The following is a 110,904-nucleotide window of genomic DNA, read 5'->3' on the forward strand; positions in this document are numbered from 1 at the left end:
GGACCAACGACATCAGCCACGGTGACCTGGTCCGCAACAACCCCGACCAGACCATGACCATCGACCCCTGCAACCTGCAGCTCCTCTACCAGGGCCTGTCCCCCAGCACACCGCCGGGCACCCCTTACAACCTGCTGCCGTGGCGGCCGGGTGTCCTCACCCTGCAGCGCTGACCATCTTGAGGAACCCCAGCCGCGCGTCGGCCGGGGTTCCTCTCGCTCAGCCTGGCAATAGTGTCGGCCGCCGCCGAGGCCCCCTACGCACCGATCTCCTCGCCGCGGCGACCCTTTCCGTGCCGATAACGGTCGAGGCGCTGGAGCGGATCGCAGCCGAGGGGGCGCCGCAGCTCACTGGAAACGCGCTGCACACACGTGTCCTGCCTCACTATCGCAGGCCGCTGTGCAACCTTTCCGGCGCTGAATGCTTCTCCTTGGGGTGAAGATCCTGAAGAGAAGACCTCGCCTGCTCATACTCCTGACCCTGGCCGTGGTGGCGGCCGTGACGGTGACCGTGGCCATGGTCATCCAGGCGAACAAGATGGAGACGGTCTCCCCGCGCGAGGAACGTGACCGGGCCGCGTCCGGAGCGGTCGTACCGTCGGGGCAGGTGGACTGCCGGAAGGTCAAGTGCATCGCGCTCACCTTCGACGGCAACCCGGGCGAGCCCACGGACCGGCTGATGGACCTCCTGAAGGAGTACAAGGCGCCGTCGACGTTCTTCCTTGAGGGCCGGCGGATCCACAAGTTCCCGGATGTGGTGCGGCGGATCGCCAAGGAAGGGCACGAGATCGGGGACCACACCTGGACGCACGCCGTGCTGACCGATGTCTCCGATGCGCAGATCCGCGACGAGCTGCGCCGCACGGCGAAGGCCATCTCCGGCATCACCGGCAGCGAGCCGACGCTGATGCGCCCGCCCCAGGGCCGCACCGACGACCGCGTCTCCAAGGTCTCGAAGGAACTGGGGATGGCGCAGGTGCTGTGGACGGTGACCGCGAAGGACTACGAGACGGACGACACCGCGCTGATCACCAAGCGCGTGCTCGCGGGCGCCGACCGCGACGGGATCATCCTGCTCCACCCGCTGCACAAGGGCACCGTGCCGGCCATGCCTTCCATCCTGAAGGCGCTCAGCAAGCAGGGCTACACCTTCGTGACCGTCTCCCAGCTGCTCGCTCCCTCCAAGGCCGAGCCCGGCAAGATCTACAGGTGACCGACTGACGCGCGAGGCGTCCGCCTCCTTCGGCCCGTCGCCACCTTGGGCCCGTCGCCACCTCGGGAGGTCCGGCTCCAGGGCCGACATCCCCCTGGTGGGCCCAGCAACACCCCCACATGCACCGCCTGGCCGCACTGTCCGATCGCCCCGTGTCCGCCAGAGTCGTGAGGGTCGGCGGAGACGGCCGACGGGTTCACCAGTGGGAGGGGAAAGGGCATGTCCGAAGGGGCAGTTGGGGCGCGGCGGGGGATGGGCCGACGGGGCTTTGTGGCCGGGGCCGCCGCGGTGACGGGTGCGGCACTCGCGGGTACCGGGGTCGCCGGTACGGCACGCGCGGCCGGGACGAGGGACGGAAGCGGAGCCGACAGCGGCCCGCTGGCGTTCACCCACGTCACCGTGATCGACGGATCGGGAGCACCTCCGGCCCCCGACATGACGGTCGTCGTCGAGGGCGGCCGTATCACCGCACTCGCCCCGAGCGCACGGACCCGGCTCCGCCCGGGCACCCGCACGGTCGACCTGACCGGCAAGTACCTGATCCCGGGACTGATCGAGGCGCACACCCACAGCGACGGCCCGGAGACGGTGATCCCGGCGCTGTACGCCCTGACCGGCGTCACCACGGTCCGGGAGATGTGGGGCAAGCCGGTCCACCACGAGTGGCGGGAGAAGATCCGCAGCGGAGCACTGCTCGGCCCCCGCTGGGTCATAGGCAGCCCCATCGTCGACGGCGCGCCCTCGCTCTGGGCGGCCGACGTGGGCCCGGCCGTAGAGGTGCGCGACGCGGCCGCGGCCCGGCGCGCCGTACGGCGGGTCAAGCGCGAGGGTGCGGACTTCGTCAAGGTGTACTCCCGCCTGTCCCGCGAGGCCTACTTCGCCCTCGCGGACGAGGCCCGGCGCCAGGGCATCCCGCAGCTCGGGCACTGCCCCGACACCGTACGGATCGCGGAGGCGAGCGCCGCCGGCCACCGCACCGTCGAGCACCTGCATGCCCTGCTCCTGGCGACCTCACGGCACGAGAAGGAGATACGGCGCCTACTGGCCGCCGTACGGATCGACCCGCGCGACCCCAGCAGCCTGTCCCGCTACCACAGCTGGTTCCAGCAGGTACACCCCCTCGAATGGCGGGCGGTGCAGGGCTACGACCGGGACCGCGCGGACGCCCTCTTCCGGAGCCTGGCGGCGCACGGGACCGCGGTCGTCCCCACGCTCAGCGTGCACCGCACACTGGAGCTGCCCGACGACGTGCCGTCCCGGGCCGAGGAGTGGAAGTACCTGCCCGCCTGGCAGGTGGAGAGCTGGCCGGACCAGCTGGCGGCCCTGACCGGCGGGCGCACCCCCGAGCAGGCCCGGCAGATCCGGCGGATCTTCGCGCACCGGCTCCGGCTGGTGAGCGAGCTGCACGGCGCGGGCGTACGGCTGGCGGCGGGCACCGACACCGGCACGGGTTACCTCGTCCCGGGCTTCGCCCTCCACGACGAGCTGGCGCTGCTCGTGACGGCCGGCCTCACCCCGGCCGAGGCGCTGCGCTCGGCCACCCGGGACGCGGCCCGCACCCTCGGCCTGCCCGACGTCGGCAGCGTGGCCCGCGGACAGGCCGCCGATCTGCTCGTCCTCGACGCCGACCCGCTGCTCGACATCCGCAACACCCGCCGTATCCATGGGGTGGTCGTCGACGGCAGGTGGATCTCGCCGGAGGAACGCGGCCGACTGCTCGCGGCGGTGGAGGAGGCCGCCGCGCAGACCCCGCCGCCCCAGCAGGGGGCGACCATGACGGGCTGCGGCTGCGGCGGACACCCTTGACCCGTCGGCCTACACCTCAACCTCCTTGACCTCCTTGACCTCCTTGCTGCGGCGAGCCTTTCCGTACCGGTAGCGGTGGATGAGAAGCAAGGCGGAGCAGACAACGGAACACGCCGCCCCCGCACACAGCAGGGGCCCGACCCAGAACCACACCGCTTCGGTGCTGTAGCCGCTGGTCCAGTGGCAGGTGATGGACGGCGGGAAGCTGTCCACGTTCACCGATGTCAGGCGGTGGTCCCGGCCGGCGTCCATGTACACGCCGTCGCCGGTCGGGGACGCGCATACGTCGAGCGGGTTCGTGAAGGCGAGGCCGTAGACGGTTCCGGCGCCGTATGCGGCGATCGCTGCCACGAGCCCGAGCACGGCCCAGCGGGTCGGCCGCGAGGGGTTCCTCCTGGTGACCCACAACGCGTACGGCACTACGCCAACGGCAAAGAGGAGGACGGTGATTGCGGGTGGGCCGAAGGTGGCGAACAGGGACACCATGCGCCCTGACGTTACTGCGACGCTTCGGGCGGCCCGGGCGTTCCGGAGCAACTGCCGCCTCAGCTGCGAGAATCGCTGTTCGCCTGCCGTACGTAGTCATAGACAGCCGCAGTGCTGCGCTGCGCCCCCGCGAACGGTCTTCACATCTGCACCCAGCCGATCGCGAGCTGTCGCACACTGTCCGCCTCGCTCGTCCAGTCAGAGGCCGAAGCCGCGTTCTTCTGCCTCTTCCGCCCTTCGGTCAGAATCCGGCCCGCCTGCCTCGTCCTTTCGGCCGATCCGCGGGGCGCGTTCGGCTGCCTGTGCTGCGCTGCGTAATCTTGAGGACGTCCTCAGCGAAACCCCCCACCGGGTGGACCAGTTCACCCGAGCGAATCCGAAGGACCAGCGAACGTGTCGTTGAAGAACAGTCGCCTCAGGCTTGCTTCCGTGGCCCTCGTCGTGGCGGTCTCCGGCCTGGCCATGGCGAGCCCTGCCATGGCGGCCACGCAGCACACCGTCGCGGGAGCGGCCGCGGTTTCGCAGGAGCGGGCGCCCGCCATACCCACCGGCTTCGTGGACCTGCCCACGAGCGCCCTCCCGGCCGACAGCGCGCAGCACGAGTTCACGGTCACCTACCGCAACGACTCGTCGACGGACCGGACCGTCGCTCCCCAGCTGCTGGTGGAGTCCCCCGATGCGGGGCCGTTCCTGGCTCCGTCGGACATCGAACTGGAGCGCCGCAAGGCGGACGGCTGCTGGGAGGCCGTCCAGATCGGCACCCAGACCGGCACGCTGTTCACCGGCCTCTCGACCGGCCGGCGCACCCTGCACGCGGGCGAGACCCTCACCCAGGTCTACCGCCTCACCGTCATCAACCCGCAGGCCAAGGGCACGGTGGCCCCGAGGGTGGCGCTCTACAACTGAGCCCGGCGCCGGGCCCGTTGGGAGGGGAGCCCGCGCGTCACCGAGCACACGACCGAGCCCGGCGGTGGTCCACCGCCGGGCTCATCGTCGTCTCAGGCGTGCCTCCCCCAGTGCCCGCGGTGGATGACGTCGTCCGCGCTCCGTCGGCGTTCCTTGACACGATTGCTCTGCGGAGGGAGGTCGTCGGCGCGGTAGCCGACCGTGATTCCTCCGATGGGGGCGTACTCCTCAGGCACCCCGAACTCCTCGCGGAACGGCTGCAGATGCTCCGGCATGATGCCGAAGAAGCAGGCGCCGAGGCCTTCGTCGACCGCGGTCAGCAGCATGAGGAGGGCCGCCATGCCGGTGTCGATGTGCCAGTACGGGGCGGGCCAGCGGGCCTCGGCGCGGTCCTCCCAGCCCTTGTCGGGTTCGGCGTAGCGCTCCAGGTACGCGGCCTTGTGGGCCAGGGGCACGACGACCAGCGGAGCGTCCTGCATGGTCGGCGTGTCCTCGACGCGGCTCGGTACGAACGGCCAGAAGCGGGCGCGGTCGGCGGGGGCGGTCAGGGCGAGGAAGGCCCAGCCCTGGGAGAAACCGGCCGAGGGCGCTCGGAGTGCGGAGGCGAGGATGCGCTCGATCACCTCCGGCGCCAGGGGTTTGTCGGAGTAGTGCCGGATCATACGGCGACGACGGACCACCTCGGAGAATTCCATGGGGGCGGATCCTGCCATGAACTCCCGTGCCCCCAGGGGTGGTTGGGCTGATCTTGGCGCCTCCTTCACCTCCGACGCAGCCCGTGTGCCACCGGTTGTGCGGCCCCGCCCGGTGGGCGCGACCAGTCACGACGGCGCCGCATCCCGAAGACGCCCCATCCCGGTCCGAACGGCGGAGCTATCCGCGCCGGTCGGCAACCGCCCACGACGCCAGCGCCACCGCGCCGGCCACCCCGAACACAGCAGGCCAGGCCCCCACCTTCTTGGCCAACGGATGAGACGCCCCGAAGGCGCCGACATACGCAGCGGTCAGCGCCCCCGCGGCCTTTCCTCCGGCCTGCTGCCGCCACTGCGTCGCGGCCGCGGCCCCTGCGACGGCCAGCACGGCCCCGCCCAGCTGCCGCTTCCTGGTCCAGCGAGCTACGCCGTACCCACCGACGAGTCCGCTCGCGGCGACCACCGAACTGGGAATCCTGGCCATGCCTGCCTCCTACCGCTTTGACTGATGTGCCCGAGGCTAACTTCCGATCGGCCGTCGATCGGCTGCGGGGCCGTTGCGGCTGCATGGGACGGCCTGGTCCCTCGACCTCAAGCCGTCGTCTGCCGGAGGTGGTCGTCGATGAGGGCGAGGGTGGCCTCCGGCTGCTCGATCTGCGGCAGATGCCCGGCCTTGGGGACGACCTCGAGCCGCCCGTTCCCGAAGGCGGCGGCGTAGGCGGCCCCGTAGGCGGGTGTCACGATGCGGTCGCTCTCGCCCCACACCAGAAGTGCAGGCGTCCGCACACGCCCCAGCCGGTGCAGCAGCTTCGGGTCGTGCATGTACGGGTCGCCGGCGAGCATGCGCATGGTGGCCATGTTGGCCTGACGGACGGCGAGTTGGTCGGCGGGCAGCATGGCCGGGTCGGCGTAGTAGCGGTCCGGGTCGTGCCAGGAGAGCTCCGCCGCCGTACGGGGATCGAGGGCGAAGTAGTCCGCGATCGGCTCGGACTCGACCTGCACACCGACGGCGTCGATCAGCACCAGCCCGCTGATGCGCTGCCCGCTGTCCCACACGGCCATCTCGGCCGCGATCCACCCCCCGAGGGAGGACCCGACGACCAGGACGTCGTGCAGGTCGCGGTCCTGGAGGAGGTGGAGGTAGGAGAGGGCGAGGTCGTCGACGCCGGTGCACCAGTCGGGACGGGGAGTGCCGTCCCAGCCGGGGTGTACAGGCGCGAGCACGCGAGCGGCACCGGACAGGTGCTGGGCGATCCCGGCGACGGTGGCGGGACCTCCGCCGCCGTGGAGGACAAGGACGGGACGACCGGAGCTGTGATCTGAAGTCATGCCCGCCAGCCTAACTAAAGATGCTTATATAAGCTAGCTTAGTTTTCGGCTAGACTCCCTCCATGCATGCTGACCTGCAACTCCTCGGCCGGGCGGTCAAGCAGGCCCAGTACCGCCAGCACCGGGCCCTGGACAGCGCCTTGACGACCGTCGGCACGACCCTCGCCCAGTGGGACGCACTCCGTGCGATCAGCCGTACGCCCGGCGCATCGGCGCGCGAACTGGCCGCGGCCACCTTCCAGACCGAGCAGGCCTTCGGCACCCTCGTGGGCCGCCTGACCGCACAGGACCTGGTCGAGCGCCGTCCGGGCCGCGGCCGCCGGATGGAGCACCACCTCACACCGGCGGGCGAACGGATCCTGAAAGCCGGACACAAGGTGGCCGACGAGGTGCTGGCCGAGGCCTTCGCACCGCTGCCCGAGCCGGACCGGGCTTCGCTGCTGGAACTGCTGCAGCGGCTGAACGGAACGGTTGGAAGCCCCTGACCGAGCGGCCGGGCCGTCCGTTCGATCGCATGCGTTATCGTGCCTGTTCGATCTCCCTCATTCGCGAACGGAAAGCGCAGGAGGAGTTCGGACGGGGATCAGAAGGAGACACGGTGTCGGATCTTGGGCGGCTCGTCGCCGGCCGGTATCTGCTGGTCGAGCGGGTGGGCAGCGGCGGCATGGGCACCGTGTGGCGTGCCGAGGACAGACTGCTCGGCCGCCATGTCGCCGTGAAGAAGCTGCACATCCCGCCGCACCTGCACGACGACGAGGTCCGCACCCTCCACGAGCGCACCCGGCGCGAGGCCCGCAGCGCCGCCCGGATCACCCACCCCAACGTGATCGTGGTGCATGACGTCGTCGACGACGAGGGCCTGCCGTGCATCGTCATGGAGTACATCCCCTCGGCCACCCTGAGCGACGTCCTGAAGCGCCGGGGCACTCTTCCGCCCCACGAGGCCGCCCGGATCGGCCGCGCCATGGCCGCTGCACTGCGCGCCGCCCACAACGCCGGGGTTCTGCACCGGGACGTCAAACCCGCCAACGTCCTGCTCGCCGAGGACGGCCGGATCGTCCTCACCGACTTCGGGATCGCCATGGAGTCGGGTACGTCCTCGCTGACCAAGTCCGGCGAGCTGATCGGCTCCATCCGCTACCTGGCACCCGAGCGCCTCAGGGCATCGGGCCCTGGTCCCGGCCCGGCCAGCGACCTGTGGGCCCTGGGCGCGACGCTCTACCAGGCGGTCGAGGGCCGCCACCCGTTCCAGCGTGCCACCCCCATCGAAACCGCGTACGCCATTGCAACCGATCCCTACGAGCCCCTGCGCAACGCCGGCGACCTGACCCCGGTGATCGAGGGCCTGCTCCTCAAGGAGCCGGAACAGCGCATGGACGTACACGAGGTCGAACGCCGCCTCGGCGACGCGACAGCCACCCGAACCGCTCCCCTCGATCCCCCTACGCGCCCGGAACCCGTCGGCACCGTCGAGACTCCCGCTCGAAGGGGAGCCGGCAACCGTCGTCGTACGGCGCTCCTGACGATCTCAGCGGTGACGCTCGCCGCCTGTGCGGCAGGCGGCGCACTGTGGTGGTTCAAGGGCGGCGCGGATGCGCAGGGCGGCCACATCCCCCGGACGACCGCCTCGACGCCGTCTGCCTCTCCGAGCGCCGACCCCACAGTGCCCTCCGTGCCCGCCGGCTACCACCTGGTGAAGGCGGACACCGGCATCTCCGTACCCGTACGGGACGGCTGGACCCGTAAGACCCTGCCCGGCGGCGAGGTCGGCTACATAGACCAGTCCGGCCTGGTGGGCCTGAGGGTCAACGTCGTCCGGTTCGCGGGCACCGACCCCGTGCAGCACTGGCGCGAGACGGAAGAGGACCAGACCCGCCGGGACAACCCCGGCTACGAACGCGTGCGGATGGCCCGGACGACCTTCCGCGGACAGCCCGCCGGCTACTGGGAGTTCACCTTCGACGGCAGGGCCCGCAAGTTCCGCGCCGCAGAACTGGCCTTCGCCGGCGCCGACGGCACGCAGTACGTGATCTACCTCTCCGCTCCGGATGCCCAATGGGGCGAGTACCGGTCTGCGTTCGACATCGCGGCCAACGGGGCACGGCTGACTTCTCCCTCGTAGGCCCCCGGCGCGGATTGCCGACACCGTTCAGCGGATCCTTCTGGCGCTCCCCGACTTGGTCGACGGAGCGCTGCTCCTCGTGGGGTCACCGCCTCGCCGGTGGGCTGCTGTTCGCCCCGGGTCATGGCCCTGCGCAGTGGTCCTATGCCGTAGCCGGTCGCGACCTTCCCCGCCCCTCCTTCGCCGACCGGGCCTTCCCGGTCACCGTCGATGCCGCCGCCGTGAGGGGCCTCGCGATGTCTTCCAGGGAGCGGCGTTCCGCTCGTACCGCCAGGAACGCCGCGACCAGGCCCGCCGCGCACATCAGGGCCGCGCCGATCTGGAAGGCGAGGACCGTGTCGCCGACCTTGCCCGTGCCGGTGAGGTCGGCGAACAGCAGCGGGCCGCTGATGCCGCCGGCCGCGGTGCCGAGGGCGTAGAAGAAGGCGATGGACATCGCGCGGGTCTCCATCGGGAAGACCTCGGAGACCGTCAGGTAGGCGCTGGACGCGCCGGCCGACGCGAAGAACAGGACCGCGCACCAGCAGGCCGTCAGCGTGCCCGCGCTCAGCGAGCCCTGGTCGAACAGCCATGCCGTGCCGAACAGCAGCAGACCGGAGATCAGATACGTCGACGAGATCATCACCCGGCGGCCGACCGTGTCGAAGAGCTTGCCGAGCAGCAGCGGACCGCAGAAGTTGCCGATCGCGATCACCGCGAAGTAGTAGCCGGTGTCGCCGGTCGGCACGTCGAAGAACTTCGTCAGGATCGCGCCGAAGCCGAAGGTGATCGCGTTGTAGAGGAAGGCCTGGCCGATAAAGAGGGAGAAGCCGAGGATCGAGCGTCGGCGGTAGTCGGAGAACAGCGTGCGGGCGATCTCCACGAAGGTCACGCTGCGGCGCTGGCGAATCGTGATCTCGCCCTCGGGGCGCTCCAGCGGCTGTCCCTTCTCCGCCTCCACCCGTTCCTCGATCGATGTCACGATCTCTTCCGCCTCACGGTCCCTGCCGTGGATCAGCAGCCACCGCGGACTCTCCGGGACGTGCCGTCGTACGAGGAGGATCACGAACGCCAGGAGCGCGCCGAGGGCGAACGTCAGTCGCCAGCCCACGTCCTTCGGCAGGACGGCGGTGTTCAGCGCGACGATCGACAGCAGTGAGCCGCCCACCGCGCCGAGCCAGAAGCTGCCGTTGATGATCAGGTCGACGCGGCCGCGGTGGAAGGCCGGGATGAGCTCGTCGATCGCCGAGTTGATCGCCGCGTACTCACCGCCGATGCCGAAGCCGGTCAGGAAGCGGAAGGCGAAGAACCACCAGCTCGAGAAGGAGACGGCGGTCAGGGCGGTGGCCGCGAGATACACGGCCAGGGTGATCATGAAGAGCTTCTTCCGGCCCCACAGGTCGGTCAGCCGGCCCCAGAACAGGGCACCGGCACACGCTCCCGCCACATACAGGGCGGCCGCGATGCCGGTGACCTGGCCCGAGGAGACCGGCAGGCCGCTGCCGGACTCGGACAGACGGCTGGCGATGTTACCGACGACCGTGACCTCCAAGCCGTCGAGGATCCAGACGGTGCCGAGGCCGATGACGATCGTCCAGTGCCAGCGCGACCATGGGAGACGGTCGAGGCGGGCGGGGATGTTGGTGGTGACGGTACGGCCGGTCGCTGCCTGCGCGGTGGTCATGGGCTCCCTCCTCATCGAGCGGAACCCCGGCCGGGTGCCCGTCAGCGGCCCTCCTACGCCCCCAACGCCCGCGACACCGTATAGATCAACAACCCGGCCAGCGAGCCCACCACCGTGCCGTTGATCCGGATGAACTGCAGGTCGCGGCCGATGTGGGCCTCGATCTTGCGGGTGGTGTGCTCGGCGTCCCAGCCGGCCACCGTGTCGGTGATCAGGGAGGTGATCTCCTTGCGGTAGGTGGTGACCACGTAGACCGCCGCGCCCTCCACCCAGCCGTCGACCTTCGCCTGCAGCTTGGGTTCCACGGCCATCCGCGCCCCCAACGACAGCAGCGAGGCCCGCACGCGCAGCCGCAGCTCGCTGCGCTCGTCCTCCGCCGCCGACACGATCATCGACCGTACGGCGGTCCAGGCGGACGCGATCAGGTCCTGCACCTCGCCGCGGCCCAGCACCTCGCCCTTGAGTCGCTCCACGCGCGCGCGGGTGTCCGTGTCGGACTGCAGGTCGGAGGCGAAGTCGGTGAGGAAGCGGTCGAGGGCGCCGCGGGCCGGGTGGGTGGGCATGTCACGCATCTCGGTGACGAAGCGGAGGAGTTCCTTGTAGACGCGTTCGCCGACCTTCTTGTCGACGAAACGGGGCGTCCAGCCGGGGGCGCCGCCCTGGACGGCGTCCATGATCTCGGTGTCGTGCCAGACCAGCCAGTCGTGCGCGCGCGTGACGATCAGGTCGACGACCCGCTTGTGGCCGCCGTCCATGACGACCTTCTCCAGCATCTTCCCGATGCCGGGCGCGATCTCCTGGGCGTCCGCGCGCCGTGTGATCGCCTCACCGACGACCGCCTGGACGTCCGAGTCGCGCAGCACGGTCAGCGCGCCCCGCAGCGCCGCCGAGAGCTCGGCCGTCACCCGGTCCGCGTGTTCGGGCACGCCGAGCCACGCACCCAGTCGGCTGCCGATGCCGACGGCGCGCAGCCGCTGTCGTACGACGTCCTCGGAGAGGAAGTTCTCGCCCACGAACTCGCCCAGGGACACCCCGAGCTGATCCTTCTTGGTCGGGATGATCGCCGTGTGCGGGATCGGCAGGCCCAGCGGGCGGCGGAAGAGGGCGGTGACCGCGAACCAGTCGGCGAGTGCGCCGACCATGCCCGCCTCGGAGGCCGCTGCGACATAGCCCGCCCAGGGGCCGGCCCCGGAGTTCTCCGCCCACTTGGCGAGGGCGTACACCAGCGCCACGAAGAGGAGCAGCCCGGCCGCGGTGAGCTTCATGCGGCGCACCCCGCGCTGCTTCTCCTCGTCGGCGGCGCTGAACGTCGTCATCGCGCGGACAGTGACACCCTTCTCAACCGGATTCGTGCGCTCCATACACTCCACCCGTTCGTGATCCCCTGCACACATTGTCCCTTCCTGACCGACTACTGGAACGGAACGAGAGTTCCCGGCGTCTGTCAGGAGGGGAAGGCTCTTCTTGAACTCCGGTGGCCCAAAGGGGGGTCCTGTTCGGCCACCCCTCACCCGATGCCGCATCATGGGGTTGATCACTTCGGAGCCTCGGGCTCCCACTCGTCCGAGGAGACCCGCACCGCATGACCAGGCGTCACGGTTATGCCTTGCTGTCTGCGATCGTCGCCGTGATCGTGGGCCTTTCCGCCGCCATATACGTCGGTGTCGCAGCCGGCGACGGCAGCACCGGCACAAGCGCCCTCGGCAAGGGGGGCGCCGCGCGCAACCCCGCCGCCCCCGCCTCCACCGGCATCTGGGTCAGCTCCTGGTCGGCCTCCCCCGCCGGCGCCGAGCCCGGCACCGAGACCTTCGGCATGGCCGGCCGCTCGGTCCGCAACGTCGTGCACACAAGCGTGGGCGGTACGAGTGCCCGTATCACCCTCTCCAACCTCTACGGCCAGACGGCGCTGACCGTCACGCACGCCTCGATCGCGGTGGCCGTCGCCTCCGACACCGCGGCGGCCTCCGCGGACACCATGCGACGGGTGACCTTCGGCGGCAGCACCGCGGTCGTCATCCCGGCCGGACAGCAGGTCCTCAGCGACGCCGTCCGCATCGTGATCCCGGAGGGCAGCGACGTCCTGGTCACCACGTACTCGCCCACCCCCTCCGGCCCGGTCACCTACCACCCTCGCGCCCGCCAGATCTCCTACATCGCCGACGGTGACCTCACCGAGGACGTGACCGGCACCGGCTACACCGAGCAGACGCCGTTCTGGCGCTACCTCACCGCGCTGGACGTGCTGAGCAACGAGTCGGACGGTACCCTCGTCGCCTTCGGCGACTCCCTCACCGACGGCATAACAGCCACCCAGAACGCCAACCACCGCTGGACGGACGTCCTTTCGGAGCGACTGCGCTCGGCGATCAGGTCCGGCCAGGACCTGCCCCGCTACAGCGTCGTCAACGAGGGCATCAGCGGCAACCAGGTCCTGGTGAGCGGCCTGGGCCGCCCCGCCGACAACCAGAGCGGCCTGAGCCGCTTCTCCCGTGACGTCCTCTCCCGTACGAACGTCAAGGTCATCGTCATCGACCTGGGCGTCAACGACATCCTGCGCAACCCCCGCCTCGCCGACCCGGACAAGATCCTCAACGGTCTGCGCACCCTGGTCCACCAGGCCCACTCCCACGGCATCAAGGTCATCGGCGCCACCCTGATGCCCTTCCAGGGCCACCGCGGCTACACCGCGGCCCGCGAGGCGGTCCGGGAACAGATCAACGCGGAGATCCGCTCGGGCCGCGTCTACGACGCGGTGGTCGACTTCGACAAGGCGCTACGGGACCCGTACAACCCGCGCCGCCTCCGCTCCGACTACGACTCGGGCGACCACCTCCACCCGACGGACAGGGGGTTCGCGAGGATGGCCGAGGCCTTCGACCTGAACGAGTTCAAGGGTTCGGCACCAGCAGAGCTGTAACAGACCGCCGTAGCCCGCGGGCAGCAGCACCGCCCCAGCCTGCCCAGCCTGCCCAGCCTGCGGGCAATCGTGCCGCCTAAGGGCGGCTCCCGACCCAAAGAGAGGCGGCACCCGGCAAGCGCCGGCAAGCGAACCGCCGTCACCTCAGCGCAACCGCCGGTTCAGTACTCCCCGCCCCGCCGCCGATCCCGCCGCTCCCTCTGCCGCTCCCGCCGCTCCTCATGCCGCTCACGGCGCTCCTCATGCAGGTCGCGCCGCCACTCCCGATGCTCCTCCAACATCCGGCGGTGATCCCCGAACCCCTCACCCAGCGGCTGCGCCCCCTTGCGCTCCAGCTTCTCCTGCCGCCGCTCCTCCTTGAGCCGCCGCCGCTCCTCCCGCGTCAGCTTCCGCTCGATCCCGACCCCACCCCAGAAGGCGAACCCGTTCACGATCACCCGCGGCGCCCCGGGCTCCCCCGGCACACCCTCCTCGCTGTGGTCGAACCCACCCATGATCCCGATGCCACGCACCACGACCTCGACCCCAGGCGGCACGATGATGTTCACCCCGCCCATGATCGCAACGCAGTTGATCTCGACCTCGCGGTCCGCGAAGTTCGCCTCGCGCAGATCGATCTCCCCGCCGCCCCAGAAGGCGAAGCAGTTGAACACCTTCGGCACGGTCCAGCGCCCCTTGCGCTGAAACCCCGACATCACGGCGACCGCCCACGAGGACGACCCCTCGCCGCCGACGATCCGCCCGGCCCAACTCCCGCTCGGCACGGGCTCCTTGACCAGCGACACGGGAGGCGGCGGGGTGACCCCGGCGGCCGGCAGATCACGGGTGATCGGCGTGAGTTCGCCGTACGTCCGCGCCTTGTAGGTGGCCTCCAGCCGCTCCTCGAACTCCTCCATGTCGAGACGCCCCTCCGCGAGGGCGTCCCGCAGGACCTCGGCGACTCGTTCACGATCGGCGTCGGATGCGCGAAGCTCCGGGACTGTGGCGTCGTCGGTCATACAAGTCAGCCTACGAGTTCCCCCGCCCCGCGGCTACGAGACCGCTTTCTCAGCCTGTCCCGGAGGCGAACCGGCATACATTTTGGCGATCACGTCCTCGATGTCCGGCTCCCGTACCGACAGATCCGCCAGCGGATACTCCGCCGCGATCCGCGCCACCAGCGCCGCCGCCGACTCCCCCGCCGGGAACGCCAGCCACTGCCGCGGCCCCTCCACCTTCACCACCCGCGCGGGCGCCGCTTCGATCGGCGCCGTCTCCCGCTCCAGGTCCACCACCAGGGTGCGTTCGCTCTCCCCCACCTCGTGCAGCCCGGCGAGCGCACCGTCGTACATGAGCCGCCCGTGGTCGATGACCATCACCCGCGAGCAGAGCTGCTCGATGTCCTGCAGGTCGTGCGTCGTCAGCAGCACGGTGGTGCCCCGCTCGGCGTTCAACTCCCGCAGGAATCCCCGCACCTTGGCCTTGGAGATGACGTCAAGCCCGATCGTCGGCTCGTCCAGGTACAGCACCTCCGGGTCGTGCAGCAGCGCCGCCGCGATGTCCCCGCGCATCCGCTGACCCAGCGACAGCTGCCGTACCGGGACGTCCAACAGGTCGGCCAGTTCGAGGAGTTCGACACAGCGGTCGAGGTTCTCGCGGTAACGGGCGTCCGGGATGCGGTACATGCGGTGCATCAGCTTGTACGAGTCGATCAGCGGCAGGTCCCACCACAGCGTCGTACGCTGCCCGAACACCACCCCGATGCGGTGCGCGAGCCGCGTGCGCTCGCGGGACGGGTCGATGCCGGCGACCCGCAGCCGCCCGCCGGACGGGGTGAGGATCCCCGTCAGCATCTTGATCGTCGTCGACTTCCCGGCGCCGTTCGGCCCGATGTAGCCGACCATCTCACCGCGCGCCACGGTGAAGGAGATCCCGTCGACGGCCCGCACCTGCCGCCGCTCACGCCTGAGGAACCCGGTCTTCTTGCGTACGTCGAAGACCTTCTCCGCGCCGTCCAGTTCAATGAAGGCGTCCATCGTCACCCCGCTAACTCCCCGTACTCCGATAGGACCTGAGCCCGGCCCGCCACGCCAGACCGGACAGCGCCAGGCACGCCGCCGCCACCAGGGGCGGCGCGAAGGCCACCCATTGCGGCAGCCCGAGCGGCATCGGCCGTCCCAGCACATAGGCCGCGGGCAGCCAGGTGACGAAGGCCAGCGGCAGCAGGAACGTCACCCCGCGCACCAGCTCCCTGCCGAACACCGTCGGCGGATACTGCAGCAGCGTCGCGCCGCCGTACGTGAACGCGTTCTGCACCTCGGACGCGTCCTGCGCCACGAACTGGAAGGCCGCCCCCGCCACGAACACCGCGCAGAAGATCCCGGCGCCGCTCAGCACCATCACCGGCATCAACAGCACCTTCAGCGGCGTCCAGTCGATGTCCACGGCGGTCAGCGCATACCCGAGCACCAGCGCACCCTGCATGATCCGCCCCAGCCGGCGCAGCGCGAACCGGTCGGCCGCGACCTGCGCCAACACCGGCGCCGGACGCACCAGCAGCGTGTCCAGCGTCCCGTCGCGCACCCGGTGCCCCAGCCGCTCCATCGAGCCGATCGCCAGGTCCGCGAACCCGAAGGCGACACTCGACAGGCCGTACAGGAAGGCGACTTCGGGCAGCGGCCAGCCGCCCAGCACCTTCACCCGCGAGAACATCAGCAGGATCCCCACGAAGTCCAGCGCGGTCACCGCGAAGTTCGCGAACGTCGTCATCGCGAAGGACGCCCGGTACGCCATCGTGGAGCGGACCCACATCCCGCCGATCAGACGGTAGGCCCGCAGCCCCTCCACCACCCGGCTCACCTCAGCCACCCTGAACGACCACCCTCCGCGTCGCCACCGACTGCAGCAGCCGCCCGGCCCCCAGCAGCACCACCGCCCACGCGCCCTGGAAGGCGAACGTCCCCCACGGATCCGCCTCCCCGAGCAGCACGTCCGCCGGCTTCTGCAGCAGCGCCGACCACGGCAACTCCCGTACGACATCGCCGAGTGCGCCCGGGAACACATTGAGCGGCAGCATCATCCCCGAGCAGAAGAACCCCGCGAGCATGGTCATGTGCGTCACGCCGGTGCCGTCCATCAACCAGAACGTCAACAGCGCGACCAGGTAACGGATACCGAAACCGACCACCATGGCCAGCACCAGGGTCACCAGGAACGCACCCCAGGTCGCGACATCCCGCGGCAGCGCCACCGGAAAGAGCAGCGCACCGAACGCGAACGGCATCACGCCCCGTCCGAGCAGTTGGAACAGCGCACGCCCCACGTCGGCCGCCAGCCACCACAGTTGAAGATCGGCGGGCCGGTACAGGTCGATCGCGACGTCACCCGTCCGGATCCGTTCCATCAACTCGCCCTCGACGCCGCCTCCCCCGATCGCGAGCGCCGCGAAGATCGCCTGCCCCACCCACACATAGGTGACGGCCTGCGCCTGGTCGTACCCTCCGAGGTGCGGTTTCTCGTCCCACAGCGCCAGATACGTGTAGACGAGGATCACTCCGAAGACGGTGTTGGTGAACACCCCTGCCGCAGTGGCCGCCCGATACGTCGCGTAACGTCTGAAACCGCCCGCTACGACGGCCGCGTACAACCGTCCCGAGCCCACGTCAGTCAACCTCCCGGACCGCCCGACACCGAAGCGCAGGAGCCTAGTCCGCCGGTAGTGACGTACGCCACGCATTTTCCCGAGGGGACGCGTGCCGTGATCCGGGAACGGAACGCATGGTGCGAGAGTCTTCAAGAGGGGGCGCAGATGGCGTACGAGGGCGTACGGGAACGTACGACGCGAAACAGGAGTCCGTGCACGAGATGAGCGACCAGCCGCAGCCGCAGCAGCCGAACCGGGGCTGGGCACCGAGAGAGCCACAAGGCGCTGCCGAGCCGGGCGCTCCCCTGCCGGGTGGCGGGAAGCCGAAGCGGCCCAAGCGCACCGGCTGGCGCCGGCTCATCCCGACCTGGCGGATGGTCCTCGGCACCTTCGTCATCGGCACACTGCTGCTGATCGGCCTGTTCTTCCTCGGCTACTCACTGGTCAAGATCCCGCCGGCCAACGCCCTCGCCACCAAGCAGGCCAACGTCTACCTCTACGCGGACGGCTCCCAGATCGCCCGCGACGGCGACATCAACCGGGAGAACGTGTCCCTCGCCCAGGTCTCCAAGGACGCCCAGCACGCCGTCCTGGCCGCCGAGGACCGCGACTTCTACTCCGAGTCGGCCATCGACCCCAAGGCGATGCTGCGCGCCGCCTGGAACACCGCCACCGGCAAGGGCAAGCAGTCCGGCTCGACGATCACCCAGCAGTACGTGAAGAACTACTACCTCGCGCAGGAGCAGACCCTCACCCGCAAGGCCAGGGAGTTCTTCATCTCGATCAAGCTGGACCGGGAGCAGCCCAAGGACAAGATCCTCGAGGGCTACCTCAACACCAGCTACTTCGGCCGCAACGCCTACGGCATCCAGGCCGCCGCCCAGGCCTACTACGGCCAGAACGCCACCAGCCTCGACCCGGCCCACGCCGCCTACCTCGCCGCGCTCGTCAACGCCCCCAGCGAGTACGACGTGATCGCGCACCCCGAGAACAAGGCGGCGGCCGTCGCCCGCTGGAACTACGTCCTGGACGGCATGGTCAAGAAGGGCTGGCTGAGCGAGGCCGAGCGGTCCGGCCTGAAGTTCCCGATGCCGAAGCAACAGACCGCCTCCACCGGCATGTCCGGGCAGCGCGGCTACATCGTCACAGCGATCAGGGACTACCTCACCAAGAACAAGATCGTCTCCACGGAAGACCTGGAGGCCGGCGGCTACCGCATCACCACCACCCTGCAGAAGAGCAAGCAGAACGCCTTCGTGAAGGCGGTCAACGACAAGGTGATGTCCAAGCTCGACAAGAAGAACAACAAGGTCGACAACTACGTCCGCGCGGGCGGCGCCTCCGTCGACCCGAAGACCGGCAAGGTCGTCGCGATGTACGGCGGCATCGACTACGTCAAGCAGTACACGAACGGCGCGACCCGCGGCGACTTCCAGGTCGGCTCCACCTTCAAGCCCTTCGTCTTCACCTCGGCCGTCCAGAACCACTCCACCACGCAGGACGACGAGACCATCACCCCGAACACCTACTACGACGGCACCAACAAGCGTCCCGTGCAGGGCTGGTCCGGCGGCAGCTACTCCCCCGCCAACGAGGACGACCGCTCGTACGGCGACATCACCGTGCGCACCGCCACCGACAAGTCCGTCAACTCGGTGTACGCGCAGATGGCCGTGGACGTGGGCCCCGACAAGGTGAAGGACACGGCGGTCGCACTCGGCATCCCGTCCGACACCCCCGACCTGACCGCGACCCCCTCCATCGCGCTCGGTGTGAACACCGCCAGCGTCCTCGACATGGCGGAGGCCTACGCGACACTCGCCAACCACGGCGAGCACGACGCGTTCACGATGATCGACTCGATCACCAAGGACGGCAAGGACGTCATCGAGCTGCCGAAGGACACCACCTCGAAGGCCGTCAGCCGCGAGGCCGCCGACACCACGACGTCCATCCTGCAGAGCGTCGTCGAGAACGGCACGGCGACCGCCGCGCAGGACGCGGACCGCCCCGCCGCCGGCAAGACCGGCACCGCGGAGGAGGACACGGCCGCCTGGTTCGCCGGCTACACGCCCGACCTCGCGACCGTCGTCTCCGTCATGGGCCAGGACCCGGTCACGGCCGCCCACAAGTCGCTGTACGGCGCCATGGGCCTGCCGCGCGTCAACGGCGGCGGCCCGCCCGCCGAGATCTGGGCGCAGTACACCAAGGCCGCCCTGAAGGGGAAGCCGGCCACGGACTTCGACCTCCAGCTCCAGGAGGGCGCCGAGGAGACCGAGCCGCCCGCCACCACCGAGCCCCCGCAGCAGCCGGGCACGGGCGGCACCACCGGCGCCACGCCCACCACGAACGGCCAGAACAACCAGGGCCAGACCCAGGGCCAGAACAACGGCGGCGCGACCAACGGCGGCACGAACACCACGGGCAACACCACGAACGGCGGCACCACGGGCGGCAACACCACCGGCGGCACCACGGACGGCGGAAACACCACGACGGGCGGGACGACCGGCGACACGACCGACGGCGGGACGACGGCCGGCACGGACACCGGAGGCACGACCGACGGCGGCACCACGGCCGGCACGGACGTGGGGACGACGGCCGGCACGGGCGGCCCGCCGACCTGAACCGACGAAGAGGGCTGGTGACGACGGTCACCAGCCCTCTTGAGCCGCTGTACGGCTTCTACAGACTTCTACAGATACAGGCCCGTCGTGTCCTCGGACCCCTCGAACCGGTCCGCGGCCACGGCATGCAGGTCACGCTCACGCATGAGCACATAGGCGACGCCCCGGACCTCCACCTCGGCACGGTCCTCCGGGTCGTACAGGACCCGGTCGCCCGGCTCCACGGTCCGTACGTTCTGGCCCACCGCTACGACCTCGGCCCAGGCCAGCCGACGCCCGACGGCCGCCGTGGCGGGGATCAGGATGCCCCCGCCCGACCGCCGCTCACCCTCGCCGCTCTCCTGCTTGACCAGAACCCGGTCATGCAGCATCCGGATGGGCAGCTTGTCGTGCTGGGTGCTGTGCTCGTTTCTCTTGGCGCTCACGCCTTGAACCTACCTGCCTTTGCCCAGTCCGTACGCCGCCGGGTCGGCGCTTGCTCAGCCCCTGCGCCGCCGGGTCCCGAGCGCGAGCAGCCCGACCAGTCCGACGGCGACGACCGCGACCGGCACGATCCGCTCCAGCCGGGGCGCGCCCTCCTCATCCACGAACTGGGCCTTCACATCGCTCACGACCTTGTTGACCCCGACGTAGGCCCGTCCCAGGGTCTGATCGATGTTCGACACGACCTTGGCCTTGGCGTCCCCGACGATCGTCTTCGGATGCACCCGCACCCCGATCTCGTCGAGCGTCTCGGCCAGCACGTCGCGGCGGCGCCTGATGTCCGCCTCGATCTGCGCCGGGGTTCTGGTGTCCGACGTGTCCGCCACCGTGGGGCCTCCGAAGTCGCCTGATGCCTGCCTGCTGCTACTTGTTCTGGACAGTCTGTCAGTTCCGCCCGCCCCCGCACTGTCAGGACCCCCGGTTACGCTGGTTCGATGAGCGAGCGACTCCAGCCGGGGGACGTGGCCCCCGACTTCACCCTCCCCGACGCCGACGGCAACGACGTGTCCCTCTCGGCCCACAAGGGCCGCAAGGTCATCGTCTACTTCTACCCGGCGGCCCTGACGCCCGGCTGCACCAAGCAGGCCTGCGACTTCACCGACAACCTGGAACTCCTGGCCGGCGCCGGCTACGACGTCATCGGCATCTCCCCGGACAAGCCGGAGAAGCTGGCGAAGTTCCGCGAGAAGGAGTCCCTGAAGATCACGCTGGCGGCCGACCCGGAGAAGACGGTCACCGAGGCCTACGGCGCGTACGGCGAGAAGAAGAACTACGGCAAGACGTACATGGGCGTCATCCGCTCCACGGTGATCGTGGACGAGGAGGGCAAGGTCGAGCGGGCGCTGTACAACGTCCGGGCGACGGGGCATGTGGCCAAGATCATCAAGGATCTGGGGATCTGAGGGTCCGTCTCTGCTGCGTCAGCGGCCCGCACCGGGATGCCCTGGTGCGGGCCGCTTTACATTTCGGGCGTGACTGTCGGATGAGCTGTTCGTTACTCCGTACGGGCTGCGAACGCGTGGCCGGAACGGAGGGGGCTCATGGGGGCCAGTGCGTACACCAAGGAGCGGCTGGAGGAGGCGGCTCGGGGGGCGCGGACGTTGTCGGAGGCGTTGGGGAGGTTGGGGGTGGATCCGGGGAGTTCGACGCGGCGGTACGTCTTGGGGCGGATGAAGAAGCTGGGGGTGGACACGTCGCACTTCGAGCGGGAGGGGGTGAAGTGGACGCGAGAGATCCTCCAGGTGGCGGTCTCGGCGTCGACGAACATGTGCGAGGTGCTACGGCACCTGGGGCTTGAGGTCGTCGGCGGGCACCACACTCACATCAGCCGACGGATCAAGGCGTACGACATCGACACCTCGCACTTTCAGGTGCCGACCCGGCGCGGCAAGGCGTGGCGCCCCCGGACGCCCGAGGGACTACTCGTCGAGCAGCCCGTCGGCCAGGCCCGGCGCATCCCTAGCGATCGGCTCAAGTGGGCGATGACGGCCCTGGGCATGCGAGAGCGGTGCGCCAGATGCGGAACGGAAGCGGTCTGGCGAGGGCATCCGCTCCCGCTGGAGGTCGATCACATCGACGGCAACTGGCGCGACAACCGCATCGAGAACCTGCGGTTCCTGTGCCCCAACTGCCACTCGACAACGGACAGTTACCGGGGGCGCGGCAAAGGCAGGACTTCATGAGCGGCGGCGTGCAGTACACCCGGGAACGGCTGACAGAAGCCGCCGCGCAGTGTTCGGACATCGACGAGGTCATCGCGTTCTTCGGCACCCGGCCATACGGCCAACTGCGCCGTCATCTCTTCCGGCGCTTCGACCACTTCGGAATCGACGTCTCGCACATGCCCCGCCAGAGGCGAGCGCGCGGAGTGCTCGCCCGACCAGCCGCCGACGAGTTGCGCCGAGCGGTCGCAGGAGCAACCTCCATCGCCGATACGCTGCGCGCTCTCGGGATGGAGCCCTACAACAGCAGGTTGCGCGTTCAGCTCCGACGCTGGGTGACCGAGGACGGTCTCGACACCTCCCATTTCCTTGGGCAGGCCCATCAACGCGGCGGGCCAGGCACCACACCGCTCAGGCGCGCCGAGGACATCCTGATCCAGCATGACGGCAAGCGCCGGACCAGGACCCATCTGCTCCGCCGGGCGCTTTTGGAGGTGGGCGTATCGGAGGAGTGTGCCGAGTGCGGAACAGGCCCCGAGTGGCTCGGGAAGCCCATGACGCTGGAGGTCGATCACATCAACGGGGACTGGAGCGACGACCGGCGCGAGAACCTGCGGTTGCTGTGCCCCAATTGCCATGCGATCACCAACACGTGGTGCCGAGGTGGCCGTAGAGCCGCCTAGGCCCTCGACTACGAAGCCGCCTCGCCGGGTAGCATGAGCGCGCAAGCGGCCGTGGCGGAATTGGCCTACGCGCAACACTTAGGATGTTGTGGGAGAAATCCCTTGAGGGTTCGAGTCCCTCCGGCCGCACACCTTTGATTCGAAGGTCCACCTGAACGCAGGTGGACCTCCACCGTTGTCAGCCCAACAGCTCCCGCACCACCGGCACCAACGCCCTGAACGCCTTCCCCCGATGACTGATCGCGTTCTTCTCCTCGGCGCTCAGCTCCGCGCACGTCCGCGACTCCCCCTCCGGCTGGAGGATCGGGTCGTAGCCGAAGCCGTTCGTGCCCACCGGAGCGTGCCGCAGCACCCCCCGCAGCTGCCCCTCGACCACGCGCTCCCGGCCGTCCGGCAGTGCCAGTGCCGCCGCGCAGGCGAAGTGCGCGCCCCGGTGTTCGTCCGCGATGTCCGACAGCTGGGCCAGCAGCAGCTCCAGGTTGGCCCGGTCGTCGCCGTGCTTGCCCGCCCAGCGGGCGGAGAAGATGCCCGGCGCGCCGTTCAGGACGTCGACGCAGAGGCCCGAGTCGTCGGCGACCGCGGGTAGGCCCGTCGCCTGCGCCAGGGCGTGGGCCTTCAGGAGGGCGTTCTCGGCGAACGTCACGCCTGTTTCCTTGACGTCGGGGACATCCGGATACTCCTCCGCCCCGACCAGTTCATGGGCGAGTCCCGCTTCGGCGAGGATCGCCCTGAGCTCGGTGATCTTTCCGGCGTTGCGGGTGGCGAGGATCAGGCGCGTCGTCATGGGGCAACAGTACGGCGCGGCCCGTAGGGGGGTCCTTACGAGGTGCAGACCTTAGTGAGTTCGCCCGCCGCGTCCGTGACGGGGCTGACGTCCGGGGTCTTGTCGCCGTTCTTGATCGCCGTACGGACGTTGCTCACGGCCTTGTTCAGGTCGTCGACGGCCTTGTTGACGTCGGCGTTGTCGGTCTTGTCGCCGATCTTGTCGAGGTTCTTGTCGATGGAGGCGAGTGACTCGTCGAGCTGGGTCGGGTCGTTCGAGGCGTTTTCCACGGCCTGCTGGAGGTTGGTGACGCTGTCGGCGATGGTGTCGGCGGTCTGGACGCAGTCCAGGGCCTTGTTGACGGCGTCGCAGCCGGTGGTGAGGCCCGCGGTCAGCCCTATGGCTGCCAGTGCTGCGATGGTGACGGTGATGCGGCGGCCTCGGCTCGCGGCCATGACTGTGGTCCCTCCGTGTCCAGGCCCGTGGGCCCCCCGTACTGGTCGGGCGCACGGTGGTGTGCCGTGCGCCCGCATTCGTAGGGACGCTGGGAGGGGCGTCCGGGTTGCCTCGGGCCGCCGTTCCGCTTGGTGCGTCCTTTACTTTTCGAGGACGGTATCAAGCGCCTTGCGCTGGAGGACAGCGAGTTCCGAGCAGCCGGAAACCGCCAGGTCCAGAAGGGAGTTGAGCTCCTCGCGGGCGAAGGGCTCGGCCTCCGCGGTGCCCTGGACCTCGACGAAGCGGCCGTCGCCGGTGCAGACGACGTTCATGTCGGTGTCGGCCCGTACGTCCTCCTCGTAGCAGAGGTCGAGGAGGGGGACGCCGCCGACGATGCCGACGGAGACCGCCGAGACGGTGCCGGTGAGCGGCTGGCGGCCGGCCTTGATCAGCTTCTTGCCCTGGGCCCACGCGACGGCGTCGGCCAGTGCCACGTAGGCGCCGGTGATCGCGGCCGTGCGGGTGCCGCCGTCGGCCTGGAGGACGTCGCAGTCGAGGACGATGGTGTTCTCGCCGAGCGCCTTGTAGTCGATGACCGCGCGCAGGGAGCGGCCGATGAGGCGGCTGATCTCGTGGGTGCGGCCGCCGATCTTGCCGCGTACGGACTCGCGGTCGCCGCGGGTGTTGGTGGCGCGGGGGAGCATGGAGTACTCGGCGGTGACCCAGCCCTCGCCGCTGCCCTTGCGCCAGCGGGGGACGCCTTCGGTGACGGAGGCGGTGCAGAAGACCTTGGTGTCGCCGAAGGCGATGAGGACGGAGCCCTCGGCGTGCTTGCTCCAGCCGCGTTCGATGGTGATCGGGCGGAGTTGTTCGGGGGTGCGGCCGTCGATTCGAGACATGGCGATGAGCCTAGCCGTACGAGCGGAAAGGGCCCCTCCCGCGGTGGGAAGGGGCCCCATCGAGTGAGTGCGGGCCGGGGTGGCCGTGGCTCATCTCACGTCGGTTCACATCATGTCTTCGATCTCCGCGGCGATGGGGTCGGCGTCGGTGCCGATGACGACCTGGATCGCGGTGCCCATCTTGACGACGCCGTGGGCGCCGGCGGCCTTGAGGGCGGTCTCGTCGACCAGCGAGGCGTCGCTGACCTCGGTGCGCAGCCGAGTGATGCAGCCCTCGATCTCCTCGATGTTGTCGATGCCGCCGAGCCCGGCAACGATCTTCTCAGCCTTGCTGGCCATGTCTGTCTCCTCATGCACGGTTGGCTCAACTTCGCGAGCGATTGCGTCGTGCGTACCGAAGGATGACGTCACAGCAGCCATATCGCCCGTGACTGGTCTACACCACCTGACAGGCGGTCGCCAACCCATGAGTGCCACCACGGAGATCTCCATTGCCCGGCGGCGATGGAACACATTGTTCCAGGGTCTGCAGAAGATGGGCCGCAGTCTCCAGCTCCCGATCGCGGTGCTGCCGGCCGCGGGCATCCTCAACCGGCTCGGTCAGCCGGATGTCTTCGGGGACGACGGGCTGGGGTGGACGAACGTCTCGAAGGTGATGGGCGGTGCGGGCGGCGCCCTGCTCGACGGTTCCCTCGGGCTTCCCCTTCTCTTCTGCATCGGCGTCGCGATCGGCATGGCGAAGAAGGCGGACGGTTCGACGGCGCTCGCGGCGGTCGCGGGCTTCCTCGTCTACTACAACGTGCTGCGCCAGTTCCCGAAGGACTGCCCGGGCGGGTCGAAGGCGGTCGCCGGGGTCGGCTGCCAGGTGTCCGACGGCACGGTGACGGCGTTCACGTACCAGAATCCGGGTGTCTTCGGCGGCATCGTGATGGGTCTGCTGGCCGCTTTCTTCTGGGCGCGCTATCACCGTACGAAGCTGGTGGACTGGCTCGGTTTCTTCAACGGGCGGCGGCTGGTGCCGATCATCATGGCGTTCGTCGCGATCGTGTTCGCCGCGCTGTGTCTGTGGGTCTGGCCGCCCATCGGTGACGGTCTGGAGAACTTCAGCGACTGGCTCGACGGACTCGACGCCTGGGGTGCGGGCATCTTCGGCGTCGCGAACCGGGCGCTGCTGGTGGTGGGGCTGCACCAGTTCCTGAACGTGCCCATCTGGTTCCAGTTCGGCAGCTACACCAAGCCCGACGGCACGGTCGTGCACGGTGACATCAACATGTTCCTGGCGGGGGATCCGAATGCGGGGCAGTTCACCTCCGGGTTCTTCCCGATCATGATGTTCGCGCTGCCGGCGGCGGCCCTCGCGATCACGCACTGCGCGAAGCCGGCCCGCCGGAAGGAGATCGGCGGGCTGATGCTGTCCGTCGCGCTGACGTCGTTCGTCACGGGCATCACAGAGCCCATCGAGTACTCGTTCCTGTTCGTCGCGCCGTTGCTGTACGCGATCCACGCGCTGCTGACGGGGGTGTCGATGGCGGTGACGTGGGGGCTCGGGGTGCACGACGGCTTCAGCTTCTCGGCCGGGTTGATCGACTACGTCATCAACTGGAATCTGGCCACGAGACCGTGGGCGATCGTCCCGATCGGGCTGTGCTTCGCCGCGGTCTACTACGTGATCTTCCGTTTCGCGATCACGAGGTTCGACCTGAAGACTCCGGGGCGGGAGCCGGAGGAGGAGCACGAGGACGTCACACAGCCCTGACAAGGGCCTTGTGTCACAAGTGAGTTGGGCCCTCGGACCACCGGTTCGGGGGCCTTTCCCATGCGCGTGGAAGGCCTGCGGAGGGGCTGGGGAAGATCACTCGCGGTGAACGGTGCGTAGCGTTCCGGTTGCAGATTTCGCGGGTTCCTTTATGCGGACTTCATCTGCTACAACAGGTCTACACCACTGAGTGGTGTAGACCACCACCCGATGGAGGAAGTCTATGACCACCGCCACCGCGCCAACGGCGGCCCCCACGAAGAAGTGGGGATCCGGCCTGCTCCAGGGCCTGCAGAAGATCGGCCGCAGTCTCCAGCTCCCGATCGCCGTGCTTCCGGCGGCGGGCCTGCTGATGCGACTCGGCCAGCCCGACGTCCAGGCGAAGCTGCATCTGCCCACCGATGTCGCCAAGGTGTTCGCCGGGGCCGGCGGTGTGCTGTTCGACGGCTCGTTCGGACTGCCGCTGCTGTTCTGTATAGGCGTGGCCATCGGCTTCGCGAAGAAGGCCGACGGTTCCACGGCTCTCGCCGCAGTGGTCAGCTTCCTGACCTACTACGCGGTGATCCACCAGTTCCCGATCAAGGACGGGCACGAGGGCGCCACCTACACGTCCGTCGCCCCCTTCGGCGGCTTCTGGCAGAAGGGCGACGGGGTCGCGGAGGCCGCGACCTTCCAGAACCCGGGTGTGCTCGGCGGCATCATCATCGGCCTGCTGACCGCCGTGCTGTGGCAGCGCTACCACCGCAAGAAGCTCGTGGACTGGCTCGGCTTCTTCAACGGCCGCCGACTGGTGCCGATCGTCACGGCCGTCGTCGGCGCCGCCCTCGGTGTACTGGTCGTCCTGGGCTGGCAGCCCATCGGTGACGTCATCACGAACTTCGGCGAGTGGATGACCGGGCTCGGTTCCTTCGGTGCGGCGCTCTTCGGTCTGATCAACCGCGCGCTGATCCCGATCGGCATGCACCAGTTCGTGAACTCGGTGGCCTGGTTCCAGATCGGCGACTACACCAACTCCGCCGGCACCGTCTTCCACGGCGACCTGCCCCGCTTCTTCGCGGGCGACCCGCACGCGGGTATGTTCATGACGGGATTCTTCCCGATCATGATGTTCGGCCTGCCCGCCGCCGCCCTGGCCATCGCGCACTCGGCCCGCCCCGAGCGCCGCAAGGCCGTGATGGGCATGATGCTGTCGCTCGCCCTGACCTCGTTCGTCACGGGCGTCACCGAGCCGATCGAGTTCTCGTTCATGTTCATCGCTCCGCTGCTGTACGCGATCCACGCGGTGCTCACCGCCGTGTCGATGGCCGTGACGTGGGCGCTGGGCATGCACATGGGCTTCAGCTTCTCGGCCGGTCTGACCGATGTCTTCATCAACTGGGGCATCTCCACCAAGCCCTGGCTGTTGATCCCGGTCGGCCTGGTGTTCGGCGCCATCTACTACGTCGTCTTCCGCTTCGCCATCGTCAGGTTCAACCTCCCCACCCCGGGCCGCGAGCCCGAGGAGGAGCTCGAGGACCTCACCAAGGCGTGAGCCCCGCCCTCACGGCATGAGGAAGGCCCCGGCACCGAAACAGGTGCCGGGGCCTTCCCATACGTGCGGATGTCAGATCTCGTACGACTGCCTCGGCGCCGCCAACTCCACCGGGCCGTCGAACACCGCGCGGGCGTCCGCCAGGTTGACCTGCGGGTCGGTCCACGGCGGGATGTGGGTCAGGACCAGGCGCCGTGCACCCGCCCGGGCCGCCGTCTCACCCGCCTCGCGGCCGTTGAGGTGCAGGTCGGGGATGTTCTCCTTGCCGTGCGTGAACGCGGCCTCGCACAGGAACAGGTCGGTGTCGCGGGCGAGTTCGTCCAGGACGGAGGTCGTGCCCGTGTCGCCGGAGTAGGTCAGGGACTTCCCGCCGTGCTCGATGCGGATGCCGTACGCCTCCACGGGATGGGCCACGCGTTCCGTGTGCACCGTGAACGGGCCGATCTCGAACGTGGACGGCTTGACCGTGTGGAAGTCGAAGACCTCGCTCATGGAGGAGGCGGTGGGGGTGTCGGCGTAGGCGGTGGTCAGCCGGTGTTCCGTTCCCTCGGGTCCGTAGACGGGAATCGGATCGCAGCGGCCGCCGTCGTGCCGGTAGTAGCGCGCCACGAAGTAGGCGCACATGTCGATGCAGTGGTCGGCGTGCAGATGGCTGAGGAAGATCGCGTCGAGGTCGTAGAGACCGCAGTGGCGCTGCAGCTCGCCAAGGGCGCCGTTGCCCATGTCGAGGAGCAGCCGGAAGCCGTCGGCCTCTACGAGGTAGCTCGAGCAGGCCGATTCCGCGGACGGGAACGACCCCGAGCAACCGACGACGGTGAGCTTCATGAAGCAGAAACCTCCGCTGGCGGGAACTTTTCTGGGAAGGGGAACGGGGGTCGTGCGGTCCGTCGAGCGTAAGGCGCAAAACGTCCGGTCGCTCCTCAGGCAGGGGCTGTTGTGGGCGAACTCACCTGTGGTGTCACCGGTTCGGCTGGAAGCGGGGCGGGTGAGGCGTGAGAGGGCGAGCCCGGGTTGCGCAGAGGGCGCGCGGCGCTGATCGTGCGCCGGTAACGTCTTCGTATGGACACGTCATGGTGGCTCGCGCTCGCGGCGGTGATACTGCTCGCGCTGGTCGCCACGCTCGTCGACGGCTGGGGGCGGGGGCGGCGGCCCGAGGGGCGCCGCACACGGCCGCCGGGCCGGCCGGGCGTGCGGGGTGGCGGGCGGCCCAAGCCCGCGGAGATCTGGTGGGCGAACGTTCCGTACGAGGACCGGCCGGGCAACAAGGACCGGCCCTGTCTGGTGCTGGTGGTGCACGGGGAGCGGGCGGTCGTCGCGAAGATCACCAGCAAGTACCACGACGAGCGGGCCGGGGTGATCCCGTTGCCTCCGGGGGCCGTCGGCGATGCGCAGGGGCGCGCGAGCTTCCTGGAGACGGACGAGTTGCGCGAGGTGCCGGTGTGGGAGTTCCGGCGGAGGGTGGGTGTGGTGGACCCGGTCCTGTGGGACCAGGTCCGTCACCTCGCTACATGAGCGCTGCGCCGTGAGCCCTTCGAGCGGGCTCACGTAGGACTACGCCCAGAGCTGTCCCTGCAGCGTCTCGATGGCCTCCTCCGTCGTGGCCGCCGTGTAGACGCCCGTCGACAGGTACTTCCAGCCGCCGTCGGCCACGACGAACACGATGTCCGCGCTCTCGCCGGCCTTGACGGCCTTGTTGCCGACGCCGATCGCCGCGTGCAGGGCCGCGCCGGTGGAGACGCCCGCGAAGATGCCCTCCTGCTGGAGGAGTTCGCGGGTGCGGGTGACGGCGTCCGCCGAGCCGACGGAGAAGCGGGTCGTCAGGACGGAGGCGTCGTACAGCTCCGGTACGAAGCCCTCGTCGAGGTTCCTGAGCCCGTACACCAGGTCGTCGTAGCGCGGTTCCGCGGCGACGATCTTCACGTCGGGCTTGTTCTCGCGCAGGAAGCGGCCGACGCCCATCAGCGTCCCCGTCGTCCCGAGGCCCGCCACGAAGTGGGTGACGGAGGGGAGGTCGGCGAGGATCTCGGGGCCGGTCGTCGCGTAGTGCGCGCCCGCGTTGTCCGGGTTGCCGTACTGGTAGAGCATCACCCAGTCCGGGTGCTCGGCCGAGAGTTCCTTGGCCACCCGGACCGCGGTGTTGGAGCCGCCCGCCGCCGGGGAGGAGATGATCTCCGCGCCCCACATGCCGAGCAGGTCGCGGCGCTCCTGCGAGGTGTTCTCGGGCATCACGCAGACCATGCGGTAGCCCTTGAGTTTCGCGGCCATGGCGAGGGAGATGCCGGTGTTGCCGCTGGTCGGCTCCAGGATGGTGCAGCCGGGGGTCAGACGGCCGTCCTTCTCCGCCTGTTCGATCATGTGCAGGGCCGGGCGGTCCTTGACCGAGCCGGTGGGGTTGCGGTCCTCCAGCTTGGCCCAGATGCGGACGTCCTCGGACGGCGACAACCGCGGCAGGCGCACCAGAGGGGTGTTGCCCACCGCGGCCAGCGGGGAGTCGTAGCGCATGCGGATCAGGCCATGCCGCCGGCCACGGCCGGCAGGATCGTGACGTTGTCGCCGTCGGCGAGCTTGGTGTTGATGCCCTCGAGGAAGCGGACGTCCTCGTCGTTCAGGTAGACGTTGACGAAGCGGCGCAGCTCGCCGTTGTCCACGATGCGGGCCTGGATGCCCGCATGCCGGGTCTCGAGGTCGGCGAAGAGCTCGGCGAGGGTGTCCCCGTTGCCCTCCACCGCCTTCTCGCCGGCGGTGTAGGTGCGAAGGATGGTGGGGATGCGGACCTCGATGGCCATGGCTCAGGGCTCCTGTCGGGAGTAGTCAGTCGGTGGGCGCGCGGCAGCGCAGTGGAGCTTGTGGTGCACAAGGCGCCGCGGCTCACGGCCGTACGGCGGCAGGGGTCAGCGCGTACAGATGGCGCTCTGCAGCCTGCACAGGTCGACGTGCAGCCGCGCCACGAGCAGCATGCCCGGCGTCTTGTCGCTCACGTCGTGGAAAACCATGGGGTCATCGTATCGATTCCCGGTACCGGGCCCGGAGTGTGATCTCGCATACTGGACGGATTCTGACCGAACCGCGAGATCAGTAGGCCTCTACGACCGTGACCTCCTCCTCCGTGACCTCGCCCTCCACGATCCGGTACGAGCGGAACTGGAAGTCGCCGAGGCCGTCGGTGTCCGCGGTGGAGACCAGGACGTAGTGGGCGCCGGGCTCGTTGGCGTAGGAGATGTCGGTGCGGGAGGGGTAGGCCTCGGTCGCGGTGTGGGAGTGGTAGATGATCACCGGCTCCTCGTCGCGGTCGTCCATCTCGCGGTAGAGCCTGAGCAGGTCGCCGGAGTCGAACTCGTAGAACGTGGGCGACATGGCCGCGTTCAGCATCGGGATGAACCGCTCGGGGCGGTCCGTACCGGCCGGGCCCGCGACGACGCCGCACGCCTCGTCGGGGTGGTCCTTGCGCGCGTGCGCGACGATCTGGTCGACGAGGGCCTGGGTGATGGTCAGCATGCTCGCCAGGATAAGCAGAGGGCCGCCCCGTACCGATGGGTGGTATGGGGCGGCCCGGATGCTGAACAGAGTGGAGCAGGGTCAGCCGACCTTCTCCAGCTCCGGCTCGCGCCGCCGGGTGACCTCCGGGTTGCTCGCCTTGAGGATCGCCCAGCCGATGCCGAGGACGACCGCCCAGCCGGCCATCACATAGAGGCAGACGCGGGAGTCGGCGTCGTAGGCGATCAGGCCGGTGACGAAGAGCAGGAACACGATGGCGATGTACGAGCACACCGCGCCGCCCGGCGCCGGGAAGGACGAGGCGGGCAGCCGGCCCGCGACGACCGCGCGGCGGTAGAGGACGTGGCTGATCAGGATCATCAGCCAGGTCCAGATGCCGGCCGCGGTGGCCACCGAGGTGACGTAGCCGAAGGCCTTCTCCGGGACGATGTAGTTGAGGACCACACCGATGCCCATGAAGGCGACCGAGACCGTGATGCCGAGGGCGGGCGTCTTGGAGGCCGACAGCTTGGCGAAGGCGCGCGGGGCCTCGCCGTTGTCGGCCAGTGTGCGCAGCATGCGGCCCGTGGAGTACATGCCCGAGTTGCAGGAGGACAGGGCCGCGGTCAGGACGACGAAGTTGACGATGCCCGCGCCGGCCGGGATGCCGATCAGCGCGAACGCCTTCACGAAGGGGCTGACGCCGTCCGCGAACTCGGTCCACTTGACGACGCAGAGGATGACGGTGAGCGCGCCGACGTAGAAGAGCGCGATGCGCCAGGGCAGGGTGTTGATCGCCTTGGGGAGGGTCTTCTCCGGGTCCTCGGACTCGCCGGCGGTGACACCGACCAGCTCGACGGCGAGGTAGGCGAACATGACGCCCTGCAGGGTCATCAGGGACGAGCCGACACCCTTGGGGAAGAAGCCGTCGAACTGCCAGAGGTTGGCGACGGAGGCGGTGTCACCGGCGGCGCTGAAGCCGAAGGTGAGGACGCCGAGGCCGATGACGATCATGCCGATCAGCGCGGTGACCTTGACCATCGAGAACCAGAACTCCAGCTCGCCGAAGAGCTTCACGGAGATCAGGTTGACCCCGAAGAGGATCACCAGGAAGACCAGGGCGGTGGTCCATTGCGGGACGTGCGGGAACCAGTAGTGGACGTAGATCGCGGCGGCCGTCAGCTCGGCCATGCCCGTCACGACCCACATCAGCCAGTAGGTCCAGGCGGTGAAGTAGCCGAAGAACGGGCCGAGGAACTCGCGGGAGTACTCCGCGAAGGAGCCCGAGACCGGGCGGTAGAGGAGCAGCTCGCCGAGTGCCCGCATGATGAAGAAGATGATCACGCCCGCGAGGGCGTACATGAAGATGAGGCTGGGGCCGGCCTTGGCGATGTTCGCCCCGGCACCCAGGAAGAGGCCGACGCCGATGGCGCCGCCGATCGCGATCATCTGGACCTGACGGCTGCCGAGCCCGCGCTCGTACCCCTCTTCGGCCCCCTCGGGGGCGTTGTCCGTACCGACCTGAGCGGAGGTCATGTGGTGGTGCGCCTTTCTCCATTCCGACCCCGGGCCTCTCGTCGGCCCCGGATCGGGTCTCGATCCCCCCGGATTGATGGAGCGTTGTGCCTGGCCGGCGATTGGCCGGCTCGGTGGCGCACCCGGCTGAACATGGGTGGTGTTCGCCGGGCGGTCGTGAAGATTTATCACGGCCGCAACCTTGATCATTCGAGCGAGATGTGGCGCACGCCACAGGGAGAACCGGACAAAGGCCACGCCAAAGGCGCATAGAAGGCGACTCTGGTGACCTCATCGTTATCCGGATTTGAGCGTCCTCTGAGCGAACGCCGAACGTCTCGGATCAGGGCATAAGGGTGGAGACCAGCGTCTCCTGGAGGCCGCCCAGCCACAGATACGCCATCACCATCGGCTTGCGCGGGTCCTCGTCCGGGAGGCGGTAGAGGAGGTCGGTGTCGTCCTCGTCGGTGATCTCGAGGCGGGAGCCGATCGCCAGGCGCAGGTCGTTGAGGGTGCCGAGCCACTGACGGGACTCGTCGGCCGACAGCTGGAGGACCGCGCCGCCGTCACCGGCCGGCGTCAGCGCGTCCAGGGAGCGGATCACGGCGAGGGCGCTCTCGCGCTTGGCGGCGCGCAGGTCGTTCTCCGTGTAGCGGCGGAACTCGGCGGAGTACTCCCGCTGCTCCTCGGCCTCCTTGGGCCCGGGGGTGGCCTCCGGGTCGCTGTAGGCGTCCGGGAAGAGCCGCTTGAGCACGGGGTCCTTCGGGGGCTCACTGGGGCCCTCGGCGAAGAGCTCGGCCAACGGGTCGTCGGACGCGTCCTCGCCGGGGCCGGGCCCGACGAGCTCCAGGAGCTGGACGGCCAGCGACCGGATGATGGAGATCTCGACGTCGTCGAGCGCGACGGCCGCGCCGCCGCCGGGGAGCGGTTCGAAGGTGCCTGGCATCAGGTTGAGTCGCTACTTCCGGTCCTGCTGGAGGGTGGCCCACAGTCCGTAGCCGTGCATGGCCTGCACGTCGCGTTCCATCTCCTCGCGAGTGCCGCTGGAGACGACCGCCCGGCCCTTGTGGTGGACATCGAGCATGAGCTTGGTGGCCTTGTCCTTGGTGTAGCCGAAGTACGTCTGGAAGACGTACGTCACATAGCTCATGAGGTTGACCGGGTCGTTGTGCACGATCGTGACCCAGGGGACGTCTGGCTCGGGTACGGCGAAGACCTCCTCCGCCGACTCGGTGCGTTCGATCTCAAGGGGAGCGGGTGACGTCACACAGCCCATGCTGCCACGGGCCCCACAAATCGTCACACTGACGCAAAGGGGTGTACCATTCCTTGCCATGAACACAGCGGACCTTGGGCTGCCGGTGGACGTTCCCTCGACGGCGCTCTTCACGGACCAGTACGAGCTCACAATGCTGCAGGCCGCCCTCAAGGCCGGTACGGCCGAGCGGCGAAGCGTCTTCGAGGTCTTCACCCGGCGGCTGCCGGAGGGGCGGCGCTACGGCGTGGTGGCCGGCACCGGGCGGGTTCTGGACGCCGTGGAGAACTTCCGTTTCGACGCAGACGTCCTGGGCTTCCTGCGTGAGCGGGGCATCGTCGACGAGGCGACCCTCGAATGGCTCGCCTCCTACCGCTTCTCCGGTGACGTCTGGGGCTATCCGGAGGGCGAGGTGTACTTCCCGGGCTCGCCGATCATGCGGGTCGAGGGGTCGTTCGCCGAGTGCGTGCTGCTGGAGACGGTGATCCTCTCCATCCTCAACCACGACTCCGCGATCGCCGCGGCCGCCTCCCGGATGTCCTCGGCCGCCGGGCACCGCCCGCTGATCGAGATGGGCGCCCGGCGCACTCACGAGCTCGCCGCCGTCGCCGCCTCCCGCGCCGCGTACGTGGGCGGCTTCACCTCCACCTCCGACCTCGCGGCCGGGTTCCGCTACAACATCCCGACCGTCGGCACCTCCGCGCACGCCTTCACCCTCCTGCACGACCGCGAGCGGGACGCCTTCCAGGCCCAGGTCAACTCGCTCGGCCGGAACACCACCCTGCTCGTGGACACCTACGACGTCGCCGAGGCCGTCCGCATGGCCGTCGAGATCGCCGGGCCCGAGCTGGGTGCCGTGCGCATCGACTCCGGCGACCTGTTGCTGGTCGCGCACCGGGTGCGGCAGCAGCTGGACGAGCTGGGCGCGACGGCCACGAAGATCATCGTGACCTCGGACCTCGACGAGTACGCCATCGCCTCGCTGGCGGCGGCGCCCGTGGACGCGTACGGCGTCGGTACGCAGCTGGTCACCGGGTCCGGACACCCGACCTGCTCGATGGTGTACAAGCTGGTCGCCCGCGCCGAGTCCGCCGACCCGAGGGCGCCGCTGGTGCCGGTGGCGAAGAAGTCCAGCGGCGGCAAGACCTCCATCGGCGGCCGCAAGTGGGCCGCGCGGCGGCTGGACGCGGACGGCGTCGCGGAGGCCGAGGTCGTCGGCACCGGACCGGTGCCGGCCGAGCTGGCGGACCGGCAGCTGCTGGTCGAGCTGGTCAAGGGCGGTGACGTGGTGGCGCGCGAGCCACTGGACGTCGTACGCGACCGGCACACGGCCGCGCGCGCCAATCTGCCGCTGTCCGCGACCCAGCTCTCGCGCGGGGAACCGGTCATTCCGACGGAGTACGTCCACGGGCGCTCGGGTAGCTAAAGCAGGTGCCGCCGGATACGCCCCGTGACGCCCCCTCCCCTACCGGACGGGAACTCAATACGCTCGGAAGTTCAATGGCCGGGCCCGCACCCCTCCCCCGACCCCATCGTCGAGAAGGACACCCACCATGCGCCGCGCCTTGATCGTCGTTGACGTGCAGAACGACTTCTGTGAGGGGGGCAGCCTCGCCGTGGCCGGGGGCGCCGATGTGGCCGCCGCCATCACCGAGCTGATCGGGCAGGCGGGCGGCTCCGGCTACCGGCACGTGGTGGCCACCCGCGACCACCACATCGCGCCCGGCGGCCATTTCGCCGACAACCCCGACTTCCGGCACTCCTGGCCCGCGCACTGCGTCGCGGGCACCGAGGGCGTCGGCTTCCATCCGAACTTCGCACCCGCCGTCGCCTCCGGGGCGGTCGACGCCGTCTTCGACAAGGGCGCGTACGCGGCCGCGTACAGCGGGTTCGAGGGGGCCGACGAGAACGGCGTGAAGCTCGCCGACTGGCTGCGCGCACGGGAGGTCGGCGAGGTCGACGTCGTCGGGATCGCCACCGACCACTGCGTGCGCGCTACCGCGCTGGACGCCGCCCGGGAGGGGTTCCGCACCCAGGTGCTTCTCGATCTGACCGCGGGGGTCGCCGAGGACACGACCGAGCGGGCGCTGGAGGAGCTGCGCTCGGCGGGCGTGGAGTTGTCCGGGAAGCCCGTGGTTGCTTGAGCTTGCGCGGTCTGGTGTGCCGCGATGCGTAGTCGGGCGGCTACAGGTTCGTCGTGGCTGGTCGCGCAGTTCCCCGCGCCCCTTCAGGGCGCCTCAGCAATGCCCTGACCGGGTGCCAAAGCTCCTGGGGAAGCTCCGGGCCCGGTACGACACCGATGTCAGGTGCCGTACGCCAGATGAGGCCGTCGGGGTGGTGCAGGACCGCGGTGATCTCGTCGGGGGTCGGCGGGGCGGCGTTGCCGCGCAGGTACACCGCCCGCATGCCCAGGTTGCGCAGCCTGGTCAGGGCCCGCGCCCGGTTCTGGGCGTGCACGAGGAAGCGTATGCAGCCCGTGCCGTCGGCGGTGGGGCTGGGCAGGTTCAGCGCCACCACCACGCTGCCTGTCGGCAGCTTGCAGAAACCTCCTGCGGCCATGCAGTCACACCCCCGTGCGAGTCGTTGTCGATGTCGGTGTCAATAAGGGAAGCACAGGACGCACCTAAACACGATCGGCGGCGACCCGCCAGGGGGTCACCGCCGATACGCTTCTGACCTGCGAAAATGCCGACTACTTCACCGCGGGCCCGACCTCGACCTTGATCGTCGAGCCATCCTTGGCCTCCCTGACGATCTTGATCTTGGTGTTGGTGTCAGTGACCTTGACACCGGCGAAGGGAGTCGCGTCGTCGTAGTACGTGCTCGCGTGGTCGTCGAAGACGGGCACGCCCTTCGATGACGGGAGCACCGTCTCGACGTCCGCGTTGTGCAGCGTGATGCCGTCCGTGCGGTACAGGCTGAACGGAGAGTCGTAGGACTGGATACGGCTGCGCATCAGCGTGCCGTCGGACCACTTCAGCGCCGTCGGGTGCGAGTCGACCGGCAGGACCAGGCCCACACCGGGGTGCTGGCTGGTGTTGTTGTCCTGCTGCGAGGTGTCCCACTTCCAGATCAACAGGCCGTTCTGGTACGGGTAGTGCTCCACCCAGCTCTTACGGGTCGTCGAGAAGCCGAAGTTGTACGGGCCGACCTTGAGGGTCTTGTCGTACGACACGTACTGGCGGTTCTCCGCGATGTAGTACTGCTTGTAGTCCTTGGTGAAGGACGCGCCGATGCGGGAGAAGCCGGTGGCGGTCCAACCCGGGTCCGCGCTCTCGGCGTTGTCGCTGAACAGCGCCGTACCGTCCGCGGTCACCGTGATCTCGTCGGCCGCGAAGCCCTTCTGTGCCACACCGCTGTCCGTCTGGTAGCGGAAGCGCAGGTCGATCTTCTTGCCCGCGTAGGCGTCCAGCGGGTACGACAGCTTCTTGTAGCCGTCGACCGTGCCCGTCAGCGCCGGCTTGCCGCTGCCGTCGCGCGGGATGGCCTTGCCGTCCACCGTGCCGTCGATCGGGGTCCAGTTGGCGCCGCCGTCGGTCGACACCTCGGTGTAGAGGTAGTCGAAGTTGGCCTCGGTGTCGTAGTAGCCGTCGAGGGTCAGCGTGGCCTGGGACTTGCCGGTGAGGTCCACCGAGCGGGTCAGGGTGTTCTTGAGGTCGTTGCCGCTGCCGCTCCACCACTGGGTCGCGCCCTGCGCCGGGGTGACCACGTCGGTGGTGACCGCCTTGTCGGGCAGCGAGACCACCAGCGCCTGCTTGTTCTTGGTGTTGTACTCGGCGACGCCCAGCGTGTGCTTCGACTTCGTCGCGGCCTTCGCCGTGTCGTAGTTCAGCCAGCCCAGCTGCAGCTTGTCCCAGGCGTTGAAGTTGCCCGGCAGGTCACCGATGGTGTCCTTGCCGCGTCCGAGCCAGGACCCGTTGGACATCAGCGTCCAGAAACCGGTCGAGTTCTCACCGGCGTTGGTGGTGTCGTAGTGGTCCGGCAGGCCCAGGTCGTGGCCGTACTCGTGGGCGAAGACGCCGAGTCCGCCGTTCTCCGGCTGGATGGTGTAGTCGCCGACCCAGACGCCGGTGTCGCCGATCTGCGCGCCGCCCAGCTTGTTGCCCGTGGGGCCGGTGCTGCCGGTGTCGCTGCCGAAGGCGTACCAGCGGTGCGCCCAGATCGCGTCCTTGCCCTGGACGCCGCCGCCCGCGGACTCGTCCTCGCCGGCGTGCACGATCTGGAAGTGGTCTATGTAGCCGTCGGGCTCGTTGAAGTTGCCGTCGCCGTCGTAGTCGTAGCGGTCCCACTGGTCGAACTTCGCCAGGTCCGTCTTGATGTCGGCGTCGGACTTGCCGGCTGCCTTCTGCTGGGCGACCCACGCGTTCACGCCGTCGCTGACGACGTTCCACACGCTCGGGCAGTTGGTGGAGCCGCAGGCGTTGTTGCCGTAGCGGGCCTCGTTGTAGGGGACCTTGACCCAGTCGGCGACCTCGCCGTCCACCGAGTAGCGGCCCGAGGACTGCTTCTCGTAGAAGGACTTCATGGAAGCGGTGCCGGTGCCGAAGTAGAGGTCCTGGAAGTGCTTCTGGTTGTAGTCCGCCTGCCAGGCCGTCGAGTTGTCCTTCGTGCGGTCGGGCTGGGCTATCTGGTTGTGCGCGGGGCCCGCCGTGCCGCCGTACGTGCTGTCTATCTTGTCGCCGAACTCGACCAGGATGGTGAAGATCTTGTCGGTCTTCTCCCGGCCCAGTTCCACGTACTTGCGGTCGCCCTTCTTGCCCTTCAGCTGGACGACCTTCGAACCGCCCCGGTCCTTGACCTGGGCCTGGCCGGATATGACCTGGTTCAGGGCCTCCTGGCGCCGGGCATCCTGGGTCTTGGAGAGCGGGCCGTCGAGGTCGTCGCTCTTCATGCTCCTGACCGCCGCCGGGTCGTGGCGGTCACGGGTGGCCGTCGCGGCCGGGTCGGCGGCCTGGGCCACGGCGAACGTCGAGAACGTGGCGGTGGCCGCAGCGAGCGCGACGCCGACCGCGGTTGCTCTGAACGTCCAGGGTTTTGGGGTCACTTGAGTTCCTCTTGGTCAAGGTGGCAAGTCAAGTGACGCAATTTGACTAGAGGTCGGTAAGAAAAGACAGACCTTGACTTGGACACAACAATTGCACTATGCGGAGCCGAGGTTCGCTTTGCGGACACTCCGACCGGCGCGTTCGAACGTCCACTTGATGGACGCCATGACTCCGTGCGCCCCCTGTGCACCGGCACTGTTGGTTAGGTCACGCTTACCGTTCGTTCCACTCGGGCATGCACGCGATTAGAGTCGGTTGGCGGACTGCCCGGAAATCGGCAGAAACCCAGGCCGACTCGCCCGTGGACCCCCACTTCCGAGGACACGATTGCCATGCCTCGTCCGACGCCCGCTCAGCTCGTCTACGGTTCGTGCACCGTGATCTTCTCGACGCTCGCCATGCTGCTGCTGTCGCAGACGAGTTCGGGCGTGGGGATCGCGGTCATCGCCTTCGCGGCACTCGCCCTCGGGCTCCTGGTCGCCATGACGGTTCCCCTGCCGAAGCCGAGGGTCGTCGCGGTCCAGCAGCCCGCGGCCGCGGCGGCGGAGCAGGAGGCGCCCGTGCCGGCCGTGGTCGCCGCGGCGGCACCCGAGCCGGTGCGGGAGCGCGCCGCTTCCTGAGGTGCCCTCCGCGCGGTGTGCCGCGATCGGCCGTCGATCGTCTGCGGCATCGTCGTGGCTTGTCGCGCCCCGCGGCGGAGCCGCAAACGAATACAGCCCCGCGCCCCTTCGGGGCGCTGCCCAACCGCAGCGGACTTGGGCCCGACCCGCTCGGGGGCGAGCCCTGCCTCAACTGGTGCTCACAACGACGGTCTTGGCGGCCTTGTCGTGCAGGCCCTGTTTGTACGGCCGGTCGAAGTAGCTCCAGCCGCCCGAGATCGCGGTCCAGATGCAGGCGCAGCAGAACGCGAACGGGATCCACAGCACCGCCGAGCGGGTCAGCGAGGTCTGCACGGAGGGCGTGGAGCCGTTGTCGAGGTTGGCCACGCGCATGCCCAGCCACTTCTTGCCGAGCGTCTGTCCCGACTTGCTGATCAGGTACGTGTCGTAGCCGATGTAGAGGACGGCGGCGATCAGCGACTGCCCGAAGGACTTGGCGTAGGAGACGTGATCGGCGTTCACGTCGTACTCGTGCACGTTGAACGCCCAGGTGAGCAGCCAGACGACGACGCCCACAAGGATCAGGTCGATGATCCGGGCGAGCGTGCGCCTGCCGCTGTCGGCGAGCGGCGGCATACCGGCGAGGGGGTCGGTGGGGTACTGGCCGCCGCCGTAGGGGTCACCGCCGTACGGCGGGGGTTGCCCGCCGCCACCGGGTGCGTCGTACGGCGAGCCCGATCCCTGGCCAGGAGGGGGCTGCTTCCTGAACGGGTCGTCCTCCGGCGGTCCGCCGGATCCGGGGGGCGGTTCGCTGCTCATGGCCCGAGTGGACCGCGAACCTCCCCGCTCCGCATCCGGCGAACGGCCGTCCGGAGTACCGAATCGACTGGTGCATACGCCGTATGCGGTCAGCCCGTGACGAACGTACCCGCGGCCTTGTCGTGCCAGCACTGGTGCCACGGGCGGTCGAACACGCACCACAGGACGCCCACGACCCCGACGCCGAGCAGCCCGGGCACGCTGTACACGAGCCAGCGGCGCAGCGCCCCGCCGAAGGTCGGCGGCTCGTGCGCCTCGATGTCCCGCACCTCCAGACCCAGCAGCTTCTTGCCGAGGGTGCGGCCCCACTTGGCGGTGGGCAGCACCTCGTAGAGGACGCCGAAGCCGAGCAGTACGGCCAGGATGATGCCCAGGTACACCGACGTCGTGCCGTCCAGCAGCCACACGGTCACGGTCTGGCCCGAGAGCTTGGCCTCGTCGATCTTCTGGTTGACATGGTCGACCGCCTGGGTGCCCAGCGGTACGGCGGCCACGGCCGTGACCGCCGCGAGGACGACGGTGTCCAGCAGCCGGGCGGCCAGCCGCTTGCCGAGGCCTGCGGGGCGGGCTGCCGCCTGGCGCATGGCGGCCGCCTGGAAGATGTCCTCGACCGGCGGCTTCCATGGGGCCACGGGCTGGTCCTCGTCGGCGCCCGCGAGCCGGTGGACCTGCTGCGCCCAGGAATGCTGACCGCCGCCTGCGCCGCTGGTCATGGGGGTGGCGACGGGTGCGGGCGCCTGCGCGGCGGGGGGCTGGGCGGCCGCTGCGGGCCGGGCGCCGCCGCCCTGCGGCGGGATCACCGGGGTGGCCTGCTGGGGGCCCGAAGGGGCGGGCTGTCCCTGCGCCGCCGCGGCGCGGTCGGCGGCCGCCTTGCCCGCGCCGAAGCCGGGCGCCCCCGTGCTGCCGTTCTGCGCCCCGCCCTGCCGACCCGTGCGCTGGGACAGCGCACGGAACGTCATGGTGCCCTCGTCGGCCGCGGGGCCTCCGGGGCTGGGGATGCCATGGCCGGCCGCCGCTGCCGGGGGCTCCGTCTCCCCGGTCTGTGCCGTCGGCCTGCGGAACACGAAGGTGCCGCCGGCGGCCGGGTCGTCCGCTTCCGAGTCCGCCGGCGGGATCGTCGCCGTGCCGTCGGTGCGGGACGCGTGGCCGTCCGGCTGGGCCGGGGCGCCGTCGGCGAGGCGCGGGTCGACGGCCTGGGGGTTGCCCCACGACACCCGGCGGTCCTGGTCGCCACCGAAGCCGGACTGCTGGGAGCTGTCGGCGCCCCAGGCGGTCGCGGGCTCGGGCCGGCTGCCGTGCTGGGCCTCGGGGGCCGACTGCGGCGCGGGGTCCTCGTCGAAGAAGTGCGGTCCCGTCTCCTCGACCGGAGCCGGGTCGCTGCCGGGCGGCGGGGCGAGCGGCTCGCCGTCCGTCGGGGCCGGACGGCTGGTGCCCGGTACCCAGGACCCACCGTTCCAGTACCGGACATATCCGGGAATGGACGGGTCCGGGTAATACCCTTCGCGGGGCCTGTTGTCACCGGGTGCCGGGGTTGGGGCGCTCATGTCCGTCGTCCCGTATCTGCTCGGGGGTGAATATGGGGGCCTCCACATCTATCAGACCCACGCAACCCCCACCGACAGTCCCGCCAGTCCCACCCCTTTCCGGGCAACCTCGTACATGTACTTCACACGAGTGGAACCCGATGCGCTCCGGGGCCGCCACGACTCTTTCGGCTGGGGGTCCGGGGGTTGGCGCCCCCGGGGAGGCACAGCCGGGCAACGCCGTGCACAGTCCTCACACGTTCGGAAAAAAATTCTCCGAACCCGCGTAATGCCCGCGCCCCTCTCCTCTCTCCACGTGTACGGGCCCACCCGCAGGGCCCCCCGTACACCTGCCCGAGAGAGGAACCGGACGACATGCACTACACCGTGGTGGAACGCGAACTGGAACTCAGACTGATCCTGTCGCCGGAGCGCAGCATTCCGGTCCCGGCCCGGCTGAGCTACCGCACCGACGACCCGTACGCCGTCCACATCACCTTCCACACCAACTCCGAGAACCCCGTGTACTGGACGTTCTCCCGCGACCTCCTGGTGGAGGGCGTGTTCCGGGCCTGCGGGCACGGGGACGTGCGGGTGTGGCCGACCAAGTCGGAGGGCCGCAGCGTCGTTCTGATGGCGCTGAGTTCACCCGACGGTGACGCCCTGCTGGAAGCGCCGGCCGCTCAGGTGTCGGCCTGGCTGGAGCGGACACTGCGGGTGGTGCCCCCGGGGACTGAGGGCGAGCAGCTGGGGATCGACGCCGCGCTCGACCAGCTGCTCGCCCAGTGACGCAGTCCGGCTGTCAGAACAGCTTGCCCGGGTTCAGGATGCCCAGCGGGTCGAAGACCTGCTTGACCGCCCGCTGCATCTCCACCCCCACCGGGCCGATCTCGCGCGCCAGCCACTCCTTCTTCAGGACGCCCACGCCGTGCTCGCCGGTGATCGTGCCGCCGAGCTCCAGACCGAGGGCCATGATCTCGTCGAAGGATTCGCGGGCGCGCCGGGACTCGTCGGGGTCGGCGGCGTCGAAGCAGACCGTCGGATGGGTGTTGCCGTCGCCGGCGTGCGCGACGACCCCGATGGTGAGCTGGTACTTCTCGGCGATCCGCTCGGTGCCTTCGAGCATCTCGCCGAGCCTGGACCGGGGCACGCACACGTCGTCGATCATCGTCGTACCGCTGACGGCTTCGAGCGCGGTGAGCGACAACCGCCGCGCCTGGAGGAGGAGTTCGGACTCGGCGAAGTCGTCGGCGGGGACGACCTGGGTGGCGCCCGCCGCCTCGCACAGCGCGCCGACGGCGGCGAGGTCGGCGGCGGGGTCCGGGGTGTCGAAGGCCGCCAGGAGCAGGGCCTCCGTGGTCTCCGGAAGGCCCATGTGCGCGAGGTCGTTGACCGCCTTGACCGTCGTACGGTCCATCAGTTCGAGCAGGGACGGAACGTGGCCGCCCTCCATGATCTTGCACACCGCGTCGCAGGCGGCGGCGCCGGACGCGAACTCGGCGGCCAGCACCAGCTGCTGCGGCGGCTGCGGCCTGAGCGCCAGGATCGCCTTGACGACGATGCCCAGCGAGCCCTCGGAGCCGACGAAGAGCCGGGTGAGGTCGTAACCGGCGACGCCCTTGGCCGTACGGCGGCCGGTGGACATGAGCCGCCCGTCGGCCAGCACCACCTCCAGACCGAGTACGTACTCGGCCGTGACCCCGTACTTCACACAGCACAGACCGCCCGAGGCCGTCCCGATGTTGCCGCCGATCGTGCACATCTCCCAGCTGGACGGGTCCGGCGGGTAGTACAGGCCGTGTTCGCCGACCGCGCGGGAGAGGGTCGCGTTGATGACGCCCGGTTCGACCACGGCGATGCGGTCGACGGGACTGATCTCCAGGATGCGGTCCATCTTGGTCAGGGACAGCACGATGCAGCCGTCGGAGGCGTTGGCGCCGCCCGACAGGCCCGTGCGGGCGCCCTGCGGGACGACCGGGACGCGCAGTTCGGTGGCGATGCGCATGACGTGCTGGACCTCTTCGACCGTGCGGGGCAGCACGACCACGGCGGGGGTGCCGGCCGGGCAGAAGCTCGCCATGTCGTTGGCGTAGGAGGCCGTGACGTCCGGGTCGGTCAGGACGGCCTCGGCGGGCAGACCGCCCAGCAGACGGTCGACGAGGTTTCCGGTCGCTTCGTCGCGAGGCGCTTCGATACGGCTCATGATCACAGCGTCGCACCCGCCGCCATCGGTGTGAACCCCGTCTACGGCACTGGACGTATGCCGGGATGTGCTCGTCGTATTGACGCACAGTGATCGCCATGGAGAAGCAAGCGGAGGGCCGCCGCCCACGTGTGGTCCGGCGGGTGCTGATCGCCGCCGTGGCGGGGTGTGCCGTCCTCGGCGGGGCGCTGGCGCTGTGGCCCTGGGAGCGGGCGGCGGCGCCCCGGCCGGTGGCACCGGCACCGGCGCCGGGCGCACAGGCGCTGACGGCGGTGACCTCCGGGGTTCCGGCCGCGCTGCCCGACCTGGCGATGCTGATCGCCGGGCGTGAGGCCCGGGTGCGGGCGCACCCCGAGGACGCGCAGTCGTGGGCGGTACTCGGGACGGCCTACGTGGAGCAGGGGCGGCGCACGGCGGACGCCTCGAACTACCCGCGGGCCGAGAAGGCGCTGCGGACCTCGCTGAAGGTCCGGGAGAAGGGGAACGCGGATGCGCCGGCCGGCATGGCGGCGCTGGCGAACGCCCGCCGGGACTTCCGGTCGGCGCGGGCCTGGGGCCGGGCGGCGCTGAAGCTCGCGCCCAAGCGGTGGACGACGTATCCGCTGCTGATCGACGCCTACACCGGGCTCGGCGACTACAAGGCGGCGAAGAGGACACTGGACCGACTGCTGGAACTGCACTCCGGGGCGGCCGCCGTACGGGCGCGGGCCGCGGCCCTCTACCGCGACCGGGGCTGGCGGGAGGACGCCGCGGCCGCCCTGTCGGACGCTGCGGCGGCAGCGGGCACACCGGCCGAGCAGGCGGCATGGCTGGAGCGGTCCGGGCAGCTGGCCTTCGAGCGCGGGGACCTGGCGGAGGCGCTCAGACACTTCCAGGCGGCGGTGCGGCTCGACCCCGACCAGCGGGCGGCGCAGGCCGGCGAGGGCAGGACGCTGGCGGCACTGGGCCGCACGACGGAGGCGCTGAACGCGTACCGGGTGGCGCTCGACAAGCAGCCGTGCCCCCAATATGCCCTGGAACTGGGCGAGTTGTACGAGTCGCTGGGGATGGCGGATGCCGCCCGCGCGGAGTACGACGTGCTGGGCACCCGGGTGCGGGACGAGGTGGCGGGCGGCGTGGACGACGACCTGGTGCTCGGTGTGTTCGAGGCGGACCACGGCGATCCGCGGTCGGCCGTGCGGCTGCTGCGCGCCGAGTGGGGCCGGCAGCCGGGGACCGAGGTGGCGGATGCGCTGGGGTGGGCGCTGCACATGGCCGGGGATGACAAGGGGGCACTGAAGTTCGCGATGACGGCGACGGACAAGGCGCACGGGGGCGGCGTACGCAGTGCGCTGTACGCCTACCACCGGGGCATGATCGAGCAGGAGCTGGAGCTGGTCTGGCCCGCGCGGCGGCATCTGCAGGAGGCGTTGCGGATCAATCCGTACTTCTCGCCGCTGAGGGTGCCACTGGCGAAGCAGGCGTTGGCGGCGCTGGGCGAGCCGCCGGACGAGCCGGTGCCGTCGGGGAGCCCGGCTGCCGAGGACGACTAGCGCTCCGCGGGTTGTGCCGCGATGGGTCGTCTTTCGTCTGCGGCGTCGTTGTGGCTGGTCGCGCAGTTCCCCGCGCCCCTCAGGGAGGCTGCCGAACCGCACTGGACTTCGCCGAGGGCGCTTAGGACATCCAGAACCGCCGGCCCGTCAGACCGCCGCCGTTCCGATCAGTGCGTTCCGGGTGACGAGGGCCGCGAGCTGTTCCTCGTCCAGGTCGGCCGTGCCCTCGGGGCGGCGTGGGAGCACCATGTAGCGGGTCTCCGCGCTGGAGTCCCACACCGTGATCTCCGTGCCGGCGGGCAGTTCGAGGCCGAACTCGGCCAGTACGGCCCTGGGTTCGCGGACCACGCGGGAGCGGTAGGCCTCGGACTTGTACCAGCTCGGGGACGGGCCGAGCAGGCGCAGCGGGTAGCAGGAGCAGAGGGTGCAGACGATGACGTTGTGGGTCGTGTCCGTGTTCTCGACGACCCGCAGACGCTGGTACGGGCCCTCCATGAAGCCGAGTTCACGGACGGCCGCGGTGCCGTCGGCCAGGAGCCGGGCCCTGAACTCGGCGTCGGTCCAGGCACGGGCGACGACCCGCGCGCCGTTCGCGGGCGAGGCGCCGGTCAGGGACGCGTCGATGATCTCGTCCAGCCGGGCGCCGGAGACGATCCCCTTCTCCTCCAGGAGGGTCTCCAGGCGCCGTACCCGCTGCGCGATCGTCGCGTCGGAGTGGTCACCGCTCATCGCGCCGCACCTTCTTCGTCCGCCTCCAAGTAGCTTTCCCACAGGTCCAGTACGACGTGGTGGTCGCCCTCGCCCCACAGATCACGGGCCGCGAACCGGACCGCGTAGACCTGCTCGACGGGCGCGTCCCCGCGGCCCTGCGCGCTGACGTCGGCCAGTTCCGCCGGCCCCTCCGGCTCGACCACGACGCCCCGCTTGCCGCGTGCGTACCGTGGCAGGCGGGTGTGGTGCGGCGGGTCGTGGTGGAAGGTGCGGACGGCCGTGCCCGGCGCGAAACGGTCCCCGTCAGCCATGGAGTTCATCCAGCTCACCCTGCTTGATCACGCCCTTGCGTTCCAGCAGGGTGCAGATCGCCTCGAACCAGCGCTCGTAGTACGACGCCGCCAGGTACTCCCTGGGCGGCATCGACTCGATGGCGTCCCGGAACTCGTTCGTGTTGAAGACCCCCTGCGCGCGCAGGGCACCCAGGAGCCCGACGACCCGGGCCTCCCAGTCCGCGTGGAAGGGCTCGGCGTCGTCGCTGATGTCGACGGCGCCGAAGCCCTCCGTACCGCCCACGTCGTTGATCCTGGCCATGCGGCCAGACTACTCAGAGGTTGCCGCGCTTCTCCTGCTCCCGCTCGATCGCCTCGAACAGGGCCTTGAAGTTGCCCTTGCCGAAGCCCATCGAGCCGTGCCGCTCGATGATCTCGAAGAAGACGGTCGGACGGTCCTGGACCGGCTTGGTGAAGATCTGCAGCAGATAGCCGTCCTCGTCGCGGTCGGCGAGGATCTTCAGCTCGCGCAGCGTCTCGATCGGCACGCGGGTGTCGCCGACCCACTCGCCGAGGGTGTCGTAGTACGAGTCCGGGGTGTTCAGGAACTCCACGCCGGCCGCGCGCATCGTCCGTACCGTCTGCACGATGTCGTTCGTGTTGAGCGCGATGTGCTGGACGCCCGCGCCGCCGTAGAACTCCAGGTACTCGTCGATCTGGGACTTCTTCTTGGCGATGGCGGGCTCGTTGATCGGGAACTTGACCTTGAGCGTGCCGTCGGCCACGACCTTCGACATCAGCGCGCTGTACTCGGTGGCGATGTCGTCGCCCACGAACTCCTTCATGTTCGTGAAGCCCATGACCTTGTTGTAGAAGGCCACCCACTCGTTCATCCTGCCGAGCTCGACGTTGCCCACGCAGTGGTCGATGGCCTGGAAGGTGCGCTGGGCGGGCGGTTCGACCATGGGGGCGGCGCTGACGAAGCCGGGGAGGTACGGGCCGTCGTAGCCGGAGCGGTCGACCAGGGTGTGGCGGGTCTCGCCGTAGGTGGCGATCGCGGCGAGGACGACCGTGCCGTGCTCGTCCTTCAGCTCGTACGGCTCCGCGACCGAACGGGCGCCGTGCTCCAGCGCATAGGCGTACGCGCGGCGGGCGTCCGGGACCTCGATGGCGAGGTCGACGACGCCGTCGCCGTGCTCGGCCACGTGCCGGGCGAGGAAGTGGCCCCAGGTGGTGGCGGGCTTGATGACGGAGGTGAGGACGAAGCGGGCGGAGCCGTTCTCCAGGACGTAGCTCGCGGTCTCGCGGCTGCCGTTCTCCGGTCCGGAGTACGCGACCAGCTTCATGCCGAAGGCGGTGGAGTAGTAGTGCGCCGCCTGCTTGGCGTTGCCCACGGCGAAGACGACCGCGTCCATTCCCTTGACCGGGAAGGGGTCGGCCTGCCGGGCGGTGTCGGGAGTGTGGTGTGTGGTCTGCGTCATAGCGGCAGCCTCATCCCCATACGGCAAGGTGCGCAATAGTTTCTTTTTTTGCTGGGCAATATGTTCAGTCAGCGGCCCGGATTGACCGGACTTCTGTACAGGATGACCACCACACCAGGGAGGCTGCTGTGGCGATCGACCATCTGGACGGGCGGATCATCGTGCTGCTGGCGCGGGAGCCGCGGATCGGGGTCCTTGAGATGTCCCGGCGGCTCGGGGTGGCGCGCGGGACGGTGCAGGCTCGGCTGGACCGGCTTCAGTCGAATGGCGTCATCCGCGGGTTCGGACCGCAGGTGGACCCTGCCGCCCTCGGGTACCCCGTCACCGCCTTCGCCACCCTCCAGATCCGGCAGGGCCAAGGCGCCGACGTCCGGGCGCACTTGGCGACCGTGCCCGAGGTGCTTGAGCTGCACACCACCACCGGCAGCGGGGACATGCTGTGCCGGCTGGTAGCCCGCTCGAACGCCGATCTCCAGCGGGTCATCGACCTGGTTGTCGGTTTTGATGGCATTGTCCGGGCCGCCACCGCGATCGTGATGGAGAACCCCGTTCCGCTGCGGATCATCCCGCTGGTGGAGCAGGCGGCCGAGGACGTCGAGAGGACCTAGCCGACGGCCGGGGGTGAGCGCGCGTGAGCTTCTGGGAGTACCTGGGCAGCCGGCACCAGCAGCTGCTCACCGACGCCTACCAGCACGCCAGCGCCGTGTTCCAGTGCATGGTCGTGGCGACCCTCATCGGCGTACTGATCGGGATCGTCACCTACCGCAGCGACTGGGCCGGCAGCCTCGCGACCACGACCACCTCGACCATCCTGACCATTCCCTCGCTCGCCATGATCGGTCTGCTCATCCCGATCGTGGGGCTGGGCGTGCCGCCCACGGTGATCGCGCTGACCCTGTACGGGCTGCTGCCGATCGTGCGGAACTCGATCGTGGGACTGCGCGGGGTCGACCCGTCGCTGGTGGACGCGGCGCGGGGCATCGGGATGTCCCGGCTGATGCGGCTGGCGCGGGTCGAGCTGCCGCTGGCCTGGCCGCCGATCCTGACCGGGATCCGGGTCTCGACGCAGATGCTCATGGGCATCGCCGCGATCGCCGCGTACGCCTCCGGGCCGGGCCTCGGCAACGAGATCTTCCGCGGTATCGGCTCGCTGGGCAGCAAGAACGCGCTCAACCAGGTCCTCGCGGGCACCCTCGGGATCATCGTTCTCGCGCTGCTCTTCGACGCCGCGTACGTCCTGATCGGACGGCTGACCATCCCTAGGGGGATCCGTGCCTGAGGCCACCCACGGGGCGACGATCGAGCTGGAGAACCTCACCAAGCGGTATCCGGGCAACCCCAGCCCCGCCGTCGACAACGTCAACATGGAGATCAAGGCGGGCGAGCTCGTCATCTTCGTCGGCCCGTCCGGATGCGGTAAGTCGACGACACTCAAGATGATCAACAGGTTGATCGAGCCGACCGGTGGCCGCATCCGGATCAATGGTGAGGACGTGACCGACATTGATCCGGTCAAGCTGCGCCGCAAGGTGGGCTATGCGATCCAGTCGGCCGGCCTCTTCCCGCACATGACGGTCGCCCAGAACATCGCCCTCGTACCGAAGATGATCGGCTGGTCCAAGGCGCGGATCCGATCGCGGGTGGAGGAGCTGCTCGACCTGGTCGGTCTCGACCCGGTCGAGTTCCGCGCCCGCTATCCGCGGCAGCTGTCGGGCGGGCAGCAGCAACGCGTGGGGGTGGCACGGGCGTTGGCCGCCGACCCGCCGGTCCTGCTGATGGACGAGCCGTTCGGCGCGGTCGACCCGATCACCCGCGACCATCTCCAGGAAGAGCTGATCAGGCTGCAGCACGAGTTGCACAAGACGATCGTCTTCGTCACCCACGACTTCGACGAGGCGATCAAGCTCGGCGACCGCATCGCCGTGCTCCGCGAACGCTCGCACATCGCGCAGTTCGACACCCCGGAGGCGATCCTCACCAACCCGGCGGACGACTTCGTGTCCGGGTTCGTGGGCGCGGGTGCCGCGCTGAAGCGGCTGAACCTCACCCGGGTACGGGACGTCGAGATCACCGACTACCCGACCGTCACCCTCGACGACCCGCTCCAGGAGATCTTCAACCGGCTCCGTAGCAGCGGGACCAACGAGATCCTGCTGCTCGACAAGCGCAGCCGCCCCTACAAGTGGCTCAGGCGCGGCGACCTCATGCGTGCGCGGGGCTCGCTGGCACGGGCGGGCACGCTGGTGAACGACACGGTGACCAGGGACGCGACACTCCGGGACGCCCTGGAGGCGGTCCTCACCGACAACGCGGGGCGGGTCGCGGTCACCGGGCGGCGCGGCGTGTACGAGGGCGTCGTCGACATGGAGACGCTCATGAACTCCGTGCACGAGCTGCTGGAGGCGGACCGGCTGGAGGCGCTGGAGGCCCAGCACGAGCTGGAGGAGCTACGGGCCGCCCAGACGCACGCCGAGCAGGAGGGCCCCGGCGGGGTGACGAAGGCATGACCACCCCCGCGCTGGAGGACCCCGAGCAGGCCGAACAGGAGGCTCCAGAGGAGGTCGTCGAGGCTCCGCCGTCGGCGCAGAGCCCCCTGAAGCCCCGCATCACCTGGCAGAAGCTGACCTTCCTGCCCGCCGTGATCGTCGCCGTCCTGCTCGCGACCTGGCTGTGGTTCCGTCAGGCCGACCTCGACTCGATCTCCGAGAACGCGCTCTCGGGCGGTGCGGTCTCCAAGGCCCTCTGGCAGCACATCCGACTGACCGTGATCTCCACGTTCTTCGTCCTGGTCATCGCGATCCCGTTGGGCATCCTGCTCACCCGCAAGGCCTTCCAGAAGGCCACCCCGGTGGCGATGACGATCGCCAACATGGGCCAGGCGACCCCGGCGATCGGCCTGCTGGCGCTGCTGGTGATCTGGCTCGGCACAGGAATGAAGTCGGCCCTGATCGGCATCACGATCTACGCCATCCTGCCGGTGCTGTCGAACACCATCGCAGGTCTGAAGGCCAACGACCCGACGTTGCTGGAGGCGGCACGCGGCATCGGCATGTCCCCCGTGGGGGTGCTGTCGCGCGTGGAGCTGCCGCTGGCCGTCCCGTTGATCCTCGCGGGTGTCCGTACGGCACTGGTCCTCAACGTCGGCACGGCGACTTTGGCGACCTTCGGCGGAGGCGGCGGCCTCGGCGTGCTGATCCAGACCGGCATCACGACCCAGCGGATGCCGGTGCTGGTACTGGGCTCGATCCTCACGGTCTCCCTGGCGCTGCTGGTGGACTGGCTCGCCTCGCTGGCGGAACTCCTGCTCAGGCCGCGGGGGCTGGAGGCGGGGACGTGAGAGGGCGTGTGTGTCTGCTGTCGGCCGGAGCCCTGCTGATCGCGTCCGGCTGCGGCCTGCAGAGCGGCTCCCCCATGGTCGACGACGTCAAGCCCGGCTCCATCGCCCAGGGCGAGCCCCTCAAGGGCGCCCATCTCACCGTCACCTCCAAGGAGTTCACGGAGCAGCTCATCCTCGGCGCGATCACGGGCATCGCCTTCCAGGCCGCCGGCGCGGACGTGCTCGACCGCACGGGCATCCAGGGTTCGATCGGAGCACGGGAGGCGGTCAAGAAGGGGGACGCGGACGGCATGTACGAGTACACGGGCACCGCGTGGATCACGTACCAGGGCAACAGCGAGCCGATCCCCGACCCGCAGAAGCAGTGGCAGGCGGTGCACGACGCGGACCTCAAGAACGGCCTGACGTGGCTGCCGCCCTCGTCCCTCAACAACACCTACGCGCTGGCGATGAACCAGGCGAACTTCAAGAAGTACGGCACCAGGACGCTGTCCGACGTGGCCGCGCTGGCCAGGAAGGACCCCGGCGCGGTGACGCTGTGCGTGGAGAGCGAGTTCGCCAACCGGGCGGACGGGCTGCCGGGCATGGAGAAGGCGTACGGGATGAGCGTGCCCGCGAAGAACGTCACGCAGATGGACACCGGGATCATCTACACCCAGGTGAAGAAGGGCAGTTGCACCTACGGCGAGGTGTTCACCACCGACGGCCGCATCAAGTCCATGCACCTGGTGGTGATGGCGGACGACAGGAAGTTCTTCCCCAACTACAACGTGGCGCCGGAGATCAACACCAAGGCACTGAAGAAGTGGCCGGCGATCGCGGAGGTCCTGGACCCGGTCACGAAGAAGCTGAACAACACGGTGGCGCGGACGCTGAACGCCAAGGTGGACGTGGACGGGCAGGATCCGCATCAGGTAGCGCTGGACTGGATGAAGGCGGAGGGCTTCGTGAAGTAGAAGCGGACAGGTCAATTCCGCGCATCATCGATTCACCATGGCGCATCATGATGCGGTCGACTTACGCTTGTGTGCATGCGGACTACAGTCGACCTCTCCGAGGACCTGCTCCAGGAAGCCAAGCTGCGGGCGGCGCGCAGGCGCGTCACGGTCAGTGCGGTGATAGAGGATGCGCTGCGGGCGTCGTTCGCGCGGGATGTGGCGGCGGCGCAGAACATCGTCAAGCTCACCACTGATCCCGGCGGCAGAGGGGTGCGCCCCGGCGTCAATCTCGACGACAACGCCTCCGTGCGCGACCTCATGGACGGCCTCGAATGATCATCTGTGATGTGAACGTCCTCGTGTACGCGTTCCGCGAGGACGCCAAGGACCACGACCGCTACCACGCGTGGCTCATCGAGCGGCTGCGGGGCGACGAACCCGTCGGGTACAACGGGGTGATCGACAGCGGCTTCCTGCGCATCGTCACCCACCAGCGGATCTACCAGCCGCCGAGCGAGCCGGAGCGAGCGCTGGAGTTCCTCCGGGACGTGCGCAGCGCACCGGTCGCCACCCCGGTCCAGGAAGGGCCTCGCCACTGGGAGATCTTCGAGCGCCTGTGCCTCAAGGCCGGGGCTCGCGGAAACCTCGTTCCGGATGCGTACTTCGCCGCCCTCGCCATGGAGCAGGGCGCCACCCTGTACTCCGCCGACCGCGGTTTCGCCCGCTTCCCCGGCCTCCGCTGGCAGCACCCCCTGGAGGACACCGACTGAATCAGCAGCTGGGGACGGACCCCTTGCCCGACTCCAGCGCCACCAGCGAGTTCACCGCGCCCTTCAGCGTGGTCACCGGAATCAGCCGCAAGCCCTTCGGCAGCTCGGACTTGGCGTCGGAGCACTCGGCCTTCGGGACGAGGAAGACGGTCGCGCCGTCCCGGCGCGCCGCCTGCGTCTTCAGGGCCACGCCGCCCACGGCACCGACCGTCCCGTCGCCGTCGATGGTCCCCGTACCGGCGATCCGGCGGCCGCCCGTGAGGTCGCCGCCGCTGCCGTTCCCGTCCAGCTTGTCGATGATGCCGAGGGTGAACAGGAGCCCGGCGCTGGGGCCGCCCACATCGGCGAGTTTCAGCGTGACCTTGACCTTCTTGTCGCTGAGGTGCAGATAGTCCAGAGCGGCCCGGGTCGCCGCGTTCTGGGACTGCTTCATCTGCGCGCTGTTGTGCTGCTCGATCTCCTTGGTGGACTGGCCGCTCGGATACACCGAGTCGTGCGGCATGACGGCCCGGTCCGTGGCGAACCAGGCACTGATCACATCGCCCAGCGAGACATGCGCGTCCGGGTTGGTCGCCTCGATCGTCGTCATCCGCAGCTGCCCGCTCGTCTGCCGGGTCTTCGCACCCGAGATCGTGATCACCGGGGTGCCCTGGTTGTCCCCGAGCACATTCGCCGTCAGCCCGGGCTGCGCCAGCGAGAACGGCAGCGGAGCGAAGACCGCGGTGGCGATCAGCGCCACGACGGGCAGGGCGCAGACGGCGAGGGCCTGGGGGCGTGTGAGGCGAGAAAGCACGGGATCAATCTAACGTGACGGTCACTTCCGGCCAGGTGTCGGTCAGCTCACGTACAGGTCTCGCTTCTCCCTGGTGAACCGCCGGAGTGCGTCCGGCAGCGGTTCGACACCGATCCCGGGAGTGGTGGGGACGGGCAGGTGGCCGTCCTTGAGGACGAACGGCTCGGTGATGTCCTCGGCGAAGTACCGCGCGGACGCCGAGGTGTCCCCGGGGAGGGTGAAGCCAGGCAGGGCGGCCAGGGCGAGGTTGGGGGCGCGGCCGATTCCCGTTTCCAGCATGCCGCCGCACCACACGGGCACCCCGTGCGCATGCGCCACGTCGTGGATGCGGCGGGCCTCCAGATAGCCGCCCACGCGCGCGGGCTTCACATTGACGACCCGGCAGGCCTCCATCGCGATCGCGGAGGCGGTGTCACGGGCGTTGTGGAGGGACTCGTCGAGGCAGACGGGCGTCTGCAGACGCCTCTGGAGCTGCGCGTGGGCGTACAGGTTGTTCTCGTCCAACGGCTCTTCGATCAGCAGCAGCCCGAAGGTGTCCAGGCGCCGAAGATGCTCGGTGTCGGCGAGGGTGTACGCCGTGTTGGCGTCGACCTGGAGGGGCAGCGCGTCCCCGAAGCGCTCGCGGACCGCCCGGACCGGTTCCACGTCCCAGCCGGGCTCGATCTTCAGCTTGATGCGGACGTAGCCGTCGGCGAGGTAGCGCTCGACGTCGTCCAGCAGTTCGGGGACGGAGTCCTTGATGCCGACGGACACCCCCGCGGGGACCCGGTCGCGCACCGCGCCCAGGTAGGTGGCGAGCGGCATGCCGTACGACCGCAGCTCCGCGTCCAGGACCGCCGTCTCCAGGGCCGCCTTCGCCAGCTCATGCCCCTTCGTCCTCGCCGTGGCCGGGGCGAGCGCGGCCGCGCTGAGCTGTGGGAGGGCGGCGACGGGCGGCAGCAGGAAGTCCCGCAGCACGATCTCCGCACCGGCCACGAACTCCGAGCAGTACCGGGGCTCCGGGTCGGCGGCGAACTCCGACCAGCCCTCCGCCTCGTCGGTCACGACATGGAGCAGGAAGGTGTCCTTCGTCGTCATCGTGCCGAAGGACGTACGGAACGGGGTGACCAGCGGGATCTCGACATGGACGATCTCCACGCGTTCCAGCTTCATGCCGCTGCCTCTCTCGAAAGGGTGTACCAGCCGTCACGGGACATCCCCGTCGCCCTGAACCCCTGCGCAAAGGCCTCCGTGAACACCTCACGGACGGCATACCGCCAGCGCAGGGCGAGCTCCGGGTCGGCGGCGCGGAGCCGGACGATGTCGTGCGGTACACGACACCAGATGTGCCGGCCGGCCGGGTCCCGGCGGGCGAGCGTCGCACCGTCGGGGGCGGTGTGGGTGCCGGGGGCGGTGTCCCGGTCCCTGGTCTCCTGCGAGGGACTCGGCGCCGCCAGCTCCCACGTCACCGTCAGCCGGTCGCTCTCGTCACCGCCGTTCACGCCGTCGGCCATGGGGCCGTAGAAGTCGACGAGGTACTCGGTGCCGGTGGCGCCGAGTTTCGCCAGGTTGAAGCGGGCGTTGCGGCCGACCAGCGGGTCGAAGGTCCAGCGCATGGTGCGGGCGCCGAGGCCGAGGGCCCAGGCGCGCTGGGCCTGCTTGACGGCGTACCCGCGGCCCTGGTCGGCGGCGGCGACCAGGGAGTACGCGTCCCCGTCCGGCCCGAACACCGCGACCGCCGCTCCGGCGAGCCGCGTCCCGTCGTACGCGGCGTGCACGGCGCCGCCCGCGTGGACGAGGCTGTGCAGCACCTCGGCCGGGTAGGGCGGGGCGCTGCGCGGGGTCTGCCAGACATCGCTGAAGTAGTCGCTGACGGCGGCGAGACCGGCGACGTCGTGGACGGTGCGGAGACTCACTCCGGGCGGGCGGTCGAGGGTCATGGGTCGAGTTTCGGGTCGACGGCGCCCCTCCGGGTTGTGTGTTTCCACAACGCCTGAGTACGTTCGTTTCGGAATCGGCCAATCAAGTCCTCCCACGTCGACCGCAGCCCCGCCCCCGAGGAGCCCCCATGGACGCATGCACCCTCGGCGACCTCCTGGACGTCATCGGCGGCCCCTCCCTGCGTCTGCACACGGCCCCCGCCGGGCTCGCCGCCCCGGTCACCGAGGCGCTGCTGTACGACGCCCACGCGCTGATGCCGCAGGCGCCCGGCGCGCTGCTGCTGGCCGTGGGTGTGCGGGCGGCGGCGGCCGGTCCCCTCGTCCGGGCGGCCGCGGAGGCCGGAATGACCGGGCTCGTCGTACGCGGCCCGGACGGACCGGTCGGCGAGGCGGAGGCGCACGGCGTCGCGCTGCTGTCGGTCGACGAGGACGCCGCCTGGCACCACGTCCACCTGCTGCTGTCCTCGGCGATCGGAGCTCGGCCCGCACCGTCGGCGAACGGTCTCGGAGACCTGTTCGCGCTCGCGGACGCGGTCGCGGCGGCGACCGGTGGCGCGACGGCCGTGGAGGACCCACGCCAGCGGGTCCTCGCCTACTCCACGGTCCCGGGCCAGCCGGTCGACGAGGACCGGCGGCAGAGCATCCTCGGCCTCCGGGTCCCGGTCAGCACGGCCAACAGCGAGCAGTACCGGGTGCTGTTCGCGGCCCCGGGGCCGGTGCGGATGCCCGCGGTCCGGCCCGGCGACCTACCGCGTCTCGCGGTCGCCGTCCGCGCGGGCGGCGAGACGCTGGGCTCGGTCTGGGTGGTCGACGACGGCACGCTCGCACCCGACGCCGAGGAGACCCTGACGCAGGGCGCGTCCACGGCGGCGCTGCTCCTGCTGCGGGCCCGGGCGGCGCAGGAGCTGGCCCGCCACCAGAACAGCGACCTGCTGCGCCGTCTGCTCGACGGCACGGCGGACCCGTCAACCGCCTTCGAACGGCTGGGACTTGAGGGTGCGGTCCGGGTGGCCGCCTTCGTGCCGGCCGCCGCGAGCCTCCCGGACGCCGAACAGACCGCCCTGCGCCTGCTGGACGTCGTACGACTGCAGTGCGAGGCGCGTTACGGACGGCACGCGTGTGTGCTGGTCGACGGGGTGGTGTACGCGGTCCTTCCCGGGCCGGGCGCGCGTCACAGGCGGCTGGCCGAGGACATCGTGGCGCGGGCCGGGCAGGCGCTGCGGGTGCCCGTGCGGGCGGCGCTGGGCGAGGTGGTGACGGGTCCGGCGGAGGTCGTGGGGTCGCGGGAGGACGCCGAGCTGGTGCTGCGGGTACTCGGACCGGACCTCCCGGTGGCGACGGTGGACGAGGTACGCCCGCGGGTGACGCTGCTGCGACTGACCGAAGTGCTCGGCGAGCGGCGGGAGTTGAGCGCGGGTGCTTGGCGGCGGGTGCTGGCGTACGACGATCAGCACGGCACCGACTACGCGCGCACCCTGATCAGCTGGTTGGACGCGGGCTGCGACATCGCCGGCGCGGCGAAACTGCTCGCCGTGCACCCGAACACCTGCCGCTACCGCCTGAAGCAGGCACAGCACCAGGTCGGTATCGACCTCGCCGACCCGGACGAACGCCTGGTGCTCTGGCTCCAACTGCGAACGCTGGCGGAACTCAGAAACCCCACTCCCTGAGGCGGCCGCAGCCTGCGGGCAGGCCCACCGCCGCAGCCTGCGGACAATCGTGCCGCCCAGGGCGGCTCCCGTCCCAACGAGAGGCGGCACCCCGCACCCGCCGGGCTGCGCACCCGCCCTGCCCCTCACCACCCCCGGCCGGCAGCTCAACGCAACGCTTCGGCAACCTCCCGCGCAGCGTCAACCACCCGCGGCCCCACCCGCTCCGGCACCGCATCAGCCAGCATCACGACCCCCACGCTGCCCTCCACCCCCGTAACCCCGAGGAGCGGCGCCGCAGCCCCACTGGCCCCCGCCTCCAACTCTCCATGAGTCAGCGTGTACCCGCACCCCTCCGTCGGCTTGGCCCGCGCGGCAAGAATCGCCTTACCCGCGGCCCCCCGGTCCAGCGGATGCCTGAACCCGGCCCGATACGCCACGTGATAGTCCGTCCACGTGGGCTCGACGACCGCCACGGCCAGCGCGTCCGCCCCGTCCACCAACGTCAGATGAGCCGTCGCCCCTATGTCCTCGGCCAACGACCGGAGCGCCGGCAACGCGGCCTCGCGCACCAGCGGATGCACCTGCCGGCCGAGCCTGAGCACCCCGAGCCCGACCCGGGCGCGACCGCCCAAGTCACGCCGTACCAGCGCATGTTGTTCCAGCGTGGCGAGCAGCCGGTACACCACGGTCCGGTTGACGCCCAGTTTGTTGGAAAGCTCGGTGACGGTCAGCCCGTGGTCCGTATCGGCCAGCAGCTTGAGGACACGCAGTCCTCGGTCGAGCGTCTGAGAGGTCTCCGCGGTCACGACGCCCACTCCTCCAAGTGGTGAGGTCGGCGACCTCCGAGCGGCGGTGCGTCACCGAGTCCCGTCGATGACGCGCAACAGAGGCCGCCGATCGGCCGGCGACCCGGCAGCGGCCGGGCCGCGTCGCTTCACGGCTGCGCTCCGCGGCGGCGCTGCCACGGGGCGTGTGCGTAGCCGGACAGTAGCGAAGGGGGTTCGCTGAGCGGAAGACTCCGTCCAGAATCCGGGCACATACGGGGAGGGAGTACCTGCGTATGTCCCGATACGTACGGCGTGAATGGTGCGGCGCACAACGGCCGTCACTTCATGCGGGTGGCCCACTCCTGCACCTTGGCGATCCGCTGCCGCAGCTGTCCCGCCGTGGCCTCGGCGCTCGGCGGGCCGCCGCAGGTGCGGCGCAGCTCGGTGTGGATGACGCCGTGGGGCTTGCCGCTCTGGTGGACGTACGCGCTGACCATGGTGTTGAGCTGCTTGCGCAGCTCCATCATCTCCTTGTGCGAGACGACGGGGCGCCGCTCGGCGGGCAGCTCCAGCAGGTCCGCCTCGGCGTCCGGCTTCTTGCGGCTGTGGGCGATCTGCCGGGCCTGCCGCTTCTGGAGGAGGAGCTGCACCTGGTCGGGTTCGAGGAGCCCGGGAATGCCGAGGTAGTCCTGCTCCTCCTCGCTCCCCGGGTGGGCCTGCATGCCGAACTCGGCGCCGTCGTAGAGCACCCGGTCGAAGACGGCCTCGGACTCCAGCGCCTCGAAGGAGAACTGCTCCTGCTCGCCGGTGTCCTCGTCCTGCTCCTTGTTCGCCTCCTCCATCTCCTTCTCGGATTCGGCGTACGGGTCCTCCTCGCCCTCCTTCTTCGGCTTGTCGAGGGCGTGGTCGCGCTCGACCTCCATCTCGTTGGCGAAGGTGAGGAGGTCGGGGACGGTGGGGAGGAAGACGGACGCGGTCTCGCCGCGCCGCCGCGAACGCACGAAGCGGCCGACGGCCTGGGCGAAGAAGAGCGGGGTGGAGATGGTGGTGGCGTACACGCCGACCGCGAGCCGGGGCACGTCGACGCCCTCGGACACCATCCGCACCGCGACCATCCACCGGTCGTTGCTCTCGCTGAAGTCGTCGATCCGCTTCGAGGCGCCGGTGTCGTCGGAGAGGACGAGGGTCGCCTTGTTGCCCGTGATCTCGCGGATCAGCTTGGCGTAGGCGCGGGCGGAGTCCTGGTCGGAGGCGATGACAAGCGCTCCCGCGTCCGGGATGGCCTTACGGACCTCGGTCAGCCGCTGGTCGGCGGCGCGCAGCACGCTGGGCATCCACTCGCCGCGCGGGTCGAGGGCGGTGCGCCAGGCCTGGCTGATCGCGTCCTTGGTCATGGGCTCGCCGAGCCGGGCGGCGATCTCGTCACCGGCTTTCGTACGCCAGCGCATGTTGCCGCTGTAGGAGAGGAAGATGACGGGCCGGACGACGTGGTCGGCGAGGGCGTTCCCATAGCCGTAGGTGTAGTCGGCGGCGGACCGCCGGATCCCGTCGTTCCCCTCCTCGTACGTCACGAAGGGGATGGGGTTGGTGTCGGAGCGGAACGGCGTACCGGTGAGCGCGAGCCGCCGGGTGGCCGGCTCGAAGGCCTCGAGGCAGGCCTCGCCCCAGGACTTGGAGTCACCGGCGTGATGGATCTCGTCGAGGATGACAAGGGTCTTGCGCTGCTCCACCCGATTCCGGTGCAGCATGGGCCGCACGCCGACACCCGCGTACGTGACGGCCACACCCTGGTAGTCCTTGCCGAGCGGGCCCGCGCTGTACTCGGGATCGAGCTTGATGCCTATGCGCGCCGCCGCTTCCGCCCACTGCTTCTTCAGATGCTCGGTCGGCGCGACCACGGTCACCTGCTGCACGACGTGATGGTGCAGCAGCCAGGAGGCGAGCGTCAGCGCGAACGTCGTCTTGCCGGCGCCCGGGGTGGCCACGGCGAGGAAGTCGCGGGGCTGCTCCTGGACATACTTCTCCATCGCCCCCTGCTGCCAGGCACGCAGCTTGCTGGCGGTGCCCCAGGGGGCACGGCCGGGGAAGGCGGGAGAGAGGTGATGGGAGTGCAAGGCAGAGCTGGCTGCGGCGGTGGTAGTCACGGTCTCCGTGGGGTGGTCGGGCGGCTCGACTGGGTATGACAACCGGGCCACCCTACCGGCGGGCCGGTTGGGTCAAGGCGCGGACGGGGCCAGGTCGCCCACGGGTGGGACCGAGGTCACAGTCAGCGTGCGAAGCGGGGCAACTGGGCGGCGATCTTGGGTACGTCCAGGGCGCCTTGGCAGACGTCCAGCACGAACCGCTCCGCTTCGTCCACGTCGAAGTCGGCGTCCAACGGGTGCCCGTTCATGTGGAGGAAGACCCAGGTCGCGTACCAGGCGATGCGCTTGTTGCCGTCCACGAGAGCGTGGTTGCGGGCAAGGGACTCCATCAGCGCGGCGGCCTTCTGCCACACGTCCGGATAGGCGTCCTGCCCGAAGACGCTCGACTGCGGACGCGCCAGGGCCGAGTCCAGCAGCCCGTAGTCACGCACCTCGTCCGCCCCGAGCCGCTGCGCGAGGTTCAGCAGCTCGGGCAGGGTGAGGTAGTGCATCAGGCGAGCCTCCGGTTCAGCTCGGCGCTCGCCTTCAGAACGTGCTCGGCGGCCTCGTTGAACAGCCGAGAGTGCTCGTTTATGGCGGCGATCACCGCGTCGTGCGCAAAAGCCTGCATGCTGCGCCCCTCGGCCGCCGCACGCTCACGCAGGGCGTCGAGCTCTTCGTCCGTAAACCGCAGGTTCAGTCCAGCCATGCTTAGACGGTACTACGTGGTACCACTCGGTGTCACTCGGCATCCGTCGGCGATCGCCCTCAGCCCCCGCCACAGGCAGAACCTGGCTGGTCGGGCCACGCACGCTGGTCGGCCCCTTTCATGAACGGCGTATGGCAGTCCCGTTGCAGCCCCCGTGTTTCCCTTGAGCCCTTTCCCGGCCCCGCCGTACGGTCGTTTCACCGAGTTCGGAACGGAGCCAGGCGCTCCGCATCGACCCGGCCGTGTGCCCGAGTGGCTTAGGGACTCGCCTGCAAAGCGAGGTACGTGGGTTCAATTCCCGCCACGGCCTCCATGGCCTTGACCAGGCAACGAAAGGGCGGCATCCGCTGAGGGTGCCGCCCTCGTCACAGGACCCCGCCCGCCTCGTCCTGGAAGGCCTCCGTCCAGTAGTGCCGGCCCGGCTCCGTCGTGAGGGCGGTCGGGTCGATGCTCGACAGGGTGTGGAGCATCGTCGTGGCCAGCTGGTCGTAGGCGTCTGTCGTCAGCTCGCCCGCCAGGTCCTCGTCGATCGCCCTCTCGCGGTGCAGGAGCCAGAGGGTGAAGGCCAGGGTGGAGACGTCCGTGTTCAGCGGGTACAGGGTGGCCTCGGGCTCGCTCCAGTTGAGGACCTCGCCCGTTTCGCCGTCGATTACCAGGCTGTTGTCCTCGATGAGGTCGCCCAGCCGTATCAAGTGGGAGGCCCGGTGCGGGAGTCGGGCGGGATCGAAGCCGTCCGGGCCCTGGTAGGCGTAGTGCTCGGCCAGGGTCGGCAGGGGGACGTCCGTGTCGAGGTGGAAGAGCACGCCGTCCTCGGGCAGGCCCCTGTCGCGCAGGAAGCGGCGGGTCGGCTCGTGCGTGAGGGTCGAGGGGAAGTCGACGTCCTCGAAGCGCCACACCTTGCCGTGGCCGAACTCCCGGTCCAGGAGGCGGGTGGGGAGGTCGAGGGCGAGTCCGGTGGCCGTTCCCGGGCCTGCCACCAGGGACAGGGGGCGGATCAGGGCCGCCATCTTCCAGAACGGCGGCACCTCGCCGTCCGTGCCCTCCTCGAACACCGCCAGCAGGTGGCGTGACGCCTCCTCCGCCGCCTTCGGGCCGAAACGGCCGGCGTAGGACGCGAACTGGCCGCGCAGCCCTGCCAGTTCGTCCGCCGCCGTGGCGAACCGCGCCAGGGTGCCGAGCGACGGTGCGAGCGGGCGGCAGTCCATCAGGTCAGGGCGGTCGTGCAGGAAGTACGTCGTCGCGATCTCCCCCGTCGCGCCGTCGAGCAGCACCGACTCCGTCTCCAGGCCCCGGGGGTCGAGCAGCGCCCCTATGACCAGCTGGTCCCGCAGCTCCGCCGCCAGGCGGCCGTCGGGATCGCCGGTGGAGTCCCCGACCGTCCGCAAACCCTCCCGGCACAGCTCCTCGAAGGTGAACAGGACGCTGTCGCCCGGCAGTCCGGGCCCGGTCAGCCAGCGGCGGGTCGCCCCGTGCGTGACGTACGGATCGAGTTGGTCCTCGGTCAGCGTGATCACCGCCGTGGCGGCACTGGTCGTGCTCATTGCATCCCCCGCATGTGCTTCGTCACATGTGCCTCGGCGCATGTGTCTGCTCACGGTCCCCGTGCGGGGCGCGGCCGGGCATGCGCCGTTGCGCCGTACGACTCCGGCAGCCGTTCCCCACTGCTCAGAACAGTACGCCCCGCCACTGACAACGCCCCGGACCACAGGACGCTCAGCGCACCCTCGCCCGTTCCCGCTCCGCGAGGATCGCGTCCGCCGTCTCCCCCACCGTCAGCTCCGAACTGTCCAGCCACAGCCCGAGCCGGGGGGTGTCCGCGCGCAGCGCCCTGTCCAGGTCCTCGACCGTCCACGCGCCGTGGCCCGTCTTCGCCCGTCCCGCCTCCCGCGCGGCCACAGCCTCGGGACTCGGAGCCAGTACGACGACGTACAGGGGCCGCGTGCGCACCAGGCCGACGTACGACGTCAGTTCCTGGCCCAGCACCACGTCCTGGACCACCGCGGTGAACCCGGCCTCCGCATACGCGTCCGCGGTCGCCGCCGACAACCGGTACCGCAGCCGGAGCTGCGTCTCTCCCTCGCCGTCGGCCCCGGGGACGTACTCCTCGCGCCCGGACACGATCATGCGGCGGAAGAGGTCACCACGCACGTGTGCCGCCCGCGGCAGCCTCTCCGCCAGTGCCTGCGCCACCGTCGACTTGCCGGACGCCATCACACCGGTGATGACGACGACGCCCCTCACGTGAAGTACACGCCACCCAGCACGACCGCCAGCGCCGCCACCATGAACACCAGCACCCACACCAGCAACTTGCCGATGCCGGGCGCCGGTTCGTAGCGCTGCTCGTCCTCGGGCCCAGTCTCCTGCACGGTCACCGGTCGGTCACCACGGCGGCCTGCGGCCTTATCGGCAGCCGGTTCACCGGGCGGCCCGTGGCAGCCCGTACGGCGGAGGCGACAGCGGCCGGGGAGGTGACGACCGGGACCGCGCTGACCGACTTCGCGCCGAAGGGGGCGACCACGTCGCGTTCCTCGACGAGCTTGACGATCCGGATGTCGGGTGCGTCCAGGGCTGTCGGCAGGGCGTAACCCGTCAGGTCCGGGTGGCGGATCAGCCCGCGCGCGGTGCGCAGGTTCTCCGTCAACGCGATGCCGACCCCCTGCGTCACGCCCGCCTCGATACGGGCGGCCAGCTGGGCCGGGTTGAGGATCCGGCCGACGTCCTGGGCGAGCGCCAGCTCCACGACCCGTACCGAGCCGAGCTCGATGTCGACGTCGACGACCGCGCGGATCGCGCAGAACGCCATGCCGACGAAGGCGTCGCCCTGGCCGGCCTCGTTCAGCGGCTCCGTGGGGTGGGGTCTGCACTGGGCCGTGGCCCACAGTTCCTTGCCGTCCATCGCCTCGGTGACGGTGGTCGACAGGACACCGTCGTACGAGGTGATCTTGCCGTCGGTGATCTGGAGCAGCTCGGTGGACATGCCGAACTTGTGCGCCAGGGGCTGCAGAAGCTGCGTGCGGACCATCTTGGCCGCGCGCTCCACCGCACCGCCGGACACCCACGTGTGGCGGCCGCGGCAGCCCGCGCCGGCCGGCGGCTGGTCGGTGTCGACGGGCGCCACGTGCACCTCGTCGATGCCGAGGGTCTCCTGGACGATCTGGCGGGCCAGTGTGGTGAATCCCTGACCGGTCTCGACGGCCGCGCAGAGCACGGTCGCGACGCCGTCCTGGACCTTGACGGTCGCGGTGGAGACCTCGTCGGCGCCCTCCGCGCCGAGCATGTGCACCATGCCCAGGCCGTAGCCCACGCCCCGCCGCACCGCGCCCGGTTCGCCCGCGCCCTCGGGGCCGCCGGGCAGCAGCCACTCGTCCTCGGGGGTGTCCTTGGGCAGCGCGGGAAGCGGGAAGTCGCGGACGGCCTGCAACAACTCCGCCACCGGGGCCGGGCACGTCACCGTCTGGCCCGTCGGGAGTACGTCCCCGGTGGCCATCGCGTTGCGCAGGCGCAGTTCCGCCGGGTCCATGCCCAGCTTCTTCGCCAGCTTGTCCATCTGGGCCTCGTACGCTGCGCACACCTGCATCGCGCCCTCGCCGCGCACATGGCCGGAGGGCGGGTTGTTGGTGCGTACGGCCCAGCCCTCGATGAAGGCGTTCGGGACGACATAGGGGCCGCAGGCGAAGCCGACGGCTGCGGCGAGGGCCTCGGAGGACGTGTCGGCGTACGCGCCCGCGTCCAGCAGGATCTGCGCCTCGACCTTCACCAGCCTGCCCTCGGCGTCGGCGTGGTGGCGGTAGCGCAGGAGGGTCGGGTGCCGGTGGGTGTGGCCCAGGAAGGACTCTTCGCGCGTCGCGGTGAGTTTCACCGGGCAGCCGGTCTTCAGCGCCAGCAGGCCCAGCGGGAGTTGGAAGCCCTGGTCCTCGCGGTCGGCCGTCGCGCCGGGGACCCCGGTGACGACGATCTTGACGCGTTCGGGCTCGAGGCCGTAGCAGGCGGCGGCGGTGTCGCGGTCCGCGTGCGGGTCGGTGGAGGCGAGGTACAGCTCGACGCCGCCGTCGGGGCGTGGCACGGCGAGGCCGGCCTCGGCGCCGATGGGGGCCGGGTCCTGGCGGCCGATGCGGTACTGGCCCTCGACGACGATCTCGCCCGCCGCCTCCGGGTCGCCGTGCCGCAGCGGGATGTGCCGGATCAGGTTGCCGTCGGGGTGCAGCGGCTCGGCCTCGAAGGCCTGCTCGGGGTCGGTCACCGGGTCGAGTACCTCGTACTCGACGATGACGGCCGCGGCGGCCATGCGCGCGGTGTCCGGGTGGTCGGCGGCGACGGCCGCGATGGGCTCGCCGTGGTGGCGCACCACCTCGGAGGCGAACACGGGCCGGTCGGCGCTGCGACGGCCGTAGCGGGCGGTGCCCGGCACGTCCTCGTGCGTGACGACGGCCCGTACGCCGGGCATCTCGCGCGCGTGGGACGTGTCGATGGACACAATGCGCGCGTGCGGGTGCGGGGAGCGCAGTACGGCGGCCCACAGCAGGCCCTCGGCCCACAGGTCCGCCGCATAGGGGAACGTGCCCTCGGTCTTGGCGCGGGTGTCGGCGGCCGGCAGGGAGGCGCCGAGGCCGTGCGGCAGCTGCTCGGGGGCGGGTGCTGCCTCCGCGGCGGTGGTCGCGGTGGCGGCTTCGTTGCTCACGCCTGGCCTCCGTCCTGTCCGTACGCCTGGTCATGCGGTCCGGGCTGGGCGGGGAACCCGGGTGACTCGAACGCCGACGCGTTGACACCGCCGGCTCCGGGACCCGCCTGGTGAGGGATACGTGCCTCGTCGCCGTCCTGTTCGGAGGCGTCGCCTTCGGAGTGCGCCTCGCGTTCGGCGACGACCTCCTGGACGGCCTCCACGACGCCCCGGTAACCGGAGCAGCGGCACAGGTTGCCGCACAGTGCCTGGCGGGTCTCCAGCTCGGTCGGCGCCGGGTTGCCCTCCAGCAGGTCGTGCACGGTCATCGCCATGCCGGGCACGCAGAACCCGCACTGCACGGCGCCGCACCGGGCGAGCGCCCGCTGCACGTCCGAGGGCTGCCCGTCGACGGCGAGGCCCTCGACGGTGCGGACCTCGCTGCCGGCGGCGGTCACGGCGGGCACCAGGCAGGAGGCCACGAGGCGTCCGTCGACCTGGACGTTGCAGGCTCCGCACTCGCCCTGCGAGCAGCCGTCCTTGGCGCCCGCGAGACCGAGCCGCTCGCGCAGCACGTAGAGCAGCGACTCTCCGATCCAGGCGTCCGAGACGGGGCGTTCCACGCCGTTGACGCGCAGGACGTAGGAGGCGAGGGGGTGCTCCTCGCCGGGGGGCGGCGGGGCCTCCTCCGCGGCTTCGATGTCGGAGCCGTCGGCCACGTCCGGGCCGACCGAGGTGTCCGAAGTGTCCGGAGAGTCGGGCTCGTTGGAGGCGGCGCCCTCCGCCCCGGCATCCGCCGCGGGCTCCGTAAGCGGCTCCACGGCCCCCTCAGGCGCCCCAGCGGCCTCCTGGGCACTCTCCGTCGCCCCGGCGGCCTCGCCGGGGCCGTGCGCGGGCTGCGAGGCGGCTACGGCGGATTCGGCGGGCGTCTCCGCATAGGCCTCGGCGGGCCGGGCCCCGTACTCGTCGACCTCGGAGCGGGACTGCTCGGCGGTGTGCGCCCGCGCGTTCTCGGGCTCGTGCGCGGCCGGGTCCGGCTCCACGGGCGCGTGACCGGTACCGGCGCGCTCGGCGGGCCGGCCGTCGGTGTGGGCCGACGGCTGCTCGTACCCGTGACCGGAGCCGCCCTCGGGCGCCGTCGGCTCCTCGGTCTGCGGCTGCCCCCAGGGCTGCCCCGCGGCCTCCGTCGCCCAGGGGGCGGGGGCGCCGCCCGGGAGCGTGGCCGGCGGCGTGCCGCCCCACTGCTGGACCAGGGACGACGTGGTGAACTCGCCCGATTCATCCGGAAGGTCGCCTCCGGCCACGGGGATCGACCACTGCCCGGTCACGTCGTGACCCGGCGCGGGCGCGGACTCCTGGGTCGCCGTCTCCTCGAAGTTCCACTGCTGGGTGGCAGCGGGGTTGTACGAGAACCGATCGCCCGCGGTGTCCTGCGGCACGGCGTTGGGGTCGGGCCACCGGGCGCCGTCGGCGGGCACGGCCCAGTTGCCGGTCACCGCCGGATCGGTCCCCGCGCCCGAGCCGGGATCGGCCGTTATCGGCGGCGGCACATAGCCGTGGCCGGGTGCCGCGAGGGGGCTGTCGGCGGAGGCCAGGAGGGCGTCGATGCCCCCTTCGGGGAGCTTCACGAAGGCGGTGGCGCCGTCGTCGTAGTCGCCTTGGGGCAGCGGGTCCCAGCGGCCGCCGCCGTGGGGCGTGCCTTCTCCGTGCTGGTCGTCGGTCACGACAGCGCCCTCCCCAGTGCTCGTCGGGCCAGCGCGGCGACGGTGCGCCGCAGGTGCAGTACGGCGGGCGGAAGCTGTTGGACGGTGCCGTCCGGTTCGGGAACGGGGTCGGGGATGCAGGCCGCCGCGACGTACTCGCCGAAGGCGGTCAGCGCCTCCGGGACGATCGTCCGCCCGTTGTCCCAGTCGATGAGCCGGGCGACCCACTGCTCGGCGTCCAGGGGCCTGAGCGGCATCGGCGCTATGGCACCGACGGCGCACCTGACTCCGCGCCGTGCGGGGTCGAGGACGAGCGCGACGGACGCGACCGCGCGTCCGGGGCCGGTCCGGCCGGTCGCCTTCAGGAAGACCTGGGGCGCGTGCAGCAGCGGCACGCGCACGTACCCGATGAGTTCGCCGGCGCGCAGCATGTCGACCGCGGCCAGCAGGTGCGACACCGGGATCTCCCGGCGGGCTCCGCCCGGGCCCGCGATGATCAGTGTCGCCTCCAGTGCGGCCAGCACCGGCAGGGCGTCCCCGGTGGGGGACGCGGTGGCGATGTTGCCGCCCAGGGTGCCCGCGTTGCGGATCTGCGGCGGGCCTGCCGCGCGCGCGGCGGCGGCGAGCGCCGGGATCAGGGCCGCGAAGTCCGGCCGCCCCATGCGCGCGTGCGTGAGCCCGGCGCCGAGCAGGGCGTGTCCGTCCTGGTACTGCCAGCCGCGGATCTCGCTGATCCGGCCGAGACCGACCAGTGCGGCGGGCCTGAGCTGCCCGGAGTTGACGGCGGCCATGAGGTCGGTGCCGCCGGCCACCGGGACGGCGGCGGGCACGGCGGTGAGTGCCGCCACGGCCTCGTCCAGCGTCGTGGGCAGCGTGACGGCCTGCGCCGCCTGCGGTGCGTGCGTGGTCAAAACCGGCTGCCCCTTCCCGCTGCCCCACCTGGTCCCACCTGTGCTGCCGTACGGTACGTGCTGACAGGGCGGACGTGGCAACTCTGGCACATCTTCGCAAGCCCCGAAGACGGGGGTCCGCTAGGAGGCATTCGCCCGTTTCACCAGGGAGATGTTCCGTTTTCGTACGGCATCACCGGTGCGCACGAATTGCCACTCTTCGGTGATGCTTACGACGTTTTTGCCTTACCTGTTCGGGAGCTCACTTACCTGTTCGGAGGCGCCCCCTCCAGCGGCCGCCCGAGCACCCCGGGACGCTTCTGCCAGGGCAGTGGCCCGGTCGGCGGCCGGTAGCCCACTCCCAGGGCGTCAAGTCGCCGGTAGTGGACGGCCATCCGCCGCTCGAAGTCGGCGAAGTCCCGTTCCTCCGGGGCGGGGAGCGCACTCCAGGCCACCTCGGCGAAGGCCGAAAGCCGCGGGTACGTCTGGTAGTCCACCCGTGCGGGGTCCTCCATCACCTCGGTCCACACGTTGGCCTGCGTGCCGAGCACGTGTGCGGCCTGGCCGGGGGTCAACTCCGGTGGAACGGGCTCGAACCGGTAGACGTCCTCCAGGGTGCGCACATAGCCGATCGGCACCGGCTCGTCCTCGCCCGCCGCCTGACGGTGGTCCAAGTACACGTACTGCTCGGGGCACATGACCACGTCGTGACCGGCCCGGGCCGCGGCGACCCCACCCTCGTACCCCCGCCACGAGGACACGGCCGCACCCTGCGCGAGTCCGCCCTCCAGGATCTCGTCCCAGCCGATGAGCCTGCGCCCGCGCGCGGTCAGCCATGTGTCGAAGTGGCCGATGAACCACGCCTGCAACTCGTCCTCGTCCGCGAGCCCGAGTTCCTTGATGCGGGCCTGCGCGGCCGGCGACTGCCGCCACTGGTCCTTGAGGCATTCGTCACCTCCGACATGGATGAACTCCGACGGGAACAGACCGAGGAGTTCCTCGAACACCCCCTCGTAGAAACGCAGGGTGTTGTCAGTGGGGGCGAGTACGTTTGCGGAGATCCCCCAGTTGTCCCGGACGGAGAGGGTGGTTGTGTCGATGACGTCGGTGTTGCCGAGTTCCGGATATGCGGCGATGGCGGCCTGCGAGTGGCCGGGGACGTCGATTTCGGGGACGACGGTGATATGCCGCTCGGCGGCGTAGGAGACGATCTCGCGGATGTCGTCCTGGGTGTAGAAGCCACCGTGCGGCCTCTCGTCCCACAGCGGTGAGGCCCGGTGGCCGAATTTCGTGCGCGCCCGCCATGAGCCGACCTCGGTCAGCCGGGGGTACCGCTTGATCTCGACGCGCCAGCCCTGGTCGTCCGTCAAGTGGAAGTGGAAGACGTTGAGTTTGTGCGCGGCCATCAGGTCGAGGTGGCGCAGGACGCCTTCCTTGGGCATGAAGTGCCGGGCGACGTCGAGCATGAGGCCGCGCCAGCCGAAACGGGGCGAGTCCTCGATCGTGACGTGCGGCACGGCCCAGGTGCGGTCGCGGTCGAGCGGGGACCTGCGCTGGGCGTCGGGGCCGAGGAGCTGCCGCAGCGTCTGGGCGCCCCAGAAGACACCGGCCGCGCTGCCGCCCTCGACGAGGACGCCGTTCTTGTCGCTGACGAGGCGGTACTCCTCTGGACCGAGCTCCGGGCCGAGCCGGAGCGCGATGCCGTCGCCGTGTGTGTCGTCGAGGTCCCGCCCCTCCGGCAGGGGCAGCCCGGTGGCCTGCCACAGGACCGTGCGCAGCCAGCGGCCGACGCCCTCGGTCGCCGTACCGGCATGGATCCGGGAGTGTTCCGTCAGCCGTACCTCGCCGGCACCGGCGACGAGGCTGCGGGGCGCGGGGATCAGTTCCGTCTCTGAAGTCACGTCGGTCCTTTGCCGCTCCGCCCGGCCCGGAGACCGGCCGTCGCTGTACGGGTACGAAGAAGCACGTCACGGTGGGGGCGGCAAGCGGCTGGACGGCCGGGGCGTCCGCACACGACCGAGGCCCCGAAGACGCGCCGCAACGCGCCCGGGGCCTCGCCAAGCTCAAGCCGGAGGCGGGATCACCTGCCTCGGGCCGCAGGCAGGACTACTTGTCGCCGTCCTTGCCCTTGTCGCCGCCGGCGCCCATGGACTCGTAGATCTCCTTGCACATGGGACACACGGGGTACTTCTTCGGGTCGCGGCCGGGCACCCACACCTTGCCGCACAGCGCCACGACGGGGGTCCCGTCGAGGGCGCTCGCCATGATCTTGTCCTTCTGGACGTAGTGGGCGAAGCGCTCGTGGTCGCCGTCGCCGTGGGACACCTGTGGTGTCGGCTCTACGAGGGTTCCCGTACCAGTCCCGCGCTCGGGCTCAAGAGTGCTCATAAATGCCAAGGGTACTGAAGGTCACACGGATCAGTTGAGCGATGGGTCGTCCGGATATGTGGCCACCATCGCCAGTTCGCTGCGCTGGCGGCGCAGCACCTCGCGCCAGAGTCTCTCCGGGGACGGCGAGGAGACGTCGCCGGGCTCGGACTCGACGACGTACCAGGCGCCCTCGACCAGCTCGTCCTCCAGCTGACCGGGGCCCCAGCCGGCGTATCCGGCGAAGATCCGCAGGGAGCCGAGGGCCGAGGCGAGCAGTTCGGGCGGTGCCTCCAGGTCGACCAGACCGATCGCGCCGTGCACTCTGCGCCAGCCCAGCGGTGCCCCGTCGACGGTCGCGCCGCCCGGGATGACGGCCACCCCCAGGGCGGAGTCCAGTGACACCGGGCCGCCCTGGAAGACGACGCCGGGCTCACCCGCGAGATCCGCCCAGCCCTCCAGGATGTCGCCGACGTCCACCGGGGTGGGCCGGTTGAGGACGACACCGAGGGAGCCCTCCTCGTCGTGGTCGAGAAGGAGCACCACCGCACGGTCGAAGTTCGGGTCCGCCAGGGCGGGCGTTGCCACGAGCAACCGCCCTGTGAGCGAGGACACCTCGGTCATGGCAGACATGATCCCGCATCTTGCCTCGGCTTGGGGAGGCAATGGCGGTTACCGGGTGAATGCAGCTCAGGGAGGAATGAAGCACCCTGGGCGCACGGGAGGGCCGGTGACCCCATGTGCCCGCCAGGGAACGGTTCGTGTTGTGACACAGCTATGACGTAGCTGGGCCGTCCTTGGGCTTACAGAAGGGGGGTGGGCGGCGATTACCCTTTCCCTTCTGGCCCCTGCCCCACTCATCGGAACGCGAGATACATGACCGTCAACGACGATGTCCTGCTTGTCCACGGCGGAACCCCGCTGGAGGGCGAGATCCGTGTCCGCGGTGCGAAGAACCTCGTACCGAAGGCAATGGTCGCCGCCCTGCTGGGCAGTGAACCGAGTCGACTGCGCAATGTTCCGGACATCCGGGACGTTCGTGTCGTACGCGGACTGCTGCAGCTGCACGGCGTGACGGTCCGTCCGGGTGAGGAGCCGGGCGAGCTGGTGATGGACCCGTCCCACGTGGAGAGTGCGAACGTCGCGGACATCGACGCGCACGCGGGTTCGAGCCGTATCCCGATCCTGTTCTGCGGTCCGCTGCTGCACCGCCTCGGCCACGCGTTCATCCCGGGTCTCGGCGGCTGCGACATCGGCGGACGTCCGATCGACTTCCACTTCGAGGTGCTGCGGCAGTTCGGCGCGCGCATCGAGAAGCGGGCGGACGGACAGTACCTGGAGGCCCCGCAGCGGCTGCGCGGCACGAAGATCCGGCTGCCGTACCCGTCCGTGGGCGCGACCGAGCAGGTGCTGCTGACGGCCGTCCTCGCGGAGGGCGTCACGGAGCTCTCGAACGCGGCCGTCGAGCCGGAGATCGAGGACCTGATCTGCGTCCTGCAGAAGATGGGCGCCATCATCGCGATGGACACCGACCGCACCATCCGCATCACGGGTGTGGACCGGCTCGGCGGCTACAACCACCGCGCGCTCCCGGACCGCCTGGAGGCCGCCTCGTGGGCGTCCGCTGCGCTGGCGACCGAAGGCGACATCTACGTCCGCGGCGCCCAGCAGCGCTCGATGATGACGTTCCTGAACACCTACCGGAAGGTGGGCGGTGCCTTCGAGATCGACGACGAGGGCATCCGTTTCTGGCACCCCGGCGGCCAGTTGAAGTCCATCGCGCTCGAAACGGACGTGCACCCGGGCTTCCAGACGGACTGGCAGCAGCCGCTCGTGGTCGCCCTCACGCAGGCCACCGGCCTCTCGATCATCCACGAGACGGTCTACGAGTCCCGCCTCGGCTTCACGTCCGCACTGAACCAGATGGGCGCCCACATCCAGCTGTACCGGGAGTGCCTGGGCGGCTCCGACTGCCGCTTCGGCCAGCGCAACTTCCTGCACTCGGCCGTCGTCTCGGGCCCGACGAAACTCCAGGGCGCGGACCTGGTCATCCCCGACCTCCGCGGCGGCTTCTCGTACCTCATCGCCGCGCTCGCGGCCCAGGGCACGTCCCGCGTCCACGGCATCGACCTCATCAACCGCGGCTACGAGAACTTCATGGAGAAGCTCGTGGAGCTCGGGGCGAAGGTGGAACTGCCGGGCAAGGCGCTCGGGTAGACGGCAGTCGCACGAACGCCGATGGGGCGGTCACCCGAGTCCGGGTGACCGCCCCATCGGCGTTGTGAGAGCGCCCCGAAGGGGCGCGGGGCTGCCTCTGCATGCGGCTACCGCCGCGCGGGCGCGACCAGCCACGGACGTCCCGTCGTCCGACGGCGGTCGCAGTTGCCCGGCGCTCGAAGCGGAGCGCTTACTTGCCCTTCGCGGCTTCCTTGAGCTTGCTGCCCGCGGAGACCTTGACGCTGTAGCCGGCCGGGATCTGGATCGGGTCGCCGGTCTGCGGGTTGCGCGCGGTGCGAGCGGCACGGTGGGTGCGCTCGAAAGTCAGGAAGCCGGGGATGGTGACCTTCTCGTCGCCCTTGGCGACGATCTCGCCGACGGTCTCGGCGAACGCGGCCAGCACGGCGTCGGCGTCCTTGCGGGTCACCTCGGCGCGGTCGGCCAGCGCGGCCACCAGCTCACTGCGGTTCATGTTGTTACTCCCGTGTTCTTCTTGCCGTTGAGGCGTGCCACGCGGCGGAGCCGCATATCGGGCACGGTGAAGCCGATGCTGCCAGGGTCCTCAAGGAGGCCCCGGGCCCGGGTCCGTGGTCAGACCCCTCGCGCCCAGGGACGCATCCTGCCCCTACCTGCGGCGCGAAAGCCAATCCGGCACCCGCAGGAGTCGTGAGAACACCCTTGGGAGTCACACGAAAAGAGGGCCTGAGCCTGGCCGACACGATAAACGGCGACCAGGAGGGTCAGGTTCCCCGACGCGCCGGTGCAAGGCCTTGCCGTGGCGATCCTCACAGCCTACGGAAAAGGCCTTGCCAACCCCTGCGACCCCTACGACGCTGCCGCCGCCTTCGCCGCTTCCCGCACTGCGCCGGCCACCGCGCCCGCGACCTTGTCGTTGAAGACGCTCGGGATGATGTAGTTCGGGTTCAGCTCGTCCTCGGTCACCACGTCCGCGAGAGCGGTCGCGGCGGCCAGCATCATCTCGGTGTTGACCGTGCGGGACTGGGCGTCCAGCAGACCGCGGAAGACGCCCGGGAAGACCAGCACGTTGTTGATCTGGTTCGGGAAGTCGGAGCGGCCGGTGGCCACAACGGCCGCCGTCTGGCGGGCGATTGCCGGGTCCACCTCGGGGTCGGGGTTCGCGAGCGCGAACACGATGGCGCCGTCGGCCATGGCGGCCACGTCGTCGCCGTCGAGGACGTTCGGGGCGGAGACGCCGATGAAGACGTCGGCGCCGCGCACGGCCTCCTTGAGGGTGCCGGTCAGGCCCTCGGGGTTGGTGTTGTCGGCGATCCAGCGCAGCGGCGAGTCGGCCGCGGCCTCCCGCAGGTCGTCGCGGCCGGCGTGCACGACGCCGTGGATGTCGGCGACGACGGCGTTCTTGACGCCCGCGGCGAGCAGCAGCTTGAGGATGGCCGTACCGGCCGCGCCGGCACCGGACATGACGACCCGGATGTTCTCAATTGCCTTGCCGGTGACGCGAAGTGCGTTCGTCAGGGCGGCGAGGACGACGATCGCGGTGCCGTGCTGGTCGTCATGGAAGACGGGGATGTCGAGGGCCTCGCGCAGCCGCGCCTCGATCTCGAAGCAGCGCGGGGCGGAGATGTCCTCCAGGTTGATGCCGGCGAACCCGGGGGCGATCGCCTTCACGATCTCGACGATCGCGTCGGTGTCCTGGGTGTCGAGGCAGAGCGGCCAGGCGTCGATGCCGGCGAAGCGCTTGAAGAGGGCCGCCTTGCCCTCCATGACCGGGAGGGCGGCCTTCGGGCCGATGTTGCCGAGGCCCAGCACGGCCGAGCCGTCCGTCACGACCGCAACGGAGTTGCGCTTGATGGTGAGGCGGCGGGCGTCCTCGGGGTTCTCGGCGATCGCCATGCAGACGCGGGCCACACCCGGCGTGTAGATCATGGAGAGGTCGTCACGGTTGCGGATGGGGTGCTTCGACGCCATCTCGATCTTGCCACCGAGGTGCATCAGGAACGTACGGTCGGAGACCTTGCCGAGGGTGACGCCCTCGATGCCGCGCAGCTGCGTGACGATCTCGTCGGCGTGGGCCGTGGAGCTCGCCGCGATGGTGACGTCGATGCGGAGTTTCTCGTGTCCGGAGGCGGTCACGTCGAGGCCGGTCACCGAGCCTCCGTGGGACTCTACGGCCGTGGTGATCTGGGAGACCGCGGTTCCGCTCGCGGGCACCTCCAACCGGACCGTAATGGAGTAGGAGACGCTGGGCGCCGTTGCCATGGCCGACTTCCTCTGCTTTCACCGTGACGCTGGGTATGCCGTCCGATGGTCGCACCTACTGCCGAGTAGGCGTTAGCCGCTCCGGATTGCGATCGTTTTGTTCACAGCAGAAGAGGCCCGCGTCACATGGTGACGCGGGCCTCTCGCAGGTCAGTGGCACCGACCCGCCATGCTCGCCTCGCGGCAAGTGGTCGCTCGTAGCGACGAAGGTTGGGCCCGGGGGCTTGGATCGGGCCGGTGCCACACCCAGGCTAACAAACAGATCCCGTAAGGCCATTCCCGTGCCGAGAGTTCATCCGGTTCTTAACTTTGATGGAGCACGTGCTAGTCCCGGAGCAGGTCGGGGACGGCGTTCGCGTCCGGGTCGTCGCGGTCGGCCGAGAGGATGGTCAGCTGCTGGGTCGCGCGGGTGAGGGCGACGTACAGGACCCGCAGGCCGGCCGGGGACTCGTCGGCGATCTCCGCGGGCGAGACGACGACCGTCGCGTCGTACTCCAGGCCCTTCGCCTCCAGGCTGCCGAGGGCCACCACCCGGTCACCGAGTCCGGCGAGCCAGCGGGCGGCCTCCTCGCGGCGCTGCATGGCGACGACGACGCCGACCGTGCCGTCGACGCGGTCGAGGAGACGGGCGGCCTCCTCGCGGACGGACTTCGCGAGGGAGTCCCGTACGACCGTGAAGCGTGGTTCGACGCCGGTGGACCGTACGGCTGACGGGGACTTGGCGCCCGGCATGGCGAGGGCCAGGACCTTGGAGGCGAGCTCGGCGATCTCGGCCGGGTTGCGGTAGTTGACGGTGAGCTCGAAGCGGCGGCGGGGGCGGGTGCCGAGGGCCTCGTCCCGCGCCTCGGCCGCCTCGTCGACGTCGGACCAGGAGGACTGGGCCGGGTCGCCGACGACCGTCCAGGTGGCGTGCCGGCCGCGGCGGCCGACCATGCGCCACTGCATCGGGGTGAGGTCCTGGGCCTCGTCGACGATGACGTGGGCGTACTCGGTGCGCTCCTGGGCGAGTCGCTCGGCGCGCTCGCGCTGCGACTCCTCGCGGACCGGCATCAGCTCCTCCAGGCCGGTGAGCTGGTCGAGCGGGTCCAGTTCGCGCTTCTTCCTGGGGCGGGCCGGGGTGCCGAGGATCGACTGGAGCTCGTCGAGCATGGCGATGTCGTGCACGGAGTGGCCGTCGCGGCGCAGCGAGCGGGCGACCCTGCGGACCTCGCCCGGGTTGAGGATCCGGCGGGCCCAGCGGCCGAGGCGCCGCTCGTCGGCCATGGCGGCGAGGACGGCCCTGGGCGTGAGCTCGGGCCACCAGGCGTCGAGGAAGGTGAGGAAGCTGTCCTCGCTCGACACGTCCTCGTCGAACGAGGAGCGCAGTTCGGCGGCCAGCTCCGGGTCGGTGTGGCGGCCCGCCGCACCGGACTGCGCCCACAGGGCGTCGAGGACCAGCTTGCGGGCGCGGGGGCGCAGCAGGTTCACGGGCGCGGTGCCGCCGAGCACGGCCTGGCGGATACGGCTCAGCTCGGCGGCCTCCAGCTCCAGACGGCGGCCGAAGGCGACGACCCGCAGACGGGTGGGCGGGCCGGCGGGGGCTGCGGACGTGTCCGTGTCGTCCTCGCCGAAGGCGAGCTGTCCGGAGGCGGCACGCCCGGCGTGGGCGGTCGGGCGCGCACCGCCGCCCGGCCCCAGCTCCAGCGCCCCGCGCGCCGCCTTCCGCAGGACCTTGAGCATGCGGTACGAGCCCTTGGCGCGGGCCGTGGACGGGGAGTCGTACAGCGTGGCCTCCGCACCGTCGACGAGCGAGCCGATCGCGCGGATGGCGACCTGGCCCTCCTCGCCGAGGGAGGGCAGGACACCCTCGGTGTAGGCGACGAGCAGGGGGGTCGGGGAGACGATCAGGATGCCGCCCGCGTACCGGCGGCGGTCCTGGTAGAGGAGGTAGGCGGCGCGGTGGAGTGCCACGGCCGTCTTGCCGGTGCCCGGCCCGCCCTCGACATACGTCACCGAGGCGGCGGGGGCGCGGATGACCATGTCCTGTTCGGCCTGGATGGAGGCGACGATGTCCCGCATGGTGTGGCTGCGGGCCTGGCCCAGGGCGGCCATCAGGGCGCCGTCGCCGATGACGGGCAGCTCGTTGCCGTCGAGGAAGGCCTTGAGCTCGGGGCGCATCAGGTCGTCCTCGACGCCGAGCACCTTGCGGCCCTTGGAGCGGATGACACGGCGGCGCACCACCCGGCCGGGGTCGACGGGGGTGGAGCGGTAGAAGGGTGCGGCGGCGGGCGCCCGCCAGTCGATGACCAGTGGCGCGTACTCGGAGTCCAGGACACCGATCCGCCCGATGTGCAGGGTCTCGGCGATATCGGCGGTGTCGTCGTCCCGCACGGCGCCCTCGGCGGGCTCCACGGCGGTGTAGGCGCCGTCGGGCCCCTTCTTGCCGTCCTTGCCGAGCAGCAGGTCGATGCGCCCGAAGAGGAAGTCCTCGAACTCGTTGTTGAGCCGGTTGAGATGGATTCCCGCCCGGAAGACCTGCGCGTCCCGCTCGGCGAGGGCGCCGGGCGTGCCGACCTGACCGCGCTTGGCCGCGTCGTTCATCAGGAACTCGGCCTCGTGGATCTTCTCCTCGAGACGCCGGTACACCCGGTCGAGGTGTTCCTGTTCGACGCTGATCTCTCGGTCCCGTACAGAGTCGTGGTCCGAGCCGACGGCGGTTTCGGGTTGAGCCTGAGCGGCCACCGGGCCCCCTTCTGACGTGCATGGCAGCCGTCAACCGTACGCGAAGGGGACCCGGCAAAGCTACGTAAGCTACGCGTCGATCTCCATGAGAACTACGCGTCGACCTCTACGAGCTTCTTGCCCTGGAAGGTCATGACCTCGAAGTGGTCGATCTCGTTGGGCTTGAAGGCCGCGCCGCCCTGGGCGTAGAGCGGTTCCTTCGCCTCCTCGGCCTTGGCGTTCGGAATGCCGTAGCCCCACTTCGGGACCGACCAGGAGGACATGGTCTCGCGCTCGCCGTTCTTGCCGACGGCGATGAGCGAGCACTTCAGCGGGCCCTTGACGTTGCTGAGCTGCAGAACGCCCCAGGTGCCCCAGTCCTTCTCCTGCATCGCCACGGTCGCCTTGATCTGGCTGGACGGGTCGGTCGCCGAGACCTTGTCGGTCAGGGTGCCGAAGGCCGCCTTGGCGCCGGTCGACAGCGGAGTCGCGGTGGTCGTCGAGTCACCGCCGCCGTTGACGGCCATGACACCCAGCGGGCCGCCGATGATCAGCGCCGCCGCGGCCGCCACCAGGTAGAAGCCCTTGCGGCGCTTCTGTGCCCGGCGCTCGGAGACCTCGTCGACCAGCTTCTCCGCGAGCCGCGGGCTGGGCCTGGCGGACAGAGACTCCCCGATCGCGGGTGAACCGGTCCCCGGCAGATCCGCGAGGGCGGCGAGCATCGGTTCCATCCCGGCCAGCTCGTCGAGCTGCTGGGCGCACCACTCACAGGTCGCGAGATGCGCCTCGAAAGCGGTTGCCTCAGCGTCGTCGAGGATGCCGAGGGCGTAGGCGCCGACCGTCTCGTGCTCGCTCGGGCCCGGAGATCCCATCATGGAGCCAGACATACCCGAACCACCTGTACCGAATCCCTGGTTTCCCCCGTAAACACTCATCACGCCGTCACCCCCCGCTCCTCCAGTGCGAGCTTCATCGACCGCAGGGCATAGAACACCCGGGACCGCACCGTGCCGCTGGGAATGCCCAGCGTTTCGGCGGCCTCGTTGACGGTACGCCCCTTGAAGTACGTCTCGACGAGCACCTCCCGGTGGGCCGGGGTCAGGTCGTCGAGCGCGTCCGACAGCGTCATCAACCACAGCGCCTTGTCGATCTCGTCCTCCGCGGGGATGACCTCCAGCGGCGACGGATCGACCTCCTGCGGCCGGGCCTGCCGGCTGCGGTGGCCGTCGATGACGATGCGGCGCGCGACCGTCACCAGCCAGGGGCGTACAGATCCGGTCGCTCGATTGAGCTGACCGGCGTTCTTCCAGGCACGGATCAGCGTCTCCTGGACCACGTCCTCGGCGCGTTGCCGGTCTCCGGCAACCAGGCGCAGTACGTATGCAAGGAGAGGTCCGGCGTGCTCGCGATAGAGCGCACGCATCAGCTCCTCATCAGGTTCCGAGGGCTGGGACATGCGATGTCGGGCCCTCGATCCACGTTCATTGGCCACGACGGAATCCTTGCGCACGCCCACCTCCGATGTCCGGGGGTTCCCCCAGTCGGTCGCTCCTCCACGGGTACGGATGTGGGCCGGGTCATGTTCAACGTGAGATGACAGTTTTCTTCTGAGTGACGTGACGAGGCGGACATGGGCACACATTCCCACCCCGCGATCTTTACATTTCCGCCACACTGGCGAGATCGCAACCGCTGCCCATGTCACGGATGAGGTAAACGGTGTGTAATCGAAATCACTTCGTCACCCCGTTCACAGAAGCCGCATACCGGACGTCAGGCGCGCGCGAGAGCCGCCCGCCGACGGTGCCGAGCCACCCTTTCCCGGTTCCCACAGACCTCACTGGAGCACCAACGCCTCCTGCGCCCCCGGGACGAATCCACGTAGACGATCGGACAGTTGTCGCCTTCGCACTGCCGCAGACCGGCCCGCGCGACGGGGTCGGTGAGGAGCTCCACGGCATCCCGGGCGATCGCACCGAGCAGCGCCGCGCACTCGGGCGGACCGTCCAACTCGCGTACGAGCGCTCCGTCCTCGCCCCGCACGGCGCGCGGGGCGGGCGGTGAGATGCGGGCGATCTCGTTCACACGGGCGAGCGCGATGTCGTACGACGGCCGGACGATCGTCGGTGCGAGTCCCCCGTGCACCAACTGCCCGATGTGTCCGCGCAGTTCACGGAAGCCGATCAGCCAGGAGGGGTCGGCATGGGCCAGCGGGGTGGTCGCGGGGACCAGTCCTGCCCCGGTGATCCAGGCGCACAGCACCTCGAGGGAGTCGAACCGCTCCTCGGGGTGGGTGGTGGCGAGGAGGTCGAGACAGATCCGACCGGCGTCGAACCGCAGCTCGTACGCGACCGTGGCCGTACCCAGTGCCATGTGCCTGTCACCGCCTGGCTCGGGAACCTGAGGGCTGGAGCAACCGATCCCTCTTACAGTGCCTTCCCGCTCGCACGGCCGGAACCCCTCATACCGGCGGTGGAGGAGGTGGGCGGGTGGACGCGCGCTTATGCGGCTGCGCTTCTCGGCGATGTTCCGGCCGCGCCGCCGCCCGTTGACTGGAGGGCATGACAACCCACAGCAGGAGCACGGGATTCGTACTGGGTGCGGCCACGGTCGCGATGGGCCTGATCGCCGGGGTCTACTACATCTTCGCGTGCTGCGTGATGCCGGCGCTGGCCCGCAGCGACGACCGGGTCTACGTCGAGGTCATGCGGAACATCGACGACGTGATCCAGAACCCGGTGTTCTTCCTCGGTTTCATGGGAGCGCTGCTGCTGACGGCGGTGTCCTCGTGGCAGCTGCGCGGCCGGCCGTACCGCTGGTGGGTGTGGGCGGCCCTGGCGGCCTACGCCCTCGGCTTCCTGACCACGATCGCCTTCAACATCCCGCTCAACAACGACCTGGCCGACATGAAGGATCCGACGGCGGCACGGGAGCACTCCGAGCACGCGTGGGTGGCGTGGAATGCGGTGCGGGCGGTGGCGTCGGGGTGCTTGGCGCGGGCTCTGGTGCAGTACGGCAGGGGCAGGAGCGGAGCGCCGGGCGGATCATTTCAGCCCGTCCGGCGTTTGAGGACGAGGCCGTTCAGGCCGAAGCGGGGGTCTGGGGGCGGCAGCCCCCAGCGACGGCGACACAACCGCCGGGTGCCTCCCTACACGTCGGCATACTTCGCATCAGCGGCGGGATCCAACGCCAGCCGATACCCCCGCTTGACCACCGTCTGGATCAACTTCGGCGCACCGAGAGCCGTCCGCAGCCGGGCCATCGCGGTCTCCACCGCATGCTCGTCACGCCCGGCACCGGGCAACGCCCGCAGCAGTTCCGCCCGGGCCACCACCCACCCCGGCCGCCGCGACAGCGCCCGCAGCAGCGACATCCCGGCGGGCGGTACGGGCTTGAGGTCACCGTCGACGAGGACCGCGTGGCCACGGATCTCCACCCGGTGCCCGGCGATGGGCAGGGAACGCGCCCGGTTCGGAAGCTCCTGGCAGAGCAGTTGGACGAGGGGGCCGAGCCGGAAGCGTTCGGGCTGGATCGTGTCGATGCCGTGGGCCTGCAGCGGCAGCGCGGTGACGGGACCGACGCAGGTCGGCAGCGCGTCGTGGTGGAGGGCGGCGAGCAGCTCGGGCAGCATGCCGCGCTCCTCGGCCCGGTTCAGCAGCGATACGGCGGCGGGCGCGCTGGTGAAGGTGATCGCGTCAAGGCCCCGGGAGACCGCGGCGTCCAGCAGCCGGTCCAGCGGCGCCAGGTCCTCCGGCGGCATCCACCGGTACACCGGAACCCCGACGACCTCCCCTCCCGCGGCCCGCAGCGACTCCACGAAGCCGGGCAGCGGCTCGCCGTGCAGCTGTACGGCGATACGGCGCCCCTCGACGCCCTCCTCAAGGAGCCGGTCCAGCACCTCGGCCATGGACTCGCTCGACGGCGACCACTCCTCGGTCAGCCCGGCGGCCCGTATCGCGCCCTTGACCTTGGGCCCGCGCGCAAGGAGCTCCACGTGCCGCAGCCGGTCGAGGAGCGGCTCGCCGAGCCCCCATCCCTCGGCGGCCTCGACCCACCCCCGGAATCCGATGGCGGTCGTGGCCACCACCACATCGGGCGCCTGGTCGATCAAGTCCTTCGTCGCCGCGAGCAGTTCGCTGTCGTCGGAGAGCGGCACGATGCGCAGGGCGGGTGCATGCAGGACGGCGGCTCCCCGTCGCTGCAGCAGCGCGCCCAGCTCGTCGGCCCGGCGGGCGGCGGTCACGCCCACCGTGAATCCCGCCAGGGGGCCGGGCCTGCCCAGGTCTGGTCGCTGCTGTTCCTCGTACATGGCTCTCGTCCCGAACTCGAGTCGTCGTACATGCGGTAGTGCGCGGTACCTACATGCCGAACGAGCCTGTCAACGGCGCGTGACAGGCTCGGTTCGGCTTCATGTCGCCGGTGTTACGTCACACCTCGGCGTAGCTGAGCTGCGGCTTCGCCTCTGCGGCTGCCGCGGACTGCGCCGCCGCGGCCGGGCGCCGAAGGTATACGGCCCAGGTCACGGCGAAGCAGAGGGCGTAGAAGGCGAGGAAGGCGACGAACGCTCCGGTGCCGGACCCGTAGGAGAGGAAGGACTGGCGGAAGGCGAGGTTGATGCCGACGCCGCCGAGCGCTCCGACCGCGCCGATGAGGCCCATGGACGCTCCGGAGAGCCGACGCCCGTACTTGGCCGCCTCCTCCCCTTCCAGCCCCTTGGCGAGGGCCTTCGTCTGGAAGATGCCGGGGATCATCTTGTACGTCGAGCCGTTGCCGAGCCCGGTGAGCACGAACAGCACCACGAAGGCCACGGTGAACAGGGCCAGCGACTTCTGCATGGAGGCGACGATCAGAATCGCGGTCGCGGCGCCCATGCCGACGTAGTTCCAGAGGGTGATCTTCGCGCCGCCGTAGCGGTCGGCGAGCCAGCCGCCGACGGGACGGATCAGCGAGCCGAGCAGCGGGCCGATGAAGGTGACGTACGCGGCCTGCAGCGGCGTACGGCCGAACTGGTTCGTCAGCACCTGGCCGAAGGCGAAGCTGTAGCCGATGAACGAGCCGAAGGTGCCGACATAGAGGAAGGACATGATCCAGGTGTGGGCGTCCTTCGCGGCGTCCTTGGCGGCACCGGTGTCGTTCTTCACATTCTCGATGTTGTCCATGAAGAGTGCGGCGAGGACGGCGGCGACGACGATCAGCGGGATGTAGATCCCGAGCAGCACACGCGGCCCACCGCTCGCGCCGATGATCGCGAGGGCGACCAGCTGGATGACCGGTACGCCGATGTTGCCGCCGCCCGCGTTGAGGCCGAGCGCCCACCCCTTCTTACGGAGCGGGAAGAAGGCGTTGATGTTGGTCATCGAGGAGGCGAAGTTGCCGCCGCCGATGCCGGCCAGCAGACCGATCCAGAGGAAGGTGTCGAAGGACGTGCCCGGCTTCATCACCGCGAACGCGGCGATCGTCGGGATGAGCAGCAGACTGGCCGAGATGATCGTCCAGTTCCGGCCGCCGAAGAGGGCGACGGCGAAGGTGTAGGGGACGCGGACGACCGCGCCGACCAGGGTGACCATCGAGGTCAGCAGGAACTTGTCGGCCGGGGTGAGCCCGTACTCCGGGCCCATGAAGAGCACCAGCACCGACCACAGGGTCCAGATCGAGAACCCGATGTGCTCGGAGAGAACGGAGAAGAGCAGGTTCCGCTTGGCGATCTTCTCTCCGGTCTCGTTCCAGAAGGTCTCGTCCTCGGGATCCCACTGCTGGATCCAGCGGCCTCCCCTGCTGGGTGCGGGGGCTGTGCTTGGGGCTGTCATGACGCCTCCACGGTGCTACGGGGCTCGGTCGTACTCGGGGGCAGATGAGCGGTGATGAGTCCCGAAGGTAGGGAGGCGGCGTTTCCGGCCTGTGGCACCGGGTGACCGGAAGGGAACTTTGCTCTCACCCTGGGCGGAGGGGGGATGAGAGGTTCTGCGGCCGTGCGTTACGAAGACCTCCGCATCACGAACAGGTCTCCGTGAAGGATCACGAACGGGCGGCGAGGTTTCATCGACCGCGGCGGTCGACGGCCGTCAGGTCGATCTCGATGTCGAAGGGCACGGAGACCTTGAGCATGTCGTGGAAGATGCCGGTGAGGCCGTAGGACTTGGTGGCGGGGTCCAGTTCGTAGACGTACACGACGGGGTATCCCTTGTCGTCGTCCTGCTCGACCCGCCAGAAGTGCGGAACGCCCGCGGCCGCGTACTTGCGGGGCTTGACCTCGCGGTCGCGTTCGCGGGAATCGGCGGAGACGACTTCGACGGCGAGGATGACGTCCTCGGGCCTGTACCAGGTCTGGTCGGGTCCGGTGGTCGCCTCCAGGGGGAGGACCAGGATGTCCGGCTCGGGCCGGTTCTTCGCATCCAGCTTGACCGTCATCTCCCGCATGACATCCAGATAATCCGGCGCCTGTCCGAGAAGAGTGTGCTCAAGCAGGCGCATGCACCGAACGTGAAATGCGGTCTGCGGACTCATGAAGACGAGACTCCCGTCGATCAACTCCGTGTGCGGCGGGAGGCCCGGAATCCGATCTAGGTCGTCCGCGGTCCAGCCCCCGGGGGGCGGGACGGGCCAGCGGTACGCGGGCTCGTCGTCCAGCCCGTCGTCGGATGCGGCGCTCATCGGTGCTCCCATGGGACGGAGTCTCGACTGTCGGTTCAGCGTACCCAGGGGAATACGTGGTTGCCTCACCTCAATGAGTGATCCGAACCTGTCCGTCAGGGATCCGAACGTGGCTCCGCGCTGCCGTCCGCCCCCGTTGCCGGCCGCGCATGGAGCACGTCCCGGGCCTGGTCCGCGGCGCGGGCGATGCTCTCCGAGACGAAGTCCAGGAAACGGGCGATGTTCTCCAGGCGGACCGCGGCCGGGGTGCCGGCGCCGAGGATGCCGACGCCCTGCCGTGCGGTCTCGGCGACCTGGGCGGTGCCGCGGACGCTGGCCATCATCGACTGGTACCAGACGTCGGAGTCGACGACGTACCGCTCCCGGCGGCGTGCGTCGCGTTCCCGCCGGATCATGCCCTGTTCCTCGAGGAACGCGACCGCTTTGGAGACGGACGCCGGGCTGACCTTGAGCCGCTGGACGAGTTCGGCGGCGGTGAGGCTGCCCGCGTCGCTGAGGCAGACGGCGGCCAGTACCCGGGCCATCATCTGCGGCGTGCCCGACTGCACGAACACGGTGGCGAGCGTCTCCTCGTATGCGCGCACGGCCTCGGCGTCGCGCCCGTACGGCTGCGGAGCCACCGGAGCGTTCGGCGGCGCGGTCTGCCTGCGGCGGTGGGCGCGGTGTGCCGTCGCGCGGTGGGCGATCTCGGCGCGGTAGGCGGTGGGGCCGCCGTTGCGCAGCACCTCGCGTGTGACGGTCGAGGTCGGGCGGTCCAGGCGTCGGGCGATCTCCGCATAGGCGAGGCCGTCGGCCAGTCCCAGCGCGATCTGCTGGCGGTCCTGCTGGGTGAGCCTGCCTCCCGGCATCGTCTTCTCCTTCGTACGCCCCTCTTTGACGCCTCCACTCTAGCGTTCACATCCATCTCATTGCAACGAGCAATGCACTGACGTTGCATTAGATTTTGAACCATTGCAACGATTTATCTGCGCTCACCTGCACTTATCGTCGTTCTGCGCAACGCGCCTGTTGCCGGATCATCGAACGCAACGTAGCTTTCCATCATCAGAAACAGCGGGCCGACGGAGCGCCCGCTGCAGAAGAAGGAGAGCACCATGCAGAAGTTCAACACCCCCGCCGCCGTCTCCGCCGTCCTCGACATCCCCGCCGGACGCATCCAGTTCATCGCCGCCGACCGGACCGACACCACGGTCGAGGTCCGGCCCGCCAACGCCTCCAAGAACCGCGATGTGAAGGCGGCGGAGCAGCTGGAGATCGGCTACCGCGACGGTGTGCTGCGGATCGAGGCGAAGCCGGCGAAGAACCAGTACCTGGGCCCCTCCGGGTCCGTCGAGGTCACCGTCCAGCTGCCCGCCGGCTCCCGCGTCGAGGCGAGGACGGCCGGCGCCGAGCTGCGGACCGTCGGCCGGCTCGGTGACGTCGTCTTCGAAGGCGCCTACCGCCAGATCAAGATCGACGAGGCCGCGAGCCTCCGTCTCACCGCGGTCGACGGCGACGTCGAGGTCGGCCGGCTCGGCGGTCCCGCCGAGATCAGCACCGCACGGGGCGACATCCGGATCACCGAGGCCGTGCGCGGCACGGTGACGCTCAGCACCCAGTCCGGCGACATCTCGGTCGGCGCCGCCGCCGGTGTCTCCGCCGCCCTGGACGCCGGCACCGGCCACGGCCGTATCAGCAACGCGCTCAAGAACGACGGCACCGCCGAACTCGACATCCGCGCCACCACCTCTTCCGGCGACATCACCGCCCGCAGCCTCTGACCACACACCCCTGTTACGGAGGAGCACCCCTCATGACCGACCTGGCGATCGCGGCGAACGGGCTGCGCAAGTCCTACGGCGACAAGACCGTCCTCGACGGCATCGACCTGGCCGTCGAGGAAGGAACGATCTTCTCGCTGCTCGGCCCGAACGGCGCCGGCAAGACCACCGCCGTCAAGATCCTGTCGACGCTCATCGGCGCCGACGTCGGCGACCTGTACGTCGGCGGCCACAGCCTGGCCACCGACGCGCAGGCCGTGCGCGCCGCGATCGGTGTCACCGGGCAGTTCTCCGCCGTCGACAACCTGATCACCGGCGAGGAGAACATGCTCCTGATGGCGGACCTGCACCACCTCTCCAGGCGCGAGGGGCGGCAGGTCACCGCCGAACTGCTGGAGCGCTTCGACCTCACCGAGGCCGCGCGGAAGCCCGCCTCCACCTACTCGGGCGGCATGAAACGCCGCCTCGACATCGCCATGACCCTGGTCGGCGGTCCGCGGATCATCTTCCTCGACGAGCCGACCACCGGGCTCGACCCGCGCTCGCGGCACACCATGTGGCAGATCATCCGCGACCTCGTCACAGGCGACGGCGTCACCGTCTTCCTCACCACCCAGTATTTGGAGGAGGCGGACGAGCTCGCGGACCGTATCGCCGTACTCCACGACGGCCGGATCGCCGCCGAGGGCACCGCGGAGCAGCTCAAGCGGATCGTCCCCGGCGGCCATGTCCGGCTCCGCTTCACCGACCCGGCCGCGTACCAGAGCGCCGCTTCCGCCCTGGGTGAGGCGTCCCGGGACGACGAGTCCCTCGCCCTGCAGATCCCCAGCGACGGCAGCCAGCGCGAACTGCGCTCCATCCTCGACTGGCTGGACTCGGCCGGCGTCGAGGCCGACGAGCTGACCGTGCACACCCCCGACCTCGACGACGTCTTCTTCGCCCTGACCAGCAGCACCCAGCCCAAGGAGGCCCTGCGATGAGCACCCCCGTTGCTCCCGCCCGCCCGACCCGGATCTCCCTCGCCGTGCGCGACTCGTCCACGATGCTGCGCCGCAATCTGCTGCACGCCCGGCGCTACCCGTCGCTCACCCTGAACCTGCTGCTCACCCCGGTCATGCTGCTGCTGCTCTTCGTCTACATCTTCGGGGACGCGATGAGCGCGGGCCTCGGCGGCGGTGCCGACCGCTCCGACTACATCGCCTACCTCGTGCCGGGCCTGCTGCTGATGACCGTCGGCTCCACCACGATCGGCACCGCGGTGTCCGTCTCCACGGACATGACCGAGGGCATCATCGCCCGCTTCCGCACCATGGCCATCCACCGTGGGTCGGTGCTCATCGGGCATGTCATCGGCAGCGTGCTGCAGTGCGTGCTGAGCGTGGTCCTGGTCGGCGCGGTCGCCGTGGCCATCGGCTTCCGCTCCACCGACGCCACCGTCCTGGAGTGGGTCGCCGCCTTCGGGCTGGTCACGCTGTTCGCCCTGGCGCTCACCTGGATCGCGGTGGGGATGGGCCTGGTCAGCCCGAGCGCCGAGGCCGCCAGCAACAACGCGATGCCGCTGATCTTCCTCCCGCTCATCTCCAGCGCCTTCGTCCCGCTGCACAGCATGCCGGGCTGGTTCCAGCCGATCGCCGAGTACCAGCCCTTCACGCCCGCCATCGAGACCCTGCGCGGACTCCTCCTCGGCACCCCGATCGGCCACAACGGCTGGCTCGCCATCGCCTGGTGCGTCGGCCTCGCGGTCCTCGGCTACTTCTGGTCGGCGTCGAAGTTCAACAGCGACCCGAAGTAGACCGTCATGACTGCGCGGGCCGGCCCCGCAACCCGTCCCACCCCAGGGCGGCGTACACCGACGAGCCCGTCGGAGTGCGCCGCCCCGTTCGTGTCCGCTCAGCCCTTCCGCCGTGCCCCGGCGGGCATGACCTCAGCATCGATGGCCGGAAACCACCCGTCGGAAGGCATCCGCAGCCATGCCTCCTCCGCCGAGAGTTCGAGCGCCGCCCGTCGAAGCGCGTCGAATCCGGGGTGCACCAGCCCCTTCCGCCACACAAGTGACACGGGTGACAGAGGCACAGGATCGACCAAGGGCCGCAGCACCCTCCGAGGCATGGCCGGAAAGTCCAGCACGGCGAGGATCGGGTTGCGCGTCTTGGCCATGATCCGCTCGAACTCCTCCTCCCCGACGGCCAGCGGAACAGGCGGCGCGATCTCGATGCCCCGCCCGTCGAACAGCCGGCGGGCCAGATCCGTCCACTCCGGCGTCCGCGGATTCCCGGCACCCGCGTACACCGTCTCCCCCGCCAGCGCGGCGAGCGGCACCGCGTCCAGCGCCGCCAGCCGGTGCTCCTCGGGCAGCACGACCGCCATCGGCTCGTAGCGCACGGGCTGGTGCTCCAGCCGGGCCCGCAGCACCGGGTCCAGGCCTGCGAACCGGCCGAACGACGCGTCGAGCCGCCCGGCGAGCAGCTCTTCCGCAGCACCGGTCAGCCCGCTCTCGTAACGCGCCATCAGCTCGTGGTCGGGGGCCAGTTCGCGGGCCCGGTGCAGGACGCGGCGCGCGGTGGCCGCCCCCCGGTAGTTGAGGTCGACCAGCAGCGGCCTGGCCTGCCCGAAGGCTGCCAGCAGCTCGTCCTGCGCCTGAAGCACCCGGCGCGCGTACGGCACCAGGCGCTCACCGTCGGCCGTGAGCGTCACCTGCCGCGTGCTGCGCACGAACAGCTCGGCCCCCAACTCCCGCTCCAGGCGCCGCACATCCCGGCTGAGCGCCTGCTGGGCGACGTAGAGCCGGGCGGCGGCGCGTGTGAAGTGCAGTTCCTCGGCGACGGCGAGGAAGGCACGCAGAAGGCGGGGGTCCAGATGGCTGGGCGCGGGCATCCGGCGAACCTACAACAGGAGCTACAACACAGGTGCGTGAATCGGCGCGGAGAAGGTGTTGGACCCCTTGATCACCTCCGGGCGACCGTGGTGCCCATGCCGCAACCGACTTCCCACCATGCCCCGCTGTTCACCGTCACCGCCGACACCCTGGTCGTTGTCGACTTCAGCCCCCGCACCGGAACCCGCCGTACCCGCGACCGCCGTACCCGCAATCGCCGACCACCAGGCCCCTACCGCCGCCTCTTCGCCACCCCCGGCGCCCGCGCCTTCACGCTCGGGAATCTGCTGGCCCGGCTCCCCATGGGCATGTTCAGTGTGAGTGCCGTCGTGATGATCGCGGGTACGCGTGGCTCGTACGCCCTCGCCGGCGCCGTCACCGCGACCGGGCTGGCGGCGACGGCCGTGGTGGCCCCATGGACCGCGCGGCTCGTCGACCGGTACGGACAGGCCCGGATCGCCGTACCCGCCACGGCGATCGCGGCGCTCGGCTCCCTCGCCCTCCTGCTCTGCGTGCACGTCGACGCGCCCGCCTGGACCCTCTTCGCCTGCTACGCCGCCACCGCGACGACCCCGAACATCGGCGGCCTGTCCCGCGCCCGCTGGGCCCACCTGCTGAAGGGCGACGACGGTGCGCTGCACACCGCGAACTCCTTCGAACAGGCAGCCGACGAGCTCTGCTTCATGCTGGGGCCGGTGCTCGCGGCCTTCCTGTGCGGAACGTTCTTCCCGGAGGCGGGCACGCTGGTCGGGGCGGTATTGCTGCTGACCGGCATGCTGCTGTTCGCCGCGCAGCGCGCGACGGAGCCGCCGATGCGGCGGCAGGCCCGCGCCAGGTCCCCGTTCCGGGCGCCCGGCATGGCCCCGCTGCTCGCCGTCTGCCTGGCCATGGGCGCGGTGTTCGGCTCCATGGAGGTCGTCACGATCGCGTTCGCGGACGCACAGGGACACCGTTCGGCGGCGGGCATCGTGCTCGCGCTGCAGGCGGCCGGTTCGTGCGGGGCCGGTCTGCTGTACGGAGCCCTCAGGCCGGGCGGCCCCGCCGACGCCCGCCTGCCGTGGTGCACAGCCGCGATGACCACCCTGATGACCCTCCCCCTCCTCGCCGCCTCCCTCACCGGCTCGCTCCTGCTGCTGGCGGGTTCACTGCTGGTCGCCGGCATGGCGACCGCCCCGACCATGGTCACGACGATGACGCTGGTGCAGCAGCGCACCCCCGAGGGGAGCCTCAACGAGGGCATGACCCTCGCGGTGACAGGACTGCTCGGCGGGATCGCCTGCGGCTCGGCAACCGGCGGGCAGCTGGTGGACCACGTGTCCCCGACGGCGGGATTCGGGGTGCCGGTGACGGCGGCGGCCACGGCGCTGTTGATCGCCGGTGCGGCCGCGCGCCCCCTAAGGTGCGCGGGGCTGTATCGACCAGCGGCTCCGCCGCGGGGCGCGAACAGCCCCCACCGACCCGCGGGTCAATAACCGGCCGTCCCGCGGAGCATTTCTCGCGCAAGCCATTGACGCGCCCACCGGGCGCACATACCTTCGCCCGTCGAAGCGCTTCGACGTCACGCATCGAATCGATTCGACGACCGGATCCGTTCGCCGCGTGACGCCCCGATACCCATCCGGCTCTCCTGGAGGCACGGGATGTTGACGGCACGAAGGCGTGTGATGACGGTCGCGGCCGCGCTCCTCGGCGGATCGCTGCTGGTCACGGCATGCGGCGGCTCGGACAGCGGGTCCTCCGACGCCAAGACGCTCAAACTCTGGCACTTCGAGGGCCCCGACAGCGCGATGGGCGTGGCCTGGAACGAGGCGATCAAGGAGTTCGAGGCGAAGCATCCGGGCGTGAAGGTGAAGTTCGAGGAGAAGGGCTTCGAACAGATCCAGAAGACGGCGCCCATGATCCTGAACTCCTCGGACGTGCCCGACGTCATGGAGTACAGCAAAGGCAACGCGACCGCGGGCACCCTCGCGAAGCAGGGACTGCTGACCGATCTGACGGCCGAGGCGACCAAGCGCGGCTGGGACAAGAAGCTCAGCGCGGGCGTCCGTACGACCAGCATGTACGACACCAACGGCGTCATGGGCTCCGGCAACTGGTACGGCGTCCCCAACTACGCCGAGTACACGATGGTCTACTACAACAAGGACCTCTTCAAGAAGTACGGGATCGACGAGCCGAAGACGTTCGACGAACTGACCGCCGCCATGGACAAGTTCGTCGCCAAGGGCGTGACCCCGCTCGCCAACGCGGGCGCCGAGTACATAGCCCAGCAGTACCTCTACCAGCTGGCCCTCTCCAAGGCCGACCGCTCCTGGGTCGACAAGTACCAGCTGTACAAGGGCAAGACCGACTTCCACGACCAGGCCTGGACGTACGGGGCCACCACCTTCGCCGACTGGGTGAAGAAGGGCTACATCAGCAAGAACTCCACCAGCACCAAATCCGAGGACGCGGGCGTGTCCTGGATCCGGGGCAAGGCGCCGATCCTCTTCTCCGGCAGCTGGTGGTACGGCCGCTTCCAGCGGGAGGCCAAGTTCGACTGGGACACCACCCTGTGGCCCGGCTCGAACCTGACCCCGGGTTCCGGCGGGAACATCTGGGTGGTTCCCAAGAACGCCAAGAACAAGGACCTGGCCTACGACTTCATCGACATCACCATGACGAAGAAGATCCAGAACCTGCTCGGCAACAAGGGCGGCGTTCCGGTCGCGGCCGACGCCTCCGCCATCACGGACCCGAAGTCCAAGCAGCTCATCGCCAACTTCAACACCCTCAGCGGGCGTGACAGCCTGGCCTTCTACCCGGACTGGCCGGTAAACGGATTCTACGACGTCCTGATCTCCGAGACGCAGAAGCTGATGACGGGCAGCGAGAAACCGGACGCCTACCTCAGCGCTCTGCAGCAGGCGTACGACAAGGGCGCGCCGACGAAATGACGGTCACCGTCGAAAGGGGTGCGCGGGCCGCCGGCAGGCACCCGGACGCCGGCCCGCGCCGCCCCCGTACCCGCGACTCGTACGCCCTGTTCCTGCTCCCCGGCATCCTGGCCTTCACGGCGATCATCGTCGTCCCGTTCCTGATGAACACGGGCGTCAGCTTCACCCAGTGGCAGGGCATCGGCAGCCCCAGGTGGACCGGGCTCGCCAACTACCGTGAGCTGCTGGACGACTCGGAGTTCTGGGCGTCGTTCCGGCACAGCCTGTTCATGGTGGTCGCCATGGCGGCCGTACCGACGATGATCGGTCTCGTCCTGGCGGCCGCGCTGTTCGACTACATCGGCAAGCACTTCGGATCCCGGTGGGCGGCGGTGCTGCGCGCCTGCTTCTACCTCCCGCAGGTGCTGCCGATCGCGGTCGCCGGCATCGTGTGGAGCTGGATCCTCGCCCCCGACAACGGTTCCCTGAACGAGCTGTTGAAAGCGGTCGGACTCGGCAGCTGGCAGCAGGACTGGCTCGGCGACCCCGACATCGCGCTGTACAGCGTGATGGGGGTGATGGTCTGGGTCCAGATCGGCTTCCCGCTGGTGGTGTTCATGGCGGGTCTGCAGCGCGTCGACCCGCAGCTGTACGAGGCGGCCGAGCTGGACGGCGCGGGCTGGTGGCGCCGCTTCTGGCACATCACGCTGCCGCAGATCCGCCCGGAGATCTACGTCGTCCTGACCTGGTGCACGATCGCCGCGCTCAAGGTGTTCGGCGCGGTGTACGTGCTGACCAAGGGCGGTCCGGGCGGCGCGACCGACGTCCCGTCCTACTTCTCCTTCTCCACCTTCTTCGAGAAGACCCAGGTCGGCTACGGCGCCGCGATCTCCACGGTCCTCACGGTGATCATCCTGGCGCTGGCCCTCGTCCTCCTGAAGCTCCAGACCCGCGACGAGGAAGGGGACCGCACATGACGACCGCCCTGCGCCGCTACCCGGTGCTGATCGCCCTGTGCATCGCCGCGCTGTTCATGGTGATCCCGTTCCTGATCGTCGCGGTCAACGCGTTCAAGTCGCCGGCCGAGTACTCCCAGAACGGACCGCTCAGCCTGCCCGAGGGCTTCTACCTGGACGGTCTCAAGAGCTTCTGGCAGCGCGTCGACTTCGGTCAGAAGCTGGTCAACTCGGTGCTGATCAGCGGCTCGGTGGCCGTGCTCGCGGTGATCCTCTCCGTCCTCAACGCGTACGCCATCGGGATCGGGCGGATCAAGGGCCGCACCTGGGTCCTGGCCTTCTTCGTCCTCGCCAACATGCTGCCGCAGGAGGCGCTGGTCTACCCGGTCTACTACCTGAGCAAGCAGGCCGGTCTCTACGACACCAGGCTGAGCGTGATCATCGTCTTCACGGTGATCCAGGCGGCCTTCGGCACCTATCTGCTCTCGTCGGTCCTGGGCCAGTTCCCCCGCGAGATCATCGAGGCGGCCCGCATCGACGGTGCCAACAAGTGGCAGGTGCTGTGGCGGATCGTCGTCCCGGTCAGCCGGCCGACCATCGGCGTGCTCCTGGTCTTCTTCTTCATCTGGACCTGGAACGAGTTCCTGCTCCCCCTGGTCATGCTGATCTCCAACGACAACCAGACGGTGTCGGTGGCCCTCGGCGTCCTCCAGGGTCAGCGCCTGATGGACGCCACGATGACCAACGCGGCGGCCCTGCTCGGCGTGCTCCCGGCGATCGTGTTCTTCCTCGTCTTCCAGCGGACCCTCACCCGCGGCATCGCCGTGGGTGCCGTGAAGTAAGGACCCCCACATGAAGTTCACCGATGGTTACTGGCTGCTGCGCGAGGGCGTCACCGCGGCCCACCCCGTCGAGGTCCTCGACGTCACCGCGACGGACGGCACGCTGGAGATCCACGCGCCGACCCAGCCCATCCGCCACCGCGGCGACCTGCTGAAGGGACCGGTCGTGACGATCAGCGCGCACACCCCGATGCCCGACGTCATCGGCCTCACTTTCACCCACTTCGAGGGCGAGCAGCCACGCGGCCCCGAATTCGACCTGAGTGAGCAGGTCCGGGGGTCTGGGGGATGTCCCCCAGAAAAGCACAGCACGCCGCAGGTCGGCTACGACGACGAGCACGCGACCCTCACGTCCGGCGCCCTGTCGGTCCGGGTGGCCCGTACCGGCTCCTGGCAGGTCGACTTCCTCGCGGACGGCCGCACCCTCACCTCCAGCGGCCCCAAGGGCATGGGCATCATGCGGAACGCGGAGGGGGCCCACTACCTGCGGGAACAGCTGGGCCTGAAGGTCGGTACGTCCGTCTACGGCCTCGGCGAGCGCTTCGGCCCCCTCGTCAAGAACGGCCAGGTCGTCGACATCTGGAACGCCGACGGCGGCACGGCCACCGAACAGGCCTACAAGAACGTCCCGTTCTATCTGACGGACGCGGGATACGGCGTCTTCGTCGACCACCCGGGCAAGGTGTCCTTCGAGGTGGCGTCCGAGACGGTCTCACGGGTCCAGTTCAGCGCCGAGACACAGGAGTTGACGTACTACGTCATCTACGGACCCTCCCCCAAGGAGATCCTCCGCAAGTACACGGCTTTCACCGGCCGCCCGGCGCTCCCGCCCGCCTGGTCGTTCGGCCTGTGGCTGTCGACGTCCTTCACGACCTCGTACGACGAGGAGACGGTGACGTCCTTCATCGAGGGCATGCGGGAGCGTGAACTCCCGCTCTCCGTCTTCCACTTCGACTGCTTCTGGATGCGCGAGTTCAACTGGTGCGACTTCCAGTGGGACCCGCGGGTCTTCCCTGACCCGGAGGGCATGCTCGCCCGGCTGAAGGCGCGCGGCCTGCACGTCAGCGTGTGGATCAACCCGTACATCGCCCAGCGCTCGCCCCTGTTCGCGGAGGGCAAGGCGCTCGGCCATCTGCTGAAGCGGCCCGACGGAAGCGTCTGGCAGTGGGACATGTGGCAGCCGGGCATGGCGCTCGTCGACTTCACCAGTCCGGCCGCCCGCGACTGGTACGCCTCGAAGCTGGAGGCGCTGCTCGCGCAGGGCGTCGACTGCTTCAAGACCGACTTCGGCGAGCGGGTCCCGGTCGACGTGGCGTGGTCCGACGGCTCCGACCCGGAGCGGATGCACAACTACTACACGTACCTCTACAACCGGACCGTCTTCGACGTGCTGCGCAAGCACCGTGGCGAGGGCGAGGCCGTGCTCTTCGCCCGCTCGGCGACGGCCGGCAGCCAGAAGTTCCCCGTGCACTGGGGCGGCGACTGCGAGGCGACGTACGAGTCGATGGCCGAGTCGCTGCGGGGCGGGCTGTCACTGGGCCTGTCCGGCTTCGGCTACTGGAGCCACGACATCGGCGGCTTCGAGGGAACACCCTCGCCCGCCCTGTTCAAGCGGTGGCTGGCCTTCGGGCTGCTGTCCTCCCACAGCCGGCTGCACGGCAGCTCCTCCTACCGCGTGCCCTGGCTCTTCGACGAGGAGTCGGTGGACGTGCTGCGGCAGTTCACGCGGCTGAAGCTGAGGCTCATGCCCTACCTCTACGAGGCCGCGCGCATCGCCCACACCGAGGGCGTGCCGATGATGCGGGCGATGGTGCTGGAGTTCCCGGACGATCCGGGGTGCGCGCATCTGGAGCGGCAGTACATGCTGGGACCGGATCTGCTGGTCGCCCCGGTGTTCGGCGACGAAGGGGATGTGTCCTACTACGTGCCCGAGGGCACCTGGACGCACTTCCTGAGCGGGCGGACGGTGACCGGGCCGCGCTGGGTGCGCGAACGGCACGGCTTCCTGAGCGTGCCCCTGCTGGTACGGCCCGGCACGGTGATCCCGGTGGGCGCGGTGGCCGACCGGCCCGACTACGACCATACCGACGGGGTCACCCTGCGGGCCTACGGCCTGGAGCGGGGCGCGCAGGTGACGGTGCCGGTGGGGGACGTGACCTTCACCGTCGTACGCGAAGGGGACACGCTGCGGGCCTCGTGCAGTGAGCCGGTGGCGGAGTGGAGTCTGGCGGCCGGGGAGCGGACGGCGCGGGCGCAGGCGGGTACCGGATTCCTCTCCCTGGAGCTGGGCTGATGGTGAAGATCACCGATGTGGCACGGCAGGCCGGCGTCTCCCCCAGCACCGTCTCCTACGTGCTCAGCGGCAAGCGCCCGATCTCCGAGGAGACCCGGCAGCGGGTCGAGGAGGCCATCCGCGAGCTGGGCTACCGTCCGCACGCGGGCGCCCGCGCCCTGGCCAGCAGCCGGTCGAACGTCCTGGCACTGGTGATCCCCTTACGGGCGGGCATCCACGTCCCGGTGGTGATGCAGTTCGCGGTGTCGGTGGTGACGACGGCCCGCAAGCACGACCACGACGTGCTGCTGCTGACGCAGGAGGAGGGCGAGGACGGGCTCAGGCGGGTGGCGGACACCGCGCTGGTGGACGCGCTGATCGTGATGGACGTCCAGCTCCGTGAGCCGCGCCTGCCCTTGCTGCGCTCGCTGGAGAGACCGTCCGTGCTGATCGGCTTCCCGGCCGACTCCGAGGGCCTGACCTGCATCGACCTCGACTTCAAGGCCGCCGGTGAGGCATGCGTGGAGCATCTGGCGCGGCTCGGGCACCGGGTGGTGGCACTGGTCGGGTCGCCGCCGGAGGTGTATGTGCGGCAGACCGCGTTCGCCCAGCGGGTGGTGCAGGGCTTCACGGCCGCCGCCGACCGCAGCGGGCTGTCCTCCTCCGTGCACCCCTGCGAGGCCTCGCCCGCGGCCGCCCGTCTGGTGGCCGAGCAACTCCTGCGCGAACACCCGGCGCTCACCGGAGTCGTCGTCCACAACGAGCCGGTCCTCGAACCGCTCATCGAGGCCTTCGAGCAGCTCGGGCTGCGCGTGCCCGGCGATCTCTCCGTCACCGCCATCTGTCCCGACGAACTCGCCGAGTCCGTCCGCGTCCCCGTCACCTCCGTCGCGCTGCCGTCCGCCGAGGTGGGCGAGCGAGCGGTGGAGCTGCTGATGAAGAAGCTGGGCGGCAGCGCCGTACCCGAGGCCACGCTGCTGCCGCCGCGGCTGACGGAGCGGGCGAGCACGATGCCGCGCAGCGCCTGACCAACTCGACCGTGCCTGATCAACTCACCTGTGCAAGGCCCTACTTGAAGGAGCCGTGACATGAAGGGCAAGCGAAGAAGACAGAGAACCACGCTGCTGGCGGCCCTGACCCTGATCGCGGGTCTGGGCGCCACCGTCCCCGCCCACGCCGACGACCCGGCCTACCCGTTCCGCGACCCGAACCTGTCCGTGGACGCCCGCGTCCTCGACCTCCTCTCCCGCCTCACCCTCGACGAGAAGATCTCCCTCCTCCACCAGTACGAACCCGCGATCCCCCGCCTCGGCATCCAGTCCTTCCGCACCGGCACCGAGGCCCTGCACGGCGTCGCCTGGCTCGGCAAGACGACCGTGTTTCCACAGGCCGTGGGCCTGGCCTCGACCTGGGACCCGTCCCTGCTCCGCCAGGTCGGCTCGGCGGTCGGTGACGAGGCACGCGGCTTCCAGCAGACCCGCCCGGCCGGCTGGGGCCTCAACCTCTGGGCGCCCGTGGTCAACCTGCTGCGCGACCCGCGCTGGGGCCGCAACGAGGAGGGCTACTCCGAGGACCCGTATCTGACCGGCGCGATCTCCACGGCGTACGGCACGGGCCTGACGGGAGGCGACCCGGACCACCTCAAGACGGCCCCGACGATCAAGCACTTCCTCGCCAACAACAACGAGGAGCACCGCGACACCACGAGCTCCGAACTGCGCCCGCGCGTACTGAAGGAGTACGACGAGCAGGCCTTCAAGCCCGCGATAGAGGCGGACGCGGCGACGGGCGTGATGACCTCGTACAACCTGGTCAACGGCCGCCCGAACACAGTGAACCCGGCCCTCGACGACACCGTCCGCAGCTGGACCTCGAAGGACCTGCTGAACGTGACGGACGCCGCGGCGCCCGGCAACCTGGTCGGCAGCCAGGCCTACTACGGCACCCAGAGCGAGGCCGACGCGGCCGCGCTGAAGGCGGGCATCGACAGCTTCACCGACAACGACGCGAACTCCGGCCCGACGACCACGGCGGTCAAGTCGGCGCTGTCCGCAGGCCTGTTGAAGGAGTCGGACGTCGACAAGGCCGCGGGAGACGTGTTGAGCATCCGCGTCCGCCTCGGCGAGTTCGACCCCGGCGGCGGCAGGTACGGCTCCATCGACGCGTCCGTCATCGACAGCCCCGCCCACCGCGCCCTGGCCCGCAAGGCGGCCACCGAGTCGGCGGTCCTGCTGAAGAACGACGGCGTGCTGCCGCTGAAGAAGACCGGCAGTGCCGCCGTCGTCGGTCCGCTCGCCGACGCCCTCTACACGGACTGGTACTCGGGCACTCTCCCCTACGCCGTCACCCCGAAGGACGGCATCGAGTCCAAGCTCGGCTCCTCGGTCACGAGCAGCGAGGGCGTGGACCGGATCGCCCTGAAGGACACGGCGACCGGCAAGTACGTGACGGCGGGGACGGGCGAGGCGGGCGCGCCCCTGAAGGAGACGGCGGATTCCGGTACGGGAGCCCAGTTCGACGTCTTCGACTGGGGCTCCGGCATCGTGACCCTTCGCTCCGCCGCGAACGGCAAGTACGTCGGCTACAACTGGTCGAACTTCGTCAACGACCAGACCCAGCCGAACGGCTGGTTCGTACAGCAGCAGTTCAAGCTGGAGCGTCAGGACGACGGCACGTACCTGCTTCGCTACGCCGGCTACGAGACCTCCGAGTCCTGGTGGTCGAACCCGGTCTACCTGGGCCCGAGCGGAACGGACGGCACCCTCGGGCTGGTCGCCAAGGACCGGGCGGCCCATTACACCAAGGACGTGGTCCGCAGCGGTGTCGACGAGGCGGTCGCCGCGGTCAAGGGCAAGGACCAGGCGGTCGTGGTGGTCGGCTCCGACCCGTCGATCAACGGCCGCGAGGGCCACGACCGCACGGACCTGGCCCTGGCTCCGACGCAGGAGGCCCTGGTCAAGGCGGTGCGGGCGGCCAACCCGCACACGGTCGTGATCGTCGAGAACAGCTACCCGACCACGCTGGGGTCCTTGCAGAAGGAGGCCCCCGCGCTGCTGTGGACCACTCACGCGGGCCAGGAGACCGGCAACGCCCTCGCCGACCTCCTCTACGGCGACGCCGACCCGTCGGGCCGCCTCACCCAGACCTGGTACCGGTCCGAGGCCGACCTCCCGTCGATCCTCGACTACGACATCATCAAGTCGGGCCGCACCTACCAGTACTTCACGGGGCAGGCGCTCTATCCCTTCGGCTACGGCCTCTCGTACACGACGTTCGCGTACTCCGGTCTGCGGCGGGTGGGCGACGGCTACGAGGTGAAGGTCACCAACACCGGCAGCCGGGCGGGCGCGGAGGTCGTCCAGCTCTACACCCATCAGCGCACCTCCCGCGACAAACAGCCGCTCAAGCAGCTCAAGTCCTTCCAGCGGGTGTCGCTGAAGCCGGGTGAGACGAGGACGGTCCGGCTGAAGGTACGGCCGTCGGACCTGGCGCACTGGGACGTGACCCGCTCCAAGTGGGTGGTGGAGAGCGGCACTTACGACGTCCTGGTGGGCTCGTCGTCCTCCGACATCCGCGCCCGTACGGCCTGGCAGGTGAAGGGTGAGACGATCCCGCCCCGCGACCTGTCGAAGGCGACCCGCGCGGAGAACTTCGACGACTACTCCGCCGGCATCGCTCTCGTCGACGAGTCCAAGGCGAGCGGTACGGCGGTGTCGGCGACCTCCGACAGCGCGTGGCTGAAGTTCGCGGACACCCGACTGGATCCGGGTGCGGGCGAGTTCGGCGCACGGGTCGCCGGGACGTCGTCCGGCACGGTGGAGGTGCGGCTCGGCTCACCGACCGGCACCCTCGTCGGCACCGCGCACTTCGCGGGCACGTCGTCGCCGTACGACTACACGACGGTGACCGCGAAGCTGTCGGGCGCGACGAAGGGCCGTACGGACGTCTACCTGGTCCTGAGCAAGGGGGTACGCCTGTCGACGTTCACCCTGCGCTGAGGCCCCAGGCGAGCCCGAGCCGGTAGGCGGCGCACAGGTTCACATCGAGGAGGTAGGCCCCGGCGGCACCGCACTGCGCGGTGCCGCTTCCGGGGTCGACCGGCTGCCCGTGCCCCATCCCGGTGATGCTGTACGTCTCCACGACGGCCTTCCCGGCGGGATCACGGAAGACCTGGTGGGGATAGCCGGCGACGGTGTCGCCGGCGTCCGCGGTCTGGTCGGCGCCGTGCACATCGGTCCACTGCTTCATCAGGTCGGTCATGTTGACGGGCTTGACGGTGTAGTCGGCGCTGCCCTGGAAGACGGTGAGCGTGGGCCAGGGGCCACCGTACCCGGGCCGGGCGGCACGTACCCGGTCGCCCCACTGCTTCGCCGTCTGCGTGGCCCCGACGTACATGCACACATACGGCGATCCGGCGGCCTGCGCGCATCCGTACGGCAGCCCGGCGACGATCCCGCCCGCGGCGAACTTCTCCGGATAGTCCGCCATCATCACTGCGGTCATGCCACCCCCGGCGGACAGCCCGGTGACATACACCCGCGAGGCGTCCCCGCCGACGTCGGCGAGCTGCCGGTCCACCATCTGCGCGACGCTCGCGGCCTCGCCCTGCCCCCGCTCGATGTCCCCGCTCTGGAACCAGTCGAAGCAGTTCGAGGCGTTGTTGCTGCTCTGCTGCTGCGGCAGCACGACGGAGAACCCCCACCGGTCGGCCAGCTGAAGCCAGCCGCTGCCGGTGCCGTACCCGGAGGCGTCCTGCGTGCAGCCGTGCAGCGCGACGACGACGGGTCGTCCCGACGGCAGCCCGTCGGGGACGTACCGGAACATGCGCAGGGCGCCGGGGTCGGAGCCGAAGCCGGTGACTTCCTGGAGGGAGGCGGCGGCTGCTCTGCCCGGGGTGAGGAAGGCGGCGAGCAGAGCGACCAGGAGGGTCGCGAGGACCGTGAGATGACGTGCGGCTCTGGTCTGGGTCATGGGGAGGGACCGTAGAAGCGTGAACGGTCCCTCGACATGTGGTGTGGCACCACATCGGGCACCGTGCCTATGGGACGCCTTGCCGAACCCTCAGGCCGGGACCGGGCTTCCGGCTCCGTCGACGCGACGCTCACGCAGCAGCCCGCGGATGGAGCGGATCCGCCAGGCGGTGAAAGCGAGCACGACGACGCCGGTGAGGGCGGGCCACTTCCACCGGCCGGAGCTGTCCTGGGTGGCGGTGCGGGCCGAGGCGCCGTCGACGCGGGCCGCGAGGGGCTTGTCAGGAGGGGACGTCATGATGCCGTCGATCCCGACGGCGGCGATCCGCACACTGTGGTCGTCGGACTCGAAGGACCCGGCACAGGCCCATCCGTCCTCCCAGAAGTCGCTCCACGCTCCGGTGGCGCGGTGGCAGTCGGTGACCTGGACGGTACCGGGCGTGCCGGTGAGTTCGGCGTGCGCCTGGACGATGCCGTGGCCGGCGAGGAAGACACCGCCGATGAGCCCGATGACGGCGAGGCAGATCTCGCGGGGCAGCTTGGGCAGGAGACGGATCAGGAACATGCGCGGGTGGGTCCTTCGTGGGGTGGGGTGAGGTCGTACGGCCGTGCAGAGATGCGGGGCGGGGCCGGCCCGGCGGTCACTCGTCCTGGGCGAGGTACTCGATCGCGTCCGACACGTGATCCTCGCCGTAGCCGAAGCGTTCGCCGAGGGCCCGGCAGCGGGCGTACTGCCGTTTGGTGAGTGACCCGGACGCCGTGTTCAGGACTCTCAGCAGCAGCCGGAATCCGAGGTCGGTGTCGACCTGGACAACGACCTGCTCCAGGGCGGTCACGTGCTCGGGCTCCAACAGGGGTGCGGCTTCCCGGAGTTCGTGCAGGACCGCGTCCGCCAGGTCTGAGCGGACCGGGGGCAGGGCGGGGGTGTGGCCGGGGGCGACCTCGGTCAGCCGCGCCCGGCACTCCTCGGCGATGCGGCGCAGCCAGCCCGGTCCGTCGGTTGCGAAGCGGCCGGGGTCCGTGCCCGACGTGGCGACCCAGAGGGTGGTGAGCGTGTCGCCGGACAGCGGTGACCGAAGCAGCCGGACGGTGTCCTCCCACAGCACGAGCGCCTGGACGCCGGGGATGTGATAGCCGTCGGCGACGACGGTCTGGTGGAGGAGTTCGGGCGCCGGGACAGACCGCTCCCACTTCGGGTGGAACTGCCAGGCGAGCCCGGAGAACCCGAAGTCCCCGTCGAAGAGACGCCGCGCGACCTCCAGGGGCCGCCATACGACCGTGAGCCCCTCGTAGACGACGTGGTAGGGATATCCGAACGGTTCACCGAGGTCGCAGAACCTTTCGCAGCGCTCCTCCGGCACCGGCACGCCCGCCGTCTTGAGCGCCCGCAGATAGAGCCGGAACCCGAGATCGAGGTCGGCATGGGCGGCGACCTCCTCCAGCGCCGGGGCCGGACCGGGGAGTTCACCGGCGGACGCCCGGATCTCCGCGAGGATCGCCTCCCGGACGGTGGCGACGGCCGGCAGCCGCCAGAACGACCACGACGGGCCCGGTGCACGGCCCACCACCGCACGGGGCGGACGGGCCGCGCAGGTCGCGTCCATCCGAGCGAGCCAGTCGCGCACGCCGATTCCGTGCGCCTGCGGATCCCACCCGCCTCCCGTGGCGGCAAGCCACACGGCACCGAGCACCTCGTCGGACAGCGGGGAGTCCAGGAGCTTGCCCAGGTCCCTGCGGAGTTCCTCGGCATACCCGAAGTCGTCGTGGAACACGTCGAACCCGAGGATGTGGCGTTCGTCCTCGCTGAGCCGCTCGATGCCCGATGTGTCGACGGACGTCTCACCCTCGTATGCGGCGAGCTTCTCCGTGACGAGTCCGAGCGCCTTCTCCTCCGTGCCCGGCGGCGTCGACAGAGCGAACGACTCGGTCAGGCCGCTGAGCCCGAAGTCGGAGTCGTACTTCTCGAAGTAGGGGCAGAGCTGCTCCCGCACGATCTGGTCCCCCCGGTCGCAGGTCGATGCGCACGAGGGCGGAGTGGTCGGGCTCCACCGGGCGCGGCGATCACCTTATGGCACGTGTGTGGGATCTGTGAAGGTGTACACGACAAAGGCCCCGCCGCTTGGAAGCGACGGGGCCTTGCCCACATGGGATGAGTGGAGATGGCGGGAATCGAACCCGCGTCCAACGGTGCGGAATCAGGGCTTCTCCGTGTGCAGTTCGCTGCGATTTTCTCGGCCCCGGCGATCACGCGAACAAGTCGCCGACGGGCCCAGTCACTGTTTGATTTCCCTCTTCACCCCGTGACCGGGATCAAGGTTTAGTCCCCTAGCTGATGCCAGGATCCGGGTCGGGAACAGCCCCGGGCTGACACTCCCATTAAGGAGCTATTCGATCACTACCTGATCAGGCAGCGAGAGCGAAAAGCTCGGGAGAATCGCTCTTGGAATTGGCGATTATTTTTTGCGACATATGGTTTACGAGATCATTGCCGCTTCCTCGACACGCTTCCCCTGCTTCGACAGCCGCTGTCGAAACCGATCATCCCCATGTTGTGTTTTCAATCCCTCCGGAGAGGGCGTGCACCCGCTGTGGAGTGCAGTGCCATCGTACGTGAACAACGAGCGACGATGCCACCGTATTCCCGGGCGCCGGGCCGGCTAAGCGCCCCGCTGCTTCCGCTTCGCCGCCGCGATCGCCCGGTCCGACTCCCGCCGGTCCTGCTTCTCGCGCAGGGTCTGGCGCTTGTCGTACTCCTTCTTGCCTCGTGCGAGGGCGATCTCGGCCTTCGCACGGCCGTCCCTGAAGTACAGGGCGAGGGGCACGATCGTGTGACCCGTCTCCTGCGCCTTGGACTCCAGCTTGTCGATCTCCTCGCGGTGCAGCAGCAGCTTGCGCTTGCGGCGCGCGGAGTGGTTGGTCCAGCTGCCCTGGTGGTACTCCGGGATGTGGGCGTTGTGCAGCCACGCCTCACCGCGGTCGATCTGGACGAAGCCGTCGGTCAGCGAGGTGCGCCCTTCGCGCAGTGACTTGACCTCGGTGCCGGTCAGCACGAGACCGGCCTCGTAGGTGTCGACGATCGCGTAGTCGTGCCGGGCCTTCTTGTTCTGGGCGACGATCTTGCGCTTGCCGCCCTTCTCGCCGTCCCTGGCCTTCGCGGCCGCCCCGCCCTGCTTGGGCTGGGACTCCTTCGGTACGTACATTCCCTTGCTCATAGTGCCGTCCATTTTCGCACTACGCGGGGGTGTCCGGGCCAGTCCTTTACGGGCTGTCTAGTCGGCGTCGCCCAGGCCGCCGAGCACGGTCTCGGCCCGCTGCACGGCCGCCTGGCCCTGCGAGGTGACGTCCAGGTCGGGGGTGATGCCCCGGCCGTCGACGCTGCGGCCGGAAGGGGTGCGGTAGTGCCCGACGGTCAGTTCGGCGACGGAGCCGCCGGGGAGCTGCCTCGGCATCTGGACCGAGCCCTTGCCGAAGGTGCGGGAGCCCACGACGACCGCACGGCCGCGGTCCTGGAGGGCGCCGGTGAGGAGCTCGGCCGCGCTCATCGTGCCGCCGTCGACGAGCGCGACCAGGGGTCTGGTGGTGTCGGCGCCCGGGGCGGCGTGCAGGGCCTGCTGCTCACCGTTGACGTCGTAGGTGGCGACGAGGCCGCCGTCGAGGAAGGCGGAGGCGGCGGTCACGGCCTCGGTGACCAGGCCGCCGGAGTTGCCGCGCAGGTCGAGGATGATCCCCGCGCCCGCGGGGGCCTGCCGTACGGCGGTGCGGACGACGTCGCCGGAGCCCTTGGTGAACGCGGCGATCCTGATCACGGTGACCCCGTCGGCGAGCTTTCGAACGGCGACCGAATCGGTGGACAGATGGGCGCGGCGCAAAGTCTCGGTCCACGCGCGCGTGCCGCGCTGCAGGCCCAGCCGGACCGCCGTACCGGCGGCCGCGTCCTGCGCGTCGCCGCGCAGTAACGACACGACCTCGGTGACGGGCTGCCCGTCGACCTTCTCTCCGTCGATGCTGCGCAGCCGGTCGCCCTTGCGGATCCCGGCGGCGGCAGCGGGCGATCCGTCTGCAACCTTGGTCACCTCGATACGGCCGTCCCGCTCGCGCCGCGCCCACAGGCCGACCCCGGTGTACTGGCCGTCGAGGGCCTCCTCGAACTCCTGGTACTCGCCCTCGGAGTAGACGGCGCCCCAGCGGTCCCCGCTGCGGCTGACCGCGCGCTCGGCGGCCTCCATCGGGGACTTGCCGTCGGCCATGGCCTCCTCCGCCGCCTTCGCCACGTCCTCGTGATGACCGGCGGGCACGGCCGAACGGGCCCCGCCGGACGGGGATTTCCGGTCGACCTCGGAGAAGGAGCCGGTCGCCGCACCCGCGACGAGGACGCTCGCGAAGACCAATGTCAGGACGGCCCCGCGGCGAATGCGGCGGGGCTGGCAGAACAGGTCACGACCTGACATGCCGGTGAGTCTAGGACAACAAGAAGGGCCGTACGGCCGGTTGACCGTACGGCCCTCTTGGCATGCATCACACCTTCAGGTACTTGCGCAGCGCGAAGAACGCGGCAAGCGCAGGCATCAGCAGACTCGTGGCGAGGATGAGCGGCAGCTTGGTCAGGACGGCGTCCCAGCCGATGAAGTTGATCAGATTCAGCTTCTGGGACAGGGCCAGACCATGGTCGATGATGAAGTACCGCGCGACCACCAGGAATCCGCACGCCACCGTTCCGCCGATGAGCCCGGCGACGGCCGCCTCCATGATGAACGGTGCCTGGATGTAGAAGCCCGAGGCACCGACCAGGCGCATGATCCCGGTCTCGCGCCGCCGGCTGAACGCGGACACCCGCACGGTGTTGACGATCAGCATCAGCGCGACCACCAGCATCAGCGCCATCACGGCCCGCGCGGCCCAGTTCATACCGTTGAGGAGCCCGAACAAGTTGTCCAGAATGCCCTTTTGGTCCTGCACGGACTGCACACCGTCACGCCCGTCGAAGGCGGTCGCGATGACCTGGTACTTCTCCGGGTCCTTCAGCTTGATCCGGTACGACTCCTGCATCTGGTCCGGCGTGAGGGAACTGGCCAGCGGGGAGTCGCCGAACTGCTCCTTGTAGTGCTTGTACGCCGCGTCCTGCGACTCGTACGTGACCTTCTGGACGACCGTCGTCATCTTGTCCAGGTCGGCGAGGATCTGCTTCTTCTGGTCGTCGGTCACCGCGCCCTTGGCGCAGTTCGGGTCGGACTCGGCGTCGCTCTTGTTGCAGAGGAAGATCGAGACGTTGACCTTGTCGTACCAGTAGCCCTTCATGGTGCTGACCTGGTCGCTCATGAGGAGCGACCCGCCGAACAGGGCCAGGGACAGGGCGACGGAGACGATGACCGCGAAGGTCATGGTCAGGTTGCGGCGGAGACCGACACCGATCTCGGAGAGTACGAACTGTGCGCGCATGGCGACTGGTTGAGCCTTTCCGGGGACGTGGCGGTCAGTGCTGGTAGCCGTAGACGCCGCGTGCCTGGTCGCGGACGAGGCGGCCCTTCTCCAGCTCGATGACGCGCTTGCGCATCTGGTCCACGATGTTCTGGTCGTGCGTCGCCATCACCACGGTGGTGCCGGTCCGGTTGATCCGGTCGAGCAGCTTCATGATGCCGACGGAGGTCTGCGGGTCGAGGTTGCCGGTCGGCTCGTCCGCGATGAGCAGTTTGGGCCGGTTGACGAAGGCGCGGGCGATCGCCACTCGCTGCTGCTCACCACCGGACAGTTCGCCGGGCATCCGGTCCTCCTTGCCGCCGAGCCCGACGAGGTCGAGCACCTGCGGCACGGACTTGCGGATCTCGCCCTTCGACTTGCCGATGACCTCCTGCGCGAAGGCGACGTTCTCCGCCACCGTCTTGTTCGGCAGCAGCCGGAAGTCCTGGAACACCGTCCCCAACTGGCGCCGCATCTGCGGCACCTTCCAGTTGGACAGGCGCGCGAGGTCCTTGCCCAGAACGTGCACCTGACCGTGGCTGCACCGCTCCTCGCGGAGGATCAGCCGCAGAAAGGTGGACTTTCCGGAGCCCGAGGACCCCACGAGGAACACGAACTCGCCCTTCTCCACTTCCAGGGACACATCCCTGAGTGCAGGACGGGTCTGCTTGGGGTAGACCTTGGAGACGTTGTCGAATCGGATCACGGATGCACCACGGGTCGCCGGGGGTAGATGAGCGTGACCATACGCGAGTCGGGTGCACAAGCGCAGGCAGCGGTTGGGGTTGGGAGGGGGTTGTGCCGTTTTGTGCGGGGCTTTGTAACGGGCCTGGGGGCAGCGCCGGCAAGGGGCGCGGGGCTGTATCGATTTGCGGCTCCGCCGCGGGGCGCGACAAGCCCCCACTCACCCGCAGCCGCGAGACAAGCCTCACATCCCCTCTGGAGGCGCCCCCGCGCACCCTCCGGGAGGAACCCGCGCACCCTCCGGAGGAACCTGGCACAGTAGAGAGGGGAACGTTCGGCAACCACAAACCGTTCTCCCAGTGGAACGTATTCGCAAGGAGGGCGAGCGCATGACGTACGACCGGCTGGTGTGCGCAAACTGCGCGGCGCCCGTGAGCGAGGGCCGGTGCCCCGTGTGCCGTGCGAACCGCGAGCGGCTGCAGCAGGAGAACTTCTTCGCGGGGCTCAACCCCATGGCGCTGATCGCACTGCTCGCAGTGCTGATCGCGGCGGTGGCGCTGCTGGCGCACCAGACCGCATAGAGCGCGGCACAACGGCACACAGGGGCTCGAAGACGCCCGAGGGGCCCGGAGCGATGCACGCTCCGGGCCCCTCGTCATACGTCGTCACACACATTGCGTGTGCGCACGGCTACCGTCAGGCAGCCGCACCGCCACGGCCGCCCACGAGGCGCGGCAGAATGCGGAAGCCGACGCCACCGGCGATCATGGTGGCGGCACCGATGATCAGGAAGGTCGTCTGGCCGGCACCGGTCTCGGCGAGCTGCTGACCCTTGCCCTGGGTCTGGGTCGTGGTGTCCGAGCCCGTGTCCTGGAGGGCCGAGGAGCCCTCGTCCTGGGCGGAGGTGTCGGAGTTACCGTCGGGGTTGGTGTTGGAGTTGCCACCACCGTGGTTCCCGTTGCCGCTGCCACCCGAGTTGCCGTTGCCGCCACCCGTGGTGCTGCCACCGGTCGTGTCACCACCAGTGGTGCTGCCGCCACCCGTGGTGCTGCCACCGCCCGTGGTGTCGCCGCCGGTCGTGGCACCGCCCGTGGTGTCGCCACCGGTCGTCGCGCCGCCCGTGGTGTCGCCACCGGTGGTGTCACCGCCCGTGGTGTCACCGCCCGTGGTGTCACCGCCCGTGGTGCCGCCACCGATCACGCCACCGATCACGCCACCCGTGGTGTCACCGCCGGTGGTGTCACCGCCAGTGGTGGTGCCACCGGTCGTGTCACCACCCGTGGTGTCACCGCCGGTCGTCGCACCGCCGGTCGTGCTGCCGCCGGTGGTGCCACCGGGGTCGCAGGTCGGGTCGAGAACGATGTCGCACGGGCCGCCGCCCGTACCCCCGGTGTCGTCGCCGCCGGTGTTGACACCCACGTTGACACCGGCCACGTTCACGTCGATACCCACCGCGGAAGCGGCACCGGCGGCGGTCAGCGAGGCACCGGCAGCGATCACTGCGCCAGCGGCTACCCGCGCGACGCGGAGCCGCGTCTTCTTCGTCATAAGGTTGCTACCCCCAGTAGCTCATCGTCATTGAGGCGGCGCTCGGGGGCCGTGATCGACGGAGGTAACTGCGCTGCAAAAATCCCCCGGTTCACATGCGCCCCAGAGATACGCATGCCGCGCTTTACCCTTCCCATTTTTCAAAGCAACGTCAAGGGCGTTGCGTGCGCAATGTCCACTTGCGTCTTGTTTACATCGAGTTGGAACCTGTGAGTGTGATGTAAAACCCAGACAAACAGCAACTGCCGCCCATGGGGCGGCAGTTGGCAAGTCGACAAAGTTACTTCACTCGGCTACTTCTCCTGCTGCTTGCGCCAGCGAATTCCGGCCTCGAGGAACCCGTCGATCTCACCGTTGAACACGGCCTCGGGGTTGCCGACTTCGAACTCGGTGCGCAGGTCCTTCACCATCTGGTACGGGTGCAGGACGTACGAACGCATCTGGTTGCCCCAGGAGTTGCCGCCGTCGCCCTTCAGGGCGTCCATCTTGGCCTGCTCCTCCTGGCGGCGACGCTCAAGGAGCTTGGCCTGGAGGACGTTCATCGCGGTGGCCTTGTTCTGGATCTGCGACCGCTCGTTCTGGCAGGAGACGACGATGCCCGTGGGGAGGTGGGTGAGGCGCACCGCGGAGTCGGTGGTGTTGACGCCCTGGCCGCCGGGGCCCGAGGACCGGTACACGTCCACGCGCAGCTCGGACTCGTCGATCTCGATGTGGTCGGTCTGCTCGACCACGGGGAGCACCTCGACGCCCGCGAAGGAGGTCTGGCGGCGCCCCTGGTTGTCGAAGGGCGAGATGCGCACGAGCCGGTGGGTGCCCTGCTCGACCGAGAGGGTGCCGTAGGCGTACGGCACCTGCACGGCGAAGGTGGTCGACTTGATGCCGGCCTCTTCCGCGTACGACGTCTCGATGAGCTCGGTCTTGTAGCCCTTGGCCTCCGCCCAGCGCAGGTACATCCGCTGGAGCTTCTCCGCGAAGTCGGCGGCGTCGACGCCACCGGCCTCGGCGCGGATGTTGACGAGCGCCTCACGGGAGTCGTACTCCCCGCTCAGGAGCGTCCGGACCTCCATCTCGTCCAGCGCCTTCTTGACGGCGGCGAGCTCGGACTCGGCCTCGGCGCGGGTGTCCGGGTCGTCCTCCTCCTCGGCCATCTCGAAGAGCACGGCGAGATCGTCGATCCGCCCGCGCAGCGCCTCGGCCTTCCTGACCTCGGCCTGCAGGTGGCTCAGCTTGCTGGTGATCTTCTGCGCCTCGTCCGGGTTGTCCCACAGGGACGGCGCGGCCGCCTGCTCCTCGAGCACGGCGATGTCTGCCCTCAGCTTGTCGAGGTCCAGAACGGCCTCGATCGACTCCATGGTCGAGGAGAGGGACTTGAGCTCTTCGGATACATCGACGACTGCCACACCCCCAGCGTAACGGCTCCGCCAAGCGGGCAGCGCCGGGCCGCTGGGCCGGGCTGTGGCCAGGGGTCTCGGCGCCGTCTGCTGGGGGCTACCGCCCCCGGACCCCCGCTTTCGGCCCTTAAAGGGCCTCGTCCTCAAACGCCGGACGGGCGGAGAACTACGGCGAAGCCGGCGCCGAGTGCTTCGAGTCCTGTGGTGTCGCCCCCGCGTCGTCCCCCGACGTCGCCAGCCACGTCCCCACTCCGGCCGCTGTCACCAGTATCGCCGCGGCCGTCCCCAGCACGACCCGGCGCCGGCGCGTCACCGCTTTGTGCCGCGCGGACCCCGGCCGGGGCGTGCCCGCCGCACGCGGCACCCGGGCCGTGCCGCGGGCACCCCCTGCCAGCTCGTCCGGGGCCGGGACCCTCATCGACGTATGGGTGTCCCGGTTGGAGTCGGCCGGCTTCGCGCCCGGTACCAGAGGGACCGCACCGCGCCGTACCCGTTCACGGGTCGGGGCCGCGGCCTCCCCGGCCGTCGTCTCGGGCTCCTCCGTCGGCTCCGTGTCCGGCTCGTCCACGTCCAGCGGCGGCATCCCCGCGACCAGCGGCAGCAGCTCCCGCAGCCGGGCGCCCAGCTCCGAGGCGCGCAGCCGGGAGGCCGGCGCCTTGGCCAGGCACTGCACGAGGAGCTGCCAGAGCTCGTCCGGGATGCCCGGGAGCGGGACGACCGTCTCCGTGACGTGACGGCGCAGCACCGCGCCCGGGTGTCCGCCGCCGAACGGGGTGAA

The 110,904-nt window shown here is 69.8% G+C and carries 110 protein-coding genes, 2 tRNA genes, 1 other RNA gene and 1 pseudogene (1 of these 114 only partly in view); 42 read left to right on the forward strand and 72 right to left on the reverse strand.

The window, feature by feature from the left end:
• The 3 genes from ACWDAG_RS27470 to ACWDAG_RS27480 all read left to right on the forward strand — a co-directional run.
• Positions 1-173 (forward strand): non-reducing end alpha-L-arabinofuranosidase family hydrolase (locus ACWDAG_RS27470; RefSeq protein WP_450698355.1); only part of this gene is annotated, 173 nt, incomplete at its 5' end.
• Positions 174-435: 262 nt separating this feature from the next.
• Positions 436-1,212: a polysaccharide deacetylase family protein gene (locus ACWDAG_RS27475; RefSeq protein WP_450698235.1), complete on the forward strand. Its 777-nt coding sequence runs from the start codon at positions 436-438 to the stop codon at positions 1,210-1,212.
• 219 nt (positions 1,213-1,431) lie between these two features.
• Positions 1,432-3,018 carry an amidohydrolase family protein gene (locus tag ACWDAG_RS27480; protein WP_450698236.1) on the forward strand — a complete coding sequence of 529 codons (1,587 nt, stop codon included), beginning with the start codon at positions 1,432-1,434 and terminating at the stop codon, positions 3,016-3,018.
• Between the two features lie 9 nt (positions 3,019-3,027).
• On the opposite strand, the gene ACWDAG_RS27485 is transcribed toward ACWDAG_RS27480, so the two are convergent.
• A complete protein-coding gene (locus ACWDAG_RS27485) occupies positions 3,028-3,504 on the reverse strand; it encodes a hypothetical protein (RefSeq protein WP_450698237.1) in 477 nt (158 codons plus the stop codon).
• Between the two features lie 393 nt (positions 3,505-3,897).
• Between ACWDAG_RS27485 and ACWDAG_RS27490 the strand changes: the two genes are divergently transcribed.
• Positions 3,898-4,410 (forward strand): signal peptide protein, encoded by a 513-nt coding sequence (locus tag ACWDAG_RS27490; RefSeq protein ID WP_450698238.1) that lies wholly within the window; start codon positions 3,898-3,900, stop codon positions 4,408-4,410.
• Between the two features lie 92 nt (positions 4,411-4,502).
• On the opposite strand, the gene ACWDAG_RS27495 is transcribed toward ACWDAG_RS27490, so the two are convergent.
• The 3 genes from ACWDAG_RS27495 to ACWDAG_RS27505 form a co-directional block, all read right to left on the reverse strand.
• Positions 4,503-5,105 (reverse strand): nitroreductase family protein, encoded by a 603-nt coding sequence (locus ACWDAG_RS27495; RefSeq protein WP_450698239.1) that lies wholly within the window; start codon positions 5,103-5,105, stop codon positions 4,503-4,505.
• 178 nt (positions 5,106-5,283) lie between these two features.
• Positions 5,284-5,586, reverse strand: a complete 303-nt coding sequence (locus ACWDAG_RS27500) for a hypothetical protein (protein WP_450698240.1) — start codon at positions 5,584-5,586, stop codon at positions 5,284-5,286.
• 107 nt (positions 5,587-5,693) lie between these two features.
• Entirely contained in the window at positions 5,694-6,431 is a 738-nt protein-coding gene (locus tag ACWDAG_RS27505) for an alpha/beta fold hydrolase (protein WP_450698241.1), read from the reverse strand.
• Between the two features lie 62 nt (positions 6,432-6,493).
• Here ACWDAG_RS27505 and ACWDAG_RS27510 point away from each other — a divergent pair, with 62 nt between their 5' ends.
• A complete protein-coding gene (locus ACWDAG_RS27510; protein ID WP_450698242.1) occupies positions 6,494-6,916 on the forward strand; it encodes a MarR family winged helix-turn-helix transcriptional regulator in 423 nt (140 codons plus the stop codon).
• A 113-nt stretch (positions 6,917-7,029) separates the two neighbouring features.
• A complete protein-coding gene (locus tag ACWDAG_RS27515; RefSeq protein WP_450698243.1) occupies positions 7,030-8,553 on the forward strand; it encodes a serine/threonine-protein kinase in 1,524 nt (507 codons plus the stop codon).
• A gap of 142 nt (positions 8,554-8,695) precedes the next feature.
• On the opposite strand, the gene ACWDAG_RS27520 is transcribed toward ACWDAG_RS27515, so the two are convergent.
• Both ACWDAG_RS27520 and ACWDAG_RS27525 read right to left on the reverse strand, forming a co-directional pair.
• Positions 8,696-10,216: an MFS transporter gene (locus ACWDAG_RS27520; protein WP_450698244.1), complete on the reverse strand. Its 1,521-nt coding sequence runs from the start codon at positions 10,214-10,216 to the stop codon at positions 8,696-8,698.
• Positions 10,217-10,269: 53 nt separating this feature from the next.
• A complete protein-coding gene (locus ACWDAG_RS27525; protein ID WP_450698245.1) occupies positions 10,270-11,577 on the reverse strand; it encodes a DUF445 domain-containing protein in 1,308 nt (435 codons plus the stop codon).
• A 221-nt stretch (positions 11,578-11,798) separates the two neighbouring features.
• Between ACWDAG_RS27525 and ACWDAG_RS27530 the strand changes: the two genes are divergently transcribed.
• A complete protein-coding gene (locus ACWDAG_RS27530; RefSeq protein WP_450698246.1) occupies positions 11,799-13,133 on the forward strand; it encodes an SGNH/GDSL hydrolase family protein in 1,335 nt (444 codons plus the stop codon).
• A 161-nt stretch (positions 13,134-13,294) separates the two neighbouring features.
• Here the strand turns inward: ACWDAG_RS27530 and ACWDAG_RS27535 are convergent, their stop codons facing one another.
• Genes ACWDAG_RS27535 through ACWDAG_RS27550 form a run of 4 tightly spaced genes read right to left on the reverse strand, consistent with a single transcriptional unit; the run spans position 13,295 to position 16,773 of the window.
• Positions 13,295-14,131, reverse strand: coding sequence for a DUF1707 SHOCT-like domain-containing protein (locus tag ACWDAG_RS27535; RefSeq protein ID WP_450698247.1), 837 nt, complete (start codon positions 14,129-14,131; stop codon positions 13,295-13,297).
• Between the two features lie 33 nt (positions 14,132-14,164).
• The gene (locus ACWDAG_RS27540) at positions 14,165-15,148 is read right to left on the reverse strand and encodes an ABC transporter ATP-binding protein (protein WP_450698248.1); all 984 of its coding nucleotides are present in this window, start codon (positions 15,146-15,148) and stop codon (positions 14,165-14,167) included.
• A gap of 10 nt (positions 15,149-15,158) precedes the next feature.
• The gene (locus tag ACWDAG_RS27545) at positions 15,159-15,923 is read right to left on the reverse strand and encodes an ABC transporter permease (protein ID WP_450698356.1); all 765 of its coding nucleotides are present in this window, start codon (positions 15,921-15,923) and stop codon (positions 15,159-15,161) included.
• Between the two features lie 49 nt (positions 15,924-15,972).
• Complete coding sequence (locus ACWDAG_RS27550; RefSeq protein WP_450698249.1) at positions 15,973-16,773, reverse strand: ABC transporter permease; 801 nt, start codon at positions 16,771-16,773, stop codon at positions 15,973-15,975.
• A 203-nt stretch (positions 16,774-16,976) separates the two neighbouring features.
• Here ACWDAG_RS27550 and ACWDAG_RS27555 point away from each other — a divergent pair, with 203 nt between their 5' ends.
• Complete coding sequence (locus tag ACWDAG_RS27555) at positions 16,977-19,385, forward strand: transglycosylase domain-containing protein (RefSeq protein ID WP_450698250.1); 2,409 nt, start codon at positions 16,977-16,979, stop codon at positions 19,383-19,385.
• Between the two features lie 68 nt (positions 19,386-19,453).
• Here ACWDAG_RS27555 and ACWDAG_RS27560 read toward each other — a convergent pair whose 3' ends face one another.
• Positions 19,454-19,810 carry a GroES family chaperonin gene (locus tag ACWDAG_RS27560; protein WP_030943670.1) on the reverse strand — a complete coding sequence of 119 codons (357 nt, stop codon included), beginning with the start codon at positions 19,808-19,810 and terminating at the stop codon, positions 19,454-19,456.
• A gap of 54 nt (positions 19,811-19,864) precedes the next feature.
• Positions 19,865-20,194, reverse strand: coding sequence for a DUF3618 domain-containing protein (locus tag ACWDAG_RS27565; RefSeq protein ID WP_450698251.1), 330 nt, complete (start codon positions 20,192-20,194; stop codon positions 19,865-19,867).
• A 108-nt stretch (positions 20,195-20,302) separates the two neighbouring features.
• On the opposite strand from ACWDAG_RS27565, the gene bcp reads away from it, so the two are divergent.
• Positions 20,303-20,770: a thioredoxin-dependent thiol peroxidase gene (bcp, locus tag ACWDAG_RS27570; protein WP_115907926.1), complete on the forward strand. Its 468-nt coding sequence runs from the start codon at positions 20,303-20,305 to the stop codon at positions 20,768-20,770.
• 92 nt (positions 20,771-20,862) lie between these two features.
• Here the strand turns inward: bcp and ACWDAG_RS27575 are convergent, their stop codons facing one another.
• Positions 20,863-21,060: a hypothetical protein gene (locus tag ACWDAG_RS27575; RefSeq protein WP_450698360.1), complete on the reverse strand. Its 198-nt coding sequence runs from the start codon at positions 21,058-21,060 to the stop codon at positions 20,863-20,865.
• Between ACWDAG_RS27575 and ACWDAG_RS27580 the strand changes: the two genes are divergently transcribed.
• The 3 genes from ACWDAG_RS27580 to ACWDAG_RS27590 all read left to right on the forward strand — a co-directional run bounded on the left by ACWDAG_RS27580 (position 20,969) and on the right by ACWDAG_RS27590 (position 22,341).
• Positions 20,969-21,550, forward strand: coding sequence for an HNH endonuclease signature motif containing protein (locus ACWDAG_RS27580; protein ID WP_450698357.1), 582 nt, complete (start codon positions 20,969-20,971; stop codon positions 21,548-21,550). The two genes, ACWDAG_RS27575 and ACWDAG_RS27580, sit on opposite strands and share 92 nt — an antisense overlap.
• Positions 21,547-22,212 (forward strand): HNH endonuclease, encoded by a 666-nt coding sequence (locus ACWDAG_RS27585; protein ID WP_450698252.1) that lies wholly within the window; start codon positions 21,547-21,549, stop codon positions 22,210-22,212. Before ACWDAG_RS27580 ends, ACWDAG_RS27585 begins: the two co-directional genes overlap by 4 nt.
• A 45-nt stretch (positions 22,213-22,257) precedes the next feature.
• Positions 22,258-22,341: transfer RNA gene (locus tag ACWDAG_RS27590), tRNA-Leu, on the forward strand.
• Positions 22,342-22,390: 49 nt separating this feature from the next.
• Here ACWDAG_RS27590 and rdgB read toward each other — a convergent pair.
• The 4 genes from rdgB to ACWDAG_RS27610 form a co-directional block, all read right to left on the reverse strand.
• Positions 22,391-22,996 (reverse strand): RdgB/HAM1 family non-canonical purine NTP pyrophosphatase, encoded by a 606-nt coding sequence (gene rdgB / locus ACWDAG_RS27595; protein ID WP_450698253.1) that lies wholly within the window; start codon positions 22,994-22,996, stop codon positions 22,391-22,393.
• Positions 22,997-23,031: 35 nt separating this feature from the next.
• The gene (locus ACWDAG_RS27600; RefSeq protein WP_450698254.1) at positions 23,032-23,430 is read right to left on the reverse strand and encodes a hypothetical protein; all 399 of its coding nucleotides are present in this window, start codon (positions 23,428-23,430) and stop codon (positions 23,032-23,034) included.
• Positions 23,431-23,571: 141 nt separating this feature from the next.
• Positions 23,572-24,309 carry a ribonuclease PH gene (gene rph, locus ACWDAG_RS27605; protein ID WP_351476001.1) on the reverse strand — a complete coding sequence of 246 codons (738 nt, stop codon included), beginning with the start codon at positions 24,307-24,309 and terminating at the stop codon, positions 23,572-23,574.
• Between the two features lie 105 nt (positions 24,310-24,414).
• A complete protein-coding gene (locus ACWDAG_RS27610; RefSeq protein ID WP_450698255.1) occupies positions 24,415-24,894 on the reverse strand; it encodes a glucose PTS transporter subunit EIIB in 480 nt (159 codons plus the stop codon).
• Between ACWDAG_RS27610 and ACWDAG_RS27615 the strand changes: the two genes are divergently transcribed.
• Together ACWDAG_RS27615 and ACWDAG_RS27620 are read left to right on the forward strand one after the other, a co-directional pair.
• On the forward strand, positions 24,776-26,065 hold the full coding sequence (locus ACWDAG_RS27615; protein ID WP_450698256.1) for a PTS transporter subunit EIIC: 1,290 nt from the start codon (positions 24,776-24,778) through the stop codon (positions 26,063-26,065). The two genes, ACWDAG_RS27610 and ACWDAG_RS27615, sit on opposite strands and share 119 nt — an antisense overlap.
• A gap of 223 nt (positions 26,066-26,288) precedes the next feature.
• Complete coding sequence (locus tag ACWDAG_RS27620; RefSeq protein WP_450698257.1) at positions 26,289-27,596, forward strand: PTS transporter subunit EIIC; 1,308 nt, start codon at positions 26,289-26,291, stop codon at positions 27,594-27,596.
• 72 nt (positions 27,597-27,668) lie between these two features.
• Here the strand turns inward: ACWDAG_RS27620 and ACWDAG_RS27625 are convergent, their stop codons facing one another.
• On the reverse strand, positions 27,669-28,421 hold the full coding sequence (locus ACWDAG_RS27625) for an MBL fold metallo-hydrolase (protein ID WP_450698258.1): 753 nt from the start codon (positions 28,419-28,421) through the stop codon (positions 27,669-27,671).
• Between the two features lie 234 nt (positions 28,422-28,655).
• Here ACWDAG_RS27625 and ACWDAG_RS27630 point away from each other — a divergent pair, with 234 nt between their 5' ends.
• Positions 28,656-29,108 carry a type II toxin-antitoxin system PemK/MazF family toxin gene (locus ACWDAG_RS27630; RefSeq protein ID WP_030943640.1) on the forward strand — a complete coding sequence of 151 codons (453 nt, stop codon included), beginning with the start codon at positions 28,656-28,658 and terminating at the stop codon, positions 29,106-29,108.
• Positions 29,109-29,147: 39 nt separating this feature from the next.
• Here ACWDAG_RS27630 and ACWDAG_RS27635 read toward each other — a convergent pair whose 3' ends face one another.
• From ACWDAG_RS27635 to clpS, 7 genes are all read right to left on the reverse strand, one after another.
• A complete protein-coding gene (locus tag ACWDAG_RS27635) occupies positions 29,148-30,098 on the reverse strand; it encodes a PLP-dependent cysteine synthase family protein (RefSeq protein ID WP_450698259.1) in 951 nt (316 codons plus the stop codon).
• A gap of 5 nt (positions 30,099-30,103) precedes the next feature.
• Positions 30,104-30,382: a MoaD/ThiS family protein gene (locus ACWDAG_RS27640; protein ID WP_450698260.1), complete on the reverse strand. Its 279-nt coding sequence runs from the start codon at positions 30,380-30,382 to the stop codon at positions 30,104-30,106.
• A gap of 105 nt (positions 30,383-30,487) precedes the next feature.
• A complete protein-coding gene (locus tag ACWDAG_RS27645; protein WP_311736770.1) occupies positions 30,488-30,589 on the reverse strand; it encodes a putative leader peptide in 102 nt (33 codons plus the stop codon).
• A 79-nt stretch (positions 30,590-30,668) separates the two neighbouring features.
• Positions 30,669-31,091, reverse strand: coding sequence for a Mov34/MPN/PAD-1 family protein (locus ACWDAG_RS27650; protein ID WP_450698261.1), 423 nt, complete (start codon positions 31,089-31,091; stop codon positions 30,669-30,671).
• Positions 31,092-31,172: 81 nt separating this feature from the next.
• Entirely contained in the window at positions 31,173-32,606 is a 1,434-nt protein-coding gene (locus tag ACWDAG_RS27655; protein WP_450698262.1) for an amino acid permease, read from the reverse strand.
• 322 nt (positions 32,607-32,928) lie between these two features.
• Positions 32,929-33,531 (reverse strand): DUF2017 domain-containing protein, encoded by a 603-nt coding sequence (locus tag ACWDAG_RS27660; protein WP_450698263.1) that lies wholly within the window; start codon positions 33,529-33,531, stop codon positions 32,929-32,931.
• A gap of 12 nt (positions 33,532-33,543) precedes the next feature.
• Positions 33,544-33,861, reverse strand: coding sequence for an ATP-dependent Clp protease adapter ClpS (gene clpS / locus ACWDAG_RS27665; protein ID WP_030943626.1), 318 nt, complete (start codon positions 33,859-33,861; stop codon positions 33,544-33,546).
• A gap of 58 nt (positions 33,862-33,919) precedes the next feature.
• Between clpS and ACWDAG_RS27670 the strand changes: the two genes are divergently transcribed.
• Entirely contained in the window at positions 33,920-35,266 is a 1,347-nt protein-coding gene (locus ACWDAG_RS27670; RefSeq protein WP_450698264.1) for a nicotinate phosphoribosyltransferase, read from the forward strand.
• A 127-nt stretch (positions 35,267-35,393) separates the two neighbouring features.
• Complete coding sequence (locus ACWDAG_RS27675) at positions 35,394-35,984, forward strand: isochorismatase family protein (protein ID WP_390699781.1); 591 nt, start codon at positions 35,394-35,396, stop codon at positions 35,982-35,984.
• A gap of 40 nt (positions 35,985-36,024) precedes the next feature.
• Here ACWDAG_RS27675 and ACWDAG_RS27680 read toward each other — a convergent pair whose 3' ends face one another.
• Both ACWDAG_RS27680 and ACWDAG_RS27685 read right to left on the reverse strand, forming a co-directional pair.
• Complete coding sequence (locus ACWDAG_RS27680) at positions 36,025-36,399, reverse strand: hypothetical protein (protein WP_450698265.1); 375 nt, start codon at positions 36,397-36,399, stop codon at positions 36,025-36,027.
• Positions 36,400-36,532: 133 nt separating this feature from the next.
• The gene (locus tag ACWDAG_RS27685; RefSeq protein ID WP_450698266.1) at positions 36,533-38,884 is read right to left on the reverse strand and encodes an immune inhibitor A domain-containing protein; all 2,352 of its coding nucleotides are present in this window, start codon (positions 38,882-38,884) and stop codon (positions 36,533-36,535) included.
• A gap of 333 nt (positions 38,885-39,217) precedes the next feature.
• Here ACWDAG_RS27685 and ACWDAG_RS27690 point away from each other — a divergent pair, with 333 nt between their 5' ends.
• Positions 39,218-39,505, forward strand: coding sequence for a hypothetical protein (locus tag ACWDAG_RS27690; protein ID WP_450698267.1), 288 nt, complete (start codon positions 39,218-39,220; stop codon positions 39,503-39,505).
• Positions 39,506-39,673: 168 nt separating this feature from the next.
• On the opposite strand, the gene ACWDAG_RS27695 is transcribed toward ACWDAG_RS27690, so the two are convergent.
• Both ACWDAG_RS27695 and ACWDAG_RS27700 read right to left on the reverse strand, forming a co-directional pair.
• Complete coding sequence (locus ACWDAG_RS27695; protein ID WP_450698268.1) at positions 39,674-40,303, reverse strand: RDD family protein; 630 nt, start codon at positions 40,301-40,303, stop codon at positions 39,674-39,676.
• Positions 40,304-40,392: 89 nt separating this feature from the next.
• Positions 40,393-41,847: an RDD family protein gene (locus ACWDAG_RS27700; RefSeq protein ID WP_450698269.1), complete on the reverse strand. Its 1,455-nt coding sequence runs from the start codon at positions 41,845-41,847 to the stop codon at positions 40,393-40,395.
• Between the two features lie 354 nt (positions 41,848-42,201).
• Between ACWDAG_RS27700 and ACWDAG_RS27705 the strand changes: the two genes are divergently transcribed.
• The gene (locus ACWDAG_RS27705; RefSeq protein ID WP_450698270.1) at positions 42,202-42,615 is read left to right on the forward strand and encodes an SsgA family sporulation/cell division regulator; all 414 of its coding nucleotides are present in this window, start codon (positions 42,202-42,204) and stop codon (positions 42,613-42,615) included.
• Between the two features lie 13 nt (positions 42,616-42,628).
• Here ACWDAG_RS27705 and ACWDAG_RS27710 read toward each other — a convergent pair whose 3' ends face one another.
• Positions 42,629-44,035: an FAD-binding oxidoreductase gene (locus ACWDAG_RS27710; RefSeq protein WP_450698271.1), complete on the reverse strand. Its 1,407-nt coding sequence runs from the start codon at positions 44,033-44,035 to the stop codon at positions 42,629-42,631.
• Between the two features lie 92 nt (positions 44,036-44,127).
• On the opposite strand from ACWDAG_RS27710, the gene ACWDAG_RS27715 reads away from it, so the two are divergent.
• On the forward strand, positions 44,128-45,561 hold the full coding sequence (locus ACWDAG_RS27715) for a tetratricopeptide repeat protein (RefSeq protein WP_450698272.1): 1,434 nt from the start codon (positions 44,128-44,130) through the stop codon (positions 45,559-45,561).
• 147 nt (positions 45,562-45,708) lie between these two features.
• On the opposite strand, the gene nthA is transcribed toward ACWDAG_RS27715, so the two are convergent.
• Genes nthA through hppD form a run of 4 tightly spaced genes read right to left on the reverse strand, consistent with a single transcriptional unit; the run spans position 45,709 to position 48,025 of the window.
• Positions 45,709-46,290 carry a nitrile hydratase subunit alpha gene (gene nthA / locus ACWDAG_RS27720; RefSeq protein ID WP_450698273.1) on the reverse strand — a complete coding sequence of 194 codons (582 nt, stop codon included), beginning with the start codon at positions 46,288-46,290 and terminating at the stop codon, positions 45,709-45,711.
• Positions 46,287-46,592: an SH3-like domain-containing protein gene (locus ACWDAG_RS27725; RefSeq protein WP_450698274.1), complete on the reverse strand. Its 306-nt coding sequence runs from the start codon at positions 46,590-46,592 to the stop codon at positions 46,287-46,289. Before ACWDAG_RS27725 ends, nthA begins: the two co-directional genes overlap by 4 nt.
• Positions 46,576-46,866: a hypothetical protein gene (locus ACWDAG_RS27730; protein WP_450698275.1), complete on the reverse strand. Its 291-nt coding sequence runs from the start codon at positions 46,864-46,866 to the stop codon at positions 46,576-46,578. The genes ACWDAG_RS27725 and ACWDAG_RS27730 overlap by 17 nt, the downstream gene beginning before the upstream one ends.
• Positions 46,867-46,879: 13 nt before the next feature.
• Positions 46,880-48,025, reverse strand: coding sequence for a 4-hydroxyphenylpyruvate dioxygenase (gene hppD, locus ACWDAG_RS27735; protein WP_450698276.1), 1,146 nt, complete (start codon positions 48,023-48,025; stop codon positions 46,880-46,882).
• Positions 48,026-48,153: 128 nt separating this feature from the next.
• On the opposite strand from hppD, the gene ACWDAG_RS27740 reads away from it, so the two are divergent.
• The 7 genes from ACWDAG_RS27740 to ACWDAG_RS27770 all read left to right on the forward strand — a co-directional run bounded on the left by ACWDAG_RS27740 (position 48,154) and on the right by ACWDAG_RS27770 (position 53,070).
• Positions 48,154-48,633, forward strand: a complete 480-nt coding sequence (locus ACWDAG_RS27740) for an Lrp/AsnC family transcriptional regulator (RefSeq protein ID WP_030943576.1) — start codon at positions 48,154-48,156, stop codon at positions 48,631-48,633.
• A gap of 23 nt (positions 48,634-48,656) precedes the next feature.
• Positions 48,657-49,304 (forward strand): ABC transporter permease, encoded by a 648-nt coding sequence (locus ACWDAG_RS27745; protein WP_450698277.1) that lies wholly within the window; start codon positions 48,657-48,659, stop codon positions 49,302-49,304.
• On the forward strand, positions 49,297-50,532 hold the full coding sequence (locus tag ACWDAG_RS27750) for a betaine/proline/choline family ABC transporter ATP-binding protein (protein WP_450698278.1): 1,236 nt from the start codon (positions 49,297-49,299) through the stop codon (positions 50,530-50,532). The genes ACWDAG_RS27745 and ACWDAG_RS27750 overlap by 8 nt, the downstream gene beginning before the upstream one ends.
• Positions 50,529-51,362, forward strand: coding sequence for an ABC transporter permease (locus ACWDAG_RS27755; protein ID WP_450698279.1), 834 nt, complete (start codon positions 50,529-50,531; stop codon positions 51,360-51,362). The genes ACWDAG_RS27750 and ACWDAG_RS27755 overlap by 4 nt, the downstream gene beginning before the upstream one ends.
• Positions 51,359-52,318 (forward strand): glycine betaine ABC transporter substrate-binding protein, encoded by a 960-nt coding sequence (locus ACWDAG_RS27760; RefSeq protein ID WP_450698280.1) that lies wholly within the window; start codon positions 51,359-51,361, stop codon positions 52,316-52,318. Before ACWDAG_RS27755 ends, ACWDAG_RS27760 begins: the two co-directional genes overlap by 4 nt.
• A gap of 75 nt (positions 52,319-52,393) precedes the next feature.
• A complete protein-coding gene (locus tag ACWDAG_RS27765) occupies positions 52,394-52,636 on the forward strand; it encodes a ribbon-helix-helix domain-containing protein (RefSeq protein WP_450698281.1) in 243 nt (80 codons plus the stop codon).
• 11 nt (positions 52,637-52,647) lie between these two features.
• A complete protein-coding gene (locus tag ACWDAG_RS27770) occupies positions 52,648-53,070 on the forward strand; it encodes a TA system VapC family ribonuclease toxin (RefSeq protein ID WP_450698282.1) in 423 nt (140 codons plus the stop codon).
• A 1-nt stretch (position 53,071) separates the two neighbouring features.
• Here ACWDAG_RS27770 and ACWDAG_RS27775 read toward each other — a convergent pair whose 3' ends face one another.
• The 3 genes from ACWDAG_RS27775 to ACWDAG_RS27785 are packed head-to-tail and all read right to left on the reverse strand — an operon-like array spanning position 53,072 to position 55,782.
• A complete protein-coding gene (locus ACWDAG_RS27775) occupies positions 53,072-53,863 on the reverse strand; it encodes a YlbL family protein (protein ID WP_450698283.1) in 792 nt (263 codons plus the stop codon).
• A 42-nt stretch (positions 53,864-53,905) separates the two neighbouring features.
• Entirely contained in the window at positions 53,906-55,015 is a 1,110-nt protein-coding gene (gene menC, locus ACWDAG_RS27780) for an o-succinylbenzoate synthase (protein ID WP_450698284.1), read from the reverse strand.
• The gene (locus ACWDAG_RS27785; protein ID WP_450698285.1) at positions 55,012-55,782 is read right to left on the reverse strand and encodes a chorismate synthase; all 771 of its coding nucleotides are present in this window, start codon (positions 55,780-55,782) and stop codon (positions 55,012-55,014) included. The genes menC and ACWDAG_RS27785 overlap by 4 nt, the downstream gene beginning before the upstream one ends.
• Before the next feature lie 128 nt (positions 55,783-55,910).
• Here ACWDAG_RS27785 and ACWDAG_RS27790 point away from each other — a divergent pair, with 128 nt between their 5' ends.
• Entirely contained in the window at positions 55,911-57,452 is a 1,542-nt protein-coding gene (locus ACWDAG_RS27790; RefSeq protein ID WP_450698286.1) for a PucR family transcriptional regulator, read from the forward strand.
• A 146-nt stretch (positions 57,453-57,598) separates the two neighbouring features.
• On the opposite strand, the gene ACWDAG_RS27795 is transcribed toward ACWDAG_RS27790, so the two are convergent.
• From ACWDAG_RS27795 to ACWDAG_RS27810, 4 genes are all read right to left on the reverse strand, one after another.
• Positions 57,599-58,240, reverse strand: coding sequence for an IclR family transcriptional regulator (locus tag ACWDAG_RS27795; RefSeq protein ID WP_450698287.1), 642 nt, complete (start codon positions 58,238-58,240; stop codon positions 57,599-57,601).
• Positions 58,241-58,539: 299 nt separating this feature from the next.
• Complete coding sequence (locus tag ACWDAG_RS27800; RefSeq protein WP_450698288.1) at positions 58,540-60,345, reverse strand: DEAD/DEAH box helicase; 1,806 nt, start codon at positions 60,343-60,345, stop codon at positions 58,540-58,542.
• Positions 60,346-60,467: 122 nt separating this feature from the next.
• Entirely contained in the window at positions 60,468-60,836 is a 369-nt protein-coding gene (locus tag ACWDAG_RS27805) for a type II toxin-antitoxin system death-on-curing family toxin (RefSeq protein ID WP_062703422.1), read from the reverse strand.
• Positions 60,836-61,033, reverse strand: a complete 198-nt coding sequence (locus ACWDAG_RS27810) for a hypothetical protein (protein WP_124441851.1) — start codon at positions 61,031-61,033, stop codon at positions 60,836-60,838. Before ACWDAG_RS27810 ends, ACWDAG_RS27805 begins: the two co-directional genes overlap by 1 nt.
• Before the next feature lie 238 nt (positions 61,034-61,271).
• Here ACWDAG_RS27810 and ACWDAG_RS27815 point away from each other — a divergent pair.
• Positions 61,272-61,346, forward strand: a tRNA-Cys gene (locus ACWDAG_RS27815).
• A 52-nt stretch (positions 61,347-61,398) separates the two neighbouring features.
• On the opposite strand, the gene ACWDAG_RS27820 is transcribed toward ACWDAG_RS27815, so the two are convergent.
• The 9 genes from ACWDAG_RS27820 to ACWDAG_RS27860 all read right to left on the reverse strand — a co-directional run bounded on the left by ACWDAG_RS27820 (position 61,399) and on the right by ACWDAG_RS27860 (position 71,277).
• Positions 61,399-62,574: an SUKH-4 family immunity protein gene (locus tag ACWDAG_RS27820; RefSeq protein WP_450698289.1), complete on the reverse strand. Its 1,176-nt coding sequence runs from the start codon at positions 62,572-62,574 to the stop codon at positions 61,399-61,401.
• 172 nt (positions 62,575-62,746) lie between these two features.
• Positions 62,747-63,274 (reverse strand): AAA family ATPase, encoded by a 528-nt coding sequence (locus ACWDAG_RS27825; protein ID WP_450698290.1) that lies wholly within the window; start codon positions 63,272-63,274, stop codon positions 62,747-62,749.
• Positions 63,271-63,408, reverse strand: a complete 138-nt coding sequence (locus ACWDAG_RS27830; protein ID WP_450698291.1) for a hypothetical protein — start codon at positions 63,406-63,408, stop codon at positions 63,271-63,273. The genes ACWDAG_RS27825 and ACWDAG_RS27830 overlap by 4 nt, the downstream gene beginning before the upstream one ends.
• The gene (locus tag ACWDAG_RS27835) at positions 63,405-65,714 is read right to left on the reverse strand and encodes a xanthine dehydrogenase family protein molybdopterin-binding subunit (protein ID WP_450698292.1); all 2,310 of its coding nucleotides are present in this window, start codon (positions 65,712-65,714) and stop codon (positions 63,405-63,407) included. The genes ACWDAG_RS27830 and ACWDAG_RS27835 overlap by 4 nt, the downstream gene beginning before the upstream one ends.
• Positions 65,711-67,417, reverse strand: coding sequence for a 2Fe-2S iron-sulfur cluster-binding protein (locus ACWDAG_RS27840; protein WP_450698293.1), 1,707 nt, complete (start codon positions 67,415-67,417; stop codon positions 65,711-65,713). Before ACWDAG_RS27840 ends, ACWDAG_RS27835 begins: the two co-directional genes overlap by 4 nt.
• Positions 67,414-68,307 (reverse strand): FAD binding domain-containing protein, encoded by an 894-nt coding sequence (locus ACWDAG_RS27845; protein WP_115907883.1) that lies wholly within the window; start codon positions 68,305-68,307, stop codon positions 67,414-67,416. The genes ACWDAG_RS27840 and ACWDAG_RS27845 overlap by 4 nt, the downstream gene beginning before the upstream one ends.
• Before the next feature lie 245 nt (positions 68,308-68,552).
• Entirely contained in the window at positions 68,553-70,187 is a 1,635-nt protein-coding gene (locus ACWDAG_RS27850) for a beta-N-acetylhexosaminidase (RefSeq protein WP_450698294.1), read from the reverse strand.
• A 205-nt stretch (positions 70,188-70,392) separates the two neighbouring features.
• On the reverse strand, positions 70,393-70,674 hold the full coding sequence (locus tag ACWDAG_RS27855; RefSeq protein ID WP_078912757.1) for a DUF3039 domain-containing protein: 282 nt from the start codon (positions 70,672-70,674) through the stop codon (positions 70,393-70,395).
• A 30-nt stretch (positions 70,675-70,704) separates the two neighbouring features.
• Positions 70,705-71,277, reverse strand: a complete 573-nt coding sequence (locus tag ACWDAG_RS27860) for a YqgE/AlgH family protein (protein ID WP_099929216.1) — start codon at positions 71,275-71,277, stop codon at positions 70,705-70,707.
• 252 nt (positions 71,278-71,529) lie between these two features.
• Between ACWDAG_RS27860 and murA the strand changes: the two genes are divergently transcribed.
• A complete protein-coding gene (murA, locus tag ACWDAG_RS27865) occupies positions 71,530-72,870 on the forward strand; it encodes a UDP-N-acetylglucosamine 1-carboxyvinyltransferase (RefSeq protein WP_450698295.1) in 1,341 nt (446 codons plus the stop codon).
• A 190-nt stretch (positions 72,871-73,060) separates the two neighbouring features.
• Here murA and ACWDAG_RS27870 read toward each other — a convergent pair whose 3' ends face one another.
• From ACWDAG_RS27870 to ACWDAG_RS27895, 6 genes are all read right to left on the reverse strand, one after another.
• Positions 73,061-73,342: an HU family DNA-binding protein gene (locus ACWDAG_RS27870; protein WP_007382399.1), complete on the reverse strand. Its 282-nt coding sequence runs from the start codon at positions 73,340-73,342 to the stop codon at positions 73,061-73,063.
• A gap of 353 nt (positions 73,343-73,695) precedes the next feature.
• Entirely contained in the window at positions 73,696-75,108 is a 1,413-nt protein-coding gene (locus ACWDAG_RS27875) for a malic enzyme-like NAD(P)-binding protein (protein ID WP_450698296.1), read from the reverse strand.
• 324 nt (positions 75,109-75,432) lie between these two features.
• A complete protein-coding gene (locus ACWDAG_RS27880) occupies positions 75,433-77,829 on the reverse strand; it encodes a HelD family protein (protein ID WP_450698297.1) in 2,397 nt (798 codons plus the stop codon).
• Between the two features lie 92 nt (positions 77,830-77,921).
• Positions 77,922-78,743, reverse strand: a complete 822-nt coding sequence (locus ACWDAG_RS27885) for an anti-sigma factor family protein (RefSeq protein WP_450698298.1) — start codon at positions 78,741-78,743, stop codon at positions 77,922-77,924.
• Positions 78,743-79,264: a sigma-70 family RNA polymerase sigma factor gene (locus tag ACWDAG_RS27890; protein WP_010039908.1), complete on the reverse strand. Its 522-nt coding sequence runs from the start codon at positions 79,262-79,264 to the stop codon at positions 78,743-78,745. Before ACWDAG_RS27890 ends, ACWDAG_RS27885 begins: the two co-directional genes overlap by 1 nt.
• 317 nt (positions 79,265-79,581) lie before the next feature.
• Entirely contained in the window at positions 79,582-80,181 is a 600-nt protein-coding gene (locus ACWDAG_RS27895) for a CGNR zinc finger domain-containing protein (RefSeq protein WP_450698299.1), read from the reverse strand.
• Positions 80,182-80,564: 383 nt separating this feature from the next.
• Here ACWDAG_RS27895 and ACWDAG_RS27900 point away from each other — a divergent pair.
• A pseudogene (locus ACWDAG_RS27900) lies at positions 80,565-80,735 on the forward strand (anthrone oxygenase family protein); the annotation flags it as partial.
• A gap of 221 nt (positions 80,736-80,956) precedes the next feature.
• Here ACWDAG_RS27900 and ACWDAG_RS27905 read toward each other — a convergent pair.
• The 4 genes from ACWDAG_RS27905 to ACWDAG_RS27920 all read right to left on the reverse strand — a co-directional run bounded on the left by ACWDAG_RS27905 (position 80,957) and on the right by ACWDAG_RS27920 (position 85,307).
• Positions 80,957-82,117: a uroporphyrinogen-III synthase gene (locus ACWDAG_RS27905; protein ID WP_450698300.1), complete on the reverse strand. Its 1,161-nt coding sequence runs from the start codon at positions 82,115-82,117 to the stop codon at positions 80,957-80,959.
• Between the two features lie 118 nt (positions 82,118-82,235).
• Positions 82,236-83,615 carry a nitrate/nitrite transporter gene (locus ACWDAG_RS27910; RefSeq protein WP_450698301.1) on the reverse strand — a complete coding sequence of 460 codons (1,380 nt, stop codon included), beginning with the start codon at positions 83,613-83,615 and terminating at the stop codon, positions 82,236-82,238.
• Positions 83,616-83,844: 229 nt separating this feature from the next.
• Complete coding sequence (locus ACWDAG_RS27915; protein ID WP_450698302.1) at positions 83,845-84,459, reverse strand: Uma2 family endonuclease; 615 nt, start codon at positions 84,457-84,459, stop codon at positions 83,845-83,847.
• Positions 84,460-84,554: 95 nt separating this feature from the next.
• A complete protein-coding gene (locus ACWDAG_RS27920; RefSeq protein ID WP_450698303.1) occupies positions 84,555-85,307 on the reverse strand; it encodes a helix-turn-helix domain-containing protein in 753 nt (250 codons plus the stop codon).
• Between the two features lie 246 nt (positions 85,308-85,553).
• On the opposite strand from ACWDAG_RS27920, the gene ACWDAG_RS27925 reads away from it, so the two are divergent.
• Genes ACWDAG_RS27925 through ACWDAG_RS27935 form a run of 3 tightly spaced genes read left to right on the forward strand, consistent with a single transcriptional unit; the run spans position 85,554 to position 88,011 of the window.
• On the forward strand, positions 85,554-86,219 hold the full coding sequence (locus tag ACWDAG_RS27925) for a DUF4097 family beta strand repeat-containing protein (RefSeq protein WP_450698304.1): 666 nt from the start codon (positions 85,554-85,556) through the stop codon (positions 86,217-86,219).
• A gap of 32 nt (positions 86,220-86,251) precedes the next feature.
• Positions 86,252-87,199, forward strand: a complete 948-nt coding sequence (locus tag ACWDAG_RS27930; protein ID WP_450698305.1) for an ATP-binding cassette domain-containing protein — start codon at positions 86,252-86,254, stop codon at positions 87,197-87,199.
• On the forward strand, positions 87,196-88,011 hold the full coding sequence (locus ACWDAG_RS27935) for an ABC transporter permease (protein ID WP_450698306.1): 816 nt from the start codon (positions 87,196-87,198) through the stop codon (positions 88,009-88,011). The genes ACWDAG_RS27930 and ACWDAG_RS27935 overlap by 4 nt, the downstream gene beginning before the upstream one ends.
• A gap of 98 nt (positions 88,012-88,109) precedes the next feature.
• Here the strand turns inward: ACWDAG_RS27935 and ACWDAG_RS27940 are convergent, their stop codons facing one another.
• A complete protein-coding gene (locus ACWDAG_RS27940; RefSeq protein ID WP_450698307.1) occupies positions 88,110-89,093 on the reverse strand; it encodes a LysR family transcriptional regulator in 984 nt (327 codons plus the stop codon).
• A gap of 96 nt (positions 89,094-89,189) precedes the next feature.
• On the opposite strand from ACWDAG_RS27940, the gene ACWDAG_RS27945 reads away from it, so the two are divergent.
• The 7 genes from ACWDAG_RS27945 (at position 89,190) to ACWDAG_RS27975 (ending at position 100,077) form a co-directional block, all read left to right on the forward strand.
• Entirely contained in the window at positions 89,190-90,566 is a 1,377-nt protein-coding gene (locus ACWDAG_RS27945) for an MFS transporter (RefSeq protein ID WP_450698308.1), read from the forward strand.
• 168 nt (positions 90,567-90,734) lie between these two features.
• Complete coding sequence (locus ACWDAG_RS27950) at positions 90,735-92,030, forward strand: ABC transporter substrate-binding protein (protein WP_450698309.1); 1,296 nt, start codon at positions 90,735-90,737, stop codon at positions 92,028-92,030.
• A complete protein-coding gene (locus ACWDAG_RS27955; protein ID WP_450698310.1) occupies positions 92,027-92,986 on the forward strand; it encodes a carbohydrate ABC transporter permease in 960 nt (319 codons plus the stop codon). Before ACWDAG_RS27950 ends, ACWDAG_RS27955 begins: the two co-directional genes overlap by 4 nt.
• Entirely contained in the window at positions 92,983-93,807 is an 825-nt protein-coding gene (locus ACWDAG_RS27960; RefSeq protein WP_450698311.1) for a carbohydrate ABC transporter permease, read from the forward strand. The genes ACWDAG_RS27955 and ACWDAG_RS27960 overlap by 4 nt, the downstream gene beginning before the upstream one ends.
• A 10-nt stretch (positions 93,808-93,817) precedes the next feature.
• Entirely contained in the window at positions 93,818-96,100 is a 2,283-nt protein-coding gene (yicI, locus tag ACWDAG_RS27965; protein WP_450698312.1) for an alpha-xylosidase, read from the forward strand.
• Positions 96,100-97,107: a LacI family DNA-binding transcriptional regulator gene (locus ACWDAG_RS27970; RefSeq protein ID WP_450698313.1), complete on the forward strand. Its 1,008-nt coding sequence runs from the start codon at positions 96,100-96,102 to the stop codon at positions 97,105-97,107. The genes yicI and ACWDAG_RS27970 overlap by 1 nt, the downstream gene beginning before the upstream one ends.
• Positions 97,108-97,167: 60 nt before the next feature.
• Complete coding sequence (locus ACWDAG_RS27975) at positions 97,168-100,077, forward strand: glycoside hydrolase family 3 C-terminal domain-containing protein (protein WP_450698314.1); 2,910 nt, start codon at positions 97,168-97,170, stop codon at positions 100,075-100,077.
• Here ACWDAG_RS27975 and ACWDAG_RS27980 read toward each other — a convergent pair.
• The 8 genes from ACWDAG_RS27980 to ftsE form a co-directional block, all read right to left on the reverse strand.
• Entirely contained in the window at positions 100,064-101,050 is a 987-nt protein-coding gene (locus tag ACWDAG_RS27980; protein ID WP_450698315.1) for an extracellular catalytic domain type 1 short-chain-length polyhydroxyalkanoate depolymerase, read from the reverse strand. The two genes, ACWDAG_RS27975 and ACWDAG_RS27980, sit on opposite strands and share 14 nt — an antisense overlap.
• 90 nt (positions 101,051-101,140) lie before the next feature.
• Positions 101,141-101,614 (reverse strand): hypothetical protein, encoded by a 474-nt coding sequence (locus ACWDAG_RS27985; protein WP_450698316.1) that lies wholly within the window; start codon positions 101,612-101,614, stop codon positions 101,141-101,143.
• Positions 101,615-101,690: 76 nt separating this feature from the next.
• Complete coding sequence (locus ACWDAG_RS27990; RefSeq protein WP_450698317.1) at positions 101,691-103,040, reverse strand: hypothetical protein; 1,350 nt, start codon at positions 103,038-103,040, stop codon at positions 101,691-101,693.
• A gap of 160 nt (positions 103,041-103,200) precedes the next feature.
• Positions 103,201-103,595: a transfer-messenger RNA gene (ssrA, locus tag ACWDAG_RS27995) on the reverse strand.
• A 111-nt stretch (positions 103,596-103,706) separates the two neighbouring features.
• Positions 103,707-104,249, reverse strand: a complete 543-nt coding sequence (gene smpB / locus ACWDAG_RS28000) for an SsrA-binding protein SmpB (RefSeq protein ID WP_030943448.1) — start codon at positions 104,247-104,249, stop codon at positions 103,707-103,709.
• A 69-nt stretch (positions 104,250-104,318) separates the two neighbouring features.
• Complete coding sequence (locus ACWDAG_RS28005) at positions 104,319-105,497, reverse strand: S41 family peptidase (protein ID WP_450698318.1); 1,179 nt, start codon at positions 105,495-105,497, stop codon at positions 104,319-104,321.
• A 67-nt stretch (positions 105,498-105,564) separates the two neighbouring features.
• Complete coding sequence (gene ftsX / locus ACWDAG_RS28010; protein WP_390664063.1) at positions 105,565-106,485, reverse strand: permease-like cell division protein FtsX; 921 nt, start codon at positions 106,483-106,485, stop codon at positions 105,565-105,567.
• A 34-nt stretch (positions 106,486-106,519) separates the two neighbouring features.
• A complete protein-coding gene (gene ftsE / locus ACWDAG_RS28015; protein ID WP_030943440.1) occupies positions 106,520-107,209 on the reverse strand; it encodes a cell division ATP-binding protein FtsE in 690 nt (229 codons plus the stop codon).
• Positions 107,210-107,576: 367 nt separating this feature from the next.
• Here ftsE and ACWDAG_RS28020 point away from each other — a divergent pair, with 367 nt between their 5' ends.
• Complete coding sequence (locus ACWDAG_RS28020; RefSeq protein WP_016438128.1) at positions 107,577-107,768, forward strand: hypothetical protein; 192 nt, start codon at positions 107,577-107,579, stop codon at positions 107,766-107,768.
• 115 nt (positions 107,769-107,883) lie between these two features.
• Here ACWDAG_RS28020 and ACWDAG_RS28025 read toward each other — a convergent pair whose 3' ends face one another.
• The 3 genes from ACWDAG_RS28025 to ACWDAG_RS28035 all read right to left on the reverse strand — a co-directional run.
• Positions 107,884-108,735 carry a hypothetical protein gene (locus tag ACWDAG_RS28025; RefSeq protein ID WP_450698319.1) on the reverse strand — a complete coding sequence of 284 codons (852 nt, stop codon included), beginning with the start codon at positions 108,733-108,735 and terminating at the stop codon, positions 107,884-107,886.
• 293 nt (positions 108,736-109,028) lie between these two features.
• A complete protein-coding gene (gene prfB, locus ACWDAG_RS28030) occupies positions 109,029-110,135 on the reverse strand; it encodes a peptide chain release factor 2 (RefSeq protein WP_450698320.1) in 1,107 nt (368 codons plus the stop codon).
• A gap of 157 nt (positions 110,136-110,292) precedes the next feature.
• On the reverse strand, positions 110,293-110,904 hold the 3' portion of the coding sequence (locus tag ACWDAG_RS28035) for a serine/threonine-protein kinase (protein WP_450698321.1). The gene runs 630 nt beyond the window's last position; only the last 612 of its 1,242 coding nucleotides appear in the window; its start codon lies off the right edge, out of view — the gene reads right to left on this strand; it ends in the stop codon at positions 110,293-110,295.

The sequence above is a fragment of the Streptomyces sp. NPDC001157 genome, from assembly GCF_053598255.1.

What these genes read in the sequence shown, in the direction of transcription:
- ACWDAG_RS27520 (WP_450698244.1), bottom strand. Translation starts at nt 10,216, where the DNA reads ATGACCACCGCGCAGGCAGCGACCGGCCGTACCGTCACCACCAACATC.
- ACWDAG_RS27640 (WP_450698260.1), bottom strand. Translation starts at nt 30,382, where the DNA reads ATGGCCATCGAGGTCCGCATCCCCACCATCCTTCGCACCTACACCGCC.
- ACWDAG_RS27955 (WP_450698310.1), top strand. Translation starts at nt 92,027, where the DNA reads ATGACGGTCACCGTCGAAAGGGGTGCGCGGGCCGCCGGCAGGCACCCG.
- ACWDAG_RS27785 (WP_450698285.1), bottom strand. Translation starts at nt 55,782, where the DNA reads ATGACCCTCGACCGCCCGCCCGGAGTGAGTCTCCGCACCGTCCACGAC.
- ACWDAG_RS27485 (WP_450698237.1), bottom strand. Translation starts at nt 3,504, where the DNA reads ATGGTGTCCCTGTTCGCCACCTTCGGCCCACCCGCAATCACCGTCCTC.
- ACWDAG_RS27615 (WP_450698256.1), top strand. Translation starts at nt 24,776, where the DNA reads ATGAGTGCCACCACGGAGATCTCCATTGCCCGGCGGCGATGGAACACA.
- ACWDAG_RS27510 (WP_450698242.1), top strand. Translation starts at nt 6,494, where the DNA reads ATGCATGCTGACCTGCAACTCCTCGGCCGGGCGGTCAAGCAGGCCCAG.
- ACWDAG_RS27810 (WP_124441851.1), bottom strand. Translation starts at nt 61,033, where the DNA reads ATGGCTGGACTGAACCTGCGGTTTACGGACGAAGAGCTCGACGCCCTG.
- ACWDAG_RS27930 (WP_450698305.1), top strand. Translation starts at nt 86,252, where the DNA reads ATGACCGACCTGGCGATCGCGGCGAACGGGCTGCGCAAGTCCTACGGC.
- ACWDAG_RS27765 (WP_450698281.1), top strand. Translation starts at nt 52,394, where the DNA reads ATGCGGACTACAGTCGACCTCTCCGAGGACCTGCTCCAGGAAGCCAAG.
- ACWDAG_RS27545 (WP_450698356.1), bottom strand. Translation starts at nt 15,923, where the DNA reads ATGTGGGTCCGCTCCACGATGGCGTACCGGGCGTCCTTCGCGATGACG.
- ACWDAG_RS27860 (WP_099929216.1), bottom strand. Translation starts at nt 71,277, where the DNA reads ATGACCGAGGTGTCCTCGCTCACAGGGCGGTTGCTCGTGGCAACGCCC.
- ACWDAG_RS27935 (WP_450698306.1), top strand. Translation starts at nt 87,196, where the DNA reads ATGAGCACCCCCGTTGCTCCCGCCCGCCCGACCCGGATCTCCCTCGCC.
- menC (WP_450698284.1), bottom strand. Translation starts at nt 55,015, where the DNA reads ATGAAGCTGGAACGCGTGGAGATCGTCCATGTCGAGATCCCGCTGGTC.
- ACWDAG_RS27715 (WP_450698272.1), top strand. Translation starts at nt 44,128, where the DNA reads ATGGAGAAGCAAGCGGAGGGCCGCCGCCCACGTGTGGTCCGGCGGGTG.
- ACWDAG_RS28005 (WP_450698318.1), bottom strand. Translation starts at nt 105,497, where the DNA reads ATGTCAGGTCGTGACCTGTTCTGCCAGCCCCGCCGCATTCGCCGCGGG.
- ACWDAG_RS27525 (WP_450698245.1), bottom strand. Translation starts at nt 11,577, where the DNA reads ATGGAGCGCACGAATCCGGTTGAGAAGGGTGTCACTGTCCGCGCGATG.
- ACWDAG_RS27695 (WP_450698268.1), bottom strand. Translation starts at nt 40,303, where the DNA reads ATGAGCAGCGAACCGCCCCCCGGATCCGGCGGACCGCCGGAGGACGAC.
- ftsX (WP_390664063.1), bottom strand. Translation starts at nt 106,485, where the DNA reads ATGCGCGCACAGTTCGTACTCTCCGAGATCGGTGTCGGTCTCCGCCGC.
- ACWDAG_RS27705 (WP_450698270.1), top strand. Translation starts at nt 42,202, where the DNA reads ATGCACTACACCGTGGTGGAACGCGAACTGGAACTCAGACTGATCCTG.
- rdgB (WP_450698253.1), bottom strand. Translation starts at nt 22,996, where the DNA reads ATGACGACGCGCCTGATCCTCGCCACCCGCAACGCCGGAAAGATCACC.
- ACWDAG_RS27645 (WP_311736770.1), bottom strand. Translation starts at nt 30,589, where the DNA reads ATGGTTTTCCACGACGTGAGCGACAAGACGCCGGGCATGCTGCTCGTG.
- hppD (WP_450698276.1), bottom strand. Translation starts at nt 48,025, where the DNA reads ATGACGCAGACCACACACCACACTCCCGACACCGCCCGGCAGGCCGAC.
- ACWDAG_RS27890 (WP_010039908.1), bottom strand. Translation starts at nt 79,264, where the DNA reads ATGTCCCAGCCCTCGGAACCTGATGAGGAGCTGATGCGTGCGCTCTAT.
- nthA (WP_450698273.1), bottom strand. Translation starts at nt 46,290, where the DNA reads ATGAGCGGTGACCACTCCGACGCGACGATCGCGCAGCGGGTACGGCGC.
- rph (WP_351476001.1), bottom strand. Translation starts at nt 24,309, where the DNA reads ATGTCTCGAATCGACGGCCGCACCCCCGAACAACTCCGCCCGATCACC.
- ACWDAG_RS27755 (WP_450698279.1), top strand. Translation starts at nt 50,529, where the DNA reads ATGACCACCCCCGCGCTGGAGGACCCCGAGCAGGCCGAACAGGAGGCT.
- ACWDAG_RS27895 (WP_450698299.1), bottom strand. Translation starts at nt 80,181, where the DNA reads ATGGCACTGGGTACGGCCACGGTCGCGTACGAGCTGCGGTTCGACGCC.
- ACWDAG_RS27675 (WP_390699781.1), top strand. Translation starts at nt 35,394, where the DNA reads ATGCGCCGCGCCTTGATCGTCGTTGACGTGCAGAACGACTTCTGTGAG.
- ACWDAG_RS27500 (WP_450698240.1), bottom strand. Translation starts at nt 5,586, where the DNA reads ATGGCCAGGATTCCCAGTTCGGTGGTCGCCGCGAGCGGACTCGTCGGT.
- ACWDAG_RS27620 (WP_450698257.1), top strand. Translation starts at nt 26,289, where the DNA reads ATGACCACCGCCACCGCGCCAACGGCGGCCCCCACGAAGAAGTGGGGA.
- ACWDAG_RS27670 (WP_450698264.1), top strand. Translation starts at nt 33,920, where the DNA reads ATGAACACAGCGGACCTTGGGCTGCCGGTGGACGTTCCCTCGACGGCG.
- ACWDAG_RS27910 (WP_450698301.1), bottom strand. Translation starts at nt 83,615, where the DNA reads ATGACAGCCCCAAGCACAGCCCCCGCACCCAGCAGGGGAGGCCGCTGG.
- ACWDAG_RS27790 (WP_450698286.1), top strand. Translation starts at nt 55,911, where the DNA reads ATGGACGCATGCACCCTCGGCGACCTCCTGGACGTCATCGGCGGCCCC.
- ACWDAG_RS27985 (WP_450698316.1), bottom strand. Translation starts at nt 101,614, where the DNA reads ATGTTCCTGATCCGTCTCCTGCCCAAGCTGCCCCGCGAGATCTGCCTC.
- clpS (WP_030943626.1), bottom strand. Translation starts at nt 33,861, where the DNA reads ATGGGCTGTGTGACGTCACCCGCTCCCCTTGAGATCGAACGCACCGAG.
- ACWDAG_RS27585 (WP_450698252.1), top strand. Translation starts at nt 21,547, where the DNA reads ATGAGCGGCGGCGTGCAGTACACCCGGGAACGGCTGACAGAAGCCGCC.
- ACWDAG_RS27535 (WP_450698247.1), bottom strand. Translation starts at nt 14,131, where the DNA reads ATGACCGACGACGCCACAGTCCCGGAGCTTCGCGCATCCGACGCCGAT.
- ACWDAG_RS27700 (WP_450698269.1), bottom strand. Translation starts at nt 41,847, where the DNA reads ATGAGCGCCCCAACCCCGGCACCCGGTGACAACAGGCCCCGCGAAGGG.
- ACWDAG_RS27635 (WP_450698259.1), bottom strand. Translation starts at nt 30,098, where the DNA reads ATGCGCTACGACTCCCCGCTGGCCGCGGTGGGCAACACCCCTCTGGTG.
- ACWDAG_RS27650 (WP_450698261.1), bottom strand. Translation starts at nt 31,091, where the DNA reads ATGCTGACCATCACCCAGGCCCTCGTCGACCAGATCGTCGCGCACGCG.
- ACWDAG_RS27610 (WP_450698255.1), bottom strand. Translation starts at nt 24,894, where the DNA reads ATGCCCGCGGCCGGCAGCACCGCGATCGGGAGCTGGAGACTGCGGCCC.
- ACWDAG_RS27505 (WP_450698241.1), bottom strand. Translation starts at nt 6,431, where the DNA reads ATGACTTCAGATCACAGCTCCGGTCGTCCCGTCCTTGTCCTCCACGGC.
- ACWDAG_RS27915 (WP_450698302.1), bottom strand. Translation starts at nt 84,459, where the DNA reads ATGAGCGCCGCATCCGACGACGGGCTGGACGACGAGCCCGCGTACCGC.
- ACWDAG_RS27870 (WP_007382399.1), bottom strand. Translation starts at nt 73,342, where the DNA reads ATGAACCGCAGTGAGCTGGTGGCCGCGCTGGCCGACCGCGCCGAGGTG.
- ACWDAG_RS27805 (WP_062703422.1), bottom strand. Translation starts at nt 60,836, where the DNA reads ATGCACTACCTCACCCTGCCCGAGCTGCTGAACCTCGCGCAGCGGCTC.
- ACWDAG_RS27945 (WP_450698308.1), top strand. Translation starts at nt 89,190, where the DNA reads ATGCCGCAACCGACTTCCCACCATGCCCCGCTGTTCACCGTCACCGCC.
- ACWDAG_RS27885 (WP_450698298.1), bottom strand. Translation starts at nt 78,743, where the DNA reads ATGAGTGTTTACGGGGGAAACCAGGGATTCGGTACAGGTGGTTCGGGT.
- ACWDAG_RS27540 (WP_450698248.1), bottom strand. Translation starts at nt 15,148, where the DNA reads ATGGACGCCTTCATTGAACTGGACGGCGCGGAGAAGGTCTTCGACGTA.
- bcp (WP_115907926.1), top strand. Translation starts at nt 20,303, where the DNA reads ATGAGCGAGCGACTCCAGCCGGGGGACGTGGCCCCCGACTTCACCCTC.
- smpB (WP_030943448.1), bottom strand. Translation starts at nt 104,249, where the DNA reads ATGTACGTACCGAAGGAGTCCCAGCCCAAGCAGGGCGGGGCGGCCGCG.
- ACWDAG_RS27855 (WP_078912757.1), bottom strand. Translation starts at nt 70,674, where the DNA reads ATGAGCACTCTTGAGCCCGAGCGCGGGACTGGTACGGGAACCCTCGTA.
- ACWDAG_RS27960 (WP_450698311.1), top strand. Translation starts at nt 92,983, where the DNA reads ATGACGACCGCCCTGCGCCGCTACCCGGTGCTGATCGCCCTGTGCATC.
- ACWDAG_RS27940 (WP_450698307.1), bottom strand. Translation starts at nt 89,093, where the DNA reads ATGCCCGCGCCCAGCCATCTGGACCCCCGCCTTCTGCGTGCCTTCCTC.
- ACWDAG_RS27555 (WP_450698250.1), top strand. Translation starts at nt 16,977, where the DNA reads ATGAGCGACCAGCCGCAGCCGCAGCAGCCGAACCGGGGCTGGGCACCG.
- ACWDAG_RS27625 (WP_450698258.1), bottom strand. Translation starts at nt 28,421, where the DNA reads ATGAAGCTCACCGTCGTCGGTTGCTCGGGGTCGTTCCCGTCCGCGGAA.
- ACWDAG_RS27600 (WP_450698254.1), bottom strand. Translation starts at nt 23,430, where the DNA reads ATGGCCGCGAGCCGAGGCCGCCGCATCACCGTCACCATCGCAGCACTG.
- ACWDAG_RS27690 (WP_450698267.1), top strand. Translation starts at nt 39,218, where the DNA reads ATGCCTCGTCCGACGCCCGCTCAGCTCGTCTACGGTTCGTGCACCGTG.
- ACWDAG_RS28020 (WP_016438128.1), top strand. Translation starts at nt 107,577, where the DNA reads ATGACGTACGACCGGCTGGTGTGCGCAAACTGCGCGGCGCCCGTGAGC.
- ACWDAG_RS27970 (WP_450698313.1), top strand. Translation starts at nt 96,100, where the DNA reads ATGGTGAAGATCACCGATGTGGCACGGCAGGCCGGCGTCTCCCCCAGC.
- ACWDAG_RS27725 (WP_450698274.1), bottom strand. Translation starts at nt 46,592, where the DNA reads ATGAACTCCATGGCTGACGGGGACCGTTTCGCGCCGGGCACGGCCGTC.
- ACWDAG_RS27980 (WP_450698315.1), bottom strand. Translation starts at nt 101,050, where the DNA reads ATGACCCAGACCAGAGCCGCACGTCATCTCACGGTCCTCGCGACCCTC.
- ACWDAG_RS27660 (WP_450698263.1), bottom strand. Translation starts at nt 33,531, where the DNA reads ATGCCAGGCACCTTCGAACCGCTCCCCGGCGGCGGCGCGGCCGTCGCG.
- ACWDAG_RS27950 (WP_450698309.1), top strand. Translation starts at nt 90,735, where the DNA reads ATGTTGACGGCACGAAGGCGTGTGATGACGGTCGCGGCCGCGCTCCTC.
- ACWDAG_RS27630 (WP_030943640.1), top strand. Translation starts at nt 28,656, where the DNA reads ATGGACACGTCATGGTGGCTCGCGCTCGCGGCGGTGATACTGCTCGCG.
- ACWDAG_RS27530 (WP_450698246.1), top strand. Translation starts at nt 11,799, where the DNA reads ATGACCAGGCGTCACGGTTATGCCTTGCTGTCTGCGATCGTCGCCGTG.
- murA (WP_450698295.1), top strand. Translation starts at nt 71,530, where the DNA reads ATGACCGTCAACGACGATGTCCTGCTTGTCCACGGCGGAACCCCGCTG.
- ACWDAG_RS28025 (WP_450698319.1), bottom strand. Translation starts at nt 108,735, where the DNA reads ATGACGAAGAAGACGCGGCTCCGCGTCGCGCGGGTAGCCGCTGGCGCA.
- ACWDAG_RS27975 (WP_450698314.1), top strand. Translation starts at nt 97,168, where the DNA reads ATGAAGGGCAAGCGAAGAAGACAGAGAACCACGCTGCTGGCGGCCCTG.
- ACWDAG_RS27875 (WP_450698296.1), bottom strand. Translation starts at nt 75,108, where the DNA reads ATGGCAACGGCGCCCAGCGTCTCCTACTCCATTACGGTCCGGTTGGAG.
- ACWDAG_RS27655 (WP_450698262.1), bottom strand. Translation starts at nt 32,606, where the DNA reads ATGACCTCCGCTCAGGTCGGTACGGACAACGCCCCCGAGGGGGCCGAA.
- ACWDAG_RS27480 (WP_450698236.1), top strand. Translation starts at nt 1,432, where the DNA reads ATGTCCGAAGGGGCAGTTGGGGCGCGGCGGGGGATGGGCCGACGGGGC.
- ACWDAG_RS27730 (WP_450698275.1), bottom strand. Translation starts at nt 46,866, where the DNA reads ATGGCCAGGATCAACGACGTGGGCGGTACGGAGGGCTTCGGCGCCGTC.
- ACWDAG_RS27680 (WP_450698265.1), bottom strand. Translation starts at nt 36,399, where the DNA reads ATGGCCGCAGGAGGTTTCTGCAAGCTGCCGACAGGCAGCGTGGTGGTG.
- yicI (WP_450698312.1), top strand. Translation starts at nt 93,818, where the DNA reads ATGAAGTTCACCGATGGTTACTGGCTGCTGCGCGAGGGCGTCACCGCG.
- ACWDAG_RS27820 (WP_450698289.1), bottom strand. Translation starts at nt 62,574, where the DNA reads ATGAGCACGACCAGTGCCGCCACGGCGGTGATCACGCTGACCGAGGAC.
- ACWDAG_RS27495 (WP_450698239.1), bottom strand. Translation starts at nt 5,105, where the DNA reads ATGGAATTCTCCGAGGTGGTCCGTCGTCGCCGTATGATCCGGCACTAC.
- ACWDAG_RS27920 (WP_450698303.1), bottom strand. Translation starts at nt 85,307, where the DNA reads ATGCCGGGAGGCAGGCTCACCCAGCAGGACCGCCAGCAGATCGCGCTG.
- ACWDAG_RS27925 (WP_450698304.1), top strand. Translation starts at nt 85,554, where the DNA reads ATGCAGAAGTTCAACACCCCCGCCGCCGTCTCCGCCGTCCTCGACATC.
- ACWDAG_RS27905 (WP_450698300.1), bottom strand. Translation starts at nt 82,117, where the DNA reads ATGTACGAGGAACAGCAGCGACCAGACCTGGGCAGGCCCGGCCCCCTG.